The organism is Pseudomonas sp. JAI115 (genome assembly GCF_014200835.1).
Lineage (GTDB): Bacteria > Pseudomonadota > Gammaproteobacteria > Pseudomonadales > Pseudomonadaceae > Aquipseudomonas > Aquipseudomonas putida_A.
On the sequence record NZ_JACHCY010000003.1, the window covers coordinates 344490 to 459832 of the forward strand.

The following is a 115343-nucleotide window of genomic DNA, read 5'->3' on the forward strand; positions in this document are numbered from 1 at the left end:
GAATGGCACAGCAAGTTGCCCAGCGGCTGGCAGCGAGTGATCTCGCTGAAATGGCAGCGTGAAGAATATGAACTTGGCGACGACTCCGGCCTGAGTACCTTGTTGATGCCCGGCATCAGTTACTCGTACCTGAAAAGCGACAACCGCATCGACCCGCACAACGGCTATCGCCTGACCTTCGAAAGCAAAGTGGCGAAAGAAGGCCTTGGCTCGGACAACAACCTTTTATATGGCACGGCGCTCATCAAGGGCCTGACCACGGTGTTCGACAACCACCGCTTCCTCGGTCGGGTGCAGGTCGGCGGCAGCGCCACCAACGGTTACAACTCGGTACCGCCGTCGCTGCGTTTCTTCGCCGGCGGCGATCAAAGCGTGCGCGGTTACGACTACCAGAGCCTGTCCCCGGAAAACTCCAAGGGCGACCGCATCGGCGGCCGCTACATGGTGGCCGGCAGCGTCGAGTATCAGTACTCGATTGCCGAGAAATGGCGGGTCGCGACCTTCGTCGACCAGGGCAACTCCTTCAACAAACTCGAACTGCCGAACCTCAAGACCGGGGTCGGTATCGGTGTGCGCTGGGTCTCGCCGGTGGGGCCGATTCGCCTCGACCTGGCCCACGCGCTGGACGACGACGGCGGCATCCGGCTGCACTTTTCCATGGGGCCTGAGCTGTGAAGCGTGGTTTGAAAATAGCGGCACTGACACTGCTGGCGTTGCTGTTGTTAATTGTATTGAGCATCAGCGCGGTACTCGGGACGCAGGCCGGCAGCCGTTGGGCGCTGAGCCTGGTGCCGGGTTTGAGCGTGGAGAATTTCCAGGGCCGTCTCGGTGGCCAATGGAGCGCCGATCATCTGCTGTGGCAGCAGGACAGCAGTCGCGTCGAGCTGAACAAGGCAATCTTCGCCTGGTCACCGCTGTGCCTGACCCGCATGACTTTGTGCATCGAACAGCTCAAGGCCGATCAGGTCATTCTGCAATTCCCGCCGAGTGAAGAAACCACTGAAAGCGGCCCGATCAAACTGCCGGATCTGCAACTGCCGGTGGCCATCGAACTCGGTGACGTACAAGTCGGCAGCCTGTTGTTCAACGGCAGCGAGCAGCTCAAGGGCCTGCAACTGGCGGCGCACTGGACGGCCCAGGGCCTGCAGATCGACAGCGTGAAACTGCAGCGCGACGACCTCAGCCTGAATCTCTCCGGCCTGCTGCAACCGACCGGCAATTGGCCGCTGAACATCGCCGGTGACCTGAGCCTGCCGTCCCCAGGCACAGGCCCCTGGACGCTGGCGTTGAAAGTCGACGGCGATCTGCTGAAAACCCTCAACCTGCATGCAGACAGCCGTGGCTACCTCGACGGCCAGTTGAGCGGCGAACTGCAACCGCTGGCGGAAAATCTGCCGGCCAAGGTGCGCATCACCTCCGAGGCGTTCAAACCCAGCGCCGATTTGCCGGACACCCTGCAACTCAATCAATTGGTACTGACCGGCGACGGTGACCTGAAAAACGGTTATCAGCTCAACGGCAACGCCACGCTGCCCGCCGATAAAGGCCCGGTGGCGCTGCTGCTCAAAGGCAAGGTCGATGCCAGCGGTGCGCAGATCGCCGGCCTCGACCTGACGGCTAACGACAAACAAAGCCTCAAGCTCACCGGCAGCGTTGACTGGAGCAAGGGCCTCACGGCTCAGGCCAACATCAACTGGCAGGATTTCCCGTGGCATCGGCTGTATAACGAAATCGACGAGCCGCAAGTTGCCTTGCGTACCTTCACCGGCGAAGTCTCCTACACCGACGGTCAGTACCTCGGTAACTTCGCCGCCGACCTCGATGGCCCGGCGGGGGCGTTCAGCCTGAGCAGTCCGTTCAGCGGCAGCCTGAAACAGATCGCCTTGCCGCAATTGAAAATGGAAGCCGGGCAGGGCAAGGCCGAAGGTCATGTCAATGTGCAGTTCGCCGACGGCATCGCCTGGGACACGGCGCTGGATCTCTCTGCGCTGAACCCGGCGTACTGGGTTGCGGAGTTGCCGGGCACCCTGGCCGGGCCGCTGCGCAGCAAAGGCGAAATGAAGAACGATCGCCTGAGCCTCAGCGCCGACCTCGACCTCAAAGGCAAATTGCGCGGGCAACCGGCAATCCTCCAGGCCAAGGCCGACGGTGCCGGTGAGCAATGGAACCTCAACGCCCTGCAAATCCGCCTCGGCGATAACAGCATCAGCGGCAAGGGCAGCCTGCAACAGAAACTCACCGGCCAGATCGACATCAAACTGACGCGTCTGGCCCAGCTCTGGCCGCAGCTGCGGGGGCAGGTCACGGGTCAGGTCAACGTTGCCGGTACGCTGAAAGCTCCGCAAGGCAAACTTGATCTGCAAGGTTCGCAACTGGCGTTCCAGGACAATCGCCTGCAAAGCCTCAACCTCGACGCCACGCTCGACAGCGCGCAACGGGCGAAGATCGACCTCAAGGGCAGCGGCATTCAGGCCGGCGACACCAACCTCGGCGTGTTGACCGCCAGCGCGCAGGGCGACATCAAGAGCCAGAAACTCAACCTCGACCTGCTCGGGCCGAAGCTGAAACTGGCCCTTGGCCTGGACGGCAATCTGGACAAGGGCAACTGGCGCGGTCGTTTGGCCAGCGGCGATATTCAGGCCGGCGGCCAGGACTGGAAACTGCAGAGCCCGGCCAAACTCGAACGTCTGGCCGACGGCAAGATCAACTTCGGCGCGCATTGCTGGATGTCCGGCAATGCCAGTCTGTGCGGTGAAGACCAGCGCCTGCTGCCCGAGCCGAAACTGCGTTACCACCTCAAGCAGTTCCCGATCGAAAGTCTGGCGCAATGGTTGCCGAAAGACTTCGCCTGGCAGGGCAAGCTCAACGCCGATCTGCAACTGGATCTGCCAGCCAGCGGCCCGAACGGCGTGGTCAGCGTCGACGCCAGCGGCGGCACCTTGCGCATGAAGGAAAAGGATCAGTGGCTGGACTTCCCGTACCAGACCCTGAAGCTCACCAGCAAACTCACGCCGAAGCGCGTCGATACCGAACTCAACTTCGTCGGCGGCAAACTCGGCGAGTTGATGGTGCAGGCGCAGCTCAATCCGTTGCCGAAAAACAAACCGCTGAGTGGTTCTTTCCGTCTCAGCGGGCTGGACCTGTCGGTGGCGCGGCCGTTTGTGCCGATGGTCGAGAAACTGACCGGGCGCCTGAATGGCAGCGGCACGATTTCCGGCGGGCTGCTGGCGCCGCTGGTCAACGGCACCGTGCAACTCAGCGACGGCGAAGTGTCTGGCGCCGAGTTGCCGATGGAGTTGCAGAATCTGCGACTCACCGCGGTGATTGCCGGCGAATCGGTGCGCCTCGACGGTGGCTGGAACAGCGGCAAGAGTGGGCAGGGCAGCCTGAACGGTAACGTCGCCTGGGGCCAGGCGCTGGTGGTCGATCTGGCGCTCAAGGGCACGCAATTGCCGGTCACCGTCGAGCCGTACGCCAAGCTGGAAGTGGCGCCGGACCTGAAGATTTCCATGGCCGGCGATGAGCTGAAAATCGCCGGCAAGGTACAGGTGCCGCGAGGCGAAATCACCGTGCGTGAACTGCCGCCATCGACGGTGAAAGTGTCCGACGACACGATCATCGTTGGCGCGCAGACCGAAGAGGGCAAACCACCGCTGGCGATGAAAATGGACATCGACGTGGTGGTCGGCGAAGACAAACTGAGCTTCGCCGGGTTCGGCCTGACCGCCAACCTGCAAGGTCACGTGCACATCGGCGACAACATGGACACCCGTGGCGAGCTGTGGCTCAACGACGGCCGTTACCGCGCCTATGGCCAGCGCCTGAACGTGCGTCGTGCGCGGCTGCTGTTTGCCGGCCCGATCGATCAGCCGTATCTGGACATCGAAGCGATCCGCCAGACCGACGACGTGATCGCCGGTATCCGCCTGAGCGGCAGCGCCGAGCAACCGACCACGCAAATCTTCTCCGAACCGGCCATGAGTCAGGAGCAGGCGTTGTCCTACCTGGTACTGGGGCGTCCGCTGAGCACCAACGGCGAAGACAACAACATGCTCGCGCAAGCGGCGTTGGGCCTGGGTTTGATGGGCAGTTCCGGGGTCACCAGCGGCCTGGCCAAAGACCTTGGGATTCAGGACTTCCAGCTCGATACCCAGGGCAGCGGCAACACCACCAGCGTGGTTGCCAGCGGTAACATTTCCGAAAAGCTCAGCCTGCGTTATGGCGTCGGCGTGTTCGAGCCGGCCAACACCATCGCGCTGCGTTACAAGCTGAGCAAGAAGGTTTATGTCGAAGCCGCCAGCGGTGTCGCCAGTTCGCTGGATATCTTCTACAAGCGCGATTTCTGAGAACGTGGCCAATAGCCGGGTCGTGACGCTGCGATCCGGTTTTTCCAGGATGTATTAGACTCACCGAACCCTCAAAACCTTGCCGGTTGCGCCTATGGTCCGCTTGAGTATGGTCTTGCTCGGTAACGACTTTGTCCGCAAACGCTGGTCGGCACTGGCGCTGACCGGCATTGTCTGGGGCGCGGCCGGGGTGGCGATCTTCATCGATGCGCTGGACGGTGTGCTGTATTTTCCGCTGCATCTCTTCGGCTATCTGTTGTTGCTCGAAGCGCTGATCCTGCTGCTGGTGCCGGCCCCGCAAACCGGGACCGCTGCGGCCCTGCGTAAAGCGCGAGGTCTGGCGTTTCTCTTGCTGGGGCTGCTGATCGTTGACCGGCAACATGCTGCCGGGCTGATTCTGGCGGTGCTGTTTGGCGGGGCTTTCATCGTTGACGGGGTCTTCAGGCTGGCGGCTGCGGTGGTGGTGCGCTTTGTCGGTTGGCAATTGTCGTTGCTGACCGGATTGTTCGAAATCGGCTATGGCCTGTTTATCCTTGAACCGTATCCGACGTTGTACAAGGGCACGGTGCCGTTCTGCATCGGCATGAGCCTGTTTCTCTCGGGCTGTGCGTTGTTGCGCCAAGCCGTGCGCTTCAGGCACCTGCCGCCGCTGACAAACGCTGTTGCGCTCAGTGCGCCGGCCAGCAGCGACGCATTGGTCATTCATGTCTGGACCCCCAGCGGCACCGTCGATGACACCCTGGTGCGCAACCGCTTGCTCAATCGTTATATCGCCGCAGTCGACATCAACGGCGTGATCTCCGCCGGCCACGCGGCGCTGGAATGTGGCCCGGAGATTTACATCAGCCATTACCCGCTGGACGACATCGATCGTTCGGCGGGGGATTTCGTGCGCTTGCTGCGGGCGACGCCGAACAACGATGTCGCCGGGCGGTTTCTGCCAGACTATGCGGGGGAGGTGGCCGACTGGTGCCCGTCTTCGGTTCAGGTCAGTTTTGCTCACTACGACGCCCGGCGGTTGCAGGCGTTCTGGAGCGAATATCGGCAGAACAGCACGTACAATCTCACCAGCCGCAACTGCTCGAGTGCCGTCGCCCATAGCCTCGAAGCAGCCCTTGAAGGAGCGATGAATCGCGGGCATTCGAGCATGCTCGATTTCGCCAGAGTGATACTCAGCCCCGAGTTCTGGGTGGCGGCGCAGGTGCGTAAACGCGCCGAAGTGATGGCCTGGACGCCCGGTCTGGTGCTCGATTACGCACGGGCGCTGCATGCCGCCATCGAGCCGGCACCGCCGGGCTGGCACAGCATGTATGCGGTGATCAAACGCGCTTGCGGTTATGCAGTGACTGCTTTGCGCGGGCGTGAAGTGCATCCCCTCCAGCCGCCGGCTGTGCATCCTTCCGACAAATCCTGACCGACGTTACACCGAGTCGCTGCCTTCGCGAGCAGGCTCGCTCCCACATTGATCCATGTATGCATGAGATCCCTGTGGGAGCGAGCCTGCTCGCGAAAGCGTCAGTGCGGGCAACACAAAAACCCAGTCCACTGGTCAACTAATTACAAAGCAACCTAACTATTACGTTGACATTCGCTGCCTAGGCAGTAACATCTCGACATACATTCACTGCCTAGGCAGTTATTAGGTGAGCACATGAAGCATTTCACCCCGGACGAATTCAAACATTGCCATCTCGGCCTGTTGCTGGGCCGTGCCGCGCTGCTCAAGGACCGGATCATCGACACCCACATGGAACCCCACGGCATCACCGCCGCGCAGTTCAAGGTGTTGATCATCATGGCCCAGTTCGGCGTCGACACCCCGGCCGAGCTGTGTCGGCATCTGTCGCTGGACAGCGGTTCGATGACACGCATGCTCGATCGTCTGGAGCAGAAAGGTTTCCTGGCTCGCCAACGCAGCGAAGGCGATCGCCGTCAGGTGCAACTCAAACTCACCGAGCAGGGCCAGCAACTGGCCGATCGCCTGCCGCAAATCGGCGCCGATGCAATGAATGAACTGGCCGGCGCCATCTCTCGTGAAGAGCTGAAAACCCTGGAATACATCCTCAAGAAAATCCTGCTGGCAGCCGGTGACCCGATCACTATCCAGCGGTTAGGTGAACACAATGAGCGGTAAAACCTTGCGCAGCAGCCTGACCCTGGTGCTGTCGGCGATGATCCTCGCCGGCTGCGCCAATTACAGCGGCCTCGATACTCAGGGCAAAAACCTCGACGCGAAAAGCCTGAAAGTCGGCCAGTCGCTCAACGGCGTGACCCTGTCGCCGGCCGCCTGGCCGAAAAGCGACTGGTGGACCAGCCTTGGCGACCCGCAACTCGACGGTCTGATCCGCGAAGCGCTGCACGACAGCCCGGACATGCAGATTGCCGAAGCGCGCGCGCATCAGGCCAGCGCCGCCGCGTATGCCGCCGATGCCGAACGCTATCCGACCCTCGACGCCAGCGCCGGCATCAGCCGTTCGCGCTTGGCCAAGGATCAGGACCCGCGAGGGCAGGGCGATGCCTACGCCACCGTGCGTAACGTCAGCGCCGGTTTCAATTACAACTTCGACCTGTGGGGCGGCCAGCGTGATGCCTGGGAAGCTGCACTCGGTCAGGCTCGCGCTGCCGAAGTCGACCGTCAGGCCGCGCAATTGACCCTCGCCGCCGACGTGGCCCGGGCCTACAGCGATCTGGGTCAGGCGCACATCGTCTACGACTTGGCCAACGACGACCTCAAGCGCACCAAACAGATGCTTGATCTGAGCCAGCGCCGCTTGAGTGCCGGGATCGACAGCCAGTACCAGTTCCAGCAAACCCAAAGCCTTGAGGCCAGTTCCGAAGCCAGCCTGATCGACGCTGAAAAACGTCTGAACAGCGCGAAAATCGCCTTGGCCGTACTGCTCGGCAAAGGCCCGGATCGCGGCAACGAAATTGCTCGACCGAAAGTTCTGCAAGCCAGCGCCGTGGCGGTGCCGTCGGTGTTGCCGGCGGAACTGCTCGGTCGACGTCCGGATCTGGTCGCTGCGCGCTGGCGCGTAGAGGCGGCGAGCAAAGACATCGACTCGGCAAAAACCCGCTTCTATCCCAACTTGAACCTCACGGCTTCGGCCGGTGCCGAATCCTTGTTGGGTGACGCGATGTTCGGGTCGGCCAGTCGTTTCTTCAGCATCGCCCCGACCATTTCGGTGCCGATTTTCGACGGCGGGCGCCTGCGCGCCAACCTCGATGCGCGCGACGCCGATTACGATCTGGCGGTGGCGCAGTACAACAAAAGCCTGGTGAAAGCCCTCGGTGATGTCAGCGACACGATCAACCAGTTGCGTGACATCGGCCGGCAGATCGGCGCGCAGCAACACGCCACCGAGATTGCTCAGGATTCTTACAACACCGTCGTCCAGCGTTACGGTTCCGGCATCGGCAACTACCTGGACGTGCTCAGCATCGAGCAGCAACTGCTGCAGGCCCAGCGTCAGCTGGCCAACCTCAATGCCGAGCAGATCGACCTGTCGATTCAACTGATGCAAGCGCTGGGCGGCGGCTTTCAGGGTGAAACCCTGACCGCAGCCAACGCCACCCCAGCCACGTCGCACAACTAATTCAGGTATTTGTCATGGCCACTGCCGAAAACACCCAAACCCAAGCCAACACCCCCGACACCGGCAATCCGCGCAAGCGCAAATTCATGCTGCTGGTGCTGGCCGTCGTGGTCCTGCTCGCCGGGGCCGGCGTCTGGGCGTATCACGAATTCATCGGGCGCTTCAACGAAAGCACCGACGACGCCTACGTCAACGGCAACGTCGTTGAGATCACCCCGCTGGTGACCGGCACCGTGGTCAGCATCGGCGCCGACGACGGCGATCTGGTTCACGAAGGTCAGGTGCTGATCAACTTCGACCCGAACGACGCTGAAGTCGGCCTGCAAAGTGCCCAGGCGAAACTGGCGCGTACCGTGCGTCAGGTGCGCGGGCTGTACAGCAACGTCGACGGCATGAAAGCCCAGGTCAACGCGCAACAGGCTGAAGTGCAGAAGGCTCAGGACAACTACAACCGCCGGAAAAACCTCGCTGCTGGCGGCGCGATTTCCCAGGAAGAACTGTCCCACGCCCGCGACGACCTGACCTCGGCGCAAAACGCCCTGGCCAACGCCAGGCAACAACTGAAAACCACCAGCGCGCTGGTCGATGACACCGTGGTTTCGTCGCACCCGGACGTGATGTCGGCCGCTGCCGATCTGCGTCAGGCGTACCTGACCAACGCCCGCAGCACGCTGATCGCGCCAGTCACCGGTTACGTCGCCAAGCGCACCGTGCAGCTCGGTCAGCGCGTACAGCCGGGCACCGCGCTGATGGCGGTGATTCCGCTGGATCAACTGTGGATCGATGCCAACTTCAAGGAAACCCAATTGCGTGACATGCGCATCGGCCAACCGGTGGACATCGAGTCCGACATCTACGGCAGCGACGTGAAATACAGCGGCACCGTCGACAGCCTCGGCGCCGGTACCGGCAGCGCGTTCGCCCTGTTGCCGGCGCAGAACGCCACCGGTAACTGGATCAAGATCGTGCAACGTGTGCCGGTGCGGATTCACATCAACGCCGAAGAGCTGGCCCAGCACCCGCTGCGGGTCGGTCTGTCGACCAACGTTGAAGTGAATCTGCACGACCAGAGCGGCCCGGTGCTGGCTCAGCAACCGCCGCAAAAGGCCTCGTTCAGCACCAACGTCTACGACCGCCAACTGGCCGAAGCCGACGCGATGATTGCGCAGCTGATCCACGACAACAGCGCTGCGGTGAGCAAGACCGCGCAACGCTGAATCTTTCCCCTGTGGGAACAGGTTCTCAAGGTGATGAGATTTACTGTGGTGAGGGGATTTATCCCCGATGGACTGCGCAGCAGGCCCGGCTTTTCTGAATCAAAGGAGGGGCCGCTTCGCGGCCTATCGGGGATAAATCCCCTCGCCACAGTGTTTCCTTGCAACATTGATTTTTTCCCACAAGGGCTGCTGTGTCTGTAACAGACAAGGCGTCAACCTGGTTTCATAGGATTCACAATGAGCAATAACGCCTCTTTCACGCCGCCCAGCCTGTTGCTCAGCACCATCGGCCTGTCGCTGGCGACGTTCATGCAAGTGCTCGACACCACCATCGCCAACGTGGCGCTGCCGACGATTTCCGGCAACCTTGGGGTGAGTTCGGAGCAGGGCACCTGGGTGATCACCTCGTTCGCCGTGAGCAACGCGATTGCGCTGCCGCTGACCGGTTGGCTCAGCCGCCGTTTCGGCGAGGTGAAACTGTTTCTCTGGGCCACCATTCTGTTCGTGCTGGCCTCGTTCCTCTGCGGTATCTCCACCTCGATGCCGGAACTGATCGGTTTCCGCGTGCTGCAAGGCATGGTGGCCGGGCCGCTGTACCCGATGACGCAGACGCTGTTGATTGCGGTCTATCCCCCCGCGAGGCGCGGCATGGCCCTGGCGTTGCTGGCGATGGTCACGGTGGTCGCTCCGATTGCAGGTCCCATTCTTGGTGGCTGGATTACCGACAGCTACAGCTGGCCGTGGATCTTCTTTATCAACGTACCGATCGGCATCTTTGCGGTGATGGTGGTGCGCTCGCAACTGGCCAAGCGTCCGGTGGAGACCAGCCGCCAGCCGATGGACTACGTCGGCCTGATCACGTTGATCATCGGCGTCGGCGCGTTGCAGGTGATCCTCGACAAGGGCAATGACCTGGACTGGTTCGAGTCGAACTTCATCATCATCGGTGCGGCGATTTCGGTGATCGCCCTGGCAGTGTTCGTCATCTGGGAAATGACCGACCAGCATCCGGTGGTGAATCTGCGCCTGTTCGCCTACCGCAACTTCCGCATCGGTACGCTGGTGCTGGTCCTTGGATACGCCGGTTTCTTCGGCATCAACCTGATCCTGCCGCAGTGGCTGCAAACCCAGATGGGTTACACCGCGACCTGGGCCGGTCTGGCGGTGGCGCCGATCGGCATTCTGCCGGTGCTGCTGTCGCCGTTTGTCGGCAAGTACGCGAACAAATTCGACCTGCGCCTGCTGGCCGGTCTGGCGTTCCTCGCGATTGGCCTGAGCTGCTTCATGCGCGCCGAGTTCACCAACGAGGTGGACTTCCAGCACATCGCTCTGGTGCAGCTGTTCATGGGTATCGGCGTGGCGCTGTTCTTCATGCCGACCCTGAGCATCCTGATGTCCGACCTGCCGCCAAGCCAGATCGCCGACGGCGCAGGCCTGGCGACCTTCCTGCGCACCTTGGGCGGCAGCTTTGCGGCATCGTTGACCACGTGGATCTGGATCCGCCGCGCCGATCAGCATCATGCGTACATGAGCGAAAGTATCAGTACCTTCGAACCGGCGACTCGCGAGACCTTGAACCATTTAGGCGGCGCGAGCCAATCGGCTTATGCGCAGATGGATCAGATCCTCACCAGCCAGGCGTACATGCTCTCCACCGTGGATTACTTCACGTTGTTGGGCTGGGGCTTTATGGGGCTGATTCTGATTGTGTGGCTGGCGAAGCCGCCGTTTGCTGCGAAGGCCGGGCCGGCCGCTAGCGGTCACTGATCTGCAACGCGATTCAATGTGGGAGCGAGCCTGCTCGCGAATGCAGTGTGTCATTCAGCACTGAGGTGTCTGATACACCGCTTTCGCGAGCAGGCTCGCTCCCACATTGGTTTTTTGTTTGGTCTTTAGATGGTGGGGGCCGGCAGGGCTGGCGGCGGAGCAAAGTCGAACGGTGCCAGGGCATACCCGTTCTCATCCACCTGTAACGCCCAACCCTGACGATCCCAGTCCCCCAGCACAATCCGCTTCGCCGCTTGCTCGCCGAGTTGCAGCTTGTGGATCGCCGGACGATGGGTGTGGCCGTGAATCAGGGTTTTCACCGCGTATTGCTGCATGATCCGCGGAATTTCCTCAGGCGTGACATCAACAATGTCATTGGCCTTCATCCGCGTCTGCGCGCGGCTTTCGCTGCGCAGCTTGCGCGCCAGTTTGTGGCGGGTGCTCAGCGGCAGGTGGCGCAGGATGAACAAGGTGATCGGGTTGCGCAGGTAGCGCCGCAACTTCATGTAGCCGACATCGCGGGTGCACAGGCTGTCGCCGTGCATCAGCAGCACCGGCTCGCCATAGAACTGCACGACACTCGGGTCCTTCAACAGCGTGCAGCCGGCTGCTTTGCAGAAGGCCTTGCCGAGCAGGAAGTCGCGATTGCCGTGTATCAGAAAGATCGCCGTGCCGCTGTCGCTCAACTGGCGCAGGGCTTGGCAGATGGAACGCTGGAAGGGCGTCATGGCATCGTCGCCAATCCACGCCTCGAAAAAGTCGCCCAAGATGTACAACGCACTCGCCGAGCGGGCGCGTCCGGCGAGCAAATCCAGAAACGCCCGGGTAATGTCCGGGCGCTCCTCTTCCAGATGCAAGTCTGAAATCAGCAATATCACGCTTCGATGATCTCGGCTTTCTCGATGATCACGTCGTCTTTCGGCACGTCCTGGTGACCGGCCTTGGAAGTGGTGGCAACGCCTTCGATCTTGTCGACCACGTCGGTACCGGCAACCACTTTACCGAACACGGCATAACCCCAGCCCTGAGCGGTCTTGGCGGTGTGGTTGAGGAAGCTGTTGTTGGTGGCGTTGATGAAGAACTGCGCCGAGGCCGAATGTGGATCCATGGTGCGGGCCATGGCAACGGTGTACTTCTCGTTCTTCAGACCGTTGTCAGCTTCGTTCTGAATGCTTGGGCTCTTGTCTTTCTTTTCCTGCATGCCAGGCTCGAAACCGCCGCCCTGGATCATGAAGCCCTTGATCACGCGGTGGAACACTACGTTCTCGTAGTGACCTTTCTTGACGTATTCGATGAAGTTGGCAGCGGTGATTGGCGCTTTTTCCGCGTCCAGTTCGATGACGATGTCGCCGTAGTTGGTGGTCAGTTTGACTTGAGTCATGATCGCTACTCTTTATAAGGAATTCGTGGTTCTGGGACATTCAGCCCCACAACCGGTTCAGCCTGCTTCGGCCAAGGAGCGCAGTTTAGCGTGACAGGCGCGAATTTCGAGGCTGTTTTTCAAATCCCGGCGATTAAATGCGCTCCTTTATAGGCCGTGCTCTGTCAGCCCCTTGACAGCATCGGCTATGATAGCGGCTTTGTTTTGTCTGGCCCCCTTTGCGGCCGCGCACATGTAAGTCAAGGATCCTATGAGCAAGCCCACTGTCGACCCTACCTCGAATGCCAAGTCCGGCCCTGCCGTGCCGGTCAATTTCCTGCGGCCGATCATCCAGGCAGACCTGGACTCGGGCAAGCACACCCAGATCGTCACCCGTTTTCCGCCTGAGCCCAACGGCTACCTGCACATCGGCCACGCCAAGTCGATCTGCGTGAACTTCGGCCTGGCCCAGGAGTTCGGCGGCGTCACGCACCTGCGTTTCGACGACACCAACCCGGCCAAGGAAGACCAGGAATACATTGACGCGATCGAATCCGACGTCAAATGGCTGGGCTTCGAGTGGTCCGGCGAAGTGCGCTACGCCTCGCAGTATTTCGACCAGTTGCACGACTGGGCGGTGGAGCTGATCAAGGCCGGCAAGGCTTACGTCGACGACCTGACCCCTGAGCAGGCCAAGGAATACCGTGGCAGCCTGACCGAGCCGGGCAAGAACAGCCCGTTCCGCGACCGTTCGGTGGAAGAGAACCTCGACTGGTTCGCGCGCATGCGTGCCGGTGAGTTCCCGGACGGCGCCCGCGTGCTGCGTGCGAAGATCGACATGGCCTCGCCGAACATGAACCTGCGCGACCCGATCATGTACCGCATCCGCCACGCCCATCACCATCAGACCGGTGACAAGTGGTGCATCTACCCGAACTATGACTTCACCCACGGTCAGTCGGACGCCATCGAAGGCATCACCCACTCGATCTGCACCCTGGAATTCGAAAGCCATCGTCCGCTGTACGAGTGGTTCCTGGAAAACCTGCCGGTGCCGGCCAACCCGCGCCAGTACGAATTCAGCCGCCTGAACCTGAACTACACCATCACCAGCAAGCGCAAGCTCAAGCAACTGGTCGATGAGAAACACGTCAATGGCTGGGACGACCCGCGCATGTCGACGCTGTCGGGCTTCCGTCGCCGTGGCTACACGCCGGCGTCGATCCGTAATTTCTGCGAGATGGTCGGCACCAACCGTTCCGACGGCGTGGTCGACTACGGCATGCTCGAGTTCAGCATCCGTCAGGACCTGGACGCGAACGCGCCGCGCGCCATGTGCGTGCTGCGCCCGCTGAAAGTCGTGATCACCAACTACCCGGAAGGTCAGGTCGAAAACCTCGAATTGCCGCGTCATCCGCAGAAAGAAGAACTCGGTGTGCGCAAGCTGCCGTTCGCCCGTGAAATCTACATCGACCGCGATGACTTCATGGAAGAACCGCCAAAGGGCTACAAGCGCCTGGAGCCGAACGGCGAAGTGCGTCTGCGTGGCAGCTACGTGATCCGTGCCGACGAAGCGATCAAGGACGCCGACGGCAACATCGTCGAGCTGCGTTGCTCGTACGATCCGGACACCCTCGGCAAGAACCCTGAAGGCCGCAAGGTCAAAGGCGTGATCCACTGGGTGCCGGCGGCTGCCAGCATCGAATGCGAAGTGCGTCTGTACGATCGCCTGTTCCGTTCTCCGAACCCGGAGAAGGCCGAAGACAGCGCGAGTTTCCTCGACAACATCAACCCTGACTCACTGCAAGTGCTGACCGGTTGTCGTGCTGAGCCATCGCTTGGCAACGCACAGCCGGAAGACCGTTTCCAGTTCGAACGCGAAGGCTACTTCGTTGCCGACATCAAGGACTCGAAACCAGGTCAGCCGGTATTCAACCGTACCGTGACCCTGCGTGATTCGTGGGGCCAGTGATTTAGCGTCAAGGAAATATAAAGTGCTGACGATCTACAACACGCTCACCAAGAGCAAAGAAGTCTTCAAACCGCTGGATGGCAACAAGGTGCGCATGTACGTGTGCGGGATGACCGTGTACGACTACTGCCACCTCGGCCACGGCCGCAGCATGGTCGCGTTCGACCTGGTGACCCGCTGGTTGCGCTTCAGCGGTTACGACCTGACCTACGTGCGCAACATCACCGACATCGACGACAAGATCATCAATCGTGCCCGCGAGAACGGTGAGTCGTTCGAAGCGCTGACCGAGCGCATGATCGCCGCGATGCACGAAGACGAAGCACGCCTGAATATCAAGAAGCCGGACATGGAGCCGCGCGCCACGGATCACATTCCGGGCATGCACGCGATGATCCAGACCCTGATCGACAAGGGCTTCGCCTACGCCCCGGGCAATGGCGACGTGTACTACCGCGTCGCCAAGTTCATGGGTTACGGCAAGCTGTCGCGCAAGAAGATCGAAGACCTGCGCATCGGTGCACGCATCGAAGTCGACGAGTCGAAAGAAGATCCGCTGGACTTCGTCCTGTGGAAAGCCGCCAAACCGGGCGAGCCGAGCTGGGAATCGCCGTGGGGCGCCGGGCGTCCGGGCTGGCACATCGAGTGCTCGGTGATGTCCACCTGCTGCCTCGGTGAGACCTTCGACATTCATGGCGGCGGCAGCGACCTCGAGTTCCCGCACCACGAAAACGAAATCGCCCAGAGCGAAGCGGCCACCGGCAAGACCTACGCCAACGCGTGGATGCATTGCGGCATGATCCGTATCAATGGCGAGAAGATGTCCAAGTCCTTGAACAACTTCTTCACCATTCGCGACGTGCTCGACAAGTACCATCCGGAAGTCGTGCGTTACCTGCTGGTGTCGAGCCACTACCGCAGCGCGATCAACTACTCGGAAGACAACCTCAAGGACGCCAAGGGCGCACTCGAGCGTTTCTACCACGCGTTGAAAGGCCTGCCGAGCGTTGCTCCGGCCGGCGGCGAAGCCTTCGTCGAGCGTTTCACCACGGTGATGAACGACGACTTCGGCACGCCGGAAGCCTGCGCAGTGCTGTTCGAGATGGTGCGTGAGATCAACCGTCTGCGCGAGAGCGATCTCGACGCGGCGGCCGGTCTGGCGGCACGTCTGAAAGAACTGGCGAGCGTGCTGGGCGTGTTGCAGCTGGAAGCCGATGATTTCCTGCAAGCGGGCGCCGAAGGGCGTGTCGATGCGGCTGAAGTCGACGCGCTGATTGCTGCGCGTCTGGCGGCACGTGCCGGCAAGGACTGGGCCGAATCCGACCGCATCCGCGACCAGCTCACCGCCATGGGCGTGGTGCTGGAAGACGGCAAGGGTGGTACGACCTGGCGTCTGGCTGACTGATTGCCTGATCCGCATTAAAACAAAACCCGCCTTGTGCGGGTTTTTGTTTCTGCGCATGGCTTAATTACTGCAGTGCCAGGGCTGATGCCTTCGCGAGCAGGCTCGCTCCCACAGTGGATCTTTGCGCGACACACATCCCCTGTGGGAGCGAGCCTGCTCGCGATTGACTGCGCAGCAGTCAGCTCTCCGCCTGACGCAAGCGCTTGTAGAGCGTATTGCGGCTGACCCCAAGCCTGCGTGCCAGATGCGAAATATTCCCCCCGGCTGCTTTCAACTCCCGGTTCAACGCTTCCACATCATTCAGATCCAGCCCCAGCGGCTGCACGCTCTCCACCGGCTCCATCTCCAGATCGACAAAAAAGTCATCCGGCAAATGCTCCGGCCGCACTGGCTGCTCCTCGGCCATTGCCAGTGCCACCTGCATCACGCTGCTGACCTGACGTAAATTGCCCGGCCACGGGTGCCGCTCGAACAGCTCCAGCACTTCGCGGCTGAGTCCGGCCCATTGCGTCGGTTCACGATGCTGCTCCCACAGGCGTTTGAACAGCGCCTCTTTATCACTGCGCTCTCTGAGCGGTGGCAACTCCAGGGTCAGACCGCCGATGCGGTAATACAGGTCCTCACGAAACCGCCCCAGTTGCACTTGTTCGCGCAAAGAGCGGTTGGTCGCCGAGATGATCCGCAGATCCACCGGGAACAGCTCACTGCTGCCCACCGGTTGCACGCAGCGCTCCTGCAACACCCGCAGCAGCCGGGCCTGAGTCGGCAACGGCATGTCACCGATTTCGTCGAGGAAGAGGGTGCCTTTGTCGGCTTTGCGGATCAGGCCGATGCTGCCTTTCTGGTTGGCGCCGGTGAACGCGCCTTTTTCATAGCCGAACAGTTCTGATTCCACCAGTTCGGCGGGGATCGCCGCGCAGTTGACGGCGATAAATGCCTGTTTGCTTCTCGAACTGGCCTGGTGCAGGGCTTTGACGAAGACTTCCTTGCCGACTCCGGTTTCGCCGTGGATCAGCAGCGGAATGTCTTTCTCCAGCAGGCGTTCGGCCTGACGCACGGCTTTTTCCACCCGGCTGTCACCGAAGTGCAGGGTGCTGAGGCTGATGGCGCCCGCGGGTTTGAGCGACTTTTCGGCGCTCTTCGGTTCAGCAAATACCCGAGGCTGAACCGCTGCCTGTTGCGGGCGCTTCAGCAAACACTGAAAACGGTTGCGCCCGGAGGTCTGCAGGGCGAACGGCAATCCATCCGGCTGATTGATCAACTCCAGCAGCGACACGTTGAACAGGCTCTCGACACTGACCCGCGACAGGCGCACGCCGAGCAGATTGTCGGCGCGACGATTGGCCGACAGCACTTGACCGCTCTCGTCGAAAATCAACAAACCAGCCCACTGACTGTCGAGGTTGTTCAACCCGGTGTTGAACGTCAGTTGAAAGTGCTGGCCGTGGAACAGGTTGAGGATCAGCCGGTTCTCCACGGTCTGGCTCATCATCTTGACCATGCCCAGCGTGTGCGAGGGCGGCAGGTAACTGTCGCTGGACACGTCGAGCACGGCGATAACCTTGCGCTCGGCATCGAAAATCGGCGCGGCGGAACCGGTCATGAAACGGTTGGCTTTCAGAAAGTGTTCATCGTGCTCGATGTGCACCGCCTGTTCGCAGGCCAGCGCGGTGCCGATCGCATTGGTGCCACTGCAGCGTTCCATCCAGCTCGCCCCGGCGCTAAACCCTCGGGCCAGGTTCGGCTCGATAAAGCGCTGAGTGCCCCACGAGGTCAGCACCTGACCCTGATGGTCGGCGAGCATGATCAGGCAATTGGAGTTGCTGAGGATGTTCTCGTAGTACGGCAGCACTTCCTGATGGGTGGTCTGCACCAGCGCGTGGTGACGGTCGAGCAGCTGCGCGATCCCGGCGGCGGGCAATTGATCGAAGGCCGGGGCGCTCTGGTGGTCAAGGCCGAAGGCGCGGCAACGTTGCCAGGAGGTCTGGACAATAGCGTCGTGGGACAGCGGCGGGGCAGGTGCGGCCATGGTGGTGGGCCTCTGAAGGGCATTTTATTGTTGTTATGGCACTGCTTTCAAAACCAACACACATCAAAACTGTGGGAGCGGGCTTGCTCGCGAAAGCGGTATATCAGACACATTTACATCGACTGACACACCGCCTTCGCGAGCAAGCCCGCTCCCACATTGGATTTTCATCGTTCACAGAATTTGGGCAAAAAGCGTTCATAGAGTGTTGTTCACTATTGTTCATTGTCAATCGCCCAACTGTTCAAATGTGTTCAGCAATGAACGCCCGATCCCCGCGTTTTCAGCCCTTTTCGCGACAAATCAACCACTTGCCATTTCTGGCACGAATGTCGCTCTGCTGCACAGGTCGCTTGACTCCAATAATAAAAAGGCCGAGCCATGTCACTCACCCTGGAGCACGTCAGCCGCACCGTCGAGGGCCAGACCTGGATCGACGATGCCTGCCTGAAATTCGAACCCGGATCCTTCAACGTTCTGCTCGGCCGCACGCTGTCCGGCAAGACCAGCCTGATGCGCCTGATGGCAGGCCTGGACAAGCCCGACAGTGGCCGGATCCTGATGAACGGCGTCGACGTCACCCAGCGCCCGGTGCGCCTGCGCAACGTGTCGATGGTTTATCAGCAGTTCATCAATTACCCGACCATGACCGTGTTCGAGAACATCGCCTCGCCGCTGCGTCAGGCCGGTGTTTCCAACGAAATCATTCATAGCAAAGTGCTGGAAACGGCGAAGATGCTGCGCATCGAGAAGTTCCTGCAGCGCTATCCGCTGGAGCTGTCCGGCGGTCAGCAGCAGCGCACGGCGATGGCCCGGGCGCTGGTCAAGGACGCCGAGTTGATCCTGTTCGACGAGCCGCTGGTCAACCTCGATTACAAGCTGCGCGAAGAACTGCGCCAGGAAATGCGCGAGCTGTTCAAGCTGCGCCACACCATTGCGATCTACGCCACCACCGAACCCAACGAAGCGTTGGCGCTGGGCGGCACCACGACGATTCTGCACGAGGGTCGGGTGATCCAGAGCGGCCCGTCGACCTCGGTCTACCACCAGCCGCAAACCGTGCTGGCGGCGGAGCTGTTTTCCGAGCCGCCGATCAACCTGATGCCCGGGCGCATCGCCGGCAACGAAGTCAGCTTCGCCAACTTCGTGCACTTCCCGCTGAACGTCGATCTGCGCCCGGTGGGTGAGGGCGAGTTTCGCTTTGGCGTGCGCCCCAGCCATATCTCGCTGGTGCCGAGCAACGATGACGATCTGGAGTTGGCGGTGACCGTCGAAGTGGCCGAGATCAGCGGTTCGGAAACCTTCCTGCACGTGCGCAACGAGCATTTCCTGCTGGTGCTGCACCTGCCGGGGGTTCACGAATACGACGTCGATGCGCCGATCCGCATCTACATCCCGACTCACAAACTGTTCGTGTTCGATGCGCAGGGCCGTCTGGTGCAGGCACCGGGCCAACGTGTCGCGAGGGTTGCCTGATGGCCGAAATCCGTTTGCAGCACCTCGCCCACAGCTACAGCAAAACCCCGAGCGGGCCTGACGATTACGCGATCCGCGAGATGGACCACATTTGGGAGCAGGGCGGCGCGTATGCCTTGCTCGGCCCTTCGGGTTGCGGCAAATCGACCTTGCTCAACATCATTTCCGGTCTGCTCAGCCCCTCGCAAGGGCACGTGCTGTTCGATGGCAAAGCGGTCAACGATCTGACCCCGGAGAAGCGCAACATCGCTCAGGTGTTCCAGTTCCCGGTGGTCTACGACACCATGACCGTGTTCGACAACCTGGCCTTCCCCCTGCGCAATCAGGGCATGGCCGAGGCGAAAGTGCACAGCAAGGTGCAGGAAATCGCCGAAGTCCTCGACCTGCAAAACCTGCTGAGCAAGAAGGCGCGCAACCTCACCGCCGACGAAAAACAGAAAGTCTCCATGGGCCGTGGTCTGGTGCGCGACGATGTCTCGGCGATTCTCTTCGACGAGCCGCTGACGGTGATCGACCCGCACCTGAAATGGAAACTGCGACGCAAGCTCAAGCAGATCCACGAGCAGTTCAACATCACCATGGTCTACGTCACCCACGATCAGCTCGAAGCCTCGACCTTCGCCGACAAGATCGCCGTGATGTACGGCGGACAGATCGTGCAGTTCGGCACGCCACGGGAATTGTTCGAGCGGCCGAGCCACACCTTTGTCGGCTACTTCATCGGCAGCCCCGGCATGAACCTGATCGAAGTGCAGCCGCAGCCTGGCGGGGTCGGTTTCGCCTCGACCCACCTGCCGTTGTCCGACGCCTTGCAGCGGCATATCGAACACGGTCAGTGGAAAAATCTGAAGGTCGGCATCCGCCCGGAGTTCATCCATGTCTGGGACGAGCCGTTTGACGAGGCGATGCAGGCGCAGGTGGTTCACGTCGAAGACCTCGGCACCTACAAGATCCTCACCCTCGACCTCGACGGCGCGCCGCTGAAGGTGCGTCTGGCCGAAGACAAACCGGTGCCGCAGGGCACGGCGTACATCAGTTTTCCGGCACAGTGGCTGATGGTCTATGCCGATGAGTTTCTGCTTGAAGCCGATGAAGAGGTGCAGCCATGAACAAGGTGCAGAACAACAAGGCCTGGTGGCTGGTGTTGCCGGTATTTCTGCTGGTGGCGTTCAGTGCGGTGATCCCGATGATGACCGTGGTCAACTATTCGGTGCAGGACATTTTCGACCAGTCCAGCCGCTACTTCGTCGGCGCCGACTGGTACAAACAGGTGCTGCTCGATCCGCGTCTGCATGACTCGCTGCTACGCCAGTTCATCTACTCGGCCTGCGTGCTGCTGATCGAAATCCCGTTGGGTATCGCCGTCGCCCTGACCATGCCGACCAAGGGCCGCTGGTCGTCAGTGGTGCTGATCATCCTGGCGATTCCGCTGCTGATCCCGTGGAATGTGGTCGGCACCATCTGGCAGATCTTCGGTCGTGCCGACATTGGACTGCTCGGTTCGGGCCTGAATGCGCTGGGCATCAGCTACAACTACGCGGCCAACACCATGGACGCCTGGGTCACGGTGCTGGTGATGGACGTCTGGCACTGGACTTCGCTGGTGGCGCTGCTGTGTTTTTCCGGGCTGCGGGCGATTCCCGACGTGTATTACCAGGCGGCGCGGATCGACCGCGCCTCGGCGTGGGCAGTGTTCAGGCACATCCAGTTGCCCAAGCTGAAAAGCGTACTACTGATCGCGGTGATGCTGCGCTTCATGGACAGTTTCATGATTTACACCGAGCCGTTCGTGCTCACCGGCGGCGGGCCGGGCAATGCCACGACGTTCCTCAGTCAGACGCTGACGCAGATGGCGGTCGGCCAATTCGATCTGGGGCCGGCAGCGGCGTTTTCGCTGGTGTACTTCCTGATCATCCTGCTGGTTTCGTGGCTGTTCTACACCGCCATGACCCATTCCGACGCCAACCGCTGAGGGCCCGGCCATGAGCAAAAGAAAGCTTATTCCGTTGCTGGTGTACATCCTGTTCCTGCTGGTGCCGATCTACTGGTTGCTGAACATGTCGTTCAAGAGCAACACCGAAATTCTCGGCGGGTTGACCCTGTTCCCCCAGGATTTCACCTGGCACAACTACAAGGTGATTTTCACCGACCCGAGCTGGTACACCGGTTATCTCAATTCGCTGTATTACGTCAGCCTGAACACGGTGATCTCGCTGAGTGTGGCGTTGCCGGCGGCCTATGCGTTTTCGCGCTATCGCTTCCTTGGCGACAAGCACCTGTTCTTCTGGCTGCTGACCAACCGCATGGCGCCACCGGCGGTGTTTCTGTTGCCGTTCTTTCAGTTGTATTCGTCGATTGGCCTGTTCGATACGCACATCGCTGTGGCCTTGGCGCATTGCCTGTTCAACGTGCCGCTGGCGGTGTGGATTCTGGAGGGCTTCATGTCTGGCGTGCCCAAGGAAATCGACGAAACCGCTTACATCGACGGCTACAGTTTCCCCAAGTTCTTCGTGAAGATTTTCATCCCGCTGATCGGCTCGGGCATCGGCGTCACGGCGTTCTTCTGCTTCATGTTTTCCTGGGTCGAACTGCTGCTGGCGCGCACGCTGACCTCGGTCAACGCCAAACCTATTGCCGCGGTGATGACACGCACGGTGTCGGCCTCGGGCATCGACTGGGGCGTGCTGGCGGCGGCGGGGGTGCTGACCATCCTGCCGGGCATGCTGGTGATCTGGTTTGTTCGCAACCACGTGGCCAAGGGCTTTGCCCTGGGTCGGGTCTGAGGAACGCATGATGGAATGGATGAGCTGGACCACCCCCACGGCGGGGTTCTTTATCGCCATCGGCCTGTTGCTGGTGGGCATGACCACCTGGGAATTGCGCTCGCCGAGCATCCTGCGACGCGGTTTTCTGCCGATTGCCACCACCCGTGGCGATCGCTTGTTCATCGGTCTTCTCGGCAGCGCCTACCTGCATCTGCTGGTAATCGGCGTCACCGACTGGAGCATCTGGGTAGCGTCCGCGCTGTCTCTGGTGTGGCTGTTGGTTGTGATGCGCTGGGGCTAGTCGAGTCGCTCGGCAATCGTGCTCCGTAACTCAAACTGGAGGTCTCTATGTTCGACAAAAACAATAAGCTGCGACATAGCATTTCATTGGCAGCCTTGCTGGCACTCAGCGGTTTGAGCGCATCTGCCTGGGCCGATGCCTATGAAGACGCTGCGAAAAAATGGATCGGCAGCGAGTTCAAGCCGTCGACCCTGACGGCCGATCAGCAGCTCGAAGAATTGAAGTGGTTCATCAAGGCCGCCGAGCCGTTTCGCGGCATGGAAATCAAAGTGGTTTCCGAGACCTTGACCACCCACGAATACGAGTCCAAGGTGCTGGCCAAGGCCTTCACCGAAATCACCGGGATCAAGCTCACCCACGACCTGCTGCAAGAAGGCGACGTGGTGGAAAAAATGCAGACGGTGATGCAGTCGGACAAGAATATCTACGACGGCTGGGTCAACGACTCGGACTTGATCGGCACGCACTTTCGCTACGGCAAAACCGAATCGATCACTGACCTGATGGCCAACGAAGGCAAGAACTTCACCTCGCCGACCCTCGACATCAAGGACTTCATCGGCATCTCGTTCACCACCGCGCCGGATGGCAAGATCTATCAACTGCCCGACCAGCAGTTCGCCAACCTGTACTGGTTCCGCGCCGACTGGTTCGAACGCGCGGACTTGAAAGCCAAATTCAAGGAAAAGTACGGCTACGAATTGGGCGTGCCGGTGAACTGGTCGGCCTATGAAGACATCGCCAAATTCTTCAGCGAAGACGTCAAGGAAATCGACGGCAAACGCGTCTACGGCCACATGGACTACGGCAAGAAAGACCCGTCGCTCGGCTGGCGCTTCACCGATGCCTGGTTCTCCATGGCCGGTGGCGGCGACAAGGGCCTGCCCAACGGCTTGCCGGTGGACGAGTGGGGGATTCGCGTCGAGGACTGCCATCCGGTTGGTTCCAGTGTGACCCGCGGCGGCGACACCAACGGCCCGGCGGCGGTGTTCGCCACGCAGAAATACGTCGACTGGCTCAAGGCCTACGCGCCACCGGAAGCGGCGGGCATGACCTTCTCCGAGTCCGGCCCGGTGCCGTCCCAAGGCAACATCGCTCAGCAGATTTTCTGGTACACCGCGTTCACCGCCGACATGACCAAACCGGGCCTGCCGGTGGTCAACGCCGACGGCACGCCGAAATGGCGCATGGCACCGTCGCCGCGCGGGCCGTATTGGGAAGAGGGCATGAAGCTCGGCTATCAGGACGTGGGTTCGTGGACGTTCATGAAATCCACGCCTGAGAAGCAGAAGCTGGCGGCGTGGCTGTACGCGCAATTCGTCACCTCGAAAACCGTGTCGCTGAAGAAAACCATTGTCGGCCTGACGCCGATCCGCGAGTCGGACATCAACTCGCAGGCGATGACTGATCTGGCGCCGAAACTCGGTGGCCTGGTCGAGTTCTACCGCAGCCCGGCCCGCGTGCAATGGACCCCGACCGGCACCAACGTGCCGGACTATCCGCGCTTGGCGCAATTGTGGTGGAGCCACATCGCCGAAGCGGCCAGCGGCGAGAAGACTCCGCAACAGGCGCTGGACGGCCTGGCCAAGGATCAGGACGCGATCATGTCGCGCCTCGAACGCTCCAAGGCGCAAGCAGTATGCGCCCCGAAAATGAACCCGGAACGCGACGCACAGTACTGGTTCGACCAGCCAGGCGCACCGAAACCGAAACTGGCCAACGAGAAGCCGAAGGGCGAGACCGTGAGCTACAACGAACTGCTGAAATCGTGGGCGGATGCGCGTAAGTAATAGCTGAAATGTGAAAGGCGAACGGCACCGGAAGGTGCCGTTTTTTTTGTTGCCCGATCTACCGTAATCGCTTGCAGGCAAGCTCCCACAGGGTTCTGTGTTGCTCACACAATCCGTGCACACCACAAACTCTTGTGGGAGCTGGCTTGCCAGCGATAGCGGTGTGTCAAACAACAAGGATGTGACTGACCTGCCGCCATCGCTGCAGGCAAGCTCCCACAGGTTTTGTGACGCCTGCAAAGTCCGGGTTCACCGCGATTCACTGTAGGAGCGAGCCTGTTCGCGATAGCGGAGTGTCAGACAACAAAGATGTGACTGACCCGCCGCCATCGCTGGCAAGCCAGCTCCCACAGATTTTGTGACGCCATCAAAGTCCGGGTTCACCGCGACTCACTGTGGGAGCTGGCTTGCCAGCGATGGGGCCATGGGGGTTACAGCGGGAAAACCGAGGCGGAATACGGTCATGACGCCGGGCAAGCTCTTCACCTCCGCCACGCCCTGATGCAGGCTCATGATCGAGCGCACGATTGCCAGTCCCAGCCCGGTGCTGCCCTGTGAGCGCGAGCGGGCGCTGTCGACGCGGTAGAAGCGGTCGAACAGGTGCGGCAGGTGCTGCGCCTCGATGCCGGCGCCGGGATTGCTCACCAGCAGTGAAGCCTGCGTTGCGCCTTGCTCGATCAGCAAGGTGATGGTTTTGCCATTCGGGCAATGACGCAGCGCGTTGGACAGCAGATTGGAAATCGCCCGCTGGATCATCAGCCGATCGCCCAACACCGATGCGCTGCCAACAACATTCAAATGAATCTGCTTGTCCTGCGCCGCCAGCGAAAACATCTCCGCAACCTTCGCCGCTTCCGCCTCCAGCGCCACCGATTCAAACGGCGCCAGTGCCGACGGATGACTGACCTGCGCGAGAAACAGCATGTCCGAGACAATCCGCGCCACGCGTTCCAGCTCCTCGGTACACGACACCAGCACGTCCTGGTATTCCTCACTCGTGCGCTCGCGAGACAGCGTCACCTGGGCCTTGCCCATCAGGTTGTTGATCGGCGTGCGCAACTCATGCGCCAGGTCATCGGAGAACTGTGACAACTGCTGCACCCCGGCATCGAGGCGATGCAGCATGAAGTTGATGCCCTGCGCCAGTTCGCTCAACTCCTGCGGCATGTTCACCACCGACAGCCGATGCTCCAGATCCTGCGTCGAGACCCTCGCCGCCACTTTGCGAAACTCGCGCAGCGGCGCCAATCCACGCTGCACCGCGCCCCACGCGGTGAGGCCGATGAACACCAGCAACAGCGGCAAGGCAATCAGCGTCGAGCGCAGATAGGCGCTGAGCAGCGCCTGATCGTGCGCGTTGTCCATCGACAACAGCACCGGCACGCTGCTGCCGTCCTTGAGCCGAATCAGCTTCGACGCGGTAAGGAACTTCGCACCCTCGTCATCGATGCTGTCGCTATAGGCCAACTGCTCGGTAGTGCTTCGTACTGCGCGCAATTCGGCGCGTGGATCCTTGAGTCCCGAGCCGGATTTGAGCAGCGGCGTACGCAGGTTCGAACGGTCATAAATCGTCAGCGTCAGGTTGTCATGGCCCATGACCTGATCGAGCAGAATGTGCGGCCTGCCACTGACTTCGTTGGCGTCGACATACAGCGACAGGCTGTGCTCCACCTGCGCCATCTTCTTTTGCAGGCTGTCGCGGGACAGTGCATTCAGCTCATGGGTCAGGGCGAAATAGGCAAGGATCGCCAGAAACACCACCAACAGCGCACCGAGAATACTCACCGTCAGACCGAGGCGCATCGACAGGCTGGCCGGCTTCATTCGCGGGCCTCCAGCACGTAGCCGACACCGCGCAGGGTGTGAATCAGCTTGTTGTCGAACGGGTCATCGATCTTCGCCCGCAAGCGCCGGATCGACACTTCGACCACGTTGGTGTCGCAGTCGAAATTCATGTCCCACACCAGCGAAATGATCTGCGTACGGGTCAGCACCTCGCCGGACTGGCGCATCAACAAGTGCAGCAGGGCGAATTCCTTGGTGGTCAGGTCGATGCGCTGCGCCCCCCGAAACGCCCGATGCCGGCCCGGATCCAGTTCCAGATCAGCGACTTTCAACACCTGCGGCACCGGTATGTTTTCGCTGCGGCGCATCAGGGTGCGCACCCGCGCCAGCAGTTCGGGAAACTCGAACGGCTTGACCAGATAGTCGTCTGCGCCCAGGTCCAGACCGCGAATCTTGTCCGCCAGCCGCCCGCGCGCGGTGAGCATCATTACCCGCGTCGAGTGGGTGCGGCGCAGTTGCTCCAGCACACCCCAGCCGTCCAGTTCCGGCAGGTTCACGTCGAGAATAATCAGGTCATAAGCCTGCTGTTGCGCCAGATGCAATCCATCGGCACCGGTGGCGGCGTGGTCAACGATATAACCACTTTCGGTCAAACCCTGATGCAAGTATTCGGCAGCTTTAAGCTCGTCCTCGACGACAAGGATTCGCATGATCTATCACCACTTTTATTTAAGGGATATTTAATTAAGGTGGCCGGGGAAGTTGTTGTTTTTGTAAGGTCTTCCGGACGCTGTTCAATAACTGAATGACGAACACGGTAAAGGCTGTAGTGGCTACAGGGTCAATCTCGGAGGCCTTTAAAACGGCCATCCGCGACAGCCTGTCGCAGCCTGAATGCGCCAGCAGACATGTATTTCATTCAGGCAAGTGCTGTTCGGCAGATAACTACCGAGTATTTGTTTCCATGTATTACGGCAAAGCCTTTTGCACTTCGCATCCTAGAACAAAACAACTTTGCTGAACCGTGGATAACGGATTTGTAATGTTCCAGTCACCTTGTCGATAAGTTCAAAACCCTAACGTGGCGGCATCGAAAAATCCTGAATTAAAGGAAGTCCTCCATTGCCCGGTTTAATCGAACTGACGGCGCGATCACGCCTGAACAAAACCGCCAGCGGCCTCTTGTTGCTGGCGAGCAGCAGCCTGGCCAGCGCATCGACCCTGACGCTGGATCAGGCGCTGCAAAGTGCCTTAGCCGGTAACCCCGACCTCGCCGCCGCGCAGTGGGAAATCGGCATTGCCGAGGGCGATCGGCAACAGGCCGGGCTGATCCCCAATCCCGAGGTGTCGTGGGAGGCCGAAGACACCCGGCGCAACTCGCGCACCACCACGGTGATACTCAGTCAGCCGATTGAACTGGGCGGCAAACGCGGCGCGCGCATCGATGTCGCCAGCCGCGCGCAGGACGCCGCCGGCATCGAGCTGGAGCGCAAGCGCAATGCCTTGCGCGCCGATGTGATTCAAGCGTTCAACAGCGCGCAAACCGCGCAGCAACGCTTGCAGCTGGCGCGCCAGTCGCTGCAACTGGCCGAGCACGGTGTGCGCGTGGCCCAAGGGCGGATCGAGGCCGGTAAATCGTCGCCGATCGAGGGCACGCGAGCACAGGTGCAGCTCTCGGAAGTGCGCCTGGAGGTGAGCCGCGCCGAGCGCGATCAGGCCAACGCCTATCAGCAACTGGCGCAAGTCATGGGCGCGCCGTTACCGACCTCGACCAACATGCAAGCCGCCACGCAAAACCTCGCCACGCTGCCGCCGCCCGGCCGTTTGCTCGAGCGTCTGAACCAGACCGCCGAGCTGCGTCTGGCGAAACTGCAGATCGATCAGCGCGAAGCCTCGTTGGGCCTGGAAAAGTCGCAGCGCATTCCCGACCTGACCGTGAGCATCGGCAGCCAGTACAGCGAAACCGAGCGCGAACGGGTCAACGTGGTTGGGCTGTCGATGCCGATTCCGCTGTTCAACCGCAATCAGGGCAACGTGCTCGCCGCCGCACGGCGCAGCGATCAGGCGCGGGATCTGCGCAACGCCACCGAGCTGCGTTTGCGCACCGAAGTCCAGACCAGCCTTGAGCAATGGCAGACCGCCAACGGCGAAGTCAACGCGTTCAACCAGACCATCCTGCCTGCCGCACAAAGCGCAGTGGACAGCGCCACACGCGGTTTCGAAATGGGCAAGTTCGGCTTCCTCGATGTGCTCGATGCCCAACGCACCCTGATTGCCGCGCGCAGCCAATACATCCAGGCCGTCAGCGAGGCGACCGAGGCCCGCGTGCGCCTCGAACGGATCTTCGGCGACCTCAGCGTCAGCCCTTGAATTTCACTTTTCAGACAACTGCGCGATGGCACGGCGCAGAGGAGTTTCCATGGATAAAAAACTGATGGTGGTCGCGGTGGCGACCCTGGCGCTAGGCATTGGCCTCGGTTCGCTGTGGCCGGCCAATTCAAATATCGACGCGCATGCCGATGAGGCTTCCGAACATGCCGATCACGCCGAGGAGGGCGCTGCCGCCGAAGGCGAACATGCCGAAGAAGGCCACATCGAATTGAGCGCCGAGCAGATCGCCGCCGCAGGCATTCAACTGGCCGAGGCCCGGGCGCAAAGCATCAGTCTCGGCTTGTCGTTTCCCGGCGAAGTGCGCTTCGACGAGGACCGCACGGCACACGTCGTGCCGCGCGTGCCGGGGGTGGTCGAGTCGGTGGCGGTCAACCTCGGGCAAACCGTGAAGAAGGGCCAGTTGCTGGCGGTGATCGCCAGTCAGCAGATCTCCGATCAGCGCAGCGAACAGGCGGCCGCGCAACGTCGCCTGGCGTTGGCGCGCACCACCTACGAGCGCGAGAAAAAACTGTGGCAGGACAAGATCTCCGCCGAGCAGGATTTCCTCCAAGCGAAGCAGGCGCTGGAAGAGGCGGAAATCGCCATGAACAACGCCCGGCAGAAAATCAGTGTGCTCAGCGGCAGCGTGGTCGCCACCGGTGGCAATCGCTACGAACTGCGTGCGCCGTTCGACGGCGTGGTGGTGGAAAAGCACCTGACGCCGGGCGAGGTGGTCGATGAAACCACCGCCGCATTTACCCTTTCGGACTTGTCCCGGGTATGGGTGACCTTCGGCGTTTCACCCAAGGATCTGACCCAGGTGCAGGTGGGCAGACCGGTCACCGTGAGCGCGCCAGAACTGAAAGCCGAAGTGACCGGCAGCGTGGCGTACGTCGGCAGCCTGCTCGGCGAACAAACGCGCACCGCGACCGTGCGCGTGACCCTGGAGAACCCGCAGGGTTCATGGCGTCCGGGGCTGTTTGTCACCGCACTGGTCGCCACCGAGAGCCGCCAGGCCAACGTCGCCGTGCCGGAAACCGCGATCCAGACCGTCGAGGACAAACCCACGGTGTTCGTGCGTACCGACGACGGCTTCAAGGCGCAGGCGGTGGAACTGGGCAGCCGTGCCGCCGGCCACGTCGAAGTCACCCAAGGCCTGGAACCAGGGGTGCAAGTCGCCAGCGCCGGCAGCTTCGTCCTCAAGTCGGAGCTGGGCAAAGCCTCAGCCGAGCACAGCCATTAATTCTGGAAGGTCCCCATGTTCGAACGCCTGATCCAGTTTGCCATCGAGCAGCGCATCATCGTGCTGCTTGCCGTTCTGCTCATGGCCGGGCTCGGCATCGCCAGTTATCAGAAACTGCCGATCGACGCCGTGCCCGACATCACCAACGTCCAGGTGCAGATCAACACCGGCGCCGCCGGGTTCTCGCCGCTGGAAACCGAGCAGCGCATCACTTTCCCGATTGAAACCGCGATGGCCGGTTTGCCGGCGCTGGAGCAGACCCGTTCGCTGTCGCGCTCGGGCCTGTCGCAGGTCACGGTGATCTTCAAGGACGGCACCGACCTGTTCTTCGCTCGCCAACTGGTCAACGAGCGTCTGCAGATCGCCAGGGAGCAATTGCCTGAAGGCGCGGAAGCGGTGATGGGGCCAATCTCCACCGGCCTCGGCGAGATCTTTCTGTGGACGGTCGAGGCGCAGGAGGGCGCGTTGAAGGACGACGGCACAGCCTACACGCCGACCGATCTGCGGGTGATTCAGGACTGGATCATCAAGCCGCAATTGCGCAACGTGCCGGGCGTCGCCGAGATCAACACCATTGGTGGTTTCGCCAAGGAATATCAGATCGCGCCCGATCCGAAACGCCTCGCCGCTTACAAACTCACGCTCACCGATCTGATCACTGCGCTGGAGCGCAACAACGCCAACGTCGGCGCCGGGTACATCGAGCGCAGCGGCGAGCAGTTGCTGATCCGCGCGCCGGGGCAAGTGGCGAGCACCGAGGACATCGCCAACATCGTCATGGCCAATGTCGACGGCACGCCGATCCGGGTGAAGAACGTCGCCACGGTGGAAATCGGCCGTGAGTTGCGCAGTGGTGCGGCCACCGAAAATGGCCGAGAAGTGGTGCTCGGCACCGTGTTCATGCTGATCGGCGAGAACAGCCGCACCGTGTCGCAAGCGGTCGCGAGCAAGCTTGAACAGATCAACAAATCCCTGCCGCAAGGCGTAATCGCGGTGCCGGTGTACGACCGCACGCACCTGGTCGACAAAGCCATCGCCACAGTGAAAAAGAACCTGATCGAAGGCGCGATTCTGGTGATCGCGATTCTGTTCCTGTTCCTCGGCAACATCCGCGCCGCGCTGATTACGGCGATGGTGATTCCGCTGTCAATGCTGTTCACCTTCACCGGGATGTTCAGCAACAAGGTCAGCGCCAACCTGATGAGCCTCGGCGCGCTGGACTTCGGGATCATCGTCGACGGTGCGGTGGTGATCGTCGAAAACACCCTGCGCCGGTTGGCTCACGCGCAGCAGCATCACGGCCGTTTGTTGACCCGCGCCGAACGTTTCAAGGAGGTCTTTGCCGCGGCGAAGGAGGCGCGACGACCGCTGATTTTCGGCCAGTTGATCATCATGGTGGTGTACCTGCCGATCTTCGCCCTGAGCGGCGTCGAGGGGAAAATGTTCCACCCGATGGCGTTCACCGTGGTCATCGCGCTGCTCGGTGCGATGCTGCTGTCGGTGACCTTCGTGCCGGCAGCGATTGCGCTGTTCGTCACCGGCAAGGTCAAGGAAGAAGAGGGCGCGGTGATGCGCGGTGCACGTCGGGTGTATGCGCCGGCGCTGGCCTGGGTCATGGCCCATCGCACGGTGGCCGTGGGCGCGGCGCTAGGTGTGATCGTGCTCAGCGGCGTGCTCACCAGCCGCATGGGCAGCGAGTTTGTGCCGAGTCTCAGTGAGGGGGATTTTGCCCTGCAAGCGCTGCGCGTGCCGGGCACCAGCCTGACGCAATCGGTGGACATGCAGAAGCGGCTGGAGACGCTGATCCTGGCCAAAGTGCCGGAGGTTGAACGGGTGTTCGCCCGCACCGGTACGGCGGAAATCGCTTCCGACCCGATGCCGCCGAACATCTCCGACAGCTACGTGATGCTCAAACCGAAGGATCAATGGCCAGACCCGAACAAGTCCCGCGAAACCCTGATGGCCGAGTTGCAACAAGCCGCCGCGACGTTGCCGGGCAGCAACTATGAACTGTCGCAGCCGATCCAGTTGCGCTTCAACGAACTGATCTCCGGTGTGCGCAGCGATGTCGCGGTGAAGGTGTTCGGCGATGACATGGACGTGCTCAACGCCACGGCAGCGAAGATCTCGGCGGCGATGCAAAAGGTCAACGGCGCCTCTGAAGTGAAAGTCGAGCAGACCACCGGTTTGCCGGTGCTGACCATCAACATCGACCGCGACAAGGCGGCGCGTTATGGCCTCAACGTTGGCGATGTGCAGGACACCATCGCTGTGGCAGTGGGCGGGCGTCAGGCCGGCACCTTGTACGAAGGCGATCGGCGCTTCGACATGGTGGTGCGTTTGTCCGATGCCATGCGCAAGGACATCGACGGCTTGTCGGCGTTGCTGATTCCGGTGCCGGCGCTGAGCGGTGCGGCGAATCAGATCGGGTTTATCGCGCTGAAGGACGTCGCCAGCCTCGATCTGGTGCTCGGGCCGAACCAGGTCAGCCGCGAAAACGGCAAGCGTCTGGTGATCGTCAGCGCCAACGTGCGCGGGCGGGATATCGGCTCGTTCGTCAGCGAGGCGGGTGCGCTGATCGAGCGCGAGGTGCAGGTGCCGGCCGGTTACTGGACCAGTTGGGGCGGGCAGTTCGAACAACTGCAATCGGCGGCCAAGCGCTTGCAGATCGTGGTGCCGGTGGCGTTGCTGCTGGTGTTCGGCTTGCTGTTCATGATGTTCAACAATCTGAAGGACGGCTTGCTGGTGTTTACCGGGATTCCGTTTGCCTTGACCGGCGGGGTGATGGCGCTGTGGCTGAGGGATATTCCGTTGTCGATTTCCGCTGGCGTGGGGTTTATCGCGTTGTCCGGGGTGGCGGTGCTCAACGGTTTGGTGATGATCGCGTTTATTCGCAATTTGCGCGAGGAAGGGCGTTCTCTATCCGATGCGATCCACGAAGGTGCGCTGACGCGTTTGCGGCCAGTGTTGATGACCGCGCTGGTGGCGTCGCTGGGGTTTATTCCGATGGCGCTGGCAACCGGCACCGGTGCCGAAGTGCAGCGGCCACTGGCGACGGTGGTGATCGGCGGGATTCTGTCCTCGACGATCCTCACGTTGCTGATCTTGCCCGCGCTGTACCAGATCGCCCATCGCCGGGATGAGGACACCGTACCGTCTGAATAGGTGATCCCTTGTGGGAGCGGGCTTGCTCGCGAAGAGGCCGTGTCAGTCGACATCAATGTTGGATGACACACCGCTTTCGCGAGCAAGCCCGCTCCCACACGGGTTCCGTGCACTGATCCGGCAGATAACGGATATGTAATTCCCCCGCCACCGTCACGAAAGGTGCGCCTTGTTACTTTGATCCCGTCAGTTACTTAAACGAGGAATCAACCATGAAATTCGTCCAGCTCAGCACCTTCGCAACCGCCCTGATGCTGTCGTCCCTGGCCATGGCCGAAGGCGGTGGTGACCGCACGTTCGACCGGATGATGACCGCCAATGATCGCGCCGTGGAGCTGTTCGTGGCCAAGGAACAGGCCCGCGACCCGGTCGTCGTCAACGAGAAGAAAGACGCCAACACCAAAGACTTGTAAGCCCGGCGTACTGGAACAAACCCGTTGTCGTGTGTCGATGCCGGGTTTTTTTACGGAGGAGTAAACATGCAGTTGATCAAATGGATGACCTTCGCCGGCGTCATGGCGATGTCGGTAAATGTACTGGCTGAAGGCGGCGGCGATCGCACTTTCGAACGTGCTTTCAGCGCCAACGCCAAAGCCATGGAGCAATACGCCGCCGAGCAGGGCAAAGCGGCACCGGTGGTCAAGGAATACGAATACGGCATGAAGCTCGACGTGGTGAAAATCGTCAGCGTGGTGAAGCCGCAGCCGGCTTGCTCGGTGGTGCCGACGGCCATGACTTACGAAGACTCGCAAGGGCAACTCAACACCCTCAGATACAGCGTGGCCGGCGTGTGCCGCAACAGTGGTGGCTAACCAACACCTGATCCCCGGAGCTGCATTTAAAAGTTGTGTGGGAAAAGCAGAACCTTCCCACAATGTTTTCAGGTTGTCCTTCGGATGTCAGCTCTCTAGCCTGTGTGTTCAAGGAGGGTTACTTGGTCGGCAAGGGCTCGACGTCGACAGTGGCCGGGAGCGGAGACGCTTCCTGGTTCAGTTTGCGTCGGGCAATCTCGGCGCCGCGCAGACGCAGAGGGGTTTCGATAAAGCGGTAGTTGAGTTCGCTCAGCAGCACTGCCAGACCCACCGACGTCAATAACAGCTCAAGGGTGAAATGCCCATCCAGCGGCACGCCTTGGTTGGCGGCAACACGCGTCCAGATCTCTGTACTCAGGTGGTTGGTGAACACGTGGATCACGTAGAGCCCATACGACCGTGAGCCAAGCCACTGCATGAGACCGCGCATGAACGCCGGGCAGTAGATGTAGCCTTTCTGATAACTCGCCAGCCAGACAATCAATACCGCGACCATCGCGACGATGCCGACAGCAATGGGCATGGCAATCAGCTGGATGGCGACAGAACCCAGCATGTAGAGCAGGAACAGCGTGCAAAGCAGCGGTTTGATCGTCCCCTGACCCAGACCGACCGGTTCTATCTGCCGATAGAGGCGGGTACGGGTGAACAAGCACAAGAGAATTCCCCAGAGCATTGCATCCAGACGGAAGTGCGTGAGGATGCTCGCGGGTTGGCCGTAAGGGTTTCTGTCGATACCGAACTGCAACGCAATCAGTGCGAACAGGGCAATGATCCGCCAACGCGGGGCCGTGACAAACAGCAGAAAAAAAGGAAATACGAAGTAAAACTGCTCTTCGAGCGCCAGGCTCCAGTATTGAGGGCTAGGGCCCAACAGCGAGTTGTAATGCATCGCTAGGTTGCCGCTGAAGGTCACGACGGCGGTGAAACTGCGCAGATTGTCGTACCACGAACCAAAGGCATTCGATTGGTTGAAAACAATGGAAAACAACAGCGGAATGAGTATCCAGAGCCATGCTGTGGGCAGCAGACGATAGGCGCGGCGCAGCCAGAAACAGGTAGTTGCCAGACCGAACTGACCTTGGGCGCGCTGTTGGTCGAAATGGTCCAGATAGGCCTTGCTGACCACGAAACCGGAAATGCAGAAGAACAGGTCGACACCGGTCCAGGGCATGAAAATCGAGAATATTCTCAGCAGCGTATCGGTATGGAACGGCAGCATCATGGTGACATGGCACAAGAAGGTCATGGCCACAGCAACCCCTCGCAGGTACTCGATTTCCAGGTTCTTACGGCTACTCATCGGTCCCTCGTTATTCTTGTTGGTCAGCGCAGGCGAAGATGGCAGGTGGCTTGCGGTTCGGTCAAGAAAACGATGATTTTTCCCAGGGCAAAAAAAGGCGCCCCGAAGGGCGCCAAAAAATTCACCTCTGACCAAAGGAGCAAGGAGCTTCTAAAGGTGAATGGTATTGCTCGGGGAAACTCAGAGAATCGCCAACGGATACTCGACGATCACCCGCACTTCATCCAGATCCGACTCGAACGCCGTGGCACGGGTGGTGGCCTGGCGCAAACGCAGTGACAGGTCTTTCATCGAACCGCTCTGCACCACGTATTTGACTTCGATGTCGCGCTCCCAGCGCTTCTGGTCGGTCAGCGGATTGCCTTCGGCATCGCGGCGCATGTACACGGCGTTGGCGTTGGAATAGTCGGCGTCGGTGCCGCGCGCGTAACGGGTCATGAACGACAGACCCGGCACGCCATAAGCGCTCATGTCGAGGTCATAACGCACCATCCACGAACGTTCTTTCGGCGAGTTGAAGTCGCTGTACTGGATCGAGTTGTCGAGGAAGATCGAGTCCGACTGGCGCAGGTAATCGAAGTCGTCGTTGCCGTTGTTGCGCTGGTGGGAGAGGGCGACGGAATGCGCGCCGAGTTTTACGCCTACGCGGCCGCTCCAGATGTTGTTGTCGAATTCGCCGAGCAGTTGTTTGCCTTCATCGACTGCCTTGTAATAGTTCAGACCACCGAACAACGACAACTCGTCCGACAGTGGATAGGTCCATGCGGTGCCGGCGTAATACTGGTTCCAGGTGTCCTTGAGGCGACTGGAATACAGGCTGAAACTGAGGTTCTTGTTCAGCACATAGTCGCCGCCGCCGTAAGCGATCCACGGCGAGTTGACCGGGCCGGCGTAGAACGTGGCGAAATTTTCGCGCATGTCGCTGGACACCGGTTGGCTCATCGCATGCAAACGACCGCCCTGAATCGACAGACCGTCGATGCTGGTGTTGCTCGCCGTCACCCCGCGAAAGCTTTCCGGCAGCAGGCGCGAATCACCTGCGGCCACCACCGGGTTGGCCGGGAACACATCACCGACCTTGACCACGGTATCGAAGGCCCGCACTTTGGCGGCGCCACCGACCTTGGTGTATTCATCCCGCGCCTGGCCGTCACGGTTGACCGGCAGCACATCGAACGAACTGCGCCCGCCGTTGCGGCCGTCACCGGTGTCGAGTTTCAAGCCGAGCATGGCAAATGCATCGACACCGACCCCAACGGTGCCTTGGGTGAAACCGGATTCGAACTTGCTGATCACCGCATGCGCCCAGGCTTCGGAATAACCGTTGCCGGTAGGGCTGGACTGGCCGTTGCGATGATCACGATTGAAGTAGAAGTTGCGGTTGAGCACCGTCAGGCGGCTGCCTTCGACAAAGCCTTCGGGCTTGTCTTCTGCAAACACCATGGACGGCCCGGAGCCGACCACCACCGCTAAAGCGGCCATCGACATTTTTGTATTGTTAACCATCAAACACTCCTTGGGTTCGGCAGAACGGGAACGTGCGTCGGCGTGGTTTTATTGTTCGGCGGGGCAGGGCCCGACGGCATTGGTCGCCGGGTCACATCGTTGCAAGCTGCGGATAACGCCAAGGTGATGAGGGAATTACAATTTCGTCATGTGGCTGGAATCAAAACCCCGTGTCAGGTCAGGGCTGCGAGTTGTTCGATTGTCTGTGGAAAACGCTCGACCAGACGGATCAGGGTTGTGGCCTGAGCATTGGGCGTTGCTCGTCCTTGCTCCCAGTTCTCGAGCGTTCGCGTGTTCGTGCGTAGATACATCGCGAATACTGACCGGGAGAGATTAAGTTGCTGACGGATGGCTACCACTTCCTCAGCGGTGATCGGCATCAGTTTTGGCAGCTGAACCTTGTGGGTACGCAAGGTGATTTTGCCTTGGCGTTCATCGGCCAGTGCTTCCAGTCCATCCATCAGTTCGGAAAAAATGTCACGTTTCATAGTGGCTTCTCGCGTTGAGTTCTCTATCCAGTGTTTTTCTGAAAAGCTTTTTCTGGGCAGGCGTCAAATCGTCCTGCTCGTTTTTGTTGAAGACGGTAAAGAGCCAGAACTGATCGAAGCCTGACCACCAGTAATAAATCACTCGTAATCCGCTGCGCTTGCCTTTCCCTCTTCGTTGGTCGCTGAAGCGAATTTTACGAAGCCCGCCTGTGTCCTCGATGAGATCGCCCGCTTCCGGATTTTTCAGCAACTCCAATTGAAAGCTGCGAAACAGATCGTCATCCAGATAGTCGTCTCGGTGCTTCTGAAACACAGGCAATTCGATAAATAGAGCATCCATGTTCTGTACGTTACCTACGTATAGTGTTGTCTCGATAATCGAATCGGTCAAGGCCTCCAGGCCGTCCTTTTCGTCCCTTTTTGAACGGTAGACTCCGGTCGTAAAAACACCTGTAGGACGTATCGGCGAGTGTGGAGAGAACATTCGATTGAGTGGAGAGGAGAATTCACAATTGACGTGTCGGAACATTCCGCAGCACTATCACCCCATGACTGCCCGACTTCGAATGACCATGATGTGCTCCTCCATGACCGCTTTCGGCGGGCCATGAGGTCATACGTGTTTGTCATTTGACGTGTTACCCAAAGCCCCGCCAGCAATGGACGGGGCTTTTTCATGCCCCGTCCGCACATGGCTCAAGGAGAGAGAAATGTTCGACATCAGAAGAGCCACCGCGAATGACGCCCAAACCGCATTCGACATACGACGCTTGGCGATCAGGCATCAATGCATCGGCGCCTACAGCGAGCAGCAAATGCTCGACTGGACCAAAGGAGCGGCCGAAGACGGCTACGACACGCTGATGGAGAGACATTTCTATCTGGGCTGCATCGAGGGTGAAGCCGTAGCGACCGGCATGCTCGATCTGGATTACCGTGAAATCGGCGCGATCTTCATTCGCCCGGATTTCATGCAGCGTGGGCTGGGTAAGCGTGTTCTGTACTTTCTCGAAGATTTGGCGCGGGATCTCGGGCTGACCGAGGTGTGTCTGGACGCAACGTTGAACGCTGCCGATTTTTACCGGCGCTGCGGTTACGTCGGGGAGGAGAGCGCGGTTTATCAATCACCTTCGGGTCTGCAACTGGCGTGCGTGCCGATGGTGAAGAGGTTGTAAAGATCAAAAGATCGCACTAAAACAAAAACGGCACCCGAAGGTGCCGTTTCCGTTCCAGCCAGCCGAATATCAGCCCGCCAGACCCGCCTGCTGAACCAGAGTCAGCAATGGCTGCGGGTACACACCCAGGAAGAAAGCGACCAGGGCGATGGCCAGCAGCATTACGCCGCCTGCCTTCTGTTCCCAGTGCAGCTGGGCGTCGTGGCGGCGCAGGTTCGGTTCGATCAGGTACAGGGTGACCATCACGCGCAGGTAGTAGAACACGCCGATGGCGCTGCCCAGTACCAGGGAACCGACCAGCCACCATTGGTGCGACTCGACACCGGTGGCGATGATGTAGAACTTGCCGATGAAGCCGGCAGTCAGCGGGATACCGGCCAGGGACAGCATCATCACGGTCAGTACCGCGGTCAGGTACGGACGGCGCCAGAACAGGCCGCGATACTCGTACAGGGCGTCGGCGTCACGACCGTTGTACGGCGAGGACATCAGGGTGATCACGCCGAAGGCGCCGAGGCTGGTGATCACATAAGTCACCAGGTACACGCCGATGGCTTCCACCGCCAGACCCTTGCTCGCCACCAGGGCAATCAGCAGGTAGCCGAAGTGTGCGATGGACGAGTAACCGAGCAGACGCTTGAGGTTGCTCTGGGTCAGGGCCAGCAGGTTACCGAACAGGATCGAGGCGACGGCGATCACGCTCAGTACGTCGCTCAGCACGCCACTGCTCGCGGCAGGGGAGATCTGGAACAGACGCACCATCACCGCAAACACGGCAACCTTCGACGCCGTGGCGAGGAACGCGGCGACCGGCGCCGGAGCACCTTCGTACACGTCCGGCGTCCACAGGTGGAACGGTACCAGCGACAGCTTGAACGCCAGACCGATCAGCATCATGCCCAGACCCAATTGAGCCAGCGAGCTCGGCAGGTTGGTGGTAGCCAGGGCCTGACCGATACCGACGAAGCTCAGGGTGCCGGCATCAGCGTAGAGCAGGGCCATGCCGAACAACAGGAACGCGGAACCGGCGGCCGACAGCACCATGTACTTGATGCCGGCTTCCAGCGAACGCTTGTTGAAGAAGGCGTAAGCGACCAGACCGTAGACCGGCACCGACAGCAGTTCCAGACCGATGAACAAACCGGCCAGGTGCTGCGCGCTGACCAGAACCAGACCACCGGCGGCGGCCATCAGGATCAGCAGGTACAGTTCTTCACGGTTGCCCGGGTAACCCGAACCGCCATCGCCGAGGTAGGCGTGGGCGAGGGTTACACAGGCGAGGGTGGCGACCAGGATCAGCGCCATGTACAGGCAGGCGAAGGTGTCGACTTGCAGCAAAGGAGTCACAGCCAGAGGCGCGACTTTCAGGGCTGGCAGGATCGACAGCAGGGCCAGGTTCAGACCGGCGACCGAGATCAGGAAGGTCTGCGAGTGGTTGCGGCGCCAGGCGATTGCCAGCATCACCACGATAATGGTGAGGCTGGTGATCAACAGTGGCGCTAGCGCAATAAAGTGTTGAATCGTGAATTCCATAGCGCTCTTACCGGGCCGAAGCGAGTTGAGTGAAGGCGGTGCCGAGCCACTGCTGCACGCCATGCATCGTGGCGGCGGAAGTGTCGAGGAACGGTTGCGGGTAGACGCCGAGGTAAATCAGCAGCGCCGCAAGGCCCAGCACCATGGTCAGTTCGCGACCGTCCATGCCGTGCAGGATCGAATCCGATTTCGACGGACCGAAGTAGGCACGGTGGATCATGATCAGCGAGTAGACCGAACCGAACACCAGACCGGAAGTGGCAATCGCGGTGATCCATGGCGCACTGGCGAACGTACCGATCAGGATCAGGAACTCGCCGACGAAGTTACCGGTACCCGGCAGACCCAGGGAGGCGGCTGCAAAGAACAGGCTGATCGCCGGCAGGTAAGCGATACGCGACCACAGACCGCCCATCTCACGCATGTCACGAGTGTGCAGACGCTCGTACAGTTGGCCGCTGAGGATAAACAGTGCCGCGGCCGACAGACCGTGCGCCAGCATCTGGATCACTGCACCTTGCAGCGCCAGTTGGCTGCCGGAGTAGATGCCGATCAACACGAAGCCCATGTGGGAAACGGACGAGAAGGCGATCAGACGCTTGATGTCGGTTTGCGCGAAAGCGAGGAACGCACCGTAGAAGATCCCGATCAGACCGAGGGTCATGGCGATCGGCGCGAATTCGGCCGAGGCGTTCGGGAACAGCGGCAGGGCGAAACGCAGCAGACCGTAGGCCGCGGTTTTCAGCAGGATACCGGCGAGGTCGACGGAACCGGCAGTCGGCGCCTGGGCGTGGGCATCAGGCAACCACGAGTGGAACGGTACGACTGGCAGCTTGACCGCGAAGGCGATGAAGAAGCCGAGCATCAGGATGTACTCGGTGGTCATCGACATCTTGGTCTTCAACAGGTCGGCGTAGTTGAAGGTAATCACGCCAGTGTTGTTGAAGTTGACCAGCACCAGACCGAGGATCGCCACCAGCATGATCAGGCCGGAAGCCTGAGTGAAGATGAAGAACTTGGTCGCCGCGTAGATTCGGGTTTTCTTGCCGTCCGAAGAACTGTGACCCCAGAGCGCGATGAGGAAGTACATCGGCACCAGCATCATTTCCCAGAAGAAGAAGAACATGAACAGGTCGAGGGCGAGGAACACGCCGACAACGCCGCCCAGGATCCACATCAGGTTCAGGTGGAAGAAGCCAACGTGACGTTGAATCTCTTTCCACGAGCAGAGTACCGAGAGGATACCCAGCAGACCGGTCAGCAGAATCATCAACAGCGACAGGCCGTCGAGGGCCAGATGCACGTTGATGCCGAAGCGCTGGATCCAGACGTGCTTGAACTCAAGCGCCCAGGCCGGATCGGCTCCAGGCGCCGGAGCAAATGAATAGTCACCGTGGGCCCACAGCCAGAGGCCGAGGGCGAGTTCCAGGGTCATGGTCAACAGCGCAATCCAGCGGGGGAGGGTAGCGCCGAAGCGCTCACCCATCCAGCACAGCAGGCCGCCGATGAAGGGGATCAGGATTAGCCAAGGCAGAATCATGACGGGCTCGTTTCCTTTCGCAAATTCGCAAGGTTCATATCAGACCGCTACCAGCACGATGGCGCCGATTACCAGCACGGCACCAGCAGCCATCGAGGCGGCATACCAACGCAGTTGACCGGTCTCGGTGCGGCTCAGGGCGGAGTGACCGCCTTTGGCCATACGCGGGATCAGACCGATGGTCTGGTCGAGCGGGTCTCTGCGCAGTACATGGCTGATCGCAAGGTACGGCTTGACGAACAGTTTGTCGTAGATCCAGTCGAAGCCCCAGGCAGCGAACCACCAGGCCGAAAGGAAACGGCCGACGCCGCTGTTGGCGATCGCGGTCACGAAGCGACGCTTGCCGAGGAACAGCAGGGCCGCCAGCAGGATACCGGCCAGAGCGATGGCGCCCGAGGCGATTTCCAGACTGTGCTTGGCTTCGCCACCGGCATGGCCAACGCTTTCAGGCAGTACGCCGTGCAGCGGTGGCACGATCATGGCGCCGACGAAAGTCGACAGCACGATCAGCACCGACAGTGGCAGCCAGTGCGAGATGCCGTGGCCGGCGTGGGCTTCGGTCTTGGCTTCACCGTGGAACGTGATGAAGATCAGACGGAAGGTGTACAGCGAAGTCATGAACGCGCCGACCAGACCTGCGTAAAGCAGACCGTGGTTGCCGCTGGCGAACGCTTCCCAAAGGATTTCGTCCTTGGAGTAGAAGCCTGCGGTGACCAGTGGCAGGGCGGCCAGTGCAGCACCACCGACGATGAAGCTGGCGTAGGCCAGTGGCAGCTTTTTCCACAGACCGCCCATCTTGAAGATGTTCTGCTCGTGGTGGCAGGCAACGATCACCGCACCGGAAGCAAGGAACAGCAGGGCCTTGAAGAAGGCGTGGGTCATCAGGTGGAAAATCGCGCCATCCCAGGCACCAACGCCCAGCGCCAGGAACATGTAGCCGATCTGGCTCATGGTCGAGTAGGCGAGGATACGTTTGATGTCGGTCTGCACCAGTGCGGCGAAACCTGCGAGAACCAGCGTCACACCACCGACGATGCCGACCAGGTGGAGGATTTCCGGCGCCAGGGTGAACAGACCGTGGGTACGGGCGATCAGGTAGACACCGGCAGTTACCATTGTTGCAGCGTGGATCAGTGCCGACACCGGGGTCGGACCGGCCATCGCGTCCGCGAGCCAGGTTTGCAGTGGCAGTTGCGCCGATTTACCGACCGCACCACCCAGCAGCATCAGGGTCGCCAGGGTGATCCAGAAGTCGCCGACCTGGAATTTCTGCGGTGCCAGCACCAGCAGTTCCTGGATGTTCAGCGTGCCCACTTGCTGGAACAGGATGAACAGGCCGATGGCCATGAACACGTCGCCGATCCGGGTCACGATGAAGGCCTTGAGTGCGGCGTTACCGTTGTTGCGGTTGCTGTAGTAGAAACCGATCAACAGGTACGAGCACAGGCCCACGCCTTCCCAGCCGAAGTGCAGAAACAACAGGTTATCGCCGAGTACCAGGAACAGCATGCTGGCGATAAACAGGTTGGTGTACGAGAAGAAGCGCGAGTAACCCGCTTCGCCGCGCATGTACCAGGACGCGAACAGGTGGATCAGGAAACCCACGCCCACCACCACGCCAAGCATGGTGATCGACAGGCCATCGATGTAGAGAGCGAAGTCAGGCTTGAAGCCTTCGACCGCCATCCACTTCCACAGCACCAGGGTGTAGTGGCCGCCCTCGGGAGGCGCGACGTTGAATTGCCAGATGACGTAGGCGGCGACAATCGCCGACAGGCCGATGGAACCCACGCCGATCAGCGCCGAGAGGTTTTCCGACCAGCGTCCACGGGAGAACGACAGCAGCAGGAAACCGATCAGAGGGAATACAAAAGTCAGAAAGATTAGGTTCATCCGCGCATCTCACTGGCAGCGTCGATATCGAGCGTGTGGAAGCGGCGATACAGTTGCAGCAGGATCGCCAGGCCAATACTGGCCTCGGCGGCTGCCAGGCTGATCACCAGGATGAACATGATCTGTCCATCCGGTTGCGCCCAGCGGGCGCCCGCAACGATGAAGGCCAGGGCAGAGGCGTTCATCATCACTTCCAGACTCATCAACACGAACAAAATGTTGCGGCGGACCATCAGGCCGACCAGACCAAGGCAGAACAGGATGCCGGCAACGGCCAATCCATGTTCGAGAGGGATAGCAGGCATGTCTTACTCCTTCGCCTCGTTACGGCCCAAATGGAACGCCGTGACGGCTGCGGCGAGCAGCAGCATCGAGGCGAGTTCGACCACCAGCAGATACGGGCCGAACAGGCTGACGCCCACGGCTTTTGCATCGACGGTGGTGTGGCCGATGGCCTGACCGCTCTGGTGAGCGAACAGCACATACAGCAGTTCGGCCAGCAGCAGGGCGGCGAGAATCACCGGCCCTGCCCAGATGCCGGGCTTGAGCCAGGTGCGTTCCTGCTGAACCGAGGCAGGACCCAGGTTCAGCATCATCACCACGAACACGAACAGCACCATGATGGCGCCAGCGTAGGCGATCACTTCCAGCACGCCGGCGAACGGTGCGCCGAGCGCGAAGAAGGTCATGGCCACGGCGATCAACGAGATGATCAGGTAGAGCAGGGCGTGCACAGGGTTGGTGTTGGTGACCACACGTAGCGTGGATACAACCGCAATACCCGATGCGAAATAGAAAGCGAATTCCATCGTTCTTCCTTAAGGCAGCAAGCTCTTCACGTTGATCGGTTCGGCTTCGTTCTGCGCAGAGCCTTTCGGCTTGCCAGCGATTGCCATACCTGCAACACGATAGAAGTTGTAATCAGGGTTTTTGCCGGGGCCGGAGATCAAAAGATCTTCTTTCTCGTACACCAGGTCCTGACGTTTGAACTCGGCCATCTCGAAATCCGGAGTTAGCTGGATTGCGGTGGTCGGACAGGCTTCCTCGCAGAGACCGCAGAAAATGCAGCGCGAGAAGTTGATACGGAAGAAGTCCGGGTACCAGCGACCGTCTTCGGTTTCAGCTTTCTGCAGCGAGATGCAACCTACCGGGCAAGCCACGGCGCACAGGTTGCAGGCTACGCAACGCTCTTCGCCATCGGGGTCACGGGTCAGGACGATGCGACCACGGTAGCGTGGTGGCAGGTAGACCGGCTCTTCCGGGTATTGCAGGGTGTCGCGCTTGCGAAAGCCATGGCCGAAGACCATGACCAGGCTGCGCAACTGGGTACCGGTACCCTTAACGATGTCGCCAATATATTTGAACATGGGTCAAATCCTCACTGAACCGCAACCGCAGGTGTGTTCCACAACACAACCGCAGCGGTTATCAGCAAATTGATCAGGGTCAGTGGCAGGCAGAATTTCCAGCTGAAATCCATCACCTGGTCATAACGCGGACGCGGGATGGAAGCGCGCAGCAGGATGAACAGCATGATGAAGAACGCGGTCTTCAGTGCGAACCAGACGAAGGACAGTTGCGGCAGGATGCCGAACGGACCGTGCCAGCCACCGAAGAACAGGGTGACCAGCAGCGCCGAGATCAGGATGATGCCGATGTATTCACCGACGAAGAACATGCCCCATTTCATACCGGCGTATTCAATGTGGTAACCGTCGGCCAGTTCCTGTTCCGCTTCCGGCTGGTCGAACGGGTGACGGTGAGTCACGGCGACGCCTGCGATGAAGAAGGTACAGAAGCCGAAGAACTGCGGAATGATGAACCACAGGTTCTGCGCCTGGTACTCGACGATGTCGCGCATGTTGAACGAGCCGACCTGCACCACGATGCCCATCAGGGCCAGGCCCATGAACACTTCGTAGGACACGGTCTGCGCCGAGGCACGCAAGCTGCCGAGCAGGGCGAACTTGTTGTTGCTCGACCAGCCGGCGAACAGCACCGCGTAGACCGACAGACCAGCCATGGCGAAGAAGAACAGCAGGCCGATGTTCAGATCCGCGACGCCCCAGGTCGGGGTGATCGGGATGATCGCGAACGCGATCAGCAGGGCGGACATGGCCACCACCGGTGCCAGGGTGAAGATCACCTTGTCGGCAAACGGCGGGGTCCAGTCTTCCTTGAAGAACATCTTCAGCATGTCGGCGGCGATCTGGAACATGCCGAACGGGCCAACGCGGTTCGGGCCGTAACGATCCTGCCACCAGCCCAGCAGGCGACGTTCGACAAAGCTGAGCAACGCGCCCGCGACCACAACGGCCAGCAGAATCACGATGGCTTTGATGACCGTCAGGATCACATCGATCACTTCAGGGGTGAACCAGGTCATTGCGCTGCCTCCTGCAGACCGTCGACGGACACGCCGGCGAATGCCGGTGGAATGCCGGCGATGCCCGCAGGCAAGGCCACCAGACCAGCGCCCAGTTCTTCATTGATGCGCAGCGGCAGACGCAGGGTCTGGCCGGCCACGTTCAGGCTCAGCAGAGCACCGTCGTTGACGCCCAGGCGATCCGCTTCGGATTTGGCCAGCGCCACGTACGGAGCCGGGATGCGTTCCTGTACCGGTGCGGCTTTCGACGAGTTTTCGTCGCTGCCGAACAGGTGGTAGAACGGCACGGCCTGCCAGGTGCCCGGCGCCGGGTTGAATGCGCGCGGAGCGGCAGCGAACCAGTTCAGCGAATCACCGGTGCTTTCGATCAGCCGGGTGCCCGGGTCGCCAGCACGCAGGTGACCGCCGACTTCGTCCTGGAACTTGTTCCAGGCTTGCGGCGAGTTCCAGCCCGGCGACCAGGCGAACGGCACTTGCTGACGCGGTTCGGCCGAGCCCGAGTAACCTTCCATGGAGAAGGCGAACGCGGTGTCTTTGTCTTGCGGGGTGCGCGGTTCGTGAACGCTGATGTCGGCGCGCATCGCGGTGCGACCGGAATAACGCAGTGGCTCACGCGCCAGTTTCAGACCCTTGATGCGGAACGCGGCAGACGGCGCGGCGTCGACGATACGCGCCAGTTGCTCGGTGCTCGAAGCCACGGCAGCGGTGACGTGGTCGAGTTGCGTCCAGTCGATCGGCTGGTTCAGCAGGGTCGAGCGCAGGGCGTGCAGCCAGCGCCAGCCTTCATGAACCAGGATGCTCGCATCCATGTATTGCGGATCGAAAACCTGGAAGAAGCGCTGGGCGCGGCCTTCCTGGCTGACCAGCGTACCGTCGCCTTCAGCGAAGCTCGCCGCTGGCAGCACCAGTTGCGCGCGGTCGGTGGTGGCGGTTTTCTGGTGGTCGGCAACGATCACTACTTTCGCAGCGCTCAGTGCGGCATCGACCTTGGCTTTCGAGGTGCGGGTGTACAGATCGTTTTCCAGCACGACGATGGCGTCGGCCTTGCCGTCGATCACGGCTTGCAGCGCCGCGTCGACCGATTCGCCACCGAGCATGGCCAGGCCAAGGCTGTTGGCTTCCGGCACGATCAGGCTGATCGAACCGTTCTTCTCGCGCAGCTTCAGGGCCTTGGCGATGTTCGCAGCGGCTTCGATCAAGGCTTTGGAACCCAGCGAAGTACCGGCGATGATCAGCGGACGTTTGGCCGCGAGCAGGGCGTCGGCAATGCGCTTGGCCAGTTCCAGTGCTTCAGCATCCAGACCTTCAACGGCCGGTGCGCTGGCATCCAGTGCGTGGGCCACAGCGAAGCCGATGCGCGCCAGATCGTCCGGAGCGGCGTGAACGCACTCTTCCGCGATGTCGTCGAGCTTGGTTTCCGCCAGGCTGGCGATGAACAGCGGGTTCAGTTCGTGCTGACCGATGTTCTTCACTGCGGCGTCGAGCCATGGCTGAACGCGCATGGCTTCGGCCATGTCTTCAGCTTTGCCCTTGACCGACTGACGCAGGGACAGCGCCATACGGGCGGCGGTCTGGGTCAGGTCTTCACCGAGGACGAACACGGCGTCGTGGTCTTCGATGTCGCGCATGTTCGGCACGGGCAGCGGGCTGTCTTTGAGCACTTGCAGGACCAGACGGATGCGCTCCAGTTCGGAGGCTTCGATACCGGAGTAGAAATGCTCGGCGCCTACCAGTTCACGCAGCGCGTAGTTGCTTTCGAGGCTGGCACGCGGCGAACCGATACCGACGATATTGCGCCCGCGCAGCAGATCGGCTGCCTTGTCCAGCGCCTGATCCAGGCCCAGCTTGGTGCCGTCGGCCAGCAGTGGCTGACGTGGACGGTCGGTGCGGTTGACGTAGCCATAACCGAAACGGCCACGGTCGCACAGGAAGTACTGGTTCACCGAACCGTTGAAACGGTTTTCGATGCGACGCAGTTCGCCGTAACGCTCGCCCGGGGAAATGTTGCAACCGCTGGAGCAGCCATGGCAGATGCTCGGCGAGAACTGCATGTCCCATTTACGGTTGTAGCGCTCGGAGTGAGTCTTGTCGGTGAACACACCGGTCGGGCAGACCTCGGTGAGGTTGCCGGAGAACTCGCTTTCGAGGGTGCCGTCTTCAACGCGACCGAAGTACACGTTGTCGTGGGCGCCGAACACACCGAGGTCGGTGCCGCCGGCGTAGTCCTTGTAGAAACGCACGCAGCGATAGCAGGCGATGCAGCGGTTCATTTCGTGGGAAATGAACGGGCCCAGTTGCTGGTTCTGGTGGGTGCGTTTGGTGAAGCGATAACGGCGCTCGTTGTGGCCGGTCATCACCGTCATGTCTTGCAGGTGGCAGTGACCGCCTTCTTCGCACACAGGGCAGTCGTGCGGGTGGTTGGTCATCAGCCATTCGACAACACTGGCGCGGAACGCCTTGGATTCTTCATCGTCGATGGAGATCCAGGTGTTGTCGGTGGCAGGGGTCATGCAGGACATGACGATGCGACCACGGGTGTCGTTCTCGTCGGTGTACTGCTTGACCGCGCACTGGCGGCAGGCCCCGACGCTACCAAGCGCGGGGTGCCAGCAGAAATAAGGGATGTCGAGGCCCAGCGACAGACATGCCTGTAACAGGTTGTCTGCCCCGTCGACTTCGAGCGCTTTGCCGTCTACGTGGATAGTGGCCATGGTTCAAAGGTCTTCGTTGGCCCGGTGTCAGCGGGCGTGGCTAATGGAATCTTGTTATCCGTCCGAATCCAGTCAGCCCCGAAAGGCGTCATCGGACGAAAGGCGAAGGGCACGGACCCTTCGCCTTTTTAAGCGTTTACGCGCCGATTACGATCGGCCTTGCCAGAGGCGGGACGGCGGCGCTTGCAGGCGCGATACCGGCTTCGAACTCTGGACGGAAGTATTTGATGGCACTGCCCAGCGGCTCCACGGCACCCGGTGCGTGAGCACAGAAGGTCTTGCCTGGGCCGAGGAAGCCGACCAGACCCAGCAGGGTCTCGATGTCGCCTGGCTGACCGCGGCCTTCTTCGATGGCCATCAAGAGCTTGACGCTCCATGGCAGGCCATCACGGCACGGGGTGCAGAAGCCGCAGGATTCGCGAGCGAAGAACTGCTCCACATTGCGCAGCAAGGAAACCATGTTGACGCTGTCGTCCACCGCCATGGCCAGGCCGGTACCCATCCGGGTGCCCACTTTGGCGATGCCGCCGGCATACATTTGCGCGTCGAGGTGTTCTGGCAGGAGGAAACCGGTACCGGCACCACCTGGCTGCCAGGCCTTGAGCTTGTAACCGTCGCGCATGCCACCAGCGTAGTCTTCGAACAGTTCGCGACCGGTGACGCCGAATGGCAGCTCCCACAGACCCGGATTCTTGACCTTGCCGGAGAAGCCCATGAGTTTGGTGCCCATGTCTTCGCTGCCTTCGCGGGCCAACGATTTGTACCATTCAACGCCGTCGGCAATGATCGCCGGCACGTTGCACAGGGTTTCGACGTTGTTCACGCAGGTCGGCTTGCCCCACACGCCGACGGCGGCAGGGAAGGGCGGCTTGGAGCGCGGGTTGGCGCGGCGGCCTTCGAGGGAGTTGATCAGTGCGGTTTCTTCACCGCAGATGTAACGCCCGGCGCCGGTGTGGACGAACAGTTCGAAGTCGAAACCGCTGCCCAGAATGTTCTTGCCCAGCAGGCCTGCAGCCTTGGCTTCTTCCACGGCACGATTCAAGTGCTTGGCGGCGGTGGTGTACTCGCCACGCAGGAAGATGTAGCCACGGTAGGTTTTCAGTGCGCGGGCACTGATCAGCATGCCTTCGATCAGCAGATGGGGCAGTTGCTCCATCAGCATGCGGTCTTTCCAGGTGTTCGGCTCCATCTCGTCCGCGTTGCACAGCAGGTAGCGGATGTTGATGGATTCGTCCTTAGGCATCAGGCCCCACTTCACGCCAGTGGGGAAGCCTGCACCGCCGCGGCCTTTGAGGCCGGCGTCTTTCACGGTCTGGACGATGTCGTCCTGAGCCATGTCGGCGAAGGCCTTGCGCGCAGCGGCGTAACCGTTCTTGGCCTGGTATTCGTCGAGCCACACGGCTTCGCCGTCGTCACGCAGACGCCAGGTCAGCGGGTGAGTCTCGGCCGAACGCTTGATGCGGTTGGCGGGACCGAAAGATGTCAGGGTCATACGTAGCCCTCGAGCAGTTTGGCCACGCCGGCAGGCTGCACGTCGCCAAAGGTGTCGTCGTCGATCATCAGCGCCGGTGCCTTGTCGCAGTTGCCGAGGCAGCAGACAGGCAGCAGGGTGAAACGACCGTCGGCGGTGGTCTGACCCAGGCCGATGCCCAGATTGTTCTGGATTTCGCTGACCACCGACTCGTGGCCGCCGATGTAGCAGACCATGCTGTCGCAGACGCGAATGATGTGACGGCCGACCGGCTGACGGAAGATCTGGCTATAGAACGTCGCCACACCTTCAACGTCGCTGGCCGGGATGCCGAGGATCTCGCCGATCGCGTACAGGGCGCCATCCGGCACCCAGCCGCGTTCCTTCTGAACGATCTTCAGGGCTTCGATCGACGCCGCGCGCGGGTCTTCGTAGTGATGCAGCTCGTGCTCGATGGCCGAGCGCTCTGTTTCACTCAAGGTGAAACGGTCTGTCTGGATAAGCGTGCTGTTCATGCTTAGCGGTCCACGTCGGCCATAACGAAGTCGATACTACCCAGGTACGCAATCAAGTCCGCGACCATGCTGCCTTTGATCACCGAAGGGATCTGTTGCAGGTGCGGGAAGCTCGGAGTACGGATCCGGGTACGGTAGCTCATGGTGCCGCCGTCGCTCGTCAGGTAATAACTGTTGATGCCCTTGGTCGCTTCGATCATCTGGAAGGATTCGTTGGCCGGCATGACCGGGCCCCACGAAACTTGCAGGAAGTGCGTAATCAGGGTTTCGATGTGCTGCAGCGTGCGCTCTTTCGGCGGCGGCGTGGTCAGCGGGTGATCCGCCTTGTACGGGCCTTCCGGCATGTTGCGCATGCACTGGTCGATGATCTTGATGCTCTGGCGCATCTCCTCGACGCGGACCATGCAGCGATCGTAGGCATCGCCATTGGCGGCCAGCGGTACTTCGAATTCGAAGTTCTCGTAGCCGGAGTATGGACGCGCTTTGCGCAGGTCGAAGTCGCAACCGGTCGAACGCAGGCCGGCACCGGTGACACCCCATTCCAGGGCTTCTTTGGTGTTGTACTGCGCGACGCCGATGGTCCGGCCTTTGAGGATGCTGTTCTGCAGGGCAGCCTTGGTGTATTCGTCGAGGCGCTTCGGCAGCCATTCAACGAAGTCTTTCACCAGTTTGTCCCAGCCGCGCGGCAGGTCGTGGGCGACGCCACCGATGCGGTACCAGGCCGGGTGCAGGCGGAAACCGGTGATGGCTTCGATCACCGTGTACGCCTTCTGGCGGTCGGTGAAGGTGAAGAACACCGGGGTCATGGCGCCGACGTCCTGGATGTAGGTACCCAGGAACAGCAGGTGACTGGTGATCCGGAAGAACTCGGCCATCATGATGCGGATGACGTCGACCTTCTCTGGCACCTTGATACCGGCCAGCTTTTCGACCGAGAGCACGTACGGCAGGTTGTTCATCACGCCGCCGAGGTAGTCGATACGGTCGGTGTACGGGATGAAACTGTGCCAGGACTGACGCTCGGCCATCTTCTCGGCACCACGGTGGTGGTAACCGATGTCTGGTACGCAGTCGACGATCTCTTCGCCATCGAGTTGCAGAATGATGCGGAACGCACCGTGAGCCGAAGGGTGGTTCGGGCCCAGGTTGAGGAACATGTAGTCCTCGTTGGCCCCGGAACGCTTCATGCCCCAGTCTTCAGGACGGAAGCGCGCAGCTTCTTCCTCAAGCTGCTGCTTGGCGAGGTTGAGGCTGAACGGATCGAATTCGGTGGCGCGCGCCGGGAAGTCCTTGCGCAGCGGGTGACCTTCCCAGGTCGGCGGCATCATGATGCGCGACAGGTGCGGGTGGCCTTTGAAGTCGATGCCGTACATGTCCCAGACTTCACGCTCGTACCAGTTGGCGTTCGGCCAGATGCTGGTGACGGTCGGCAAGCTCAGGTCGCTTTCGGACAAGGCGACTTTGATCATCACGTCACTATTACGCTCAAGCGACATGAGGTGATAGAACACGGTGAAGTCGGCGCCCGATGGCAGCCCTTGACGCTTGGTGCGCAGGCGCTCGTCCACGCCGTGCAGGTCATAGAGCATGACGTACGGCTTGGGCAGGTTGCGCAGGAAGGTCAGGACTTCGACAAGTCTGGCGCGCGCCACCCACAGCACCGGCATGCCGGTGCGGGTCGACTGAGCGGTGAACGCTTCGGCGCCAAAACGGTTGTTCAATTCGACGACCACATCCTGGTCGTCTGCCTTATAAGGCGGGATGTACAGAGCGCTGCCTGTAGTCATGGTTATTTTTTCGCTTTCGGTCAACGTAAAGAATGAAGCCAGCTTCTCGTTTCTTTGAAACAGACTGGATCAGACTTCGTCAGGGCTGCGCAGATTGGTGACTGCGATTCGCTGTTCGCGGCGCTGTTCCTTTTGCGAAGGCATGTCGGCGCGATAAACGCCTTGGTCGCCAACGACCCAGGAAAGCGGACGACGCTCCTGTCCAATCGATTCCTGCAACAGCATCAAGCCTTGCAGGAATGCTTCTGGACGAGGCGGGCAGCCAGGTACGTAGACGTCCACGGGCAGGAACTTGTCCACCCCTTGAACCACGGAGTAGATGTCGTACATGCCACCGGAGTTGGCGCACGAACCCATGGAGATAACCCACTTAGGCTCGAGCATCTGCTCGTAGAGACGCTGAATGATCGGCGCCATCTTGATGAAGCAGGTACCGGCGATAACCATGAAGTCGGCCTGACGCGGTGATGCCCGGATAACTTCGGCGCCAAAGCGCGCGATGTCGTGGGGCGCCGTGAAGGCGGTGGTCATTTCCACGTAGCAGCACGAAAGGCCGAAGTTGTACGGCCACAGGGAGTTTTTACGCCCCCAGTTGACCGCGCCACTCAGCACGTCTTCGAGCTTGCCCATGAAAATGTTTTTGTGAACTTGATCCTCTAACGGATCGGAAACGGTTTCCCGTTCGCCGATCGGATACTGCTCGTTAGGAGCATCGGGGTCGATTCTGGTGAGATTGTATTGCATTGCCAAAGCCTCATTGTTTCAGCTTCGCCTGCCGCTTGCGACGAGCTTCCGGAGCCCAGTCAAGGGCGCCCACTCGGAACAGGTAGACAAGACCTGCCAACAGAATTGCTATGAAAACGAGAGCTTCGACGAATCCGGTCCAGCCGCTTTCGCGGACGGACACAGACCATGCAAAGAGAAAGAGGGCTTCGATATCGAAGATCACGAACAGCATCGCGACCAGATAGAATTTGGCTGAGAGCCGCAAGCGGGCGCCACCTGTAGGTAGCATGCCGGACTCGAACGGTTCGTTTTTGCTGCGGCCCCAGGCTTTTGACCCGAGGAGGCTGGAGACGCCAAGCATGAAGGCACACAGGCCGACGACACCCAGAAGGAAAATGGCAAAGCCCCAGTTGTGGGCCATGAGTCCTGTCGCTTCGGGCATGCTGGTAATCCTTAACAGAGAGCAAAGGTCTCTGAGCTTGATAAAGAAATAGGCAGTGACGATATGTCGCAGCAATCAATCGCGCTGATTTTATGGCTAAACACCCGGCAAGTAAAATTCCTATAGCGAAATTATTTATTGGAATAAGGACATAGCGTACCTCCAATGCCCTGCAGCCCATGCGTTGCGGGCATTAGCCGGGTTTATGCAAATAATGTTTTGTAGGGAATGTAACGAACATAGTTGCGGCTAAATGATAATTGATATCGTTTGCAGGGGTTTTGTAACTGTTTAGCGGTGCAGTAAACAGAAAGTTGTCTTATATGCCTGTTACTGCAAGTAGCGGTGGCGCCCGTTTTAGCTGATTTTTCTGACGTGTGTACCGCTCTGGATCAATGTTTTGTCTCGCAGGCTGAAGACGAAACCTGTGGGAGCGAGCCTGCTCGCGAATGCGGTGAGTCAGTCGCCGCATGTGCAACCTGACGCTACGCTTTCGCGAGCAGGCTCGCTCCCACAGGAGTGTTGGATTTCTGTGAAAGTGTCGTAGGCAAAAAAACGCCCCGAACCAGTCGGGGCGTCAGTTTTGCGGCTTTGCGGTTAGTTTTCTATACGATCCGCAAAGGCCGTTTGCTCAGCGAAGTCGAATCAGTGGAACTGTTCTTCTTCGGTCGAACCGGTCAGCGCGGTCACCGAGGACGAGCCACCCTGAATCACGGTGGTCATGTCGTCGAAGTAGCCGGTGCCCACTTCCTGCTGGTGAGCCACGAAGGTGTAACCCTTGGCGGCGTCAGCGAATTCCTGCTCCTGCAGCTTCACGTAGGCAGTCATGTCGTTGCGGGCGTAGTCGTGCGCCAGGTTGAACATGCTGTGCCACATGTTGTGAATGCCGGCCAGGGTGATGAACTGGTGCTTGTAACCCATGGCGGACAGTTCGCGCTGGAACTTGGCGATGGTCGCGTCGTCCAGGTTTTTCTTCCAGTTGAAGGAAGGCGAGCAGTTGTACGACAGCAGTTGGTCCGGGTATTCCTTCTTGATCGCTTCAGCGAAGCGACGGGCTTCTTCCAGATCCGGTTTGGCGGTTTCGCACCAGATCAGGTCAGCGTACGGTGCGTAGGCCAGGCCACGGGCAATCGCCTGATCCAGACCGGCGCGTACCTTGTAGAAGCCTTCCTGAGTACGCTCGCCAGTCACGAACGGCTGGTCGTACGGATCGCAGTCGGAAGTCAGCAGGTCAGCCGCGTTGGCGTCGGTACGCGCCAGGATGATGGTCGGCGTGCCGGCAACGTCAGCAGCCAGACGGGCGGCGGTCAGCTTCTGTACAGCTTCCTGAGTTGGAACCAGTACCTTGCCGCCCATGTGGCCGCATTTTTTCACGGAAGCCAGTTGGTCTTCGAAGTGAACGCCGGCGGCGCCTGCTTCGATCATGCTCTTCATCAACTCGTAGGCGTTCAGTACGCCGCCGAAACCGGCTTCAGCGTCAGCCACGATTGGCGCGAAGTAGTCGATGTAGCCTTCGTCGCCCGGGTTCTTGCCGGCTTTCCACTGGATCTGGTCAGCACGACGGAACGAGTTGTTGATGCGCTTGACCACGGTTGGCACCGAGTCCACCGGGTACAGCGACTGGTCCGGGTACATCGATTCTGCGGAGTTGTTGTCCGCAGCCACTTGCCAGCCCGACAGGTAGATCGCCTGGATACCGGCCTTGACCTGCTGAACAGCCTGGCCACCGGTCAGGGCGCCCATGCAGTTGACGAAATCTTTCTCTGGGCGGAAGGACGGCTTGGCACCCTGGGTCACCAGGTTCCACAGCTTCTCGGCGCCCATTTTCGCAAAGGTGTGCTCAGGTTGAACCGAGCCACGCAGACGGACGACGTCAGCAGCGGAATAAGTGCGAGTCACGCCTTTCCAGCGCGGGTTTTCAGCCCAGTCTTTTTCAAGGGCTGCAATTTGCTGTTCGCGTGTCAGTGCCATGGAGATAAACCTCGTCGCGTCTTTATGAAAAGTTGTTCTGCGGTAGAAAATTCCTGCGCTCGCTGACCAGAAGCTTAGGTGGTCAAGTCGGATTTGGCGGGGTAGGCGACGGGATGAACGATGGGCTCGAGGGGAAGTGAGCAGGTAGTGGCGGACTGCGGGCGCATTCGGGCGTCGTGGGCCTTTATACGGACTACAGCGTGAAGCCGGGTTACCTAAATACGCTTCCGTCCCTCGGGACAACTTCGTTCCAGTCGGCAACCTCGTCAAACACACCTTGTGGGCGGTACAGACACGAAGCGGTTCGCGGGGTAGGTGCGAACATCGCTTCGAAGGCCCTTGCCAGGGCCTCTGATTAGCGGGAGCGAGGCCATCATGCCTTCGCTTTTTTGGCTCGTCAAACGTTTTGTAGTGCTTTTTTTCAAGCACTACATCTTTCGTCTAATACGACTAATCAGTCAGTTTTCGGTGCTTTAGTCCAGGGCGTCGACTTTGACCCGTAAAGTCATGTCATCTCGGCCTTGAGTCGAGTAGCTGCGGGTCAGGCCCTGTTTGTCGGCCTGGGTTTCACGGTTTACGCCGGCGAGGGTGATCCATTCGCCCAGGCGTCCGCTGACCGTTGTGTCGGTACTTTGCACGTTCACTACATCGGCGCGTTCCTGGCTCATGCGGTCACGGTTGGTACTGATTGCCAGGTGAACGATGTCGCCGGTGACGCTGGCGGTGACGTAGAAGCCTTGGGTGACGTTACGGTATTGGGTCTGGCTGCTGTAGTCGCCGTAGGAGTTGGTCTGGCTGCTGGTGATCGGCACACTTTGGCCGACCTGAATCAGCGCCGGCATGCCGTCGGTAGCCTGTACTTGCTGCACGCCGCCGTCACGGCTGGCGGTGCTGCGGCTGATAATGCGGGTCTGATTCGGCTGCGCGCCGTTGACCGAGTAGCCTTCATCGCCGCGACCGTTGTTTTCATCGGTATCAACCGTGATCAACAGGCGTTTGGGCGCAGTATCGAGCTGGGTAATCAGCGCCTTGAGTTCCTGAATCTTGTCCGGCTCGGCCTTGATGATCAGTTGGTTGCCATAGGCGCTGACCTGACCGTCCTTGCCGATAAAGTCTTGCGCCATCGGCAGCATGTCGGCGCTGGTGCGGTAGTTGAGGGGCACGATTTCTGTGGCTGCCATCACCGAAAAACTGCAACCGAGCAGCAGGGTGGTGAGCAGGGTGCGTAGGGACATGTCCGTTATCTCCGCTTTCGAAAGGCTTGATATTGCCAGTTTGTCGGCCCGGGGTGGGGCAAGTTGAATCGTAGACAGCAAAACGCCCCGGCATCGGAAAATGGCGGGGCGTTTTGAGGGGGGCTCAAGAGCCTTTGTGGTGAGGGGATTTATCCCCGATGGGCTGCGAAGCAGACCTGAAATTTTGGGGCCGCTCCGCGACCCATCGGGGATAAATCCCCTCACCACAGGATCTCCAGAGATCACAAAATCTCCAGAAATTACAGGATCACTTCAGGTCAGGCCGAATGCCGAACCATATCGACATGCGGAATCCCGGCTTCGAGGAATTCCTCGCTGACCAGGCTGAAGCCCAGGCGCTCATAGAACGCCGTGGCCTGTACCTGGGCGCTGAGCATCTGCTGCTGCAGGCCGCGGGCTTCGGCTTCGGCGATGACCGCTTGCATCAGCGCATCGCCCACCTTCATCCCGCGCCAGTCCTTCAGTACCGAAACCCGACCAATGTGCCCGTCGGGCAACAGGCGGGCGGTACCGATCGGAAAGTCGCCTTCGAACGCCAGAAAATGCACGGCGGTCGCGTCATCGGCGTCCCATTCCAGCTCGGGTGGCACCGATTGTTCGGCGATGAACACCGTTTCACGAATGCGCCGGATCTCGGCGTTGTCCTTTTGCCAGTCTGCGACACGTACGCGAATCTTATTCATCGGCAAATCCCAGGCTGCCTTGTTTGAGCAGCTCGCACAGCAGGCCGCGACCGTCTTCGTCGTTCAGCCACTCGCCGAGGTTGTCGACATGCAGCGCATCGGCGGCGCAGATCATCTTCAGCAGCTCGCGCAGCTTGCCCGGCAGGTAACGGCTCTGGCCGCTGGCGAACAGCAGCAGGTCGTCATCGACTTCCGACCAGGCCAGACGCGCGCTCGGGTTGCGGATCAGCACTGCGCCGTCCTGCAGAGCGTTGAGGAAGTCATCTTCTTCAACGTCTTCCGGGCCGACCACCAGTTCCGGGTAGCGCGGTTCGGTCATGTACTGGCCGAACCAGGTCAGCAGCAGGCGCTCGTCGCTCATGTGCTCGGCAAGCAGGCTTTTCAGGCGGCCGAGTGCGTCGTGCTGGATCTGATGTGGATCATCGCTGACCGGTTTCGCATCGGCGTCGGTGTAGCGTTCTTCGTCAGTCAGGAACTGACTGAGGAAGTCGGTGAAGTGGGTCAGTACTTCAGAAGCGCTCGGCGCGCGGAAGCCGACCGAGTAGGTCATGCAGTTGTCGACGGCGACACCGCAGTGGGCCAGGCGCGGTGGCAGGTAAAGCATGTCGCCCGGTTCCAGCACCCATTCTTCGGTCTCGTGGAATTCGGCGAGGATGCGCAGATCCGCGTGTTGCAGCAGCGGGCTGTCGGAGTCGCACATCTGGCCGATTTTCCAGTTGCGCTGGCCGTGGCCTTGCAGCAGGAACACGTCGTAATTGTCGAAGTGCGGGCCGACGCTGCCACCTGGGGCGGCGAAGCTGATCATCACGTCATCGACGCGCCAGCTCGGCAGGAAGCGGAAGTTTTCCAGCAGTTCGCTGACTTCCGGGACGAATTGGTCAACGGCCTGAACGAGCAGGGTCCACTCTTTTTCCGGCAGCTTGCTGAATTCGTCTTCGGCGAACGGGCCGCGACGCAGCTCCCACGGGCGCTCGCCGTGCTCGATCACCAGGCGCGACTCGACCTCTTCTTCCAGGGCCAGACCGGCCAGTTCGTCGGCGTCGATCGGACTTTCGAAGTCAGGGATGGCCTGACGGATCAGCAGCGGCTTTTTCTGCCAGTAATCGCGCATGAATTCGCGCGCCGTGAGACCGCCCAGAAGTTGAAGAGGAGTATCAGGATTCATGTGTAACCTATTGAAAAAAAGCATTTTTCAGACGGGAATAAAAACGCCCGGCGCGGCCGGGCGTCTCAAACGGGTCAAGCGGTGAATCAGATGCGTTTGGCTTGCGCCACAGCGTTGCCGATGTAGTTGGCCGGGGTCAGCTGTTTCAGCTCGGCTTTCGCTTCGGCTGGCATGTCCAGGCCGTCGATGAAAGTCTGCAGCGCTTCAGGGCTGATGCCCTTGCCGCGGGTCAGTTCTTTGAGCTTTTCGTACGGGTTTTCGATGTTGTAGCGGCGCATCACGGTCTGGATCGGCTCGGCCAATACTTCCCAGCAAGCGTCCAGATCGGCAGCGATCTTGTCAGCGTTGAGCTCGAGTTTGCTGATGCCTTTGAGGCTGGCTTCGTAGGCGATCACGCTGTGAGCAAAGCCCACACCGAGGTTGCGCAGTACGGTGGAGTCGGTCAGGTCGCGCTGCCAGCGGGAGATCGGCAGTTTGCTCGCCAGGTGCTGGAACAGTGCATTGGCGATGCCCAGGTTGCCTTCGGAGTTTTCGAAGTCGATCGGGTTGACCTTGTGCGGCATGGTCGACGAACCGATTTCGCCAGCGATGGTGCGCTGCTTGAAATAACCCAGGGAGATGTAGCCCCAGATGTCACGGTCGAAGTCGATCAGGATGGTGTTGAAGCGCGCGATCGCGTCGAACAGCTCGGCGATGTAGTCGTGCGGTTCGATCTGCGTGGTGTACGGGTTGAAGCCCAGACCCAGCTCGTCTTCGATGAAGGCGCGGGCGTTGGCTTCCCAGTCGATCTGCGGGTAGGCCGACAGGTGCGCGTTGTAGTTGCCCACGGCGCCATTGATCTTGCCCAGCAGCGGCACGGCAGCGACTTGAGCGATCTGACGCTCGAGACGGTAAACCACGTTCGCCAGCTCTTTACCCAGAGTAGTCGGGGAGGCCGGTTGACCGTGGGTGCGCGACAGCATCGGCACGTCGGCGAAACGGATCGCCAGTTCGCGGATGGCGTTGGCAGTCTGGCGCATCAGCGGCAGCATCACGTCGTCACGGCCTTCGCGCAGCATCAGGGCGTGGGACAGGTTGTTGATGTCTTCACTGGTGCAGGCAAAGTGGATGAATTCGCTGACCTTGGCCAGCTCCGGCAGCTTGGCCGCCTGCTCCTTGAGCAGGTATTCGATCGCCTTGACGTCGTGGTTGGTGGTGCGCTCGATCTCTTTGACGCGCTCAGCGTGCTCCAGCGAGAAGTTTTCAGCCAGTTCATTGAGAACGGCGTTGGCCTCGGCGGAGAAGGCTGGCACTTCCGGGATACCGGCGTGGGCGGCTAGGCGCTGGAGCCAGCGCACTTCAACCAGGACGCGGGCACGGATCAGGCCGTACTCGCTGAAAATCGGGCGCAGGGCCTGGGTTTTGCCGGCGTAGCGGCCGTCAACAGGGGAAACCGCAGTGAGCGAAGAGAGCTGCATGGGGTGTTCTCGGACAGTCGGGCAACGAAATGGGGCGCGTATCATACATGAAAAAATCCGCCGGTCCGTTGCCAACTGACCGGCGTATTACGCGCTACAGACTACAAAACTTTTATTGCGCGACGATTTACTCGCTGCGCATCAACGGATACAGCTCTTTGAGCAGCTTGCGCCGGCTGATCACCAACTGCCAGCGGTGGCCGCCGAGCTGTCGCCACAGGCGTGCCGAACGGATGCCGGCCAGCAGCAGGGCGCGGATCTTCGAGGCGTTGCTCGGTTGCTGCAGGTTGCGCATGTCGCCATGCACCTGAATCCGCTGGCGCAGGGTGCTCAGGGTGTCCTGATACAGCGCACCGCAAGCGGCGATCACGTTTTCGTGGGCCGGGCCGAAGTGCTCGACCTGCGACTGGATCTGCGGCAGGCGTTTGCCAATGGTGTCGAGCATGTCGTCACGTTTGGCCAGTTGGCGTTCCAGGCCGAGCATCGACAGGGCGTAGCGCAGCGGTTCGCGCTGCAGGGTGCTCGGGTCGCGCTCGAGGGCGCCGATCAATGCCCGATAACCCTCGCGCAGATTGAGGTCGTCGCCGCCGTACACGTCCAGTGTGTCCTTCGGGTCGCGTACCAGCAGGCTGCCGAGCATGCAGCTCAGGCCGGCCTCGCTGGTCTGGCCGGTCTTGGCGATGCGGTCGACCAGCACCGCGGCGAGAAACACCCCGCCCAGCGCCGTCAGTTGCTCCTGAGTCGGGCTCATGCCTGGCCGCTCCACGGCTCGGCCACTTCGATCACGCCGCCACCGAGGCAGATTTCACCGTCATAGAACACCACGGACTGACCCGGGGTTACCGCGCGTTGCGGTTCGTCGAACACGGCGCGGTAGCCGTTTTCGGTTTTTTCCAGGGTGCAAGCCTGATCGCTCTGGCGATAACGCACTTTGGCGGTCAGGCGCAGTGGCTGGCTCAGGTCGATCGGATTGACCCAGTAGATTTCCGAAGCGAGCAGGGCGCTGGAGAACAGCCACGGATGGTTGTTGCCCTGGCCGACGATCAGCTCGTTGGTGTCCAGATCCTTGCGCAGCACGTACCACGGCTCATCGCCGGCGTCTTTCAAACCGCCGATGCCGAGGCCCTGGCGCTGACCGATGGTGTGGTACATCAAGCCGTGGTGACGGCCGATGACTTCGCCTTCGGTGGTCTTGATCTCGCCCGGTTGCGCCGGCAGGTATTGCTTGAGGAAATCGCTGAAACGTCGCTCGCCGATGAAGCAGATCCCGGTGGAATCCTTCTTCTTGGCGGTCGCCAGCTCGTATTTCTCGGCGATGGCGCGCACTTCCGGCTTTTCCAGTTCACCGACCGGGAACAGGGTCTTGGCGATCTGTTCGCCGCCGACGGCGTGCAGGAAGTAGCTCTGATCCTTGTTCGGATCGAGGCCCTTGAGCAATTCGGTACGACCATCGATGTCGCGACGGCGCACGTAGTGGCCGGTGGCGATCAGGTCGGCGCCAAGCATCATGGCGTAGTCGAGGAACGCCTTGAACTTGATCTCGCGGTTGCACAGGATGTCCGGATTCGGCGTGCGACCGGCCTTGTATTCGGCGAGGAAGTGCTCGAACACGTTGTCCCAGTACTCGGCGGCGAAGTTGGCGGTGTGCAGCTTGATGCCGATCTTGTCGCACACGGCCTGGGCATCCGCCAGGTCGTCCATGGCGGTGCAGTATTCCGTTCCGTCGTCTTCTTCCCAGTTCTTCATGAACAGGCCTTCCACCTCGTAACCCTGCTCGATCAGCAGGAGAGCGGAAACGGAAGAGTCCACGCCGCCGGACATGCCGACAATGACGCGCTTCTTGGATGTGTCAGAAGGGGCTGGATCACGCATAGGGATTCAATGAGTGTCTTGAAAAAGGACGCGATTCTAGCAGGCTCACGGCCTCAAGGCTAAAGAGAAGGGCGGATCAGTTCGAGACTGAAGTGATGACCGGCCAGATAGTCGTCGATGCAGCGGATGATCAGCTCGCTGCGCCAGTTGTCGCGCTGAGCGATTAATTCGCTACGGGTCAACCACTTGGCGCCGACGATGCCGTCGTCCAGTTGATAGTCGGGGTGGTGTTTCACTGCTTTGGCGCTGAAGCACACGCGTTGATACGTCACGCCGTTGCTCGGCGCGGTATACAGATAAATGCCGATCACGCCGGTGAGTTCGACGTCCCAGCCGGTTTCCTCAAGGGTTTCGCGGATGGCGGCTTCGATCAGGGTTTCGTCCGGATCCAGGTGGCCGGCGGGCTGGTTGAGCACATTACGCCCGCCCTTGTGCTCTTCGACCATCAGGAAGCGGCCGTTGTCTTCGACGATGGTGGCGACGGTGATGTGGGGGAGCCATTCCATAGGGTTTCCTCGATGGTAGCGCGGTCAACTGTGGGAGCGAGCCTGCTCGCGAAAGCGTTGGGTCAGTCAACGAAGGTGGTGAATGATAAACCGCATTCGCGAGCAGGCTCGCTCCCACAGGGATTTTTGTGAATTCTGAAAACACAAACCCCGGCACACGGCCGGGGTTTGTGATGTTCCCTTTACAACCTTAAACCAGCGCAGCAATCGCCGCGTTGAAGGTTGCGCTTGGGCGCATGGCCTTGCTGATCAGCTCGGCGTCGGCGTGGTAGTAACCACCGATGTCCACTGGCTTGCCCTGCACGGCGTTGAGCTCGGCAACGATGGTCGCCTCGTTCTCGGTCAGGGTTTTGGCCAGGGTCGCGAACTGCGCTTGCAGTGCAGCGTCTTCGGTCTGGGCGGCCAGGGCCTGAGCCCAGTACAGCGCCAGGTAGAAGTGGCTGCCGCGGTTGTCGATGTTGCCGACCTTGCGCGATGGCGACTTGTTGTTGTCGAGGAACTGACCGGTGGCCTGATCCAGGGTTTTCGACAGAACCAGCGCTTTCGGGTTGTTGTAGTTCACACCCAAATGCTCAAGGGAGGCTGCCAGAGCCAGGAATTCGCCCAGCGAATCCCAGCGCAGGAAGTTCTCTTCAACCAGTTGCTGCACGTGCTTCGGAGCCGAACCGCCAGCGCCGGTTTCGAACAGGCCACCACCGTTCATCAGCGGCACGATCGACAGCATCTTGGCGCTGGTGCCCAGTTCCATGATCGGGAACAGGTCGGTCAGGTAGTCGCGCAGTACGTTGCCGGTCACCGAGATGGTGTCCTTGCCTTCGCGGGTGCGCTGCAGGGTGTACTTCATGGCATCGACCGGCGCCATGATCTGGATGTCCAGACCGCTGGTGTCGTGATCCTTCAGGTAAGCCTGAACCTTCTCGATCACTACGCCGTCGTGGGCGCGCATCGGGTCCAGCCAGAAGATCGCCGGGGTGCTGCTGGCGCGAGCACGGTTGACGGCCAGTTTGACCCAGTCCTGGATCGGCGCATCTTTGGTCTGGCACATGCGGAAGATGTCGCCGGCTTCAACAGCCTGCTCCATCAGCAGCTTGCCCTTGCTGTCGGTAACGCGAACCACGCCGTCAGCCTTGATCTGGAAGGTCTTGTCGTGCGAGCCGTACTCTTCGGCTTTCTTCGCCATCAGGCCAACGTTTGGCACGCTGCCCATGGTGGTCGGATCGAACGCGCCATTGGCTTTGCAATCTTCGATCACAGCCTGGTAGATGGTTGCGTAGCAACGATCCGGGATCACAGCCTTGGTGTCGTGCAGCTGACCATCGGTGCCCCACATCTTGCCGGAGTCACGGATCATCGCTGGCATCGAGGCGTCGACGATGACGTCGCTCGGCACGTGCAGGTTGGTGATGCCCTTGTCGGAGTTGACCATCGCCAGCGATGGGCGAGCAGCGTAGACCGCTGCGATGTCAGCTTCGATCTGTGCTTGCTGCTCGGCCGGCAGGGCCTTGATGCGCGCGTACAGATCGCCAATGCCGTTGTTCAGGTTGAAGCCGATCTGGGCCAGCACGTCAGCGTGCTTGGTCAGGGCGTCTTTATAGAACTCGGCAACGATCTGGCCGAACATGATCGGGTCGGAGACCTTCATCATGGTCGCTTTCAGGTGAACCGAGAGCAGCACGCCCTGGGCCTTGGCGCTTTCGATTTCAGCGGCGATGAACGCACGCAGGGCGTTTTTGCTCATCACGGCGCAGTCGAGGATCTCGCCAGCCTGAACGCTGGTTTTTTCTTTCAGGACGGTCGCGGTGCCGTCTTTGGCGATCAGCTCGATTTTCACAGCGTCAGCGGCGTCGATCAGGGCAGCTTTTTCGCTGCCGTAGAAATCGCCGGTGCTCATGTGAGCGACGTGGGATTTGGAGTCTTTGGCCCAGGCGCCCATTTTGTGCGGGTGCTTGCGAGCGTAGTTTTTTACCGACAGCGGAGCGCGGCGGTCGGAGTTGCCTTCACGCAGAACCGGGTTCACGGCGCTGCCCTTGACCTTGTCGTAACGCGCCTTGGCTTCTTTTTCGGCGTCGTTGGTCACGGTTTCCGGGTAGTCCGGCAGGTTGTAACCCTGGGCTTGCAGTTCTTTGATCGCTGCTTGCAGCTGAGGCACCGAAGCACTGATGTTCGGCAGCTTGATGATGTTGGCTTCAGGCGTAACGGCCAGGTCGCCCAGTTCGGCGAGGTGGTCGGCTACGGCTTTGTCGCCCAGTTGCTCGGGGAAGCTGGCCAGGATGCGTGCTGCAAGAGAGATATCGCGGGTTTCCACGGCGATATCGGCCGAGGCGGTGTAAGCCTCGATGATCGGCAGCAGGGAATAGGTGGCGAGGGCTGGAGCTTCGTCGGTGAAGGTATAGATGATCTTCGAGCGGGTGGGCATATTCGGATTAACTCTCTCTTCTTTGCTAAAGCGTGCGCAGAAACTCGAGGGGCGCCGGGTAAGCGCGTTCGTTCAAAGTCATCCATGAACCGAATGTCGAGATTCTTCGCGGTGATGTTGGGTGCATCAGTAGAGCGTCAAGCAGTCGGACTGCGGTAACAACCCGACCAATCAGGCGGAAAGTCTCGTGCTAGAGAGGCCAGCCGTCGTGACCCTTTGGTCAGCGGGCGGCATTATACATAGGTAGCTGGCAATCTGCCGATGGTTCATATGCAACGATTCTCGTCCATTGGTCTAAAGGTCGCAGGGGCGGGTGGGGCGTAGAGTCGCTGCGAATGCTTGAGTTTGGCGCTTTTCCCTTTGCTTTCAGGCTTGTACGAGACCAGATGTGGCCGCGCCGTGAACAGAGGGTTTGCGTGTTGATTTAACTGGGTTACGCTCGAACCAAGCCAGATGTTCAATCCAAACAATGGAGTTCAGCATGGGTTACAAGAAGATTCAGGTTCCAGCCGTCGGCGACAAAATCACCGTCAATGCAGACCATTCTCTCAATGTTCCTGATAACCCGATCATCCCCTTCATTGAAGGTGACGGCATTGGCGTCGACGTCAGCCCGGTGATGATCAAAGTGGTTGATGCTGCCGTGGCCAAGGCCTATGGGGGCAAGCGCAAGATTTCCTGGATGGAGGTTTATGCTGGCGAAAAAGCGACCCAGGTCTACGACCAGGACACCTGGCTGCCCCAGGAAACCCTGGACGCCGTCAAGGATTACGTGGTCTCCATCAAGGGCCCGCTGACCACCCCGGTCGGTGGTGGCATCCGCTCCCTCAACGTAGCCCTGCGCCAGCAACTCGATCTGTATGTGTGCCTGCGTCCCGTGGTGTGGTTCGAAGGTGTGCCAAGCCCGGTGAAAAAGCCTGGCGACGTCGACATGGTGATTTTCCGCGAGAACTCCGAAGACATTTATGCCGGTATCGAATGGAAGGCCGGCTCCCCTGAGGCCACCAAGGTCATCAAGTTTCTGAAAGAAGAAATGGGCGTCACCAAGATCCGTTTCGACCAGGATTGCGGTATCGGCATCAAGCCTGTTTCCAAGGAAGGCACCAAACGTCTGGTGCGCAAGGCCCTGCAATACGTGGTGGACAACGACCGCAAGTCGCTGACCATCGTGCACAAGGGCAACATCATGAAATTCACCGAAGGTGCCTTCAAGGACTGGGGCTACGAGGTGGCGAAGGAAGAATTCGGCGCCGAGCTGCTTGATGGCGGCCCATGGATGAAATTCAAGAACCCGAAAACCGGCCGTGAAGTCATCGTCAAGGATGCCATCGCCGACGCCATGCTCCAGCAGATCCTGCTGCGTCCGGCCGAGTACGACGTGATCGCCACGCTGAACCTCAATGGTGACTACCTCTCCGACGCCCTGGCGGCGGAAGTGGGCGGTATCGGTATCGCGCCGGGCGCCAACCTGTCCGACACCGTGGCCATGTTCGAGGCGACCCATGGTACCGCGCCGAAGTACGCCGGCAAGGACCAGGTCAACCCGGGCTCGGTGATTCTGTCGGCCGAGATGATGTTGCGTCATCTGGGCTGGACCGAAGCGGCGGATCTCATCATCAAGGGCACCAACGGCGCCATCAAGGCCAAGACCGTTACCTATGACTTCGAGCGTCTGATGGAAGGTGCCACACTGGTGTCTTCTTCGGGCTTCGGTGAGGCGATCATCAAGCACATGTAAGCCATGCAGGTACAAAAAAACCGCCTTCGGGCGGTTTTTTCATGTCCGGGTGACGGTTATGTCAGCCCGACACCTTTTCTTTATGAGGGGCAGGCGTAGCCGATTCGCTTGCCACGGGCGCCGCTGTGATCTTTACCGCGTGCAGGCCTTTGGGGCCCTGAACGATGTCGAAACTGACGACCTGCCCGGCCTTGAGGGTTTTATACCCGACCATCTCAATAGCCGAGTAGTGCGCAAAGAAATCTATGTCCTTGCCATCCTCGTCTCGTCCTTCGCGGGCATCGGTGTTGATGAAGCCGAATCCCTTGGCATTGTTGAACCACTTGACCTTGCCGACAGCCATGCTCAAATCCCTCTGCAACAGACTCCATCGCTGGAGTATCATCCAGGACATCCGCAATCTAATCCGTTAAAAGGATTGACTCCGCGGATCTTTTTTACCCACTGTGGGCTCTATTGGTTGTAACACCGTTTTCCCGATAGTCAAGGTGACCGGGCAGTTGGAGTTGAAAAGGTGTACAGCCGCCCCCACCACTGTATTTGCACAACTGACGAACCTTTCTTTCCATGCATGCAATCAGCCAGATTCGACTAACATTCAATCAGGATCGCCCGCTTCTCCAAAAGGATCATCCACAGGAGCACGACGACGATTCGGCAGGCGTTGCTGTTCAGGAAGCAAAGCCTGCGTTACAGGCGCCGCCGATGTACAAGGTGGTTTTGTTCAATGATGACTACACACCGATGGATTTCGTCGTCGAAGTGCTCGAGGTGTTTTTTAACCTGAATCGCGAGCTGGCGACCAAGGTCATGCTGGCCGTTCACACAGAAGGACGGGCAGTATGTGGAGTGTTTACCCGCGACATCGCCGAGACAAAGGCCATGCAGGTCAACCAGTACGCCAGGGAAAGCCAGCATCCGCTACTCTGTGAAATCGAGAAGGACGGTTAATCGCCGACCACTTGGGTATGAGGTGAAGCTATGTTAAACCGCGAGCTCGAAGTCACCCTCAATCTTGCCTTCAAGGAGGCTCGTTCGAAGCGTCATGAATTCATGACCGTCGAACACCTGCTGCTGGCCCTATTGGACAATGAGGCTGCCGCCACCGTATTGCGTGCCTGCGGCGCAAACCTCGACAAACTCAAGCACGACCTGCAGGAGTTCATCGACTCCACCACGCCATTGATCCCCGTCCACGACGAAGATCGCGAAACCCAGCCAACCCTGGGCTTCCAGCGTGTACTGCAACGTGCTGTCTTCCATGTGCAGAGCTCGGGCAAACGCGAAGTAACCGGCGCCAACGTGCTGGTTGCAATCTTCAGTGAGCAAGAGAGTCAGGCCGTATTCCTGCTGAAACAGCAGAGCGTTGCGCGCATTGATGTCGTCAATTACATCGCCCACGGCATTTCCAAAGTGCCAGGGCACGGCGATCACTCTGAAGGTGAACAAGATATGCAGGACGACGAGGGCGGTGAGTCTTCTTCTTCAGGCAATCCGCTGGATGCTTATGCCAGCAATCTCAACGAACTCGCGCGCCAGGGTCGCATTGATCCGCTGGTCGGCCGCGAATCGGAAGTCGAGCGTGTCGCGCAGATTCTTGCGCGCCGGCGCAAGAACAATCCGTTGCTGGTCGGCGAGGCAGGCGTGGGTAAAACCGCGATTGCCGAAGGCCTGGCCAAGCGTATTGTCGACAACCAGGTGCCGGATCTGCTGGCCAACAGCGTCGTCTATTCGCTCGATCTCGGTGCTCTGCTCGCGGGCACCAAGTATCGCGGTGATTTCGAGAAGCGCTTCAAGGCGCTGCTCAATGAACTGAAAAAACGTCCGCAGGCGATCCTGTTCATCGACGAGATCCACACCATCATCGGTGCGGGCGCTGCGTCCGGTGGCGTAATGGATGCCTCGAACCTGCTCAAGCCGCTGCTGTCGTCTGGCGACATTCGCTGCATCGGCTCGACCACGTTCCAGGAATTCCGTGGCATCTTCGAGAAGGATCGTGCGCTGGCACGACGCTTCCAGAAGGTCGATGTTGTCGAGCCGTCGGTGGAAGACACCATCGGTATCCTGCGCGGCCTGAAAGGGCGTTTCGAACAGCACCACAACATCGAATACAGCGATGAGTCGTTGCGCGCCGCTGCCGAGCTGGCATCGCGCTACATCAATGACCGGCATATGCCGGACAAGGCCATCGACGTGATCGACGAGGCAGGTGCCTATCAGCGCCTGCAGCCGGTCGAGATGCGCGTCAAACGCATCGAAGTGCCGCAGGTTGAAGACATTGTGGCGAAGATCGCGCGGATTCCGCCGAAGCACGTCACCAGCTCCGACAAGGAACTGCTGCGTAACCTGGAGCGCGACCTGAAGCTGACGGTGTTTGGTCAGGATGCGGCGATCGATTCGCTGTCGACCGCGATCAAACTGTCCCGTGCCGGCCTCAAGTCGCCTGACAAGCCAGTCGGTTCGTTCCTGTTCGCCGGTCCTACCGGTGTCGGTAAAACCGAGGCCGCGCGGCAACTGGCCAAGGCGTTGGGTATCGAACTGGTGCGCTTCGACATGTCCGAGTACATGGAGCGCCACACCGTATCGCGTCTGATCGGTGCGCCTCCGGGCTATGTCGGCTTTGATCAGGGCGGTCTGTTGACCGAAGCGATCACCAAGCAGCCGCACTGTGTATTGCTGCTCGATGAAATCGAGAAGGCGCATCCGGAAGTCTTCAACCTGCTGCTGCAGGTGATGGACCACGGCACGCTCACCGACAACAACGGGCGCAAGGCGGATTTCCGCAACGTGATCGTGATCATGACCACCAACGCCGGCGCCGAAACCGCGGCGCGTGCTTCGATCGGTTTCACCCATCAGGACCACTCGTCTGATGCGATGGAAGTGATCAAGAAGAGCTTCACGCCGGAGTTCCGTAACCGTCTGGACACCATCATTCAGTTTGGTCGCCTCAGTCATGAGGTCATCAAAAGCGTGGTGGACAAGTTCCTTACCGAACTGCAGGCGCAGCTGGAAGACAAGCGTGTGTTGCTGGAGGTTACCGATACGGCGCGCAGTTGGCTGGCGGCCGGTGGTTACGATTCGGCGATGGGCGCACGTCCGATGGCCCGTCTGATCCAGGACAAGATCAAGCGTCCGCTGGCGGAGGAGATTCTGTTTGGCGAGCTGGCCGAGCATGGCGGTGTGGTGCACATCGACATCAAGGATGGTGAGTTGACGTTTGACTTCGAAACTACGGCGGAGATGGCCTGACGGCTTGGTTGTTGGTTTGGAAGGCGCCTTCGGGCGCCTTTTTGTTGGCTGATGTTTTTGGGTGTATATCCGTTGCTGCGGTTATGGCTGCTTGGGGTTCCGCCCTTACGGCGGGTCACTTTTTCCAGACGCCGAAAAAGTAACCAAAAAGGCTTTACCCTGACGTTCGGCCCTCGCCTAGGCTCGGGTTCCTTCGCTGCGGGATTCATCCGGGGGGCAGCGCCTACGGTTTGCTTCGCTGCACCTCCTCTCGCTGTGTTTGGCTGCGCCAAACGGTCGCTGCGCTCCCACCCCCGGATAAATCCCTCCACTCAGCCTGCCGACGGGCCCTGAGATCAAAAGCTTTACTCGAGCTAACGCTCATTGTGTTGAGTGGGGCGGCTTCGCCGCAGGGTTGCACGCTCTCTGAATTGTAGGAGCCAGCCTGCTGGCGATGGCGGCCTGACAGCCGACCAATCTCTTGCTGATGCACCCGGCCCAATTGTGGGAGCTGGCCTGCCAGCGATGGCGGCCGACCAGTCTGCCAATCTCCAACTGCCTACCCCAATCCACTGTGGGAGCGGGCTTGCTCGCGAAGGCGGCCTGTCAGCCGACCAAACTCCAAATGAAAACACCCAATCCCATGTAGGAACTGCCGAAGGCTGTGATCTTTTGATTTGCTTTGGCTTTGGCTTTGGCTTTGGCTTTTGATGTGGCTTTTGATCTTCAGCCCCTTCGGCAGGCCGAGCGAAGGTGTCCATCAGGGGTTAGGCGCGCAGCGCCATGCGGCGAAGCCGCATCCATCGAGAGGAGGTGCAGCGAAGCAAACCGGAGGCGATGCCCCCTGATGGACACCGTAGCGAGGGAACACTGAGCCTCAGCGAAGTGCCGTACGCCGGGGGAAGCCTTTTTGGTTACTTTTTCGGCGTTTGGAAAAAGTGACCCGCCGTAAGGGCGGAACCGTAATCAGCAACCCCCGCAGCAACGGATATGCTCACAAACCCAAACCCAAACCCAAATCGCAGACAAACAAAAACGCCCGGCAAAGCCGGGCGTCTTGTATTGACTTGATTAACGAGCGCGGTAAGTAATGCGCCCTTTGCTCAAGTCATAGGGCGTCAGCTCGACGCGCACTTTGTCACCGGTAAGAATACGAATGTAGTTCTTGCGCATCTTGCCGGAAATATGCGCGGTTACGACGTGCCCATTTTCCAACTCCACACGAAACATGGTGTTGGGCAGGGTGTCGACGACAGTGCCTTCCATTTCGAAGCTGTCTTCTTTCGACATGCAGTAAAGCCCTCGGTGTCCAATGAATGGCCCGGTGCAACTGCGCCAGGCAAAAGCGGCGTGCATTGTGCCCGAAAAAGGGGGTTTAAGCCAAGGGGTTTACGGCTTGCGATCAGTTAAGAATCACCCAGCGCTGATTAATCAGCAATTCAATGGGGCGATACTGGGTCTTATAGTTCATCTTTTTGCAGTTCTTGATCCAGTAACCGAGATACACCGCCTCTAGCCCCAGGCGCTGGCTTTCGGTGATTTGCCACAGGATTGCGAAACGACCCAGGCTGCGGCGCTCTTCGTCAGGTTCGTAGAAGGTATAGACCGCTGACAAGCCATTGGGCAGCAGATCGGTCACCGCGACGGCGAGTAACCGTCCGTCGAGACGAAATTCATAAAAGCGCGAGAAGGGCAGATCGCGCACCAGAAAGGTCGAGAACTGGTCACGACTTGGCGGGTACATGTCGCCGTCGGCATGGCGCTGCTCGATGTAGCGCTGGTACAGATCGAAATATTCTTCGCTGAAGTGCGGTTTTACCGGGCGTACCTGCAGATCGGCATTGCGTTTGAAAATGCGTTTCTGCTGGCGGTTGGGCAGGAACTGCGCCACCGGGATGCGTGCAGGCACGCACGCATTGCAATTCTGGCAATGGGGCCGATACAGATGATCGCCGCTGCGACGAAAACCCATTTCCGACAGGTCTGCGTAGACGTGCACATCCATGGGCTGACTCGGATCGAGAAACAGCGTCGTCGCCTGCTCCTCGGGCAGATAACTGCAGGAATGAGGCTGAGTGGCATAGAACTTCAAGCGCGCCAACTCGGTCATGATCAACCCTCGGGATAAGCTGGTGAATTAAGTGTAAGCCACGCGCGCAAAAGTCGCTCAGCAAACCCAGGTGGCACGACTGGGTTGATCCAGGTGGCGAGCCAGATAGTCGGCGAATTCGTGGCGGGGGATCGCGCGGGCGCCGAGGCTGTGCAGATGATCGGTCGGCATCTGGCAGTCAATCAGAACGAATCCCGCTTCCTTCAGATGCTGCACCAGCGTGGCAAAGCCGAATTTGGAGGCGTTGTCGGCGCGGCTGAACATCGATTCGCCGAAAAACAGCTTACCCATCGCCAGGCCATACAGGCCGCCGACCAGTTGGCCCTGATCCCAGACCTCGACCGAGTGGGCGAAGCCGCGGCGGTGCAGTTCGAGGTAGGCGTCCTGCATGGCTTCGGTGATCCAGGTGCCGTCGGCGTAATCCCTGGGGGCGGCGCAGGCACGGATCACGGCGTCGAAATCCTGATCGAAGGTCACCTGGTAGCGTTGCTTGCGCAGCAATTTGCCGAGGCTGCGCGAGACATGCAGCTCGTCGGGAAACAGAACGGTGCGTGGGTCCGGCGACCACCAGAGGATCGGCTGGCCTTCGGAGAACCACGGAAAACAGCCGTGCCGGTAAGCCTGCACCAGCCGATCGGCGGACAGATCGCCACCGGCAGCCAGCAATCCATTGGGATCGCGCATGGCCTTTTCCAGGGGCGGGAAGGTCAGGGAATTGCGTTGTAACCAAGTCAGCATGGCGTCCAGGCTTGCAGAAGGGGAGGGCAGTGCGGGCATCAGGCCCGCGCTAAAGTGTGCCGTTAAATGACAGGAATGTCGTCCAGATACTTCTCCGCGTCCAGTGCCGCCATGCAGCCGGCGCCGGCCGAGGTCACGGCCTGGCGGTAGACGTGGTCGGCCACATCGCCGGCAGCGAAGACGCCGGGGATCTCCGTGGAGGTGGCGTCGCCGTCGCTGCCGCCCTTGACCAGCAGGTAGCCGTCGCGCATTGGTAATTGGCCCTGAAACAGGTCGGTGTTGGGTTTGTGGCCGATGGCGATGAACACGCCGGCCAGTGTCAGTTCGTGGGTCTGTCCGCTGTGGCTGTCACGCAGGCGCGCACCGGTCACGCCGCTGGCATCGCCCAGCACTTCGTCCAGATTCTGGTTCCAGTGCAGGCGAACATTGCCGCTGGCGGCTTTTTCGAACAGTTTGTCCTGAAGGATTTTCTCCGAGCGCAATTTGTCGCGGCGATGGATCAAATGCACCTCTTTGGCGATGTTCGACAGGTACAGCGCCTCCTCGACAGCGGTATTGCCGCCGCCCACCACGGCGACCACCTGATTGCGATAGAAGAAGCCGTCACAGGTCGCGCAGGCCGAAACCCCTTTGCCGGCGAAGGCTTCTTCCGAGGGCAGGCCCAGATACTGCGCCGAGGCGCCGGTGGCGATGATCAACGCGTCGCAGGTGTAAGTGCCGCTGTCGCCAATGAGTTCGAACGGGCGCTGCTGCAACTTGGCGGTGTGGATGTGGTCGTAAACGATCTCTGTGGCAAAGCGCTCGGCGTGTTTTTGCATGCGCTCCATCAGCACCGGGCCGGTCAGGCCTTCGACATCGCCAGGCCAGTTGTCGACTTCGACGGTGGTGGTGAGCTGACCACCGGCCTGCAGCCCGGTAATCACCACCGGTTTGAGGTTGGCACGGGCAGCGTACACGGCGGCGCTGTAACCGGCGGGGCCGGAACCGAGAATGATCAGGCGTGAATGCTTCGCTGCGTTCATCAAATACACCTCATAAGCCTTTGTCACAAAAGACAATGCATGCTCAAATTGAGCCGCAGGATTTGTGGCAATGGCTATGCTCAGCTATGGGTCTTGAAGCATGGCATCAGCCGCACAAACCCGTACAATGCCGGGCTGTTACAGAATATTTGTAGAGCGCTGTGTTTATGGCTGTGTTTATAAAAGCTGCGGCACAGTGTTAAAAGTAGTCTCAGATGCGCCGGTTCACTTTTTTACCTGCCTGGATTGGGCAGTTTTTTATCGACATTCAATAGATGGACGCGCCCCGGGCGCAGGAAAAGAAGCGTTTTGAAGAAATCCACCGCAGCACCAAAAACAGTCGTTCCGCTCTGGCGCCAGCAATTGCACTACCGGCTCAAGGAAGGTGCATTGATCGCCATCGGAGCCTTGTGCCTGTTCCTGATGATGGCCTTGCTGACCTACGGCAAGGATGATCCGGGCTGGAGCCACAACAGCAAGATTGACGACGTGCAGAATTTCGGCGGCCCCGCCGGTTCTTACAGCGCCGACATCCTGTTCATGGTGCTGGGTTACTTCGCGTACATCTTCCCGCTGCTGCTGGCGGTCAAGGCGTATCAGATCTTCCGTCAACGTCACGAGCCGTGGCAGTGGAGCGGCTGGCTGTTCTCCTGGCGCCTGATCGGTCTGGTGTTTCTGGTGCTGTCCGGCGCTGCGCTGGCGCATATCCATTTTCATGCGGCCACCGGCCTGCCGGCGGGCGCGGGCGGGGCGCTGGGCGAAAGTCTCGGCGATCTGGCGCGCAATGCCCTGAATATTCAGGGCAGCACGCTGTTGTTCATTGCGCTGTTCCTGTTTGGCCTGACGGTGTTCACCGACCTGTCGTGGTTCAAGGTGATGGACGTCACCGGCAAGATCACTCTCGATCTGTTCGAACTTTTTCAGGGCGCGATCAACCGCTGGTGGTCGGCCCGTACCGAGCGTAAGCAACTGGTTGCGCAACTGCGTGAAGTCGATGACCGCGTCCACGACGTGGTGGCGCCGACCGTCACCGACAAGCGTGAACAGGCCAAGGTCAAGGAACGTCTGATCGAGCGCGAGCAGGCCCTGAGCAAACACATGTCCGATCGCGAGAAGCAGGTACCGCCGGTCATCGCCCCGGCTCCGGCCAAGGCGCCGGAGCCAAGCAAGCGAGTGCAGAAAGAGAAGCAGGTGCCGTTGTTCGTCGACAGCGCCGTGGAAGGCACCTTGCCGCCGATCTCGATCCTCGATCCTGCGGAAAAGAAACAACTCAACTATTCGCCGGAATCCCTGGCAGCGGTCGGCCACTTGCTGGAGATCAAGCTCAAGGAATTCGGTGTCGAAGTCACCGTGGACTCGATCCACCCGGGCCCGGTGATTACCCGTTACGAAATCCAGCCTGCAGCCGGCGTCAAAGTCAGCCGCATCGCCAACCTGGCGAAAGACCTTGCACGCTCGCTGGCCGTGACCAGTGTGCGGGTGGTCGAGGTGATTCCGGGCAAGACCACGGTCGGTATCGAGATCCCCAACGAAGACCGGCAGATCGTGCGTTTCTCCGAAGTACTGTCGACCCCCGAGTACGACAACTTCAAGTCGCCGGTCACCCTGGCCCTGGGCCACGACATCGGCGGCAAACCGGTCATCACTGACCTGGCGAAGATGCCGCACCTGCTGGTCGCCGGTACCACTGGTTCCGGTAAGTCGGTGGGCGTGAACGCGATGATCCTGTCGATCCTGTTCAAATCCGGCCCGGACGACGCCAAACTGATCATGATCGACCCGAAAATGCTCGAACTGTCGATCTACGAAGGCATTCCGCACCTGCTGTGCCCGGTAGTGACCGACATGAAGGACGCCGCCAACGCCCTGCGCTGGAGCGTTGCCGAGATGGAACGTCGCTACAAGCTGATGGCGAAGATGGGCGTGCGTAACCTGTCCGGCTTCAACGCCAAGGTCAAGGAAGCGCAGGATGCCGGCGAGCCGTTGAGCGATCCGCTGTACAAGCGCGAAAGCATTCACGACGAAGCGCCGCTACTGCAGAAGCTGCCGACCATCGTCGTGGTGGTCGACGAATTCGCCGACATGATGATGATCGTCGGCAAGAAGGTTGAAGAACTGATTGCGCGTATCGCACAGAAAGCACGTGCCGCCGGTATTCACCTGATCCTCGCGACCCAGCGACCTTCGGTGGACGTGATCACCGGTCTGATCAAGGCCAACATTCCGACGCGTATGGCGTTCCAGGTGTCGAGCAAGATCGACTCGCGGACCATCATCGACCAGGGTGGCGCCGAACAACTGCTCGGTCACGGTGACATGCTCTACATGCCACCGGGCACCAGCCTGCCGATCCGGGTGCACGGCGCGTTCGTTTCCGACGATGAAGTGCACCGCGTGGTCGAAGCCTGGAAACTGCGTGGCGCACCGGAATACAACGATGACATCCTCAACGGTGTTGAAGAGGCGGGCAGCGGTTTCGAAGGCAGCAGCGGTGGTGGTGACGGTGATGATCCGGAAGCCGACGCGCTGTATGACGAAGCCGTACAGTTCGTCCTGGAAAGCCGCCGGGCGTCGATTTCCGCGGTACAGCGCAAGCTGAAGATTGGTTACAACCGCGCTGCGCGCATGATCGAAGCCATGGAAATGGCCGGGGTCGTCACCTCAATGAACACCAACGGTTCGCGTGAAGTTCTGGCCCCGGGCCCGGTTCGCGACTGATTGCAAAAGCAAAGGGTGGGACAATGATGTGCCGCCGCTCTCCCAACGAGTATTCAAGAGGACTCCCATGCGTCTTATCCGCATGCTGTTGCCAGTACTGGCGCTGACCACGTTCACCGCCCACGCCGATGACAAGGACGTGGCGCGTCTGACCCAATTGCTGGAAACATCGAAAACCCTGACCGCGAACTTCTCGCAGCTGACCCTCGACGGCAGCGGCACGCAGTTGCAGGAAACTCGCGGTGATATGGTCCTGCAGCGTCCGGGCCTGTTCTACTGGCACACCGAAGCGCCAAACGAGCAGACCATGGTCTCCGACGGCAAGAAGGTCACCCTGTGGGATCCGGACCTGGAACAAGCCACCATCAAGAAGCTCGACGAGCGCCTGACCCAGACCCCGGCGCTGCTGCTGTCCGGTGACGTGTCGAAGATCAGCCAGAGCTTCGAGATCAGCGCGAAAGAGGCGGGCGGCGTGATCGACTTCACCCTCAAGCCGAAGACCAAAGACACCCTGTTCGACAGCCTGCGCCTGTCGTTCCGCAACGGCCTGGTCAATGACATGCAACTGATCGACAGCGTTGGTCAGCGCACCAACATCCTGTTCACCGGGGTCAAGGCCAACGAAGCGGTGTCGGCGTCGAAGTTCAAGTTCGACATCCCGAAGGGTGCCGATGTAATTCAGGAATAAACGCATAACCTTGTGGGAGGGGGCTTGCTCCCGAAGGCGGTGGATCAGTCGCCATCGATGTCGAATGGCACACCGCTTTCGCGAGCAAGCCCGCTCCCACAGGGGTAAATGATCGGTCTCAAGATCTGATAGAGGTTTCAACGCTACGTGATGGATCTGTTTCGCAGTGCACCGATTGCCCAGCCACTGGCCGCGCGTTTGCGTGCGACCAATCTGGATGAGTATGTCGGTCAGGAGCACGTGCTCGCTCGCGGCAAGCCTCTGCGTGAGGCGCTGGAGCAGGGTGCCCTGCATTCGATGATCTTCTGGGGGCCGCCGGGCGTGGGTAAGACCACCCTGGCGCGATTGCTCGCGGAAGTCTCGGATGCGCACTTCGAAACGGTCTCGGCGGTGCTTGCCGGGGTCAAGGAGATCCGTCAGGCCGTTGAAATCGCTAAACAGCAGGCCGGGCAGTACGGCAAGCGCACGATCCTGTTCGTCGATGAAGTGCACCGCTTCAACAAATCGCAGCAGGATGCGTTCCTGCCGTACGTCGAAGACGGCACGCTGATTTTCATTGGTGCCACCACCGAAAACCCTTCATTTGAATTGAACAACGCGCTGTTGTCGCGGGCCCGTGTCTATGTGCTGAAAAGCCTCGACGAGACCGCGCTGCGCAAACTGGTGCATCGCGCGCTCACCGAAGAGCGCGGGCTGGGCAAGCGCAACCTGACCCTCAGTGATGAAGGCTTCCAGATGCTGCTGTCGGCCGCCGATGGCGATGGCCGGCGCCTGCTCAATCTGCTGGAGAACGCCTCGGATCTGGCCGAAGACAACAGCGAGATGGGCACCGAGCTGCTGCAAAGCCTGCTCGGCGATACCCGACGGCGCTTCGACAAGGGCGGCGAAGCGTTCTACGACCAGATCTCGGCGCTGCACAAATCGGTACGCGGCTCCAACCCCGATGGCGCGCTTTACTGGTTCGCGCGGATGATCGACGGCGGCTGCGATCCGCTGTACCTGGCGCGGCGCGTGGTGCGCATGGCCAGCGAAGACATTGGCAACGCCGACCCGCGCGCCCTGAGCCTGTGCCTGGCGGCGTGGGAGGTGCAGGAGCGCCTCGGCAGCCCGGAAGGCGAGTTGGCGGTGGCTCAGGCCATCACCTATCTGGCCTGTGCACCGAAAAGCAACGCGGTGTACATGGGCTTCAAGACCGCGCTGCGCGCCGCTGCCGAGTACGGTTCGCTGGAAGTGCCGCTGCACTTGCGCAATGCACCGACCAAGCTGATGAAGCAATTGGGCTATGGCGACGAATACCGCTACGCCCACGACGAACCGGATGCCTATGCTGCCGGCGAAGATTATTTCCCGGAAGAGCTCGAACCAATCCCGTTCTATCAACCGGTGCCCCGTGGCCTGGAATTGAAGATCGGCGAGAAGCTCAACCACCTTGCCCAACTCGACCGTTTAAGCCCAAGACAGCGGAGAAAATAGTGCTTCCATTGATCGTTGCAGTCTCCGTCGGCGGGATTGCCGGCACCCTGTTGCGCTTCGCCACCGGCAATTGGGTCAACGCCAATTGGCCGCGGCACTTCTATACCGCGACGCTGGCCGTTAATATCGTGGGCTGTCTGCTGATTGGCGTGTTGTACGGCCTGTTTTTGATACGCCCGGAGGTGCCGATCGAGGTGCGTGCCGGGTTGATGGTCGGCTTCCTCGGGGGGCTGACGACTTTTTCATCCTTTTCACTGGATACGGTGCGCCTGCTGGAAAGCGGGCAAGTGCCGCTGGCCCTGGGCTATGCGGCGATCAGCGTATTCGGCGGGCTGCTCGCGACGTGGGCCGGCCTGTCCCTGACCAAACTTTGATAACGAGAAACCGACATGCTCGATTCCAAACTGTTACGTAGCAACCTTCAGGACGTAGCGGACCGCCTGGCTTCCCGTGGCTTTGCCCTGGATACCGCGCGCATCGAAGCGCTGGAAGAACAGCGCAAGACCGTCCAGACCCGCACCGAAGCACTGCAGGCTGAGCGTAACGCGCGTTCCAAATCCATCGGTCAGGCCAAGCAGCGCGGCGAAGACATCGCGCCGCTGATGGCGGACGTCGAGCGCATGGCGGGCGAGCTGAGTGCCGGTAAAGTCGAGCTGGACGCGATCCAGACCGAGCTGGACTCGATCCTGCTGGGTATCCCCAACCTGCCGCACGAATCGGTACCGGTTGGCAAAGACGAAGACGATAACGTTGAAGTGCGCCGCTGGGGCACGCCGACTGCTTTCGATTTCGAAGTGAAAGACCATGTCGCGCTGGGCGAGAAGTTCGGCTGGCTGGACTTTGAAACCGCCGCCAAGCTGTCCGGCGCCCGTTTTGCTCTGCTGCGCGGTCCGATCGCCCGTCTGCACCGCGCTCTGGCGCAGTTCATGATCAACCTGCACGTCAACGAGCACGGCTACGAAGAGGCCTACACGCCTTATCTGGTCCAGGCCCCGGCGCTGCAAGGCACCGGTCAGCTGCCGAAGTTCGAAGAAGACCTTTTCAAGATCGCTCGCGAAGGCGAAGCCGATCTGTACCTGATCCCGACCGCCGAAGTGTCCCTGACCAACATCGTCGCCGGTGAAATCGTCGACTCGAAACAACTGCCGATCAAGTTCGTCGCCCACACCCCGTGCTTCCGCAGCGAAGCCGGTGCGTCGGGTCGCGACACCCGCGGCATGATCCGTCAGCACCAGTTCGACAAGGTTGAAATGGTCCAGATCGTCGAGCCGTCGACTTCGATGGAAGCGCTGGAAGGCCTGACCGCCAACGCCGAAAAAGTCCTGCAACTGCTGGGTCTGCCTTACCGCACCCTGGCGCTGTGCACCGGCGACATGGGCTTCAGCGCCGTGAAAACCTACGATCTCGAAGTGTGGATTCCGAGCCAGGACAAGTACCGCGAAATTTCGTCGTGCTCCAACTGCGGCGACTTCCAGGCCCGCCGCATGCAAGCGCGTTTCCGCAACCCGGAAACCGGCAAGCCTGAGCTGGTACACACCCTGAATGGTTCCGGCCTGGCGGTCGGTCGTACGTTGGTGGCGGTGCTGGAAAACTACCAGCAGGCCGACGGTTCGATCCGCGTGCCGGACGTGCTGAAGCCGTACATGGGTGGCCTTGAGGTCATCGGTTAAATGAAATATCTGCCGCTGTTTCACAACCTGCGCGGCAGTCGTGTGTTGGTGGTCGGTGGGGGGGAAATTGCCTTGCGCAAATCCCGCCTGTTGGCCGATGCCGGTGCGCTGCTGCGGGTGGTCGCACCTGAAATCGAAGCGCAACTGCGCGAACTGGTCAGCGCCAGCGGTGGCGAATGTCTGCTGCGTGGTTACGTGGAAGCGGATCTGGACGGTTGCGGGCTGATCATTGCCGCCACCGACGATGAAACGCTGAATGCGCAGGTCTCCAGCGATGCCCATCGGCGTTGCGTGCCGGTCAACGTGGTCGATGCGCCGCAGCTATGCAGCGTGATCTTCCCGGCAATCGTTGACCGCTCGCCGCTGATCATCGCGGTGTCCAGCGGCGGCGATGCGCCAGTGCTGGCGCGGCTGATTCGCGCCAAGATCGAAACCTGGATTCCTTCGACCTACGGCCAACTGGCTGGTCTTGCCGCGCGTTTCCGCAATCAGGTGAAAAACCTGTTTCCGGATGTGCAGCAGCGCCGTGGTTTCTGGGAAGACGTGTTTCAGGGCCCGATTGCCGACCGGCAACTGGCCGGGCAGGGCACTGAGGCCGAGCGGCTGTTGCAGGCCAAGATTGATGGCGAAGCGACTGTTACTACCGGCGAGGTGTATCTGGTGGGGGCAGGGCCGGGTGATCCGGATCTGCTGACCTTCCGCGCCTTGCGCCTGATGCAGCAAGCCGACGTAGTGCTGTACGACCGCTTGGTCGCTCCGGCGATTCTTGAGCTGTGCCGTCGCGATGCCGAGCGCGTCTATGTCGGCAAGCGTCGCTCTGATCATGCGGTGCCACAGGATCAGATCAACCAGCAACTGGTGGATCTGGCCAAGGCCGGCAAACGCGTGGTGCGCTTGAAGGGCGGTGACCCGTTCATCTTCGGTCGCGGTGGTGAAGAAATCGAAGAGCTGGCAGCCCACGGGATTCCGTTCCAGGTGGTGCCGGGGATCACGGCAGCCAGCGGTTGCGCGGCGTATGCCGGGATTCCGCTGACCCACCGCGATTACGCGCAGTCGGTGCGCTTCGTCACCGGCCACCTGAAGGACGGTTCCACCGATCTGCCGTGGGCCGACCTCGTCGCCCCGGCGCAGACGCTGGTGTTCTACATGGGCCTGGTGGGCTTGCCGGTGATCTGCGAACAGTTGATCAAACACGGTCGCAGCGCGGACACCCCGGCGGCGTTGATCCAGCAGGGCACCACAGTCAATCAGCGGGTCTTCACCGGCACCTTGGCCGACCTGCCGCGTCTGGTGGCGGAGCATGAAGTGCATGCGCCGACACTGGTGATCGTCGGTGAAGTGGTGCAGCTGCGCGAGAAACTGGCGTGGTTCGAGGGTGCTCAGGCGCAGGTCTGAAAATCGAGTTGCCCTCATTCGCGAGCAAGCCCGCTCCCACATTGGATCTGTGTCATGCACAAATCCAGTGTGGGAGCGGGCTTGCTCGCGAAGAGGCCCTCAAACACACCGAATCAATCAGCCTCTACGCCAAACCCCTTTGCCGTTGAGCCGCGCCCGATCATGCGCCACACTGAAGTCCTGCTTCGGCCCCTTCGGCACAATCCCCGTCGGATTGATGGTCTTGTGGCTACCGTAGTAGTGGTTTTTGATGTGCTGAAAATCCACCGTCTCGCCAATCCCCGGCCACTGATACAGCTCTCGCAGCCAGTTCGACAGGTTCGGGTAATCGGCAATCCGCCGCAGATTGCACTTGAAGTGCCCGTGGTACACCGCATCGAAGCGAATCAGCGTGGTGAACAGTCGCACATCGGCCTCGGTCAGGTATTCACCCGTCAGATAGCGATTGGCGCCCAGCAGCCGTTCCAAGTGATCCAGCTCGGCAAACACCTCATCGAACGCCTCTTCATAAGCCTGTTGCGAGGTGGCAAAGCCAGCGCGATACATACCGTTGTTCACCGCCGGATAAATCCGTTCGTTCAGTGCATCGATCTCGCCGCGTAACGGTGCCGGGTAGAAGTCCAGTTCGTTACCGGTCAGGTCATCGAAGGCGCTGTTGAACATGCGGATGATTTCCGCCGACTCATTGCTGACAATGCGCTTGAGCTTTTTGTCCCACAGCACCGGCACCGTGACACGGCCGGTGTAGTTCGGCGTGTCGGCGGTGTAGCGCTGATGCATGAAGTCGAAGTGGTCGAGCTTGTCGCCGGTCGAGCCAAGGGTCTGGTCGAAGGTCCAGCCGTTTTCCAGCATCAGCCAGCTGACCACGGACACGTCGATCAGGCTTTCCAGACCTTTGAGCTTGCGCAGAATCAGCGTGCGGTGCGCCCACGGGCAGGCGAGGGACACATACAGGTGATAGCGCCCGGCTTCGGCGGCGAAACCGCCTTCACCGCTCGGCCCGGGCTGGCCGTCAGTGGTGACCCAATTGCGCCGTTGCGCCTGTTCGCGCTGAAAGGCGCCGTCTTTGCTGCTTTCGTACCACTTGTCCTGCCAGTGGCCGTCGACGAGTAAACCCATGATCAAGACTCCTGATTCCAATAAGCGTTGGAGCCGAGTCTATTCCGATGAGTTCGAACAAAAAGCGCAAAGATCGGGCGTCTATGATCGGTTAAATCGATTTGTTGCGCGCCGCCCAGTATTGCTCGGCGGTTGCGAACGCTTGCTCGCGGCTTTGACCGAGGCCGCGCAGGGCCAGGGCCATGGTCGAGATCAGGGCCATTTGCGGATAGCTGTCGACCACCTCGCCGCGCCACACAGCCTTGAGATGTTCGACGTCCAGCGTGGCCGGTTTGACGTGGCGCTGGCTCGACAGCTGCGGCCATTCCTCGTCCCAGCTCTCGCCGCCCTTCGTGCCGTACAGATGACTGTCGGCATCCGGATTGATCTCGATTTCGCCGCCATCGCCCTTGACCACGATCGCTGTGTCGCCGAGCAGACCGCTGGCCTCGCGATGCACCGCTTGATAGCCCGGGTGGAAAATACTTTGCAGGCCACAACGGGCGCGCAGTGGATTGAGAATCCGTGCCAGCGAGTGAATCGGCGAGCGCAGGCCCATGGTGTTGCGCAGGTCGATCATCTTCTGCAACTGCGGCGCCCAGTCGATCAGCGGCATGAACGCCAGACCGCCGTGGTTCAGCGCGCTGCCGACTTGCTGCCAGGTGCGGCACAGCGGGATGTTCAGCTCGCCAAGCAGTTGTTCGGTGTACAGACGTCCGGCGGTGTGCGCGCCGCCGCCGTGCATGAAAATCCGCACGCCGTTTTGCGCCAGGCACTTGGCCGACAGCAGGTACCACGGCAGATGGCGTTTCTTGCCGGCGTAGGTCGGCCAGTCCAGATCGACATTCAGCGTTGGCGCTGACAGGCGCTCGCGCAAGGCTTCGGTGAAACCGGCCATTTCCTCCGCGCTTTCTTCCTTGTGCCGCAGCAGCATAAGAAAAGCCCCGAGCTGGGTGTCTTCGACTTTGTCGTCGAGCACCATGCCCATGGCTTCCCGCGCTTCTTCACGGGTCAGGTCGCGGGCGCCACGTTTGCCCTTGCCGAGGATCCGCACGAACTGCGCGAACGGGTGCTCGGTGGGTGTTTCGAGGGTCAGCGCTGGAAAGTCGGTCATAAGCAATTCGTCGGTTTGGGCAGGCCCGCCAGTTTCGCGGCGAGTTTGGCAGGGGTGCCTTTGAACAGTCGGTTCAGGTGCAGGCTGTTGCCTTTGTCCGGGCCGAGTTTGAGTGCGGTGTACTTGATCAACGGGCGGGTGGCTGGCGACAACTGGAATTCTGCGTAAAAGCTGCGCAGCAGTTCGAGGACTTCCCAGTGTTCCGCAGTCAGTTCGATGTCTTCAGCGGCGGCGAGGGCGCTGGCAACGTCATGGGACCAGTCGTCGAGGTCGACCAGAAAGCCGTCCTTGTCCAGTTCGATGGCGCGGGCGCCGACAGTCATCGAGTTCATAGCCAACTGTTGACCTTGTCGTGGTGGATCGACAGTTCGACGAAGGCCGGGTAATCGATGGCTTCGGCCCAGTCGGGAGCAACGATGGCACGGGCCTGCAGGTCTTCGGCGAGGGCGAACAGCTTGACCCGGCGCTCGTTCAGCGTGGCGAATGGCGCAGTGCCCGGTTGCAGGGCGTAAACCGCATCACCGGATAACAGTAAGGCGTCGGCAGCGCCGATCACGCGCAGGCAACTGCTCAGGCGATCATCGCCGAACGGGGAATGAGACAACACATGCAAAGTCGACATCAGAGGGTGATCACCTGGTCGTAACGGTCAATAAGGGCGGTGATTTCGCTGGCGCCAAGCGGCTGCGCTTCGTCCAGCGACAGCGTGCTCAGGCCACGGGCGCTGGCGCTGTCGGTGCAGTAGAACAGTTCTTCAACGCCGAACATCGGCAGCGCCTGCAGGTTGGCGCTGAGGTCTTTCTGTTGCAGGGCCTTGGCGTTCTGTCCGGCGGCCAGTTGCAGCACGCCGTCATCGAGAAACAGCAGGCCGATCGGCAGATCGAACGCGCCGCCGGCCAGCACGACGTCCAGCGCTTCGCGGGCGCCGGGGCCGGACCATGGCGACTGGCGGCTGATGATCAACAGGGATTTGGCCATCTCACGCGCCTCCGAAACAGATCAGTCGATCGGCGTCCTGCACCGCGTCGTGCAACTGGCCGAGGCCGGACAACTCCCACGGCGCGCTGACCGCGACGGCATCACGCTGGTAGCGTTTGGCTTCTTCGTCATTCAGCACGCCACGGCGCAGGGCGGCGGCGATACACACCACACCGTCCAGTTGCTGCTCGCTGATGAACGCGCGCCATTGTTTGGGCAGGTCCAGTTCGTCCTGCGGGGTGACCACCGCGTCGGAGGCGTTGTAGACGCCGTCCTGATAAAAAAACAGCCGGACAATCTCATGCCCGCCGGCCAGCGCAGCCTGCGCAAACAGCAGGGCACGGCGCGAGGAGGGCGCATGGGCGGCGGAAAACAGCGCGATGGCGAACTTCATGACGGACTCGATCAGCAAAACTGCGGCCATGATAAAGCTTTATGACGGCAGCCGCGAAACCCAAGTGAAGCGTGGTGTTTTGTGTGGGAGCGAGCCCGCTCGCGAAAGCGGCGGATAAGGCGATGAAGAGGTTGAATGTACCGGCCTCTTCGCGAGCAGGCTCGCTCCCACAGGAGCCGATGTGGTATCGATCAGCGCGGCATATAGCCCAGTTGCCAACGCCGCGGAATGCTCAGGGACAGCACGCCCAGCACCGCCGCCAGCAAGCCGCTGGCGAACAATGCCCGAAGTCCGAAATGCTGCTCCAGCAGCGCGCCGAGAATCGCGCCGATGAACATCCCGCTCCACGGCACCAGTTGCACCCGCCAGCCATTACGCCGCTCGCCGAGCATCCAGCGCCCCAGTCCACGGCCGAACCGCGACAGCGCTCCGGTCACGTATGTCAGGCCCACTGGCAGGCCGTTCACTTCCTCGACCGCCGCGTTGAGCATGCCCATCGCGATGATCGCCGCCAGCAGCGCCGGCAGTTGCGTGTCGTACGGCCATGCCGCCGCCAGGCAAAGCAGGGTGGCGATGCACAGCAACAAGGGCAGCGTGCGCCGGCCACCGAGGCGCCCGATCACGATCCCCAAGGCATTACCGATCACGAAGGTGACGACGAGGATGATCAGGCGCAAGGTCAGTCCGAGGTCGCCGTCACTGATCGCCACCGCCAGCCGCGTGGTGTTGCCGCTCATGAACGAAACGAAATCGCCGCTGGCCATGAAGCCGATTGCATCGGTCATGCCGGCGAGTACCGACAGGCTGGCCACCAGCGCCAGACCGATGCGCCCGCGCCATTTCTGCCGATGCAGATGCCCGGAAGTGGCGCGGTGAGTCGAAGTGGAGGGCAGCATCGGCGACAATATCCTTCAGCGGCGTTTACGGTTCCAGCCCATACAGATCGCAGTAATCTTCCCAGCGCATGTGGGCCATTTCCGCTACCTCGCGATGCACCTCCATGCGCTGGGCCTGATAGTCCTCGGGCGTTGCGGCCGTCAGGAGCAAGGTCAGTTCCCAGGCGAACAGGCCTTGATTCTCCGCCTCGGCCTCGAAGGCTTCGTGCAGACGTTCTTCACGATACTGCGCAGCGGTTTCACCCTTGGCCTGGGCCTGCAGCGGATTGAGATGATCGAGGGTTTCGCGCAATTCGGGGCGCGCGTCGAGAAACAGTTTCAGGGCTTGTTCATGTCGCTGGTCGGTGGGCGCCATGTGTGTTCCTTGTGAGGCTGATGACCCTAGGGTGCCGGAGCGGCTGCCGCATGTCGCGCTATAAATGCAGTAAAGCAGAACGATTTTGCCTGTTGCGGTGATACAGTCCGCTTTTTTCTGAATGAGCGAATGCAATGCGAATTCTGATGGTAGCGCTGGCCGCGACCCTGCTGGCTGGCTGCGCGGGTTCGGTGATGGACGATTCTCGCACCAAAGCCCCGTACAAGGTTCTGACCTCGGACAAGCCGGAGAAAGTTGTCGCTCAGTGCGTACAGTTCGGCTGGCAGGACGAAGCAGTGTTTGGCGTGGACGCCGGAGCGTATCTGCAACCGGGCAAGAAGGGTGGCTCGACGGTGTACACCCGTTCCGCAGAGTCATTTGTCGACGTGACCAGCGATGCGTCGGGAACCGTGCTCAACTACTACGCGCAGAAGGACGATTTTGTTGCCAAGCGCCGGTTGGCGGCGTTGGCGACCTGCCTCTGATCATGCGTTGAAGCGGCTGCCGTTATCGCCAGCAGGCTCGCTCCCACTTTTGAAATGCATTCCATTGTGGGAGCGAGCCTGCTCGCGAAGGGCCCTTGAGGTTCAACCCTTCAAGCGCTTCTGGAAATAGTGCCTGCTATGCCCCGGCGGGTAATCAACGATCTCGCCAAACTGGCTGAATCCCAGCTTCTCGTAGAACGCCGGCGCCTGAAAGTCGAAGGTGTCCAGCCAGATGCCGAGGCAGTTCTTCTCCTTGGCCAGATTTTCCGCCATGGCCATCAGTTCCGAGCCGATGCGTTGCCCGCGACCCTGTTCCGGGACGCACAGCAACTCGATGTACATCCACTGGAAGATCACCCGGCCGTACAAACCGCCGAGAATCGCGTCGTGTTCATCGCGCACCAGCAGGGCGAAAGGTTCAGATGTGGAACCACCGGTCCGGGCGTCGTTATACGCAATCAAAGGCTCGAGAATGGCTTTGCGCTGTTCTTCCGTAGGGTTCTGCGACAGCTCGATTCGCAACGTCATGTGCAACTTCCTTGTGAGATGAACCGCCAGCCTATCCTGCCCGGGGAGCGTCTTCCAAGTCCTTCCTCATCCCTTTGGAACCGCCGCTGTCGCGCCGGGGTCTAGCTTTTACAGCGTCATTCCGAACGCGGTTGATGAGGATCCCCCATGAATATTTTCGAAGCCCTTCGCGAAAGCCACGACCGCCAGCGCAGTTACGCCAAAGCCCTGGTCGAAACCAGCGGCGACACCCCGGAGCGGGTTGAAGCCTATAAACAGCTGAAAGCCGAGCTGCAGGCCCACGAAACCGCCGAAGAGCGCCACTTTTACATCCCGCTGATGGAGTTCGACAACGGTGTTGACCTCAGTCGCCACGCCATCTCCGAGCATCATGAAATGGACGAGATGATGGAAGAGCTGGACGAGACCGAGATGTCCAGCCCGGCGTGGCTGGCAACGGCGAAGAAGCTCTCCGACAAAGTCCATCACCATCTCAAGGAAGAAGAGCAGAAGTTCTTCCAGATGGCCGGCAAATTGCTCGATGACAAGCAAAAGGAACAACTCGCTGGCCAGTACGAAAAGGAGTACCAGGCGCAACTGCCATGAGTACTGAATGCCAGTTTTTGCAGTGTCGGCGTGTAGGCCTTTGGCCATGCGTTGGGTGGGTCTTGTCGTAATGGGCTGTATATTCATCCAGTGTTTTCGGCGTTTTTGACTTGAGACGCCGATTGACTGCGACAAAACCGCCGATGGACAAAAAAACCACCTCCGTTAGCTTGAAGGCCTCTCCTCGGACAGGAGAGTTCTTAAATCAACGGAGTGAAAAACATGAATCAACCACAAGCTCAAACCCAACTGCGACACGGTCGCGTCACCTCTCCAGCCAGCCGCGGTGCGGTAGCCATCGAGCAAGGATTGCTCGGTGCCTGGCAGGTCAACGAAATGGAAGGCGGCAAGAACTTCCCGGCGCTGACGGCAGGACCTTTTCCTGCTCCCTATGGCAGCGACAGTGACAGTGTCACGCCGCCCGCCGACGGTTACATCCTCAGCGGTGGCAAGACCGATGCCCGTGACTGCGTGAACTTCACCGACGAGGAAATGAGCAAAAAGCTCAATCGTCCGTTCAGCTGGCCACTGCTCAGTGTGACCCCGGGCCAGACGCTGGAAGTGAAGTGGGAATACACCGCGCCACACACCACCCGTGGTTATCGCTGGCTGATCACCAAGGATGGCTGGGATCCGAAACAGCGTATTTCCCGTGCACAACTCGAAGCGCAGCCTTTCGCCGAAGACTTCTACACTCAAGTGCCGTATTACAGCTATCCGGGGGAATTGAAGGCCAAGGTCAATCATTCGGTGAAATTGCCGGCCACCAAAAAGGGCCGTCACGTCATCGTGCTGATGTGGATCGTCGCCAACACCGGCAACGCGTTCTATCAGGCGTTCGACGTCGACTTCAAATAACGGCGTTACGCTCAACTCACAGGTTCTGAAGGATTAGAACATGTCAAATATCGACTTCACGCTAGTGCAAAACCAGGCGGCCGACGCGGCCTCGCTGATGCCGAGCATCGCCGGCAAAAAAATACTCATGGGCTTCTGGCACAACTGGCCGGCGGGTCCAAGTGACGGCTATCGTCAGGGCCGCTTCGCCGAAATCGCTCTGGAAGCGGTGCCCAAGGAGTACAACGTGGTCGCGGTGGCGTTCATGAAGGGCAGCGGGATTCCAACCTTCAAGCCGTACAACGTCTCCGATGCCGAGTTCCGGCGTCAGGTCGGCGTGCTCAACAGCCAGGGGCGGGCGGTGCTCTTGTCCCTGGGTGGCGCCGATGCGCACATCGAGTTGCGGACCGGACAGGAACAACCACTGGCCAATGAGATTATCCGTCTGGTGGAAACCTACGGCTTCGATGGCCTGGACATCGATCTTGAACAGAGCGCGATTGATTTCGCCGCCAACAAGACCGTGCTGCCGGCCGCGCTGAAACTGGTCAAGGATCACTACGCAGGCCAGGGCAAGCACTTCATCATCAGCATGGCCCCGGAGTTTCCGTACCTGACCACCAATGGCAAATACGTCGGTTACCTGCAGGCACTTGAAGGCTATTACGACTTCATCGCGCCGCAGTTCTACAACCAGGGCGGCGACGGGGTCTGGGTACCGGAAGCCAATAATGGTAATGGTGCGTGGATCGCGCAGAACAACGATGCGCTGAAAGAGGACTTCCTCTACTACCTGACCGAAAGTCTGGTGACCGGTACCCGGGGCTTCACCAAAATCCCGGCGGACAAATTCGTCATCGGCCTGCCGGCCAACGTCGATGCGGCTGCCACCGGTTACGTGATCGACAGCACCGCCGTCGGCAATGCGCTCAAACGTCTGGCGATCAAAGGGCTGCCGATCAAGGGCCTGATGACCTGGTCGGTAAACTGGGACAACGGCGTCAGCAAGGATCGCGTGCCGTATGGCTGGGAATTCAGTCGGCGTTATGGACCGCTGATTCACGGAGCGAAAACAGCGGCACAGGAAACGGATGACACGTTGTCGCGTGTCGCCCGTTAGCAGCAATTAAAGAGCCCGGTAGCGCTGCCGGGCTTTTTTGCGTGGGCCAGGCAAACAATGCCCGGATGTGAGTCATAGCGGAGCGGGTTGTTTATCCGATCGGGACGCGCTCGATACATTGAATGACTTGACGAGATCCAGCAAGCAGGCAGCCGCCTGATTGATCTGCGCATCGGTAAGCGCCGCGTAGCCAATCAGCACGCCAGGTTTGACCGCGTGACTGCTGGTGAATGCGGATACCGGTTGCAGGCAAAGATTGAAGAGGGCAGCCCGTGCGCAGAATTCTCTTTCATCAATGTCTGCGGGTAACCAGAGCACAAAATGTAATCCGGATTGCTCGCCGGAAATCTGCAGATCAGGGTTTTCTCGCAGCTTTGAGATCAGCAAATCGCGTCGATGTTGATACGTCTGTCGCGAGATGCGCAAATGCCTTACATATTTTCCGGTACAGAGAAACTGGTTGAGTGCGAGCTGACCCAGTATGCCGGGCGTCTGGCCGGTGTCTTCGATGAGGTTGATGACTTTCTTCTGTAAATGTTTGGGAATGACCATGAAGCCCAGACGAAAGTTGCTGAACAGGGTTTTATTGAAGCTGCCGCAGAAAATCACCCGGTCGTTTGTATCTATTGATTTGATGGCGGGCAGGGGAGCACTGCCATAGTTGTACTCGCTGTCGTAGTCGTCCTCGATGATGATCGCATTGGCTGCGGTCGCCGAGGCCAGCAGGGCCTTGCGGCGTGCCATGCTCATGCAGACACCCAAAGGAGCCTGGTGAGAGGGCGTGACATAAATGGCCTGAACCGGACTGGCGGGTGACAACGCTTCAACGATCAGACCTGCATCGTCCACTGGAATATCGATGATTGTGTTGCCGGAACAATTGAATATCCGCCGGGCCCAGTAATAGCCGGGATCTTCCATGGCAACGACGGCCTCTTTTCCCAATACCCGGCTGATAAGGTCGAGACAGTGCCTGATGCCGTGGGTAATCACGATGTCCTGAGGTGAGCAGTCAATTCCCCGGTAGATCTGGATATGGTCGCAAATGGACTTGCGCAAGTTCTCGTCACCGCCGAGTGACGAGGCCGATACTGCGGTGGCGAGGTCTTTGGCGGAAGGTGTGCATAACGACTTTACATCTTTTTCTTCGAGCAATCCCGGATCGGCCAGTCTGGCAATAAACGGTACATACGGCTGTAAATAAGTAATGGGAGCAGGTGAATCGGATGACCGGTGAGTATCAAGTTCGACTTGCAGTTCCTTAGTTCTGGCGGCGGCGATCAGATTATCCGGCAATGTTGCGCAGACTACCGAGCCGGCACCTCGCTTGCGAATGATGAAACCTTCTTCGCGCAATTGATCGAAAACAGTTTCCAGGGTCCCTCGGGAAACTCCCCATCTTTGCGCAAGCGTACGCGTGGAGGGCAGCGCTTCGCCGGATTGGAGCCGGCCGGAACTGATCAGATGTTCAAGGAAACGGCACAAAAGCTGATGTTTGGTGGACAGCGAATGTTCGGTCAATTCGAACGGCAAGACTAGGTCGAGGCCAACTGGCCGCTTACCTCTGGTCATAGTGGTACACACCAAAATCCATTTAATGGATCTTCATCTTAGCGCGGCATACAAATACGCTCAACGCCGCTCAAGCTAACGCGTTGAGGGGTGGCGCGCGAGTCATTGGGGTCAAGAGAAACTGGATTGGTATAGGGATATCGTCGGCAATGACTGCTTTTGAAAAACTGTCAACACTCAATAAGACTAATCATCGCGAGCCGCAACTAAAGATTGCGATAGTCGGAGGGGGTGCAACAGCGATTAGTGTAATTGATGCGTTGCAGCGCGACGTTAAGCTGAAAAATATGGATGTTGCAATTACTCTCTATGAGCCTGACAAGAAAATAGGTCCAGGTCGCGCTTATCAAAACGATGGTGATTATGGATTGATTAATCGCCAGGCCCGATTCATGTCCGTGAAAAGTGACGATCCCCGGCACTTTGTAGGATGGGTCACTCATAAATATGGAAGTGCACTGGCGCAACTTGATTTCTTGCCCCGTCACTATTTTGGTGAGTACCTGTCCGATTGTTTTGCCGAGCAAGTGGCGCTGGCGCGCGACCTCAAGCGGCCGATTCGGGTGATCGGGCAAAAGGTCACCAGCCTGACAATGCACGATGACAAAGCGGTCGTCGGTGTCGAAAACGGGCCGCAACAAGTGTTCGACCGGGTGATTTTGTGCATCGGTACCGCTGAACCGGCGGATATCTTCTCGTTGGCCTGCTCCCAAAACTACATCGGCAATCCGTATCCGATGTGGACCAAGTTTTCCGCGATTGGCGGCGACGATCAGGTGGCGATCATTGGTTCCAGCCTCTCCGCTGTCGATGCAGTCCTGGCCCTGAATGCCCAGGGACACCGCGGCAAGATCGTCATGCTGTCGCGCAATGCGCTGCTGCCAGCGGTGCGCATGCCGCATCACGACTTCACTTACAAGGTCATCACCCGCGAACGCATCGAAGAGCTGCGTGATGAAGCGGGGATGATCTCCTGGTCGAAATGGCTTGGCCTGATCACCTTCGAACTGACTGCCCAAGGCGTGGATCTGGAGAAGCTCAAGGCTGAACTGGCGCCAGGTCAACTGCCGTTCGAGCGGCTGGAGCGCCATCTTCAAGCATCGGCCCGTGGCGAAAAGTGGCTGTCCATCCTGATTGATATTGCCAACGACTACGTCGAGCTGGCCTGGGACAGCCTGAGTGCGGGCGATCGCAGTTATTACATGGCCAACTATCACTCGATTTTCATGAGCCTGTGCAACCCGATGCCTCCGGCAACGGCCAACAAGTTGCGCAACATGCTCGAATCCGGGCACCTCGTGATTCGTCCTGGCCTGAAGGGCGTGGAACTGAGTCCCGGTGGCGGTTTCGTCCTGAATTACCAGGCAGGCGCCTGTCATGCCGACTGGGTCATCAACGCCACTCGATCTGAAACCGGTGGTGTCGGGCAGACCGGTACCGAGCTGGTGTCTTCGATGGTCAACAATGGCGTCGCTCAGCACCATCCGTTTGGTGGACTGCACGTGTCATTCGGCTCGCACAAGGTCATCGACCGCAGTGGCAAGGCCAGCGACGCTATTTATGCCTTGGGCCAACTGGCTGCCGGTAACCATTACTACACCAGTTCACTGGCCATGATCACACGTCAGATCGACCGGGTTCTGCCGCATTTGCTGACGACTGATCAATACCTCAAGGAGCTTTCTGCGTGAAATCCAGCCGCCCCGGAATCCTGTTACCTGCAGCGTTATTGACGGCTGTAATCGTGCCGCAGCTCGGACTCGGTCTGATGACGCCTACGGTTGCAAAACTGGCGGAGGAGTTTCGAGTCCCCCATGAGGCGATTCAGGAAACGTTTGTTGTTTACATGATCGGGTATGCGTTGTCCGTGGTATTGGCGGGGATTCTTGCCGATCGTATCGGAGCCCGTCGCGTACAGATTTCGGGGTTGCTGATTTGTGCTGCCGGGTGCCTGCTTGCAGCGTTCTCGGACTCCTTTTACCTGTTTGCGGTTGCGCGTTTCATGCAGGCCCTCGGAGGGTGTGTAGGAACCGTAACCACCAGGCTGATCGTGAAATCCGATTATCCGGAAAGCAAACGTCTGCGAATTCTCACCACCCTTGCCTCGGCGATAGCGCTCACGCCGTGTATCGCACCGTTGCTCGGCGGCATGTTGTTACCTTCGCTGGGATGGCGCTGGATGATGGGCGGCGTGGGGATGTTCAATCTCGCGGCATTGGTGCTTTTCTGGCAGGTCGACACCTCTCCGGGAGCATCGGATTCGACGGGGCGCAGCATCATTGCCGTTTATGCCGCCAACTTCAGAAATGCGGATTATCTGGCTTATGCCGCCGGCATCAGTCTGGTGTGGATGAGTTACTTCGTGTTCCTGTCCTGTTCGACTTATGCGTTGCAGACGGAACTGGGCATGTCCAGCCTGGGTTACGGCGCGGTGATCTCCCTGTGCGCCGTCGGTTATGTGATTGGCAGTACGTTGGCGCGAGCATTGAGCGCCAGGTGGGCGTTGAACGAGATCCTGCTGCTTGGAAGCAGGGTAGGCATGGCCGGGTGCATGTTGCTGGGCATTCTGCTGTCGGTGTTTGGCAGTGTGCTGCCGGCGCTGCTGATTCCGATGGTGTTCATTCTGTTGTCGGTCGGGATGGTGATTCCCGCGACTCAGGCCGGGCTATTGAAGAGTGTCAGTCGCGATATCGGTATTTCCTCCGGGCAGTTTTTCTTTTTCCAGATGGCGGCGGGGGCCGGTTACGGTTTGCTGGTCAGTTCCTTTTCCGAACTGGGCGTTCGTGGCCTGGCACTGTTTATCGCCATTCCGATGGTCGTGTTGTTCGTTTTCCTGAATATGTCGCGGGCACTGTCGAAGTCCCCGGATGAGCAGTTGAAGGCAGTCTCTCGGACCTGAGTTTGCTGTTGCTGCGGCCCTGATAAAAAAACAAGGATGTGTAGTCGTGCAGTATCTGAAATCGCTGAAGTTGAACAGTGTGTGTTATGACATTCGTGGCCCGGCACTGGAGCAGGCCAGAAAGATGGAGGAGGACGGCCAGCGCATTCTCAAGTTGAATATCGGCAATCCCGCGCCCTTCGGTTTCGAGGCGCCCGACGAGATACTCCAGGATGTGATCCGTAATTTGCCGACGGCGCAAGGTTACAGTGACTCCAAAGGCTTGTTCAGCGCCCGCAAGGCCGTCATGCAGTACTGTCAGCAGAAGCAGATCGAGGGCGTCGGCGTCGACGATATCTACCTGGGCAATGGCGTCTCCGAGCTCATTGTGATGTCACTGCAGGCGCTGCTGAACAACCGCGACGAAGTGCTGGTGCCTGCTCCGGATTATCCGTTGTGGACCGCCGCGGTGAGTCTTGCCGGGGGCAATGCGGTGCACTACAGGTGCGACGAGCATCAGGACTGGTGGCCGGACCTCGATGACATACGGGCCAAAATCACCCCCAACACCCGAGCGCTGGTGATCATCAACCCCAACAATCCCACCGGTGCGGTGTATCCGCGAGACGTGCTGCTGGGAATGCTGGAGATCGCGCGCCAGCACAATCTGGTGGTGTTCTCCGACGAGATCTACGACAAGATTCTCTACGACGAGGCGGTGCACATCAGCACCGCCTCGCTGGCGCCGGACCTGCTGTGCCTGACCTTCAACGGGTTGTCCAAGTCGTACCGGGTGGCCGGGTTCCGCTCCGGCTGGCTGGTGATTTCCGGGCCGAAGCAGCATGCCGCCGGCTACATCGAAGGCATCGACATGCTGGCGAACATGCGCCTGTGCGCCAACGTTCCGGCCCAGCATGCGATCCAGACCGCGCTGGGGGGTTACCAGAGTATCAATGACCTGGTCTTGCCTCAGGGGCGTCTGCTCGAGCAGCGTAACCGGGTGCATGAACTGCTCAACGCTATTCCTGGCGTCAGTTGCGTCAAGCCGATGGGCGCGCTGTACGCATTTCCAAGGATCGATCCGAAAATTTGCCCGATCAAGGATGACGAAAAGTTTGTCCTCGAACTGCTGATGTCGGAAAGGCTGCTGGTGGTTCAGGGAACCGCGTTCAACTGGCCCGCGCCCGACCATTTCCGCGTGGTCACGTTGCCGGCACTGCCGGACATCGAAGACGCGATGGCGCGGATTCATCGATTCATCAGCAGCAGGTCAGTCAACAACCTGAGCGTTCGTCGAGTGGCGAATAACGCCCGGGACCTGTGGCCGGTCTTCTGATTCCAGAGGCAGATCAAGTAAGCAAGTTGTCATGCCAGACGTAAGTTCGTGGCAGGTGTGACAGCGCAAAGTGCCAGACGGCTGGATGCCACACTCGGTCATCTCTCTAAGTTGTGCAGCATAAAGGAATGAGTATGCGGAACTTTGATGCGCAGGTTTCTTATCGGGTCATGCTTTCTCAGGATGAGATTAATCATCGTGGGGCCGGTTGGGAAAAAGAGGCTTTGAATGAACTGGAAGAGCGACTTGGGGCAGGGTCCGACTTTCCCTGCATCTTTTCCAAGAATGCATTCAAGAAGTCTTCGATCAAGTTTGTATTTGTCGACACTTTGGATGCCCAAGGGCTGGCGAAACTGGCTGAAGGGTTAAAAGAGTATGTAACGCTTTCCAGAACATGGAGTGGTTCAATCGAGGACGCTTATCCGCTCATCGTGTTCTTTTCAACCGATGCGATATCGGCGAGTACCGCGCAGGATTATCAGGCCGCCGGGTGGGGCGTGCTGCAGAGCCTGCACTGGCTGGATGAGAGCCCGTGGCCGGACAGCGTCGATGTCGACCCGGAGTCACCGTTCTGGTCGATGTGCTTCGCGGGAATGCAACTGTTTGTGAATATGAGTTCTCCCGCACACAAACTTCGCAAGAGCAGAAACCTCGGGTCAAGATTTGCGCTGGTGATTAATCCGCGTGAACGCTTCGATGTATTTGCCGGCGATACCGTGGGCGGACGTAATGTTCGCGCCAATATTCGCAAACGCATCCTTAAATATGATTCGGTGCCCCACGCCTTGCAATTGGGCGGGTTTGGCTCTGACGCCAAAGAGTGGTGGCAATACGGTTTGATTGAAGAAAATGCAGAGCGCACGGATGTTTGCCCGTTCAAACATTCCAGCCATGAAAATAAAGAGGAAGCCTGATGTTCAAGTTGATTGTATCCAACGGCAGAGTGGCAGACCGCACGGCATTTACCCGTATCGGCGCGTTGAAGGCCGCGTCGGCACTTGAAGCAAAGTACGGTGTAGCGCCGCTGTATATCGGTGACGGCAGCTGCGAGCCGGCGGCCGATGACTGGACAGTCAGTCTGCCGGCAGGACGTGAGCAGATCGATTCGCTGCATCGCGCCGTGGCCTGTGCGGTAGAGGAGCAGCAACTCACAGTGGTCATCAACGGCACCTGCCCGGCCAGCCTGGGCAGCGTACCTGCGGTTGCCAGACATTACCCGGACCTTTGTCTGGTGTGGGTCGATGCCCATGGTGACTTCAATATTCCGACGACCACTGACACGGGCTACCTGGGCGGGATGGTGGTGTCTGCCTTATGTGGCCTCTGGGACAGCGGCTGTGGCGCCGGCGTGCGTGCGGAGAACGTCATTCTGGTCGGCGCGCGCGACATCGACGGGCAAGAGCAGCGTCTGCTGAGCGCCAATAATGTGCGCACGCTTTCTCCGCAGCAGGCAACCGCCGAAGCGGTGCGCAGCGCGATCGGCCAATCGAAGGTCTGGGTGCACATCGATTGGGACTCTCTTGAGCCTGGCTACGTGCCCGCCGACTACGCAGTGCCTGACGGTCTGCTGCCGCAACAGCTCGCGGCGATCCTGGGAGCAATTCCGCTGGAGCAGATCGTCGGCCTGGAAATCGCCGAGTTCAACGCCTCCTGCGATGCGGCGACGGCACAGCGTGCGACCCAGTGCATCATCGATATCGTTGACCCGCTCCTGTCCAAAGCGTGTCTTGAGGCGAGTGTGTGCCATGCATAAACCGCCTGCTGCTGACCGGCTGCGTTTCAGCAAGATGCACGGTGCGGGCAATGACATGATCATTCTCGATCTGCGTGATGCGCAGGATCCGTCGCGCGAATTGTGCAAGTACCTGGCTAACCGCCATAAAGGTATCGGCGCCGATATGGTTCTGGGCGTCAAGGCGGCGCGCAATCCATCGTCCGTAGCCTCGTTCGATATCTGGACGGCGCAGGGCGAGTCCTCCCGCCAATGCGGCAACGGTGCGCGGTGTGTCGCCGCATGGCTGGTTCGGGCAGGCCTGACGGAGGCGTCCGAGTTCACCCTCGACAGTCCCTCCGGTACCCACCGGGTCCGGGTCATGGAGGACGGCAACTATCAGATCAGCATGGGCGCACCGAATTTCTCGCCCGCCGCCATCCCGGTGTTCGGCTTCGACCAGGCGCAGTCGGCTTATCAACTCGAACTCGCCGGGCAACACCTGGCGTGTTCGGCGGTATCGATGGGCAACCCGCATGCGGTGATCGAAGCCGAACGTGATCAGTATGAGATTCCAGCTGTCGGCAGCGCCCTGCAAAACTCCGGGTATTTCTCCCCTGACGTCAACGTCGGGTTTGTACAGCTGCAATCGCGCAACAGGATAAAACTCAAGGTCTACGAATTCGGCGCAGGCGAGACGCTGGCCTGCGGCAGCGGTGCCTGCGCGGCGGTCGCGGTGCTGGCGCGGGCCGGGCGGGTCGACCGCTCGGTCGATGTCGAACTGCCCGGCGGAACCCTTGAAGTGACATGGGAGAGTGACTTGTCCGCGATGTACCTCTCCGGCCCTGCTGAATTCGTATTTGATGGAGAACTCGCTCATGCCGTTGTATGAAAGCATTCTGGAAACGATCGGCCGTACGCCAATCGTCAAGCTGCAAAGGCTCGCCCCGGAACACGTCAGCATTTATGTGAAGGTCGAGTCGTTCAACCCCGGCGGTTCGGTCAAGGACCGGCTGGCGCTGGCGGTGGTACTCGACGCCGAAGCCAGAGGCCTGTTGAAGCCTGGCGATACGATCGCCGAATGCACCTCCGGCAACGTCGGCATTGCGTTGGCGATGGTTGCCGCGGCGCGCGGCTATAACTTTGTGGCGATCATGTCCGATAGTTACTCGATCGAACGGCGCAAGCTGATTCGCGCCTATGGCGGCAAGGTTCTGCTGTTTCCTGCTCACCTGGGCAGCAGCGGCGGCAACCAGATTGCCGATGAACTGGCGCAGAAATTTGGCTGGTTCAGATCGCGACAATTCGATAACCCGGCCAACCCTTCCTATCACCGCGAAACCACCGCCACCGAAATCCTCGGTGATTTCGCCGGTAAACGCCTGGACTACTTTGTCACCGGTTTCGGCACCAGCGGCACGCTGACCGGCGTTGGCCAGATGCTGCGAGTCGCGCGACCTGCGGTGCAGATCGTTGCCGCAGAACCGGAAAATGCTGCGTTGCTGTCGGGCGGCACCTGGGGCGTGCACCAGATCCAGGGACTCGCGCCCAACTTCACGCCGACCATCATGGACAAGACCGTCATCGATAAAGTCCTGACCGTGAACGAGTACGAGGCGCGCGACACTTCGCAGCGCCTGGCCAGGGAAGAGGGGATCTTCGTCGGCATTTCTTCGGGCGCTTCGGTCGCCGCAGCGTTGAAGGTTGCCGAGACCGCAGCGGCCGGTTCGGTGCTGCTGGCCATGTTGCCGGATACCGGTGAACGTTATCTCTCGACGTTCCTGATGGACGGCATCGCCGAAGGTTCCGACGATGACTGGTTGCAGTCGCTCGAGCCGTAACAGGCAACCGGTTACTTGGCGAAGCAGGCGCTCTAAGGGATTAGCATCATGGTGGAAACTCTTCCGGCAGCAGATTACATCGAGTTCGCGCGCCCGTTTCCAATGCATCGTGGAGGTGTACTGGAAGATTTCAGGCTGACGTATGAGACGTTCGGGCAACTGAATGATCGTCGCGACAACGTCGTCCTGGTTCTGCCCGGCATGTCCGCCAACAGCCACGTCTGCAGTGTCGCCCGCGATCCTGAGGCGGGCTGGTGGGAGGACTTTGCCGGTTCAGGCAAGCCGATCGATACAGACCGCTGGTATGTGATCTGTTTCAACTATCTGGGTGGTTGCAAGGGCTCGACGGGGCCGCTGTCCACCGAGCGGGCGAGTGGCAGGCCTTACCAGTCGCGCTTTCCCGAGCTGAGCATCGAAGACATCGTCGACACGATCGTCATGGCCGTGAAAGCGCTGGGCATGGCGCAAGTGACCTGCCTGATCGGCGCTTCGATGGGTGGCATGTGTGCGCTGGCCCTGTTGACCCGGCATCCGGGGTTTGTCCGGCATCACATCAACCTGTGCGGCGCGGCCAGTTCGCTTCCCGTGTCCACAGCCTTGCGTTCATTGCAGCGGGAAGCCATCCGCAGTGATCCGCTGTGGGCCGGTGGCGAGTATTCGCCGGATGCGCGCCCGATCCACGGCATGACGCTGGCCCGCAAGATCGGCCTGTTGAGTTATCGCTCCGGCGCGCAATTGAATCGCCGTTTCAGCCGCTGCGATCAGGCGGCGGGGAAATCCGCCGGCATGATCCACGACTTTGAAGTCGAGGATTATCTGCAGGCCAATGCCTGGCGATTCGCGCGGGATTTCGACCCCAACAGTTATCTGCAGCTAAGCCGCGCAATTGATCTTTATGCCTGTCTGACGCCGCCGCAGGGCGGTTTTCAGACTGCCGGGCTGGAGCAGGTTCTGGTGGTCGGCGTCGAGAGCGACACGCTGTTTCCTGTTGCGCAACAGCAGCACATCGCTCAAGGGCTCGAGCAGGATGGTGCCGAGGTGACCTTTGTCCGGCTCGATTGCCCGGACGGCCACGACGCCTTTCTGACCGATCTGCGGGCGTTCGGGCCGCTGCTGGAACATTTCATGAATCGTATTGGTTCCGTCCTTCCTGCGGGCAGGGCGGAGCGTTGTCTGGAGTTGCACGATGAACGATTTTGACAAGGTTGCATTGGTGACCGGTGCCAACCGTGGCATCGGTTTCGAGGTGGCGCGACAACTGGCCGCCGAGGGCGTGACGGTGGTGCTCAGTGGCAGGAATTATCAGGCTGTCGCTCAGGCGGCCGATGAGCTGACCGGCATGGGCCTGAAGGCGTTCCCGTGCCTGCTGGATGTCACGGATGAAGACAGCATCGCCTCGGCGGTCAAATTGCTGGAGGCGAAGTTCGGTCGACTGGATATCCTGATCAATAACGCGGCGATCCGTATCGAATCCTACGGGTTGAACCCTTCGCAACAACCACTTCAACAGTGGCGCCAGACGTTTGAAACCAACCTGTTCGGCATGGTCGCGGTGACCCAGCATTGTCTGCCGCTGATTCGTCAATCTGCGGCCGGACGCATCGTCAACGTATCCAGTCTGCTGGCATCGCTCACCACCCATACGGACGTCGATTCCTACGCCTATTCACCGATGTTCAAATCCTTGCCGGGCTACAGCGCCAGTAAAAGCGGGGTGAATTCGTGGACGGTTCATCTGGCTTACGAGCTTCGCGACACGCCCGTCAAGGTCAATGCCGTGCACCCCGGTTACACCAAAACCGGCATGAATGATGGCGCCGGTGATCTCGATGTGCAGGAAGGCGCGCGGACCAGTGTCGCGCTGGCATTGATCGGTGCCGATGGCCCCACGGGCACTTACCGCCATCAGGATCGCGTGATTCCCTGGTGAGTCGTCGCTGTTTTTCTGCTTCCAACTGTTCAGTAGAAAGGATTCATCATGATTAAGCTTGCACTCGTCACCGATAAGCCGAACCTGCACATTGACTACGACATGCCGCCATTGCTTGAAGCCTGCAAGCAACTGTCGATCAACGCCGATGTGTGTTTCTGGGACGATCCGTCAATCGATTGGGCGGCGTATACCGCCGTATTGATCCGTTCACCGTGGGACTGCATTGAAAGCCTCGACGAATTCTTTGCCTGGTGCGACAAGGTGCATGCACTGACCTGCCTGTTGAACGTGCCGTCCGTGGCCCGGTGGGGCTTGAACAAGTTGTACCTGAAGGACATTGCTGCGCGCGGTGTGCCGATTATTCCCAGTGTGTTCCTGGCGCCCGACGACGCTCCCGAGGGTCATCTGGCTGACTTCCTCGACGCGAACACCGACAGCCACGAATTTGTCGTCAAACCGACGATCGGCTCGTATTCGCGCGGGGTGAAAAGATTTGTCCGTGGCGGTTCCGAGGCCGGGCTGGCACACATTCGCGCGCTGCAAAAGCGCGGTTCGCACGTGATCATTCAGCCGTACATCACCACCATCGACACTTACGGCGAGACGGACCTGACCTTCTTCGATAACACCTTCAGCCATTCCATCCGCAAGGGCGCCATGCTCATGGCGGACGGTACGGTGAACGTGCCGACCCCCGAATTTCGCCAGCCGCGCGAGGCGGATGCCGAGGAGCAGGCGGTGGCGCTATCGGCGCTGGTGGCTTCTGCCGAGGTGCTCGGGCTTGAGCTGCCGTTGCTCTACGGCCGGGTCGACGTGATCCGCGACTATGACGGTCGGCCAATGATCATGGAAATGGAGATCTGCGAGCCTTCGCTTAACCTGCCGTTTCGCGCCGACAGTGCGATGAACCTGATCAAAGGCGTGCTCAAGCGCATCGACCGGCACCTGGTCGATCTCTGACACCATCCGCGAACACCAGTAAACAAGCCCGACAGCATTGCCGGGCTTTTTTTGTGCGCGCGATTATTCGACTATGGGCGTTTTCCGATGGCACAAGGAACAGGCGTCATGACCAAGACAGCCGAGCGGGTCAACATTGTCGATACTCAGGTGTTGTCCCACGACTGGTATCTGTTGCAGAAAATCACCTTCGACTATCTACGCAACAACGGTGACTGGCAGCGGCAGACTCGCGAAGTCTACGACCGTGGCAATGGCGCGGCGATCCTGTTGTTCAACCGCGCACAGCGCACGGTGGTGCTGACCCGCCAATTTCGCTTGCCGGTGTTCGTCAACGGTCACGACGGCTTGTTGATCGAAGTGGCGGCGGGGCTGCTGGAAGGTGCGGCGCCGGAACAGCGGATCCGCGACGAGGCCGAAGAGGAAACCGGTTACCGCGTGCATGAGGTGAAGAAGGTCTTCGAGGCCTACATGAGCCCCGGCTCGGTGACCGAGAAACTGCACTTTTTTATCGCCGAATACGACGCGAAGTCAAAGGTCAGCGAGGGTGGCGGCCTGGAAGAGGAAACCGAAGAACTGGAAGTGCTGGAGTGGCGCTTCGATGAGGCACTGGCGGCGTTTCAGCGCGGCGAGATCTGCGACGCCAAGACCATCATGCTGTTGCAATACGCGGCGATGAATAACCTTTTCGACAGCTGATTCAACGCCAATCCATTGTGGCGAGGGCGCTTGCTCACGCTGGGCTGCGCAGCGGCCCCAGGTTTTTGCCCGTGCTGCGCACTGGAGCGGGAGCAAGCGCCCTCGCCACCCAATGGCATTTACGGGGTTAAAACAGGTCCCCTGTTCTACCGACATCAGACCAGTCCCCGCCCTCCAGCACCAGCAACCGCTCTTTTGCCTCAAGCCCACCCGCAAACCCGGTCAACTTCCCCGACGCGCCGATCACCCGATGACACGGCGCCACAATCGAAATAGGGTTGCGCCCGTTCGCCGCGCCCACCGCACGCACCGCCGTCGGGTTGCCGATCTGCTCGGCGATCTGGCTGTAAGTGCGAGTCTCGCCAAAGGGGATGGTCAGCAGCGCCGCCCAGACCTTTTTCTGAAAATCGGTGCCGACAAAATCCAGTTCCAGGTCGAAGCGATCACGCTTGCCGGCAAAATATTCCTCAAGCTGCTGCGCGGTTCGCTGCAGCAGCGGATTGTCCGGCGCTTCGCTCATCGGACCGAGGCGCACCCGGCCCGGTTTGTCGTTTTCCCAGAGGATGGCCGCCAGTCGTGAGCCGTTCGCCACCAGCTTCAATTCGCCGACCGGTGAGGGCAGGGTGATGAACGTGTACGACATGGGCAGAACTCCGGATCGGTACGGCGAGAGCGCCCAGCATACTGCCTGAGCGGGGAGGCGCAAATCGCAATAGCGACCATACTGCTTGGTGCTTTTGCTGCGTTCCCCTCTGTTCTGCACAGAACCCGAAAACAAAAAAGAGATCGACTCATGAAGTACGAACCTTTGGCCAAAACGCTGATTGCGACGTCACTGGCACTGAGCTGCCTCATGGCCCACGCCGCTTCCGTAGCACCGGTTGCCGCCGAAAACGGCATGGTGGTCACCGCTCAACACCTGGCCTCGCATGTCGGTGTCGATGTGTTGAAAAACGGCGGTAACGCGGTGGATGCGGCGGTCGCTGTGGGCTATGCGCTGGCGGTGGTGTATCCCGCCGCAGGCAACCTCGGCGGTGGCGGTTTCATGACCATTCAACTGGCGGACGGGCGCAAAACCTTCCTCGACTTCCGCGAAAAAGCCCCACTGGCGGCGACTGCCAACATGTATCTGGACAAGGACGGCAACGTCGTCCCGGATCTGAGCACTCGTGGTCACCTCGCCGTGGCGGTGCCGGGCACCGTGTCGGGCATGGAGCTGGCGCTGAGCAAGTACGGCACCAAACCGCGCAAGGACATGATCGCTCCGGCGATCAAACTGGCGGAAGACGGCTTTGAGCTGGAGCAGGGCGACGTCGATCTGTTGGACTACGCCACCGATGTGTTCAAGAAGGACATGCGTGATTCCGGCTCGATCTTCCTGCACAACGGCGAGCCGATGCAGGTCGGGCAGAAGCTGGTGCAGAAGGATCTGGCGAAAACCCTGCGCACCATCTCGGACAAAGGCGCCGACGGTTTTTACAAGGGCTGGGTGGCCGACGCCATCGTCACATCCAGTCAGGCCAACAAGGGCATCATCACCCAGGCCGACCTCGACAAATACAAGACCCGCGAACTGGCCCCGGTGGAGTGCGATTACCGTGGCTACCATGTGGTCTCGGCACCACCGCCAAGCTCCGGCGGGGTGGTGATCTGCGAGATCATGAACATCCTCGAAGGCTATCCGATGAAGGATTTGGGCTTCCATTCGGCCCAGGGCATGCACTATCAGATCGAAGCGATGCGCCACGCCTATGTGGATCGCAACAGCTATCTGGGCGACCCGGATTTCGTGAAGAATCCGATCGAGCACCTGCTGGACAAGAACTACGCCACCAAGCTGCGCAATGCGATCCAGCCGCAGAAGGCCGGGATCTCCGCCGAGCTGAAACCCGGCGTCGCCCCGCATGAAGGCAACAACACCACGCACTATTCGATCGTCGACAAGTGGGGCAACGCAGTGTCGGTGACCTACACCCTCAACGACTGGTTCGGCGCCGGGGTGATGGCGAGCAAGACCGGGGTGATCCTCAACGACGAGATGGACGACTTCACCTCCAAGGTCGGCGTGCCGAACATGTACGGTCTGGTGCAGGGCGAGGCCAACGCCATCGCTCCGGGAAAAACCCCGCTGTCGTCGATGAGCCCGACCATCGTCACCAAGGACGGCAAAGTGGTGATGGTGGTTGGTACGCCGGGTGGCAGCCGCATCATCACCGCGACCTTGCTGACCATGCTCAACGTCATCGACTACGGCATGGGCCTGTAGGAAGCGGTCGACGCGCCACGCTTCCACCAGCAATGGATGCCGGAAGAAACCAACCTCGAAGACTTCGCCGCCAGCCCGGATACGAAGAAGATCCTCGAGAGCTGGGGCCACAAGTTCGCCGGGCCGCAGGATGCCAACCACATCGCCGCGATCCTGGTCGGCGCACCGTCACTGGGCGGTAAACCGGTGGGCAAAAACCGTTTCTACGGGGCCAACGATCCACGGCGTAATACCGGGTTGTCATTGGGTTATTGAGCGGCGTAAAAAAGGGCGGCGGGGCTTGGCTCCGCCCCCTGTCTCAAGGATCGATCAAGGAAGGCCCATCATGTCTAGCGCATTGCTGATCATCGACGTCCAACAGGCTCTCTGCTCGGGCGAGTATCAGTGCTTCGACATCCACCGTGTGATCGACACCATTAACCAGCTCAGCACGCGTGCGCGTGAGGCGGGTGTGCCGGTAGTGCTGATTCAGCATGAGGAAAAGGACAGCCCGCTGGCCCATGGGGCCGAAGGCTGGCAACTCGCCACCGGATTGCTGACGACCGCCGAAGACCTGCGCGTAGGTAAAACCACCCCGGATTCGTTCTATCAGACCGAGCTGGGCAAGCTGCTGCCCAGCGAAGACTTCGAACGCCTGATCATCTGCGGCCTGCAGACCGACTACTGCGTCAACGCCACCGTGCGCCAGGCCCATCAATTGGGTTACGACGTGGTGCTCGTGGCTGACGCCCATTCCACCGTGGACAACGGCAACATGAGCGCCGAAGACATCATCGCCGAACACAACAAGGATCTGGCGCACCTGACCGGCGCCACGGCCCGGGTCGACGTCAAACCCGCAGCCGAGATCACTTTCTAAAACCAGCGCATACCCCTGTGGGAGCGAGCTTGCTCGCGAAAGCGGCGGGCCTGTGACGCATGTGTTGGCTGACCCGACGCCTTCGCGAGCAAGCCCGCTCCCACAATGATTGATGGTGTTCACAGATTCCCTTGCCCAGCACAAACCCCCTGTGGGAGCGGGCTTGCTCGCGAAAGCGGTGAGCCTGTGAAGCATGTGTTGGCTGACCCGACGCCTTCGCGGGCAAGACCGCTCCCACAATGATTGAGGGTGTTCACCAATTCCCACGTCCAGCACAAATCCCCTGTGGGAGCGAGCTTGCTCGCGAAAACGGTGGGCCTGTGACGCATGTGTTGGCTGACCCGACGCCTTCGCGAGCAAGCCCGCTCCCACAATGATTGATGGTGTTCACCAATTCCCACGCCCAGCACAAACCCCCTGTGGGAGCGAGCTTGCTCGCGAAAGCGGTGGGCCTGTGAAGCATGTGTTGGCTGACCCGACGCCTTCGCGAGCAAGCCCACTCCCACAATGATTGAAGGTGTTCACCAATTCCCACGCCCAGCACAAATCCCCTGTGGGAGCGGGCTTGCTCGCGAAAGCGGTAGGTCTGTGACGCATGTGTTGGCTGACCCGACGCCTTCGCGGGCAAGCCCGCTCCCACAATGATTGATGGTGTTCACCAATTCCCACGCCCAGCACAAACCCCCTGTGGGAGCGGGCTTGCTCGCGAAAGCGGTGGACCTGTGACGGATGTGTGGGCTGATCCGACGCCTTCGTGAGCAAGCCCGCTCCCACAATGATTGGTGGTGTTCACAGATTCCCTTGCCCAGCACAAACCCCCTGTGGGAGCGAGCTTGCTCGCGCTGGGCTGCGTAGCGGCCCTCATTCCTCAAGTCGCAAACAAAACCCCACGAATCTCCCCAACCCGCGGGGCCACGACGCCCTCCAGCACCAAGCGCGTAATGGTCTCGGCTGCCGTCGCGTAATCCTCATCCTGCGGCACTGCGCGCCCGGTGATGCAGCCCATTTGCCAGCCAATATTGGTGTAGGTGCGGGTTGCCGACCAGATGAACAGCATCAGGTGTTCCGGGTCCACCGGGGCCAGCAGGCCGCGCTCGATCCAGCTGCGCAGGCACTCGACGTTGCGTCGGGCTTCGGCGTGCAGCACGTCGCGGCATTCGTCTGGCAACTGGCGCCCGCCGAGCAGCAGCTCGCCGCTGAATACCTTGGCAATCGCCGGGTGTTCACGGGCGATGCGGATGCGCGCGGCGATGTAGGCGCGCAGGCCGATCAGCGGGTCATCGCTTTCGCGCAACGCTGCCGAGGCTTCCAGCAGCGGTTCGACAAACCCCAGGAGGACTTTCGAGTACAGGTTTTCCTTGGTCTGGAAGTAGTAATACAGGTTGGCCTTGGGCACGCCGGCACGGGCGGCGATGTCGCGGGTCTGGGTCGCGTCGAAGCCGTTGGCGGCGAACTCTTCGCTGGCGGCGGCGAGGATCAGTTGCTCGTTGCGTACGCGGATGGCGCTCATGGGAACACGGTGTGAATAGAAGGCATGGGCAGATTCGGGCAAATTCGGTTTCGCAATATACAAAACTATACAGCGATGAGACCAGCTAACTGCTCGATTTGCGGCAAAGCTGAGCGGATATTTTTGTGTAAATTTTCTGATTCAGTCTTTCCTCACGCGACCGCTCTCTCTAGAATCCGCCCCGCCTCCGCAATGGAGGCTCATTGCTATCATTTGGCTCGGTTCACATAGGGAAGACAACATGCAATTCGGGAAAATCCTGGCGCTGGGCCTAGTGCTTGCGCTCGGTGGCTGTGCCAGTTTCACCAAAGACGAAGTCGCGCCGGTCAAGCTGCCATCGATGGCCAGCTACGCCAACAAACCCAATGTGTATGTGGATTTCGACTTCTATCAGGGCGAGCCGAAAAGCGCTTCGGCCGTAGAAGTGCCGCAGGCGCGTGACCAGCTCAAGCCTGAGCTGCAAAAGATTCTGAGCGATTCGGGCCTGTTCGGCCGTGTCACCCTGGACGAGTTCCAGAAGCAACCGGGCGACTACAGCCTGCGTCTGAAAATGTACAACCATCCGCCGAATGCTGGTTCGATGGTGCTGGGCTTCATCAGTGGTTTCAGCCTGGGGGTGATCCCGGCATACGGCACCGATCAGTACACCATGAGCCTCGAAGCCGTGGACGGAACGGGTCAGGCCCTGACCACCGCGAGCAACCATGATGCGGTCGGTACCTGGATCGGCATCTGGTTCATTCCGCTGATGGGCAACACTCCGAAGGCTGCGGTCAACGACACCTTCGCCCGTCAGGTCAATGCGCTGCTCAAGCAGATGATCGACAACAACACCTTGAAATACTCGGCGCTCGAGACCCGCACTCCGCGGGCCTGATGCCAAAAAAAGAGCCGCAATCGCGGCTCTTTTTTTCGCCCTTACTTCAGGGCCTGGATGAACTGAGGATCGCTGTACAGTTCTTTCAGCAAGTCACGCAGCATCGGGTTGTAGGCGTTGACCGCGTTCGGAATCGCAATGAAACCGAAGAAGCTGCTGCTCCACTGGCTGCTGACATGCTTGGTCGCGTCGTAAACCACATTCTGGCCATTGAGCAGGGTGAAGCGTGCCGCGAGTTGGCCTTCGCCTGTGCCCATGCCGGCCGACAGGTTGTTCTTCACCACCAGCACTTTCAACTGACGCTGAGCCTGCGGATCAAGCAGACCGGCCTTGCGCAGTTCTTCGGTGATCGCGTCCTGGATATGCGCCGGGATGCTGCCGGATGGCGAGCGCACCGGATTGGCTCGAACTGTCAGCGAACCTTCGCCAGACTCGGCAGTTACCTGAGGATTGCTGATCGCTTGCAGGGGCGGGGTCTGCTTGAGCTTCTGAACGTTTTCGAAGCTCGGCTCATAGCGGGTCATGGTCATGCCACAACCTTGCAGCAGCACTGCCAGCATCGGGATCAACAACAGAGACTTTTTCACGGCGTTTCCTTGCGTGAGGAATAAGGGGGGCGAATTATGGGCAGAGTGCCATCATTGAGCAACCGACTTCACCGTGAAGCGCTCAGAGCTTCAACAGATTCTCGATCTGCGCCAGCTCCCAAGTACTGAGCAGATTCACCGGGTCGGTGCCGTAACGGCTATTGAATTGCCATTCGCGGCCATCCGGGCAGCGGCACTGTTCACAGTGATGCAAGTGCCCACCCTCAAAATCAAGCAACAGGCGCCAGCCCTCGATATCGACCGCGATCAATCCGGCATCACTGGGTGTCTTGGATCTGTTGAACATCAGCACGCCCAGCGCAGCCTCGCGCAAGCGCTGGCAAACGTCGCGGGCGGTCAGCAATGCAGTCATGGTCGTACTCGATGGGGGCAGAAGCGCGTCAGGATAAATCGCGCGTCGACGGGTGTCAGCGATCACTGGCCCGATTCCGAACTATTCCGTAACATCCGCTCCCCGCTTTTTTACGAACATCAGCGGCCGTACTCGTCGGCCGTCAGTCAGGTAAGCCATGAAACCGAAACGTCTGCGCGCCGATGTCCTGGCCGGACTCACCACCTCATTTGCCCTGTTGCCCGAATGCATTGCGTTCGCGCTGGTGGCGCATCTCAATCCGCTGATGGGCCTGTACGGCGCCTTCATCATTTGTACGCTGACTGCGTTGTTCGGCGGCCGGCCGGGAATGGTCTCCGGGGCGGCGGGTTCGATGGCGGTGGTGATTGTCGCGCTGGTGGTGCAGCACGGCGTGCAGTACTTGCTGGCGACGGTGTTGCTCGGCGGTTTGATCATGATGGCGTTCGGCTTGTTGCGCCTGGGCAAACTGGTGCGCATGGTGCCGCATCCGGTGATGCTCGGTTTCGTCAACGGGCTGGCGATCATCATTGCACTGGCGCAACTGGAGCATTTCAAGAGCGGTGAACATTGGCTCAGCGGCACGCCGCTGTACCTGATGACCGGGCTGGTGCTGCTGACCATGGCCATCGTCTACATCCTGCCGCGCCTGACCCGCGCGGTGCCGCCGGCTTTGGTGGCGATCCTCGGCGTGGGCCTGCTGGTCTACCTGTTCGGTCTGCCGACGCGCACCCTTGGCGACATGGCGCACATCGCCGGCGGTCTGCCGACTTTCGCGCTGCCGGACATCCCGTGGACGCTGGAAACCCTGCGCATCATCGCCCCGTACGCGATTCTGATGGCGCTGGTCGGTCTGCTGGAAACCCTGCTGACCCTGAACCTCACCGACGAAATCACCGAAACCCGCGGCTACCCGGATCGCGAGTGCGTGGCGCTGGGCGCGGCGAACGTGGTCTCGGGCGCGTTCGGTGGCATGGGCGGTTGCGCGATGATCGGCCAGACCGTGATCAACCTCAGCTCCGGCGGCCGCGGGCGTTTGTCCGGGGTGGTGGCGGGGGTGCTGATTCTGCTGTTCATCCTGTTTCTGTCGCCGCTGATCGAGTGTATTCCGCTGGCGGCACTGGTAGGGGTGATGTTCGTGGTCTCGCAGCAGACCTTCGCCTGGGCTTCGTTGCGGGTGTTGAACAAAGTGCCGCTCAACGATGTACTGGTGATCATCGCCGTGACCACTATCACCGTGTTCACCGACCTGGCCACGGCCGTGCTCTGCGGGATCATCATCGCCGCGCTGAATTTCGCCTGGCAGCAGGCCCGCGAGTTGTACGCCGATGAGCATCTGGAAGCCGACGGCAGCAAACTCTACCGCCTGCACGGCACGCTCTTTTTCGCCTCGACCACGCCGTTCCTCAACCAGTTCGACCCGGCCAATGACCCAGTACGAGTGACCCTCGATTGCCGGCATTTGAGCTTCGTCGATTACTCGGCGATTGCCGCGTTGAAGACCCTGCGCGAGCGTTACGAAAAGGCGGGCAAGGAGCTGCAGGTGTTTCATCTCTCCGAGCGCTGCAAGAAGCTGTTGAAACGCGCCGGCGTCGAACACCACTGAGTGCAGTTGTGGGCGCGGCTTGCTCGCGAAGGTGGTATGTCGGTGAAACGGTATCGACTGCCACTACGCCTTCGAGCAAGCCCGCTCCCACAGCGGCGATGCCAAAGATCACTATCGGGAGAACTTCTTCGCCCCGGCCACACAAAGAATCACGCCCACCGTCACCACCAGCATGCCGATGCTGACTTGCTCATGCAGCAACGTCGCTGCCAGCGCCAGGCCGAAAAACGGTTGCAGCAACTGCAGTTGACCAACCGCGGCAATCCCGCCTTGGGCCAGACCGCGATACCAGAACACGAACGCGATCAGCATGCTGAACAGCGAAACGTAGCCCAGACAGACCCATGCCGACACGCTGATGCCGCTGAAGGATGGTGGGGCCAGCCACAGGCTCGCAATTGCCATCGGGGGCAGCGACAAGACCAGCGCCCAACAGATCACCTGCCAGCCACCCAGGGTGCGCGACAGTTTTGCGCCTTCGGCATAACCCAGACCGCAGACCAGAATCGAGGCGAGCATCAGCAGGTCACCGGTGGGCGAGGCAGACAATCCCTGTGACAAGGCGAACCCCACCACCAGAGCACTGCCGAGGATCGAGAAGAACCAGAATACCGGGCGCGGACGCTCGCCACCGCGCAAGACGCCAAACAGCGCAGTGGCCAATGGCAGCAAGCCGACAAAGACGATCGAATGCGCCGATGTCACGTGCTGCAATGCTAACGCCGTCAGCAGCGGGAAGCCGAGCACGACGCCCAATGCCACGATCAGCAACGAAAACCACTGATCCCTGGACGGTCGCCGCTCACGGAACAACCACAACAGGGCAACGGCCAGGACGCCGGCAATGGCGGCGCGCGCGACGGTGAGAAACACCGGGTCAAACTCCAGCACGGCCAGACGCGTCGCCGGCAGCGAGCCGCTGAAGCACACCACGCCAATAAAGCCGTTGATCCAGCCGCTGGTTTTTTCCAGTGCCGGGTTGCTCACGTTTGAAGTCCGTTCCATACGATTCACACTCATTGTGGGTTGCTTTGAGAGAATCCTATGATTGAGAATCAGGACAATCAAAAAATTGTCATGGATACATCCCGACATGTCCCGCTCTCGCTACAAGACCCTCGTCGACACTTACGCCGCCGACATTCGCACCGGACGTCTGGCGCCCGGCACCCGTCTGCCGACGCACCGGCAACTGGCCACGCAGGAAGGCCTGGCGCTGGTCACGGCCTCGCGGGTGTACGCCGAACTCGAAGCCATGGGGCTGGTCAGCGGCGAAACCGGGCGCGGCACCTTCGTGCGCGAAACCTCGTTGTCGCCGGGGCAGGGCATCGATCAGAAAGACGTGGCCGTCGGCATGATCGACCTGAATTTCAACTACCCGTCCTTGCCCGGTCAGACGCAATTGTTGCGCACCGCACTGCGCCAGTTGGCGTTGTCGGGAGATCTGGAAGCGTTGTTGCGCTATCAGCCACATGCCGGCCGGGCCCACGAACGGGCTTCGGTCGCGCGCCATTTGCTCAGTCGCGGTGTCAACGTCGACGCCGAGCAAGTGCTGCTGGTCAACGGCGCTCAGCAGGGGCTGGCGGTGACGCTGATGGCGTTGCTCAAGCCCGGCGATGTGATCGCCGCCGATGCGTTGACCTATTCCGGGTTCAAAGTGCTGGCCGAGGCGTTGCATCTGGAAGTGGTGGCGATCCCGGTCAACGAGCAGGGGCCGGATCTGGCCGCGCTGGAAAAACTCTGCCGCAGTCGCTCGGTGCGTGCGGTGTACAGCATGCCGACCCTGCACAACCCGCTTGGTTGGGTGATGCCTATCGAGCAGCGCGAAGAATTGGCTGCCATCGCGCGACGGCATGATCTGACCCTTATTGAAGACGCGGCCTACGCTTTTCTGGTGGAAGACCCGCCGCGTCCTCTGATCGACCTGGCGCCTGAGCGCACGGTCTACGTTTCGGGCCTTTCGAAGAACATCGCCACCGGCCTGCGCGTCGGTTTCATTGCTGCGCCTGCGGCCCACGTTCCGGCACTGGAGCGGGTGATTCGCGCAACCACCTGGAACACCCCGGGACTGATGACCGCGATCGTCTGCGGCTGGCTCGACGACGGCACCGTGATCGAACTGGAAGCGCAAAAACGCCACGATGCTCAGGCGCGCCAGGCACTGGCTGCCGAGTTGCTCAAAGGGTTGCCATGCGTCGCCCATCCGAACTCGTATTTCCTGTGGCTGCCCTTGCCGGAAGACGTGCGTGCCGATCAGATTGTGGTGGAGCTGATGCAGAAGCAGATTTCGGTCACCACGGCCGAGCCGTTCGCCGTATCGGCGCATGTGCCGCATGCGATTCGACTGGCCCTGGGTTCAGTGGAAATGGAGGTGTTGCGGCAGGCCTTGACCACCGTCAGGAAGGTCATCGCCGCTTACCTGTAAAACAAGGCCCGAGGGACAGATGTTACCCTTGCGCAGCCAGATTCAAGCCGTTCCGGAACCCTAGATGAAAAACACCGTTGCACTCTTGCTTGCCTTGACCGCCACCGCCGTACTGTTCAGCTCGACCACCCGCGCCGCAGGCGATCCGCAAGCCGGCGAAAAGATCTTCCCGCGCCTGTGCGGCGGCTGCCACCAGGTTGGCCCGGATGCGCGCCCGGGGTTCGGCCCGCAACTCAACGGCATCATCGGTCGAGCGGCCGGCACCTCGGCCAATTACGTGTATTCCGAGGCGATGAAAAACTCGGGCAAGATCTGGAACCGCGAAACGCTGACTGCGTATCTGAAAGATCCAAAGGGCGTGGTGCCGGGCACACGAATGATTTTCTGGGGGCTGAGTGACGAGGAGAAGATCGATAATTTGCTGGCGTATCTGCAGCAGTTCTCCAATTAAAGATTTTGCTCGGCCGGCCCGGCAAACCAGGCCAACGGCATTTACGAAGTCAAAGAGGGCTGATCAAGCCACCTGATTACGGCCCGCCGCTTTCGCCTGATACAGCTGCTGGTCGGCACGTTTGATCAGCATCGTGTGGCTGTTGTCCGCCGGGTCGGCCAGCGCGACGCCAATGCTCACCGTGACCTGTCCGATCTCGGGAAAGTGCGCCTGGGCCACGGCGACACGGATCTTTTCGGCGACCACCTCTGGAGTATCAGGCTGGGCGACTTCCGGCAGCAGTACGGCGAATTCCTCGCCGCCATAACGGGCGACGAAGTCTGTGGCGCGCACGCTGACCTGAATGAGCTGCGCCAATTGCTGCAGCACGTCGTCGCCAATCGCGTGGCCGTAGGTGTCGTTGATACGCTTGAAGTGATCGGCGTCGATCAGCAGCAGGGCAAACGGTCGCCCGGTGCGGCGGAACAGCAGACTGTATTCGCTGAGTTTTTCATCGAAGCGGCGACGGTTGTAGACGCCGGTCAGGGCGTCGTGGGTCGCCAGGTTCAACAGCTCGGCATTGGCCTGCATCAGTGCCGCGGTGCGCTGGGCGACGGTGGCTTCCAGCGAGGCGTTGGCTTCCTGCAGTTCGCGCTCCTTGGCCAGCAGCGACCGGGTCATGGCGTCGATCGACTGCCCAAGCTGGGCGATTTCCCGCACCGGGTGCTGCAGCGGGAAGTGTGCGCCGGGCTGCTGGTTCTGCACCTGTTTGGCCGAGTGCGCGAGTTGCTCAATCGGCCGGCTCAGATACTGCGCCAGATAGTACGCCACCAGCCCGAATGCCACGGCGGCGGCCACACCCAGCAGCAACAATTTATAGAGCAGCAGGCGCGCCGGCTCCAGAGCGGTGTCCAGTGGCTGGCGCACGGCAATCGACCAGGACAACGCCGTACTCGAAGGCGTCGGTACGGTGACCATGCTGGTCAGGTAACCGTTGCCGACCGACCAGCCCGGCGACTTCGAATCATTCACCGCCAGTTGCTGGCCCATCAGGGCTTCCGGGTACAGCACCTTGCCGTCGTGATCGATGATCAGCGCTTCGATATCCGGCGACGCATTTTTATGCGAGAACGCTGCCGATTCGACGATACGCGTCACCCAGCTCCAGTGCGCGTGCGCGCCCAGCACGCCAATCACCTGGCCGTCGGCGTTGCGGATCGGGGCGGCGAAGTCGATGAAACGCAGCGGTTCGCCGTTGGGCGTTCCCGGCAGCAGTTTGGCCAGCAACACCGCTTCGTGCGGGTCACCGGTGTACTCACCCCGCAGGCCAGCCTGGAACCATGGCCGTTGCTGCACCGATTGCCCGACCAGCAAATTATTGACCGCTTGATGCACATGGCCCTCGGCATCGGTCACGCCCATCCACGCATACTCGGCCCGGGCCTGGGTGCGCAGTTGCATCGATTTGAGAATCGCCGGGTTGTCGAGGTCGCCGCGTTCCAGATGCGGCGCACGGCTGAGCAGGTAGACCTCCAGCTGGCGCTCGCGTAATTGGTCACCGAGCAACGTTGCCGCAGAACGCGCGGTATTGAGCAGTGAATTGCCGCTGACCTGTTTCATCTGTTCGGTGGCGATATGCCCGACATAGAAGCCGACGCTTGCCAGGGTCAGCAGGGACAAACCGGCGAACCAGAGGGTCAGGTGACTTCGCAGACTGGCTTTGAGCATGGGCAGGCAAATTCTGTTTGGACGTTGTGGCCGCATGGTATGCGCATTAAGCGTCGGGCTGCCAGTCGGTCGCTTCGGATAAGCACCGTCGGAAGTTTCGCCAATGCCCTACAAGGCAAGATCCTTTCTGACGCGGGTTGTTGAAAAGAACCACTCCGGCAAACGACGAAATGCAAAAGCCCGGCTGATCAGGCCGGGCTTCTTTGACTGCTTTAGAGCCGTTGTTTTATGCATTGCGGCTTTCGATCAGACGATCCGAACCACCTTCAGCGACGCGGCGTTCCTGCAGACGATCCGAGCCACCTTCAGCGACACGGCGTTCCTGCAGACGATCCGAACCACCTTCAGCGACACGGCGTTCTTGCAGACGATCCGAGCCACCTT

At 60.1% G+C, this 115343-nt stretch carries 101 protein-coding genes and 3 pseudogenes (2 of these 104 cut by a window edge); 51 read left to right on the forward strand and 53 right to left on the reverse strand.

Annotated features, from left to right (window positions below):
- From HDC30_RS09530 to HDC30_RS09560, 7 genes are all read left to right on the forward strand, one after another.
- Positions 1 to 675 carry the final stretch of an autotransporter assembly complex family protein gene (locus HDC30_RS09530; protein ID WP_027614631.1) on the forward strand. It extends 1053 nt beyond the left edge of the window, so the window shows 675 of its 1728 coding nt (coding positions 1054-1728); its start codon lies off the left edge, out of view; its stop codon occupies positions 673 to 675.
- Positions 672 to 4346 carry a translocation/assembly module TamB domain-containing protein gene (locus HDC30_RS09535; RefSeq protein ID WP_097088153.1) on the forward strand — a complete coding sequence of 1225 codons (3675 nt, stop codon included), beginning with the start codon at positions 672 to 674 and terminating at the stop codon, positions 4344 to 4346. The genes HDC30_RS09530 and HDC30_RS09535 overlap by 4 nt, the downstream gene beginning before the upstream one ends.
- A gap of 94 nt (positions 4347 to 4440) precedes the next feature.
- Positions 4441 to 5760 carry a hypothetical protein gene (locus HDC30_RS09540; RefSeq protein WP_097088151.1) on the forward strand — a complete coding sequence of 440 codons (1320 nt, stop codon included), beginning with the start codon at positions 4441 to 4443 and terminating at the stop codon, positions 5758 to 5760.
- A gap of 237 nt (positions 5761 to 5997) precedes the next feature.
- Entirely contained in the window at positions 5998 to 6480 is a 483-nt protein-coding gene (locus HDC30_RS09545) for a MarR family winged helix-turn-helix transcriptional regulator (RefSeq protein ID WP_183782623.1), read from the forward strand.
- Positions 6470 to 7939 (forward strand): efflux transporter outer membrane subunit, encoded by a 1470-nt coding sequence (locus HDC30_RS09550; protein WP_183782624.1) that lies wholly within the window; start codon positions 6470 to 6472, stop codon positions 7937 to 7939. Before HDC30_RS09545 ends, HDC30_RS09550 begins: the two co-directional genes overlap by 11 nt.
- Positions 7940 to 7953: 14 nt before the next feature.
- Positions 7954 to 9156: an efflux RND transporter periplasmic adaptor subunit gene (locus tag HDC30_RS09555; protein ID WP_183782626.1), complete on the forward strand. Its 1203-nt coding sequence runs from the start codon at positions 7954 to 7956 to the stop codon at positions 9154 to 9156.
- Between the two features lie 237 nt (positions 9157 to 9393).
- Positions 9394 to 10923, forward strand: a complete 1530-nt coding sequence (locus tag HDC30_RS09560; protein WP_183782628.1) for a DHA2 family efflux MFS transporter permease subunit — start codon at positions 9394 to 9396, stop codon at positions 10921 to 10923.
- Between the two features lie 125 nt (positions 10924 to 11048).
- Here HDC30_RS09560 and lpxH read toward each other — a convergent pair whose 3' ends face one another.
- Positions 11049 to 11801, reverse strand: a complete 753-nt coding sequence (lpxH, locus tag HDC30_RS09565; RefSeq protein ID WP_183782630.1) for a UDP-2,3-diacylglucosamine diphosphatase — start codon at positions 11799 to 11801, stop codon at positions 11049 to 11051.
- Positions 11798 to 12304, reverse strand: coding sequence for a peptidylprolyl isomerase (locus tag HDC30_RS09570; protein WP_027614639.1), 507 nt, complete (start codon positions 12302 to 12304; stop codon positions 11798 to 11800). The genes lpxH and HDC30_RS09570 overlap by 4 nt, the downstream gene beginning before the upstream one ends.
- A gap of 250 nt (positions 12305 to 12554) precedes the next feature.
- Between HDC30_RS09570 and HDC30_RS09575 the strand changes: the two genes are divergently transcribed.
- Positions 12555 to 14255, forward strand: coding sequence for a glutamine--tRNA ligase/YqeY domain fusion protein (locus HDC30_RS09575; RefSeq protein WP_183782632.1), 1701 nt, complete (start codon positions 12555 to 12557; stop codon positions 14253 to 14255).
- Between the two features lie 22 nt (positions 14256 to 14277).
- Positions 14278 to 15660: a cysteine--tRNA ligase gene (gene cysS, locus HDC30_RS09580; RefSeq protein WP_047291685.1), complete on the forward strand. Its 1383-nt coding sequence runs from the start codon at positions 14278 to 14280 to the stop codon at positions 15658 to 15660.
- A 178-nt stretch (positions 15661 to 15838) separates the two neighbouring features.
- On the opposite strand, the gene HDC30_RS09585 is transcribed toward cysS, so the two are convergent.
- Entirely contained in the window at positions 15839 to 17689 is a 1851-nt protein-coding gene (locus HDC30_RS09585) for a sigma-54-dependent Fis family transcriptional regulator (RefSeq protein ID WP_183782634.1), read from the reverse strand.
- 381 nt (positions 17690 to 18070) lie between these two features.
- On the opposite strand from HDC30_RS09585, the gene HDC30_RS09590 reads away from it, so the two are divergent.
- Genes HDC30_RS09590 through HDC30_RS09615 form a run of 6 tightly spaced genes read left to right on the forward strand, consistent with a single transcriptional unit; the run spans position 18071 to position 24021 of the window.
- Positions 18071 to 19165: an ABC transporter ATP-binding protein gene (locus HDC30_RS09590; RefSeq protein ID WP_096795654.1), complete on the forward strand. Its 1095-nt coding sequence runs from the start codon at positions 18071 to 18073 to the stop codon at positions 19163 to 19165.
- A complete protein-coding gene (locus HDC30_RS09595) occupies positions 19165 to 20274 on the forward strand; it encodes an ABC transporter ATP-binding protein (RefSeq protein WP_183782636.1) in 1110 nt (369 codons plus the stop codon). Before HDC30_RS09590 ends, HDC30_RS09595 begins: the two co-directional genes overlap by 1 nt.
- Positions 20271 to 21137, forward strand: a complete 867-nt coding sequence (locus HDC30_RS09600; protein WP_027614645.1) for a carbohydrate ABC transporter permease — start codon at positions 20271 to 20273, stop codon at positions 21135 to 21137. The genes HDC30_RS09595 and HDC30_RS09600 overlap by 4 nt, the downstream gene beginning before the upstream one ends.
- 10 nt (positions 21138 to 21147) lie before the next feature.
- Positions 21148 to 21948: a carbohydrate ABC transporter permease gene (locus HDC30_RS09605; RefSeq protein ID WP_027614646.1), complete on the forward strand. Its 801-nt coding sequence runs from the start codon at positions 21148 to 21150 to the stop codon at positions 21946 to 21948.
- 10 nt (positions 21949 to 21958) lie between these two features.
- Positions 21959 to 22231 (forward strand): DUF2160 domain-containing protein, encoded by a 273-nt coding sequence (locus tag HDC30_RS09610; protein WP_027614647.1) that lies wholly within the window; start codon positions 21959 to 21961, stop codon positions 22229 to 22231.
- Between the two features lie 47 nt (positions 22232 to 22278).
- Entirely contained in the window at positions 22279 to 24021 is a 1743-nt protein-coding gene (locus HDC30_RS09615; protein ID WP_027614648.1) for an ABC transporter substrate-binding protein, read from the forward strand.
- Between the two features lie 390 nt (positions 24022 to 24411).
- Here HDC30_RS09615 and HDC30_RS09620 read toward each other — a convergent pair whose 3' ends face one another.
- Positions 24412 to 25845 carry a heavy metal sensor histidine kinase gene (locus HDC30_RS09620; RefSeq protein WP_183782638.1) on the reverse strand — a complete coding sequence of 478 codons (1434 nt, stop codon included), beginning with the start codon at positions 25843 to 25845 and terminating at the stop codon, positions 24412 to 24414.
- Positions 25842 to 26516, reverse strand: a complete 675-nt coding sequence (locus HDC30_RS09625; protein ID WP_027614650.1) for a heavy metal response regulator transcription factor — start codon at positions 26514 to 26516, stop codon at positions 25842 to 25844. The genes HDC30_RS09620 and HDC30_RS09625 overlap by 4 nt, the downstream gene beginning before the upstream one ends.
- A 412-nt stretch (positions 26517 to 26928) precedes the next feature.
- Here HDC30_RS09625 and HDC30_RS09630 point away from each other — a divergent pair, with 412 nt between their 5' ends.
- The 5 genes from HDC30_RS09630 to HDC30_RS09650 all read left to right on the forward strand — a co-directional run bounded on the left by HDC30_RS09630 (position 26929) and on the right by HDC30_RS09650 (position 33396).
- Positions 26929 to 28176 (forward strand): TolC family protein, encoded by a 1248-nt coding sequence (locus HDC30_RS09630; protein WP_183782640.1) that lies wholly within the window; start codon positions 26929 to 26931, stop codon positions 28174 to 28176.
- Between the two features lie 49 nt (positions 28177 to 28225).
- Complete coding sequence (locus tag HDC30_RS09635; RefSeq protein ID WP_183782642.1) at positions 28226 to 29419, forward strand: efflux RND transporter periplasmic adaptor subunit; 1194 nt, start codon at positions 28226 to 28228, stop codon at positions 29417 to 29419.
- Positions 29420 to 29434: 15 nt separating this feature from the next.
- The gene (locus HDC30_RS09640; protein WP_183782644.1) at positions 29435 to 32584 is read left to right on the forward strand and encodes a CusA/CzcA family heavy metal efflux RND transporter; all 3150 of its coding nucleotides are present in this window, start codon (positions 29435 to 29437) and stop codon (positions 32582 to 32584) included.
- Positions 32585 to 32796: 212 nt separating this feature from the next.
- Positions 32797 to 32997, forward strand: a complete 201-nt coding sequence (locus tag HDC30_RS09645; RefSeq protein ID WP_183782646.1) for a co-regulatory protein PtrA N-terminal domain-containing protein — start codon at positions 32797 to 32799, stop codon at positions 32995 to 32997.
- Positions 32998 to 33063: 66 nt separating this feature from the next.
- Entirely contained in the window at positions 33064 to 33396 is a 333-nt protein-coding gene (locus HDC30_RS09650) for a DUF2790 domain-containing protein (protein ID WP_183782648.1), read from the forward strand.
- A 118-nt stretch (positions 33397 to 33514) separates the two neighbouring features.
- Here HDC30_RS09650 and HDC30_RS09655 read toward each other — a convergent pair whose 3' ends face one another.
- From HDC30_RS09655 to HDC30_RS09670, 4 genes are all read right to left on the reverse strand, one after another.
- Entirely contained in the window at positions 33515 to 34699 is a 1185-nt protein-coding gene (locus tag HDC30_RS09655; RefSeq protein WP_183782650.1) for an acyltransferase, read from the reverse strand.
- Positions 34700 to 34879: 180 nt separating this feature from the next.
- Positions 34880 to 36205: an OprD family porin gene (locus HDC30_RS09660; RefSeq protein WP_027614656.1), complete on the reverse strand. Its 1326-nt coding sequence runs from the start codon at positions 36203 to 36205 to the stop codon at positions 34880 to 34882.
- A gap of 173 nt (positions 36206 to 36378) precedes the next feature.
- Positions 36379 to 36693, reverse strand: a complete 315-nt coding sequence (locus tag HDC30_RS09665; protein WP_007964870.1) for a DNA-binding transcriptional regulator — start codon at positions 36691 to 36693, stop codon at positions 36379 to 36381.
- Positions 36683 to 37033: a toxin gene (locus tag HDC30_RS09670; RefSeq protein ID WP_027614658.1), complete on the reverse strand. Its 351-nt coding sequence runs from the start codon at positions 37031 to 37033 to the stop codon at positions 36683 to 36685. The genes HDC30_RS09665 and HDC30_RS09670 overlap by 11 nt, the downstream gene beginning before the upstream one ends.
- Positions 37034 to 37403: 370 nt before the next feature.
- Between HDC30_RS09670 and HDC30_RS09675 the strand changes: the two genes are divergently transcribed.
- Positions 37404 to 37868 (forward strand): GNAT family N-acetyltransferase, encoded by a 465-nt coding sequence (locus tag HDC30_RS09675; protein WP_183782652.1) that lies wholly within the window; start codon positions 37404 to 37406, stop codon positions 37866 to 37868.
- Positions 37869 to 37937: 69 nt separating this feature from the next.
- Here HDC30_RS09675 and nuoN read toward each other — a convergent pair whose 3' ends face one another.
- From nuoN to HDC30_RS09785, 22 genes are all read right to left on the reverse strand, one after another.
- Positions 37938 to 39401, reverse strand: a complete 1464-nt coding sequence (nuoN, locus tag HDC30_RS09680) for an NADH-quinone oxidoreductase subunit NuoN (RefSeq protein WP_096795642.1) — start codon at positions 39399 to 39401, stop codon at positions 37938 to 37940.
- A 7-nt stretch (positions 39402 to 39408) separates the two neighbouring features.
- Positions 39409 to 40941 (reverse strand): NADH-quinone oxidoreductase subunit M, encoded by a 1533-nt coding sequence (gene nuoM / locus HDC30_RS09685; protein ID WP_183782654.1) that lies wholly within the window; start codon positions 40939 to 40941, stop codon positions 39409 to 39411.
- Between the two features lie 39 nt (positions 40942 to 40980).
- Positions 40981 to 42834 carry an NADH-quinone oxidoreductase subunit L gene (gene nuoL, locus HDC30_RS09690; RefSeq protein ID WP_183782656.1) on the reverse strand — a complete coding sequence of 618 codons (1854 nt, stop codon included), beginning with the start codon at positions 42832 to 42834 and terminating at the stop codon, positions 40981 to 40983.
- Positions 42831 to 43139, reverse strand: a complete 309-nt coding sequence (gene nuoK / locus HDC30_RS09695; RefSeq protein ID WP_003180046.1) for an NADH-quinone oxidoreductase subunit NuoK — start codon at positions 43137 to 43139, stop codon at positions 42831 to 42833. Before nuoK ends, nuoL begins: the two co-directional genes overlap by 4 nt.
- Before the next feature lie 3 nt (positions 43140 to 43142).
- On the reverse strand, positions 43143 to 43643 hold the full coding sequence (nuoJ, locus tag HDC30_RS09700) for an NADH-quinone oxidoreductase subunit J (RefSeq protein WP_003223793.1): 501 nt from the start codon (positions 43641 to 43643) through the stop codon (positions 43143 to 43145).
- A 9-nt stretch (positions 43644 to 43652) separates the two neighbouring features.
- Positions 43653 to 44201: an NADH-quinone oxidoreductase subunit NuoI gene (gene nuoI / locus HDC30_RS09705; protein WP_003223795.1), complete on the reverse strand. Its 549-nt coding sequence runs from the start codon at positions 44199 to 44201 to the stop codon at positions 43653 to 43655.
- 11 nt (positions 44202 to 44212) lie between these two features.
- Positions 44213 to 45220: an NADH-quinone oxidoreductase subunit NuoH gene (nuoH, locus tag HDC30_RS09710; RefSeq protein ID WP_007964859.1), complete on the reverse strand. Its 1008-nt coding sequence runs from the start codon at positions 45218 to 45220 to the stop codon at positions 44213 to 44215.
- Complete coding sequence (gene nuoG, locus HDC30_RS09715) at positions 45217 to 47931, reverse strand: NADH-quinone oxidoreductase subunit NuoG (RefSeq protein WP_183782658.1); 2715 nt, start codon at positions 47929 to 47931, stop codon at positions 45217 to 45219. Before nuoG ends, nuoH begins: the two co-directional genes overlap by 4 nt.
- Before the next feature lie 136 nt (positions 47932 to 48067).
- On the reverse strand, positions 48068 to 49423 hold the full coding sequence (gene nuoF / locus HDC30_RS09720) for an NADH-quinone oxidoreductase subunit NuoF (protein ID WP_183782660.1): 1356 nt from the start codon (positions 49421 to 49423) through the stop codon (positions 48068 to 48070).
- Entirely contained in the window at positions 49420 to 49917 is a 498-nt protein-coding gene (gene nuoE, locus HDC30_RS09725) for an NADH-quinone oxidoreductase subunit NuoE (RefSeq protein ID WP_003223804.1), read from the reverse strand. Before nuoE ends, nuoF begins: the two co-directional genes overlap by 4 nt.
- A gap of 2 nt (positions 49918 to 49919) precedes the next feature.
- The gene (nuoC, locus tag HDC30_RS09730) at positions 49920 to 51704 is read right to left on the reverse strand and encodes an NADH-quinone oxidoreductase subunit C/D (protein WP_027614664.1); all 1785 of its coding nucleotides are present in this window, start codon (positions 51702 to 51704) and stop codon (positions 49920 to 49922) included.
- A 69-nt stretch (positions 51705 to 51773) separates the two neighbouring features.
- On the reverse strand, positions 51774 to 52448 hold the full coding sequence (locus HDC30_RS09735) for an NADH-quinone oxidoreductase subunit B family protein (RefSeq protein ID WP_003223809.1): 675 nt from the start codon (positions 52446 to 52448) through the stop codon (positions 51774 to 51776).
- Between the two features lie 10 nt (positions 52449 to 52458).
- Positions 52459 to 52872, reverse strand: a complete 414-nt coding sequence (locus HDC30_RS09740; protein ID WP_003223812.1) for an NADH-quinone oxidoreductase subunit A — start codon at positions 52870 to 52872, stop codon at positions 52459 to 52461.
- 645 nt (positions 52873 to 53517) lie between these two features.
- Positions 53518 to 54843, reverse strand: a complete 1326-nt coding sequence (gene aceA / locus HDC30_RS09745) for an isocitrate lyase (RefSeq protein ID WP_003223815.1) — start codon at positions 54841 to 54843, stop codon at positions 53518 to 53520.
- Between the two features lie 473 nt (positions 54844 to 55316).
- Entirely contained in the window at positions 55317 to 56078 is a 762-nt protein-coding gene (locus HDC30_RS09750) for a secretin N-terminal domain-containing protein (RefSeq protein ID WP_183782662.1), read from the reverse strand.
- A gap of 278 nt (positions 56079 to 56356) precedes the next feature.
- A complete protein-coding gene (locus HDC30_RS09755) occupies positions 56357 to 56782 on the reverse strand; it encodes a GNAT family N-acetyltransferase (protein ID WP_003223818.1) in 426 nt (141 codons plus the stop codon).
- Positions 56775 to 57947 (reverse strand): cupin domain-containing protein, encoded by a 1173-nt coding sequence (locus tag HDC30_RS09760; protein ID WP_115990176.1) that lies wholly within the window; start codon positions 57945 to 57947, stop codon positions 56775 to 56777. The genes HDC30_RS09755 and HDC30_RS09760 overlap by 8 nt, the downstream gene beginning before the upstream one ends.
- Positions 57948 to 58033: 86 nt before the next feature.
- Positions 58034 to 59404 carry an adenylosuccinate lyase gene (gene purB, locus HDC30_RS09765; RefSeq protein ID WP_027614666.1) on the reverse strand — a complete coding sequence of 457 codons (1371 nt, stop codon included), beginning with the start codon at positions 59402 to 59404 and terminating at the stop codon, positions 58034 to 58036.
- Between the two features lie 127 nt (positions 59405 to 59531).
- A complete protein-coding gene (hflD, locus tag HDC30_RS09770) occupies positions 59532 to 60155 on the reverse strand; it encodes a high frequency lysogenization protein HflD (RefSeq protein ID WP_003223824.1) in 624 nt (207 codons plus the stop codon).
- Positions 60152 to 61276, reverse strand: coding sequence for a tRNA 2-thiouridine(34) synthase MnmA (gene mnmA / locus HDC30_RS09775; RefSeq protein WP_027614667.1), 1125 nt, complete (start codon positions 61274 to 61276; stop codon positions 60152 to 60154). The genes hflD and mnmA overlap by 4 nt, the downstream gene beginning before the upstream one ends.
- A gap of 59 nt (positions 61277 to 61335) precedes the next feature.
- Positions 61336 to 61782 (reverse strand): NUDIX hydrolase, encoded by a 447-nt coding sequence (locus HDC30_RS09780; RefSeq protein WP_183782664.1) that lies wholly within the window; start codon positions 61780 to 61782, stop codon positions 61336 to 61338.
- A gap of 190 nt (positions 61783 to 61972) precedes the next feature.
- On the reverse strand, positions 61973 to 64198 hold the full coding sequence (locus HDC30_RS09785; RefSeq protein ID WP_103369315.1) for an NADP-dependent isocitrate dehydrogenase: 2226 nt from the start codon (positions 64196 to 64198) through the stop codon (positions 61973 to 61975).
- Between the two features lie 481 nt (positions 64199 to 64679).
- Between HDC30_RS09785 and icd the strand changes: the two genes are divergently transcribed.
- A complete protein-coding gene (gene icd / locus HDC30_RS09790) occupies positions 64680 to 65936 on the forward strand; it encodes an NADP-dependent isocitrate dehydrogenase (protein WP_003223831.1) in 1257 nt (418 codons plus the stop codon).
- A gap of 61 nt (positions 65937 to 65997) precedes the next feature.
- On the opposite strand, the gene HDC30_RS09795 is transcribed toward icd, so the two are convergent.
- On the reverse strand, positions 65998 to 66279 hold the full coding sequence (locus HDC30_RS09795; RefSeq protein WP_097088214.1) for a cold shock domain-containing protein: 282 nt from the start codon (positions 66277 to 66279) through the stop codon (positions 65998 to 66000).
- Positions 66280 to 66503: 224 nt separating this feature from the next.
- Between HDC30_RS09795 and clpS the strand changes: the two genes are divergently transcribed.
- Together clpS and clpA are read left to right on the forward strand one after the other, a co-directional pair.
- Positions 66504 to 66887, forward strand: a complete 384-nt coding sequence (gene clpS, locus HDC30_RS09800; protein WP_098968154.1) for an ATP-dependent Clp protease adapter ClpS — start codon at positions 66504 to 66506, stop codon at positions 66885 to 66887.
- Positions 66888 to 66917: 30 nt separating this feature from the next.
- A complete protein-coding gene (gene clpA, locus HDC30_RS09805) occupies positions 66918 to 69188 on the forward strand; it encodes an ATP-dependent Clp protease ATP-binding subunit ClpA (RefSeq protein WP_183782666.1) in 2271 nt (756 codons plus the stop codon).
- A gap of 1050 nt (positions 69189 to 70238) precedes the next feature.
- Here clpA and infA read toward each other — a convergent pair.
- The 4 genes from infA to trxB all read right to left on the reverse strand — a co-directional run bounded on the left by infA (position 70239) and on the right by trxB (position 73037).
- Positions 70239 to 70457, reverse strand: a complete 219-nt coding sequence (gene infA, locus HDC30_RS09810) for a translation initiation factor IF-1 (RefSeq protein ID WP_002553999.1) — start codon at positions 70455 to 70457, stop codon at positions 70239 to 70241.
- 112 nt (positions 70458 to 70569) lie between these two features.
- Positions 70570 to 71277 carry an arginyltransferase gene (locus tag HDC30_RS09815; protein WP_027614671.1) on the reverse strand — a complete coding sequence of 236 codons (708 nt, stop codon included), beginning with the start codon at positions 71275 to 71277 and terminating at the stop codon, positions 70570 to 70572.
- Positions 71278 to 71334: 57 nt separating this feature from the next.
- Positions 71335 to 72015 carry a leucyl/phenylalanyl-tRNA--protein transferase gene (gene aat, locus HDC30_RS09820; protein WP_115990175.1) on the reverse strand — a complete coding sequence of 227 codons (681 nt, stop codon included), beginning with the start codon at positions 72013 to 72015 and terminating at the stop codon, positions 71335 to 71337.
- 62 nt (positions 72016 to 72077) lie between these two features.
- Positions 72078 to 73037, reverse strand: coding sequence for a thioredoxin-disulfide reductase (gene trxB / locus HDC30_RS09825; RefSeq protein ID WP_115990174.1), 960 nt, complete (start codon positions 73035 to 73037; stop codon positions 72078 to 72080).
- A 309-nt stretch (positions 73038 to 73346) separates the two neighbouring features.
- Between trxB and HDC30_RS09830 the strand changes: the two genes are divergently transcribed.
- The 6 genes from HDC30_RS09830 to cysG all read left to right on the forward strand — a co-directional run bounded on the left by HDC30_RS09830 (position 73347) and on the right by cysG (position 80981).
- Positions 73347 to 75755 carry a DNA translocase FtsK gene (locus tag HDC30_RS09830; protein WP_095138945.1) on the forward strand — a complete coding sequence of 803 codons (2409 nt, stop codon included), beginning with the start codon at positions 73347 to 73349 and terminating at the stop codon, positions 75753 to 75755.
- A 67-nt stretch (positions 75756 to 75822) separates the two neighbouring features.
- Positions 75823 to 76443, forward strand: a complete 621-nt coding sequence (gene lolA, locus HDC30_RS09835; protein WP_007966612.1) for an outer membrane lipoprotein chaperone LolA — start codon at positions 75823 to 75825, stop codon at positions 76441 to 76443.
- Between the two features lie 150 nt (positions 76444 to 76593).
- The gene (locus HDC30_RS09840; RefSeq protein ID WP_003223849.1) at positions 76594 to 77916 is read left to right on the forward strand and encodes a replication-associated recombination protein A; all 1323 of its coding nucleotides are present in this window, start codon (positions 76594 to 76596) and stop codon (positions 77914 to 77916) included.
- A complete protein-coding gene (gene crcB / locus HDC30_RS09845; RefSeq protein WP_027614675.1) occupies positions 77916 to 78290 on the forward strand; it encodes a fluoride efflux transporter CrcB in 375 nt (124 codons plus the stop codon). The genes HDC30_RS09840 and crcB overlap by 1 nt, the downstream gene beginning before the upstream one ends.
- Before the next feature lie 15 nt (positions 78291 to 78305).
- The gene (gene serS, locus HDC30_RS09850; RefSeq protein WP_123462492.1) at positions 78306 to 79586 is read left to right on the forward strand and encodes a serine--tRNA ligase; all 1281 of its coding nucleotides are present in this window, start codon (positions 78306 to 78308) and stop codon (positions 79584 to 79586) included.
- Positions 79587 to 80981 carry a siroheme synthase CysG gene (gene cysG, locus HDC30_RS09855; protein ID WP_027614676.1) on the forward strand — a complete coding sequence of 465 codons (1395 nt, stop codon included), beginning with the start codon at positions 79587 to 79589 and terminating at the stop codon, positions 80979 to 80981. It abuts the gene before it with no gap.
- 117 nt (positions 80982 to 81098) lie between these two features.
- Here cysG and HDC30_RS09860 read toward each other — a convergent pair whose 3' ends face one another.
- The 8 genes from HDC30_RS09860 to HDC30_RS09895 all read right to left on the reverse strand — a co-directional run bounded on the left by HDC30_RS09860 (position 81099) and on the right by HDC30_RS09895 (position 85816).
- Positions 81099 to 82100 (reverse strand): glutathione S-transferase family protein, encoded by a 1002-nt coding sequence (locus HDC30_RS09860; RefSeq protein WP_183782668.1) that lies wholly within the window; start codon positions 82098 to 82100, stop codon positions 81099 to 81101.
- A 91-nt stretch (positions 82101 to 82191) separates the two neighbouring features.
- Positions 82192 to 83193: a glycosyl transferase family protein gene (locus HDC30_RS09865; RefSeq protein ID WP_183782670.1), complete on the reverse strand. Its 1002-nt coding sequence runs from the start codon at positions 83191 to 83193 to the stop codon at positions 82192 to 82194.
- On the reverse strand, positions 83190 to 83525 hold the full coding sequence (locus tag HDC30_RS09870) for a TusE/DsrC/DsvC family sulfur relay protein (RefSeq protein WP_003223861.1): 336 nt from the start codon (positions 83523 to 83525) through the stop codon (positions 83190 to 83192). Before HDC30_RS09870 ends, HDC30_RS09865 begins: the two co-directional genes overlap by 4 nt.
- Positions 83522 to 83815: a sulfurtransferase complex subunit TusB gene (gene tusB / locus HDC30_RS09875; RefSeq protein ID WP_027614680.1), complete on the reverse strand. Its 294-nt coding sequence runs from the start codon at positions 83813 to 83815 to the stop codon at positions 83522 to 83524. The genes HDC30_RS09870 and tusB overlap by 4 nt, the downstream gene beginning before the upstream one ends.
- Positions 83815 to 84171, reverse strand: a complete 357-nt coding sequence (tusC, locus tag HDC30_RS09880) for a sulfurtransferase complex subunit TusC (protein ID WP_027614681.1) — start codon at positions 84169 to 84171, stop codon at positions 83815 to 83817. The genes tusB and tusC overlap by 1 nt, the downstream gene beginning before the upstream one ends.
- A 1-nt stretch (position 84172) precedes the next feature.
- Positions 84173 to 84565 carry a sulfurtransferase complex subunit TusD gene (tusD, locus tag HDC30_RS09885; protein WP_027614682.1) on the reverse strand — a complete coding sequence of 131 codons (393 nt, stop codon included), beginning with the start codon at positions 84563 to 84565 and terminating at the stop codon, positions 84173 to 84175.
- 191 nt (positions 84566 to 84756) lie between these two features.
- Positions 84757 to 85461, reverse strand: coding sequence for a YoaK family protein (locus HDC30_RS09890; RefSeq protein ID WP_095138960.1), 705 nt, complete (start codon positions 85459 to 85461; stop codon positions 84757 to 84759).
- A 25-nt stretch (positions 85462 to 85486) separates the two neighbouring features.
- Complete coding sequence (locus HDC30_RS09895; protein WP_183782672.1) at positions 85487 to 85816, reverse strand: DUF6388 family protein; 330 nt, start codon at positions 85814 to 85816, stop codon at positions 85487 to 85489.
- 134 nt (positions 85817 to 85950) lie between these two features.
- On the opposite strand from HDC30_RS09895, the gene HDC30_RS09900 reads away from it, so the two are divergent.
- Complete coding sequence (locus HDC30_RS09900) at positions 85951 to 86301, forward strand: hypothetical protein (protein ID WP_097088098.1); 351 nt, start codon at positions 85951 to 85953, stop codon at positions 86299 to 86301.
- 102 nt (positions 86302 to 86403) lie between these two features.
- Here HDC30_RS09900 and HDC30_RS09905 read toward each other — a convergent pair whose 3' ends face one another.
- On the reverse strand, positions 86404 to 86829 hold the full coding sequence (locus HDC30_RS09905) for a GNAT family N-acetyltransferase (protein WP_027614686.1): 426 nt from the start codon (positions 86827 to 86829) through the stop codon (positions 86404 to 86406).
- 147 nt (positions 86830 to 86976) lie between these two features.
- On the opposite strand from HDC30_RS09905, the gene HDC30_RS09910 reads away from it, so the two are divergent.
- From HDC30_RS09910 to HDC30_RS09920, 3 genes and pseudogenes are all read left to right on the forward strand, one after another.
- Complete coding sequence (locus tag HDC30_RS09910; protein WP_027614687.1) at positions 86977 to 87414, forward strand: hemerythrin domain-containing protein; 438 nt, start codon at positions 86977 to 86979, stop codon at positions 87412 to 87414.
- A 222-nt stretch (positions 87415 to 87636) separates the two neighbouring features.
- Positions 87637 to 88272 (forward strand): lytic polysaccharide monooxygenase auxiliary activity family 9 protein, encoded by a 636-nt coding sequence (locus tag HDC30_RS09915; RefSeq protein ID WP_027614688.1) that lies wholly within the window; start codon positions 87637 to 87639, stop codon positions 88270 to 88272.
- A 40-nt stretch (positions 88273 to 88312) separates the two neighbouring features.
- Positions 88313 to 89335 (forward strand): annotated as a pseudogene (locus HDC30_RS09920) (chitinase); the annotation flags it as partial.
- Between the two features lie 108 nt (positions 89336 to 89443).
- On the opposite strand, the gene HDC30_RS09925 reads toward HDC30_RS09920, so the two are convergent.
- On the reverse strand, positions 89444 to 90904 hold the full coding sequence (locus tag HDC30_RS09925; RefSeq protein ID WP_183782674.1) for a PLP-dependent aminotransferase family protein: 1461 nt from the start codon (positions 90902 to 90904) through the stop codon (positions 89444 to 89446).
- 188 nt (positions 90905 to 91092) lie between these two features.
- Between HDC30_RS09925 and HDC30_RS09930 the strand changes: the two genes are divergently transcribed.
- The 11 genes and pseudogenes from HDC30_RS09930 to HDC30_RS09980 all read left to right on the forward strand — a co-directional run bounded on the left by HDC30_RS09930 (position 91093) and on the right by HDC30_RS09980 (position 102301).
- Positions 91093 to 92634, forward strand: a complete 1542-nt coding sequence (locus HDC30_RS09930; protein WP_081730309.1) for an FAD/NAD(P)-binding protein — start codon at positions 91093 to 91095, stop codon at positions 92632 to 92634.
- A complete protein-coding gene (locus HDC30_RS09935) occupies positions 92631 to 93842 on the forward strand; it encodes an MFS transporter (RefSeq protein WP_183782676.1) in 1212 nt (403 codons plus the stop codon). Before HDC30_RS09930 ends, HDC30_RS09935 begins: the two co-directional genes overlap by 4 nt.
- Positions 93843 to 93888: 46 nt before the next feature.
- Positions 93889 to 95082, forward strand: a pseudogene (locus tag HDC30_RS09940) (pyridoxal phosphate-dependent aminotransferase); the annotation flags it as partial.
- Positions 95083 to 95291: 209 nt separating this feature from the next.
- Positions 95292 to 96071 carry a YqcI/YcgG family protein gene (locus tag HDC30_RS09945; protein ID WP_095138976.1) on the forward strand — a complete coding sequence of 260 codons (780 nt, stop codon included), beginning with the start codon at positions 95292 to 95294 and terminating at the stop codon, positions 96069 to 96071.
- A complete protein-coding gene (locus HDC30_RS09950; protein WP_049827968.1) occupies positions 96071 to 96910 on the forward strand; it encodes an arginase family protein in 840 nt (279 codons plus the stop codon). Before HDC30_RS09945 ends, HDC30_RS09950 begins: the two co-directional genes overlap by 1 nt.
- Complete coding sequence (dapF, locus tag HDC30_RS09955) at positions 96903 to 97760, forward strand: diaminopimelate epimerase (protein WP_027614692.1); 858 nt, start codon at positions 96903 to 96905, stop codon at positions 97758 to 97760. The genes HDC30_RS09950 and dapF overlap by 8 nt, the downstream gene beginning before the upstream one ends.
- On the forward strand, positions 97747 to 98709 hold the full coding sequence (gene cysK, locus HDC30_RS09960; protein ID WP_150369653.1) for a cysteine synthase A: 963 nt from the start codon (positions 97747 to 97749) through the stop codon (positions 98707 to 98709). The genes dapF and cysK overlap by 14 nt, the downstream gene beginning before the upstream one ends.
- A 48-nt stretch (positions 98710 to 98757) precedes the next feature.
- Positions 98758 to 99909, forward strand: a complete 1152-nt coding sequence (locus HDC30_RS09965; RefSeq protein ID WP_183782679.1) for a homoserine O-acetyltransferase — start codon at positions 98758 to 98760, stop codon at positions 99907 to 99909.
- Positions 99896 to 100639, forward strand: a complete 744-nt coding sequence (locus HDC30_RS09970; protein WP_096795626.1) for an SDR family oxidoreductase — start codon at positions 99896 to 99898, stop codon at positions 100637 to 100639. Before HDC30_RS09965 ends, HDC30_RS09970 begins: the two co-directional genes overlap by 14 nt.
- A gap of 48 nt (positions 100640 to 100687) precedes the next feature.
- A complete protein-coding gene (locus tag HDC30_RS09975) occupies positions 100688 to 101602 on the forward strand; it encodes a RimK family alpha-L-glutamate ligase (protein ID WP_183782681.1) in 915 nt (304 codons plus the stop codon).
- 108 nt (positions 101603 to 101710) lie between these two features.
- On the forward strand, positions 101711 to 102301 hold the full coding sequence (locus tag HDC30_RS09980; RefSeq protein WP_183782683.1) for an NUDIX domain-containing protein: 591 nt from the start codon (positions 101711 to 101713) through the stop codon (positions 102299 to 102301).
- 127 nt (positions 102302 to 102428) lie between these two features.
- Here HDC30_RS09980 and HDC30_RS09985 read toward each other — a convergent pair whose 3' ends face one another.
- Positions 102429 to 102944 carry a methylated-DNA--[protein]-cysteine S-methyltransferase gene (locus HDC30_RS09985; RefSeq protein ID WP_183782685.1) on the reverse strand — a complete coding sequence of 172 codons (516 nt, stop codon included), beginning with the start codon at positions 102942 to 102944 and terminating at the stop codon, positions 102429 to 102431.
- A gap of 150 nt (positions 102945 to 103094) precedes the next feature.
- Between HDC30_RS09985 and ggt the strand changes: the two are divergent.
- Positions 103095 to 104822 (forward strand): annotated as a pseudogene (gene ggt, locus HDC30_RS09990) (gamma-glutamyltransferase).
- Between the two features lie 70 nt (positions 104823 to 104892).
- Positions 104893 to 105426, forward strand: coding sequence for a cysteine hydrolase family protein (locus HDC30_RS09995; RefSeq protein WP_183782687.1), 534 nt, complete (start codon positions 104893 to 104895; stop codon positions 105424 to 105426).
- Between the two features lie 868 nt (positions 105427 to 106294).
- Here HDC30_RS09995 and HDC30_RS10000 read toward each other — a convergent pair.
- On the reverse strand, positions 106295 to 106936 hold the full coding sequence (locus tag HDC30_RS10000; protein WP_183782689.1) for a TetR/AcrR family transcriptional regulator: 642 nt from the start codon (positions 106934 to 106936) through the stop codon (positions 106295 to 106297).
- Between the two features lie 241 nt (positions 106937 to 107177).
- Between HDC30_RS10000 and HDC30_RS10005 the strand changes: the two genes are divergently transcribed.
- Complete coding sequence (locus HDC30_RS10005) at positions 107178 to 107813, forward strand: hypothetical protein (RefSeq protein ID WP_183782691.1); 636 nt, start codon at positions 107178 to 107180, stop codon at positions 107811 to 107813.
- A gap of 41 nt (positions 107814 to 107854) precedes the next feature.
- Here HDC30_RS10005 and HDC30_RS10010 read toward each other — a convergent pair whose 3' ends face one another.
- Both HDC30_RS10010 and HDC30_RS10015 read right to left on the reverse strand, forming a co-directional pair.
- Positions 107855 to 108400, reverse strand: coding sequence for a hypothetical protein (locus tag HDC30_RS10010; RefSeq protein WP_027614702.1), 546 nt, complete (start codon positions 108398 to 108400; stop codon positions 107855 to 107857).
- An 82-nt stretch (positions 108401 to 108482) separates the two neighbouring features.
- Positions 108483 to 108773, reverse strand: coding sequence for a hypothetical protein (locus HDC30_RS10015; RefSeq protein WP_027614703.1), 291 nt, complete (start codon positions 108771 to 108773; stop codon positions 108483 to 108485).
- 157 nt (positions 108774 to 108930) lie between these two features.
- Here HDC30_RS10015 and HDC30_RS10020 point away from each other — a divergent pair, with 157 nt between their 5' ends.
- Positions 108931 to 110376: a SulP family inorganic anion transporter gene (locus tag HDC30_RS10020; RefSeq protein WP_134786023.1), complete on the forward strand. Its 1446-nt coding sequence runs from the start codon at positions 108931 to 108933 to the stop codon at positions 110374 to 110376.
- Between the two features lie 111 nt (positions 110377 to 110487).
- Here HDC30_RS10020 and HDC30_RS10025 read toward each other — a convergent pair whose 3' ends face one another.
- Positions 110488 to 111381 (reverse strand): DMT family transporter, encoded by an 894-nt coding sequence (locus HDC30_RS10025; protein ID WP_096795618.1) that lies wholly within the window; start codon positions 111379 to 111381, stop codon positions 110488 to 110490.
- An 88-nt stretch (positions 111382 to 111469) separates the two neighbouring features.
- On the opposite strand from HDC30_RS10025, the gene HDC30_RS10030 reads away from it, so the two are divergent.
- Both HDC30_RS10030 and HDC30_RS10035 read left to right on the forward strand, forming a co-directional pair.
- Positions 111470 to 112801 (forward strand): PLP-dependent aminotransferase family protein, encoded by a 1332-nt coding sequence (locus HDC30_RS10030; protein WP_183782693.1) that lies wholly within the window; start codon positions 111470 to 111472, stop codon positions 112799 to 112801.
- Between the two features lie 64 nt (positions 112802 to 112865).
- A complete protein-coding gene (locus HDC30_RS10035) occupies positions 112866 to 113252 on the forward strand; it encodes a cytochrome c family protein (RefSeq protein WP_183782695.1) in 387 nt (128 codons plus the stop codon).
- 63 nt (positions 113253 to 113315) lie between these two features.
- Here HDC30_RS10035 and HDC30_RS10040 read toward each other — a convergent pair whose 3' ends face one another.
- Together HDC30_RS10040 and HDC30_RS10045 are read right to left on the reverse strand one after the other, a co-directional pair.
- On the reverse strand, positions 113316 to 114959 hold the full coding sequence (locus HDC30_RS10040) for a sensor domain-containing diguanylate cyclase (protein ID WP_183782697.1): 1644 nt from the start codon (positions 114957 to 114959) through the stop codon (positions 113316 to 113318).
- Between the two features lie 226 nt (positions 114960 to 115185).
- Positions 115186 to 115343: the end of a phage infection protein gene (locus tag HDC30_RS10045; RefSeq protein ID WP_183782699.1), read on the reverse strand. The gene runs 322 nt beyond the window's last position; 158 of the gene's 480 nt are visible here — the last part of the coding sequence; its start codon lies beyond the right edge, outside the window — the gene reads right to left on this strand; the stop codon is at positions 115186 to 115188.

Coding starts and splice junctions, on each gene's coding strand:
- HDC30_RS09600 (WP_027614645.1), top strand. CDS start 20,271: ATGAACAAGGTGCAGAACAACAAGGCCTGGTGGCTGGTGTTGCCGGTA.
- nuoJ (WP_003223793.1), bottom strand. CDS start 43,643: ATGGAATTCGCTTTCTATTTCGCATCGGGTATTGCGGTTGTATCCACG.
- HDC30_RS10030 (WP_183782693.1), top strand. CDS start 111,470: ATGTCCCGCTCTCGCTACAAGACCCTCGTCGACACTTACGCCGCCGAC.
- HDC30_RS09950 (WP_049827968.1), top strand. CDS start 96,071: ATGTTCAAGTTGATTGTATCCAACGGCAGAGTGGCAGACCGCACGGCA.
- HDC30_RS10040 (WP_183782697.1), bottom strand. CDS start 114,959: ATGCTCAAAGCCAGTCTGCGAAGTCACCTGACCCTCTGGTTCGCCGGT.
- HDC30_RS09545 (WP_183782623.1), top strand. CDS start 5,998: ATGAAGCATTTCACCCCGGACGAATTCAAACATTGCCATCTCGGCCTG.
- HDC30_RS09740 (WP_003223812.1), bottom strand. CDS start 52,872: ATGCCCGAAGCGACAGGACTCATGGCCCACAACTGGGGCTTTGCCATT.
- HDC30_RS09655 (WP_183782650.1), bottom strand. CDS start 34,699: ATGAGTAGCCGTAAGAACCTGGAAATCGAGTACCTGCGAGGGGTTGCT.
- HDC30_RS10005 (WP_183782691.1), top strand. CDS start 107,178: ATGCAATTCGGGAAAATCCTGGCGCTGGGCCTAGTGCTTGCGCTCGGT.
- nuoL (WP_183782656.1), bottom strand. CDS start 42,834: ATGAACCTAATCTTTCTGACTTTTGTATTCCCTCTGATCGGTTTCCTG.
- HDC30_RS09965 (WP_183782679.1), top strand. CDS start 98,758: ATGGTGGAAACTCTTCCGGCAGCAGATTACATCGAGTTCGCGCGCCCG.
- HDC30_RS09575 (WP_183782632.1), top strand. CDS start 12,555: ATGAGCAAGCCCACTGTCGACCCTACCTCGAATGCCAAGTCCGGCCCT.
- HDC30_RS09570 (WP_027614639.1), bottom strand. CDS start 12,304: ATGACTCAAGTCAAACTGACCACCAACTACGGCGACATCGTCATCGAA.
- HDC30_RS09785 (WP_103369315.1), bottom strand. CDS start 64,198: ATGCCCACCCGCTCGAAGATCATCTATACCTTCACCGACGAAGCTCCA.
- HDC30_RS09840 (WP_003223849.1), top strand. CDS start 76,594: ATGGATCTGTTTCGCAGTGCACCGATTGCCCAGCCACTGGCCGCGCGT.
- HDC30_RS09550 (WP_183782624.1), top strand. CDS start 6,470: ATGAGCGGTAAAACCTTGCGCAGCAGCCTGACCCTGGTGCTGTCGGCG.
- tusC (WP_027614681.1), bottom strand. CDS start 84,171: ATGGCCAAATCCCTGTTGATCATCAGCCGCCAGTCGCCATGGTCCGGC.
- HDC30_RS09970 (WP_096795626.1), top strand. CDS start 99,896: ATGAACGATTTTGACAAGGTTGCATTGGTGACCGGTGCCAACCGTGGC.
- HDC30_RS09985 (WP_183782685.1), bottom strand. CDS start 102,944: ATGTCGTACACGTTCATCACCCTGCCCTCACCGGTCGGCGAATTGAAG.
- trxB (WP_115990174.1), bottom strand. CDS start 73,037: ATGAACGCAGCGAAGCATTCACGCCTGATCATTCTCGGTTCCGGCCCC.
- HDC30_RS09865 (WP_183782670.1), bottom strand. CDS start 83,193: ATGACCGACTTTCCAGCGCTGACCCTCGAAACACCCACCGAGCACCCG.
- HDC30_RS09995 (WP_183782687.1), top strand. CDS start 104,893: ATGTCTAGCGCATTGCTGATCATCGACGTCCAACAGGCTCTCTGCTCG.
- nuoI (WP_003223795.1), bottom strand. CDS start 44,201: ATGTTCAAATATATTGGCGACATCGTTAAGGGTACCGGTACCCAGTTG.
- nuoK (WP_003180046.1), bottom strand. CDS start 43,139: ATGCCTGCTATCCCTCTCGAACATGGATTGGCCGTTGCCGGCATCCTG.
- HDC30_RS09735 (WP_003223809.1), bottom strand. CDS start 52,448: ATGCAATACAATCTCACCAGAATCGACCCCGATGCTCCTAACGAGCAG.
- HDC30_RS10035 (WP_183782695.1), top strand. CDS start 112,866: ATGAAAAACACCGTTGCACTCTTGCTTGCCTTGACCGCCACCGCCGTA.
- HDC30_RS09670 (WP_027614658.1), bottom strand. CDS start 37,033: ATGGATGCTCTATTTATCGAATTGCCTGTGTTTCAGAAGCACCGAGAC.
- HDC30_RS09930 (WP_081730309.1), top strand. CDS start 91,093: ATGACTGCTTTTGAAAAACTGTCAACACTCAATAAGACTAATCATCGC.
- aceA (WP_003223815.1), bottom strand. CDS start 54,843: ATGGCACTGACACGCGAACAGCAAATTGCAGCCCTTGAAAAAGACTGG.
- HDC30_RS09910 (WP_027614687.1), top strand. CDS start 86,977: ATGAATATTTTCGAAGCCCTTCGCGAAAGCCACGACCGCCAGCGCAGT.
- HDC30_RS09595 (WP_183782636.1), top strand. CDS start 19,165: ATGGCCGAAATCCGTTTGCAGCACCTCGCCCACAGCTACAGCAAAACC.
- purB (WP_027614666.1), bottom strand. CDS start 59,404: ATGCAGCTCTCTTCGCTCACTGCGGTTTCCCCTGTTGACGGCCGCTAC.
- clpS (WP_098968154.1), top strand. CDS start 66,504: ATGCATGCAATCAGCCAGATTCGACTAACATTCAATCAGGATCGCCCG.
- HDC30_RS09755 (WP_003223818.1), bottom strand. CDS start 56,782: ATGAATAAGATTCGCGTACGTGTCGCAGACTGGCAAAAGGACAACGCC.
- nuoH (WP_007964859.1), bottom strand. CDS start 45,220: ATGACCTGGTTCACCCCTGAAGTGATCGATGTGATCCTGACGGTCATC.
- nuoG (WP_183782658.1), bottom strand. CDS start 47,931: ATGGCCACTATCCACGTAGACGGCAAAGCGCTCGAAGTCGACGGGGCA.
- HDC30_RS09750 (WP_183782662.1), bottom strand. CDS start 56,078: ATGTCCCTACGCACCCTGCTCACCACCCTGCTGCTCGGTTGCAGTTTT.
- icd (WP_003223831.1), top strand. CDS start 64,680: ATGGGTTACAAGAAGATTCAGGTTCCAGCCGTCGGCGACAAAATCACC.
- HDC30_RS09900 (WP_097088098.1), top strand. CDS start 85,951: ATGCGAATTCTGATGGTAGCGCTGGCCGCGACCCTGCTGGCTGGCTGC.
- nuoM (WP_183782654.1), bottom strand. CDS start 40,941: ATGATTCTGCCTTGGCTAATCCTGATCCCCTTCATCGGCGGCCTGCTG.
- HDC30_RS09640 (WP_183782644.1), top strand. CDS start 29,435: ATGTTCGAACGCCTGATCCAGTTTGCCATCGAGCAGCGCATCATCGTG.
- nuoF (WP_183782660.1), bottom strand. CDS start 49,423: ATGACCCTGACATCTTTCGGTCCCGCCAACCGCATCAAGCGTTCGGCC.
- infA (WP_002553999.1), bottom strand. CDS start 70,457: ATGTCGAAAGAAGACAGCTTCGAAATGGAAGGCACTGTCGTCGACACC.
- cysG (WP_027614676.1), top strand. CDS start 79,587: ATGAAATATCTGCCGCTGTTTCACAACCTGCGCGGCAGTCGTGTGTTG.
- HDC30_RS09650 (WP_183782648.1), top strand. CDS start 33,064: ATGCAGTTGATCAAATGGATGACCTTCGCCGGCGTCATGGCGATGTCG.
- HDC30_RS09610 (WP_027614647.1), top strand. CDS start 21,959: ATGGAATGGATGAGCTGGACCACCCCCACGGCGGGGTTCTTTATCGCC.
- lolA (WP_007966612.1), top strand. CDS start 75,823: ATGCGTCTTATCCGCATGCTGTTGCCAGTACTGGCGCTGACCACGTTC.
- cysK (WP_150369653.1), top strand. CDS start 97,747: ATGCCGTTGTATGAAAGCATTCTGGAAACGATCGGCCGTACGCCAATC.
- HDC30_RS09665 (WP_007964870.1), bottom strand. CDS start 36,693: ATGAAACGTGACATTTTTTCCGAACTGATGGATGGACTGGAAGCACTG.
- HDC30_RS09760 (WP_115990176.1), bottom strand. CDS start 57,947: ATGAATCCTGATACTCCTCTTCAACTTCTGGGCGGTCTCACGGCGCGC.
- HDC30_RS09890 (WP_095138960.1), bottom strand. CDS start 85,461: ATGCTGCCCTCCACTTCGACTCACCGCGCCACTTCCGGGCATCTGCAT.
- HDC30_RS09815 (WP_027614671.1), bottom strand. CDS start 71,277: ATGACCGAGTTGGCGCGCTTGAAGTTCTATGCCACTCAGCCTCATTCC.
- HDC30_RS09605 (WP_027614646.1), top strand. CDS start 21,148: ATGAGCAAAAGAAAGCTTATTCCGTTGCTGGTGTACATCCTGTTCCTG.
- HDC30_RS09615 (WP_027614648.1), top strand. CDS start 22,279: ATGTTCGACAAAAACAATAAGCTGCGACATAGCATTTCATTGGCAGCC.
- HDC30_RS10020 (WP_134786023.1), top strand. CDS start 108,931: ATGAAACCGAAACGTCTGCGCGCCGATGTCCTGGCCGGACTCACCACC.
- HDC30_RS09975 (WP_183782681.1), top strand. CDS start 100,688: ATGATTAAGCTTGCACTCGTCACCGATAAGCCGAACCTGCACATTGAC.
- serS (WP_123462492.1), top strand. CDS start 78,306: ATGCTCGATTCCAAACTGTTACGTAGCAACCTTCAGGACGTAGCGGAC.
- HDC30_RS09635 (WP_183782642.1), top strand. CDS start 28,226: ATGGATAAAAAACTGATGGTGGTCGCGGTGGCGACCCTGGCGCTAGGC.
- mnmA (WP_027614667.1), bottom strand. CDS start 61,276: ATGCGTGATCCAGCCCCTTCTGACACATCCAAGAAGCGCGTCATTGTC.
- HDC30_RS09675 (WP_183782652.1), top strand. CDS start 37,404: ATGTTCGACATCAGAAGAGCCACCGCGAATGACGCCCAAACCGCATTC.
- HDC30_RS09660 (WP_027614656.1), bottom strand. CDS start 36,205: ATGGTTAACAATACAAAAATGTCGATGGCCGCTTTAGCGGTGGTGGTC.
- HDC30_RS09795 (WP_097088214.1), bottom strand. CDS start 66,279: ATGGCTGTCGGCAAGGTCAAGTGGTTCAACAATGCCAAGGGATTCGGC.
- hflD (WP_003223824.1), bottom strand. CDS start 60,155: ATGAGCCCGACTCAGGAGCAACTGACGGCGCTGGGCGGGGTGTTTCTC.
- HDC30_RS09645 (WP_183782646.1), top strand. CDS start 32,797: ATGAAATTCGTCCAGCTCAGCACCTTCGCAACCGCCCTGATGCTGTCG.
- HDC30_RS09870 (WP_003223861.1), bottom strand. CDS start 83,525: ATGAACTCGATGACTGTCGGCGCCCGCGCCATCGAACTGGACAAGGAC.
- HDC30_RS09860 (WP_183782668.1), bottom strand. CDS start 82,100: ATGGGTTTACTCGTCGACGGCCACTGGCAGGACAAGTGGTACGAAAGC.
- HDC30_RS09620 (WP_183782638.1), bottom strand. CDS start 25,845: ATGAAGCCGGCCAGCCTGTCGATGCGCCTCGGTCTGACGGTGAGTATT.
- HDC30_RS09555 (WP_183782626.1), top strand. CDS start 7,954: ATGGCCACTGCCGAAAACACCCAAACCCAAGCCAACACCCCCGACACC.
- HDC30_RS10000 (WP_183782689.1), bottom strand. CDS start 106,936: ATGAGCGCCATCCGCGTACGCAACGAGCAACTGATCCTCGCCGCCGCC.
- aat (WP_115990175.1), bottom strand. CDS start 72,015: ATGCTGACTTGGTTACAACGCAATTCCCTGACCTTCCCGCCCCTGGAA.
- nuoE (WP_003223804.1), bottom strand. CDS start 49,917: ATGAACAGCACGCTTATCCAGACAGACCGTTTCACCTTGAGTGAAACA.
- HDC30_RS09540 (WP_097088151.1), top strand. CDS start 4,441: ATGGTCCGCTTGAGTATGGTCTTGCTCGGTAACGACTTTGTCCGCAAA.
- HDC30_RS09585 (WP_183782634.1), bottom strand. CDS start 17,689: ATGGCCGCACCTGCCCCGCCGCTGTCCCACGACGCTATTGTCCAGACC.
- HDC30_RS09625 (WP_027614650.1), bottom strand. CDS start 26,516: ATGCGAATCCTTGTCGTCGAGGACGAGCTTAAAGCTGCCGAATACTTG.
- tusB (WP_027614680.1), bottom strand. CDS start 83,815: ATGTCGACTTTGCATGTGTTGTCTCATTCCCCGTTCGGCGATGATCGC.
- HDC30_RS09895 (WP_183782672.1), bottom strand. CDS start 85,816: ATGGCGCCCACCGACCAGCGACATGAACAAGCCCTGAAACTGTTTCTC.
- clpA (WP_183782666.1), top strand. CDS start 66,918: ATGTTAAACCGCGAGCTCGAAGTCACCCTCAATCTTGCCTTCAAGGAG.
- HDC30_RS09905 (WP_027614686.1), bottom strand. CDS start 86,829: ATGACGTTGCGAATCGAGCTGTCGCAGAACCCTACGGAAGAACAGCGC.
- HDC30_RS09980 (WP_183782683.1), top strand. CDS start 101,711: ATGACCAAGACAGCCGAGCGGGTCAACATTGTCGATACTCAGGTGTTG.
- HDC30_RS09590 (WP_096795654.1), top strand. CDS start 18,071: ATGTCACTCACCCTGGAGCACGTCAGCCGCACCGTCGAGGGCCAGACC.
- dapF (WP_027614692.1), top strand. CDS start 96,903: ATGCATAAACCGCCTGCTGCTGACCGGCTGCGTTTCAGCAAGATGCAC.
- HDC30_RS09915 (WP_027614688.1), top strand. CDS start 87,637: ATGAATCAACCACAAGCTCAAACCCAACTGCGACACGGTCGCGTCACC.
- HDC30_RS10015 (WP_027614703.1), bottom strand. CDS start 108,773: ATGACTGCATTGCTGACCGCCCGCGACGTTTGCCAGCGCTTGCGCGAG.
- nuoN (WP_096795642.1), bottom strand. CDS start 39,401: ATGGAATTCACGATTCAACACTTTATTGCGCTAGCGCCACTGTTGATC.
- HDC30_RS10025 (WP_096795618.1), bottom strand. CDS start 111,381: ATGGAACGGACTTCAAACGTGAGCAACCCGGCACTGGAAAAAACCAGC.
- HDC30_RS09560 (WP_183782628.1), top strand. CDS start 9,394: ATGAGCAATAACGCCTCTTTCACGCCGCCCAGCCTGTTGCTCAGCACC.
- nuoC (WP_027614664.1), bottom strand. CDS start 51,704: ATGACTACAGGCAGCGCTCTGTACATCCCGCCTTATAAGGCAGACGAC.
- HDC30_RS09780 (WP_183782664.1), bottom strand. CDS start 61,782: ATGGAATGGCTCCCCCACATCACCGTCGCCACCATCGTCGAAGACAAC.
- HDC30_RS09945 (WP_095138976.1), top strand. CDS start 95,292: ATGCGGAACTTTGATGCGCAGGTTTCTTATCGGGTCATGCTTTCTCAG.
- tusD (WP_027614682.1), bottom strand. CDS start 84,565: ATGAAGTTCGCCATCGCGCTGTTTTCCGCCGCCCATGCGCCCTCCTCG.